Source organism: Enterococcus sp. LJL51 (assembly GCF_054871795.1).
In genome coordinates this window covers 230,273-345,615 of record NZ_JBTXLW010000002.1, presented here as the reverse complement: position 1 = coordinate 345,615, position 115,343 = coordinate 230,273, and the positions used below count along the sequence as shown (strand labels likewise).

The 115,343-nt window shown below is 37.6% G+C and carries 116 protein-coding genes and 1 pseudogene (2 of these 117 running past the window's edge); 16 read left to right on the top strand and 101 right to left on the bottom strand.

The window, feature by feature from the left end:
* Positions 1–417 carry the 3' portion of a histidine phosphatase family protein gene (locus tag ACYSNQ_RS03860; RefSeq protein WP_426081495.1) on the top strand. It extends 228 nt beyond the left edge of the window, so the window shows 417 of its 645 coding nt (coding positions 229–645); its start codon lies off the left edge, out of view; its stop codon occupies positions 415–417.
* A gap of 261 nt (positions 418–678) precedes the next feature.
* On the opposite strand, the gene ACYSNQ_RS03855 is transcribed toward ACYSNQ_RS03860, so the two are convergent.
* The 11 genes from ACYSNQ_RS03855 to ACYSNQ_RS03805 all read right to left on the bottom strand — a co-directional run bounded on the left by ACYSNQ_RS03855 (position 679) and on the right by ACYSNQ_RS03805 (position 7,648).
* Positions 679–948: a hypothetical protein gene (locus ACYSNQ_RS03855; protein WP_426081493.1), complete on the bottom strand. Its 270-nt coding sequence runs from the start codon at positions 946–948 to the stop codon at positions 679–681.
* Positions 945–1,259 carry a DUF2089 family protein gene (locus tag ACYSNQ_RS03850; RefSeq protein ID WP_426081492.1) on the bottom strand — a complete coding sequence of 105 codons (315 nt, stop codon included), beginning with the start codon at positions 1,257–1,259 and terminating at the stop codon, positions 945–947. Before ACYSNQ_RS03850 ends, ACYSNQ_RS03855 begins: the two co-directional genes overlap by 4 nt.
* Before the next feature lie 463 nt (positions 1,260–1,722).
* Positions 1,723–1,851 carry a hypothetical protein gene (locus ACYSNQ_RS03845; protein ID WP_426081491.1) on the bottom strand — a complete coding sequence of 43 codons (129 nt, stop codon included), beginning with the start codon at positions 1,849–1,851 and terminating at the stop codon, positions 1,723–1,725.
* A gap of 22 nt (positions 1,852–1,873) precedes the next feature.
* Positions 1,874–2,434, bottom strand: a complete 561-nt coding sequence (locus ACYSNQ_RS03840; protein WP_426081490.1) for a hypothetical protein — start codon at positions 2,432–2,434, stop codon at positions 1,874–1,876.
* A 781-nt stretch (positions 2,435–3,215) separates the two neighbouring features.
* On the bottom strand, positions 3,216–3,521 hold the full coding sequence (locus ACYSNQ_RS03835) for a hypothetical protein (RefSeq protein WP_426081489.1): 306 nt from the start codon (positions 3,519–3,521) through the stop codon (positions 3,216–3,218).
* Positions 3,522–3,614: 93 nt separating this feature from the next.
* On the bottom strand, positions 3,615–4,613 hold the full coding sequence (locus ACYSNQ_RS03830) for a hypothetical protein (RefSeq protein ID WP_426081487.1): 999 nt from the start codon (positions 4,611–4,613) through the stop codon (positions 3,615–3,617).
* A 98-nt stretch (positions 4,614–4,711) separates the two neighbouring features.
* A complete protein-coding gene (locus ACYSNQ_RS03825) occupies positions 4,712–4,846 on the bottom strand; it encodes a hypothetical protein (RefSeq protein WP_426081485.1) in 135 nt (44 codons plus the stop codon).
* A 62-nt stretch (positions 4,847–4,908) separates the two neighbouring features.
* Positions 4,909–5,211, bottom strand: a complete 303-nt coding sequence (locus ACYSNQ_RS03820; protein WP_426081484.1) for a VOC family protein — start codon at positions 5,209–5,211, stop codon at positions 4,909–4,911.
* Positions 5,212–5,663: 452 nt separating this feature from the next.
* On the bottom strand, positions 5,664–6,359 hold the full coding sequence (locus ACYSNQ_RS03815) for a hypothetical protein (RefSeq protein ID WP_426081483.1): 696 nt from the start codon (positions 6,357–6,359) through the stop codon (positions 5,664–5,666).
* A gap of 230 nt (positions 6,360–6,589) precedes the next feature.
* Positions 6,590–6,790, bottom strand: coding sequence for a hypothetical protein (locus ACYSNQ_RS03810; RefSeq protein WP_426081482.1), 201 nt, complete (start codon positions 6,788–6,790; stop codon positions 6,590–6,592).
* A gap of 60 nt (positions 6,791–6,850) precedes the next feature.
* Positions 6,851–7,648, bottom strand: coding sequence for a hypothetical protein (locus ACYSNQ_RS03805; protein WP_426081481.1), 798 nt, complete (start codon positions 7,646–7,648; stop codon positions 6,851–6,853).
* 261 nt (positions 7,649–7,909) lie between these two features.
* On the opposite strand from ACYSNQ_RS03805, the gene ACYSNQ_RS03800 reads away from it, so the two are divergent.
* Positions 7,910–8,098 carry a hypothetical protein gene (locus ACYSNQ_RS03800; protein WP_426081480.1) on the top strand — a complete coding sequence of 63 codons (189 nt, stop codon included), beginning with the start codon at positions 7,910–7,912 and terminating at the stop codon, positions 8,096–8,098.
* 52 nt (positions 8,099–8,150) lie between these two features.
* On the opposite strand, the gene ACYSNQ_RS03795 is transcribed toward ACYSNQ_RS03800, so the two are convergent.
* The 4 genes from ACYSNQ_RS03795 to ACYSNQ_RS03780 form a co-directional block, all read right to left on the bottom strand.
* Positions 8,151–8,348 (bottom strand): hypothetical protein, encoded by a 198-nt coding sequence (locus ACYSNQ_RS03795; RefSeq protein ID WP_426081479.1) that lies wholly within the window; start codon positions 8,346–8,348, stop codon positions 8,151–8,153.
* A 44-nt stretch (positions 8,349–8,392) separates the two neighbouring features.
* The gene (locus ACYSNQ_RS03790) at positions 8,393–8,593 is read right to left on the bottom strand and encodes a hypothetical protein (RefSeq protein WP_426081478.1); all 201 of its coding nucleotides are present in this window, start codon (positions 8,591–8,593) and stop codon (positions 8,393–8,395) included.
* A gap of 65 nt (positions 8,594–8,658) precedes the next feature.
* Positions 8,659–9,225 carry a recombinase family protein gene (locus tag ACYSNQ_RS03785; protein WP_426081477.1) on the bottom strand — a complete coding sequence of 189 codons (567 nt, stop codon included), beginning with the start codon at positions 9,223–9,225 and terminating at the stop codon, positions 8,659–8,661.
* Between the two features lie 273 nt (positions 9,226–9,498).
* Positions 9,499–9,798 (bottom strand): hypothetical protein, encoded by a 300-nt coding sequence (locus ACYSNQ_RS03780; protein WP_426081476.1) that lies wholly within the window; start codon positions 9,796–9,798, stop codon positions 9,499–9,501.
* A 360-nt stretch (positions 9,799–10,158) separates the two neighbouring features.
* Here ACYSNQ_RS03780 and fabI point away from each other — a divergent pair, with 360 nt between their 5' ends.
* On the top strand, positions 10,159–10,914 hold the full coding sequence (gene fabI, locus ACYSNQ_RS03775) for an enoyl-ACP reductase FabI (protein WP_426081474.1): 756 nt from the start codon (positions 10,159–10,161) through the stop codon (positions 10,912–10,914).
* Between the two features lie 86 nt (positions 10,915–11,000).
* On the opposite strand, the gene ACYSNQ_RS03770 is transcribed toward fabI, so the two are convergent.
* From ACYSNQ_RS03770 to ACYSNQ_RS03755, 4 genes are all read right to left on the bottom strand, one after another.
* Positions 11,001–11,576: a histidine phosphatase family protein gene (locus ACYSNQ_RS03770; RefSeq protein WP_426081522.1), complete on the bottom strand. Its 576-nt coding sequence runs from the start codon at positions 11,574–11,576 to the stop codon at positions 11,001–11,003.
* 191 nt (positions 11,577–11,767) lie between these two features.
* On the bottom strand, positions 11,768–13,678 hold the full coding sequence (locus ACYSNQ_RS03765; protein WP_426081473.1) for an endonuclease MutS2: 1,911 nt from the start codon (positions 13,676–13,678) through the stop codon (positions 11,768–11,770).
* A 455-nt stretch (positions 13,679–14,133) separates the two neighbouring features.
* Complete coding sequence (locus tag ACYSNQ_RS03760; protein ID WP_426081472.1) at positions 14,134–14,427, bottom strand: uracil-DNA glycosylase family protein; 294 nt, start codon at positions 14,425–14,427, stop codon at positions 14,134–14,136.
* Between the two features lie 140 nt (positions 14,428–14,567).
* Positions 14,568–14,942, bottom strand: coding sequence for a hypothetical protein (locus tag ACYSNQ_RS03755; protein ID WP_426081471.1), 375 nt, complete (start codon positions 14,940–14,942; stop codon positions 14,568–14,570).
* 250 nt (positions 14,943–15,192) lie between these two features.
* Here ACYSNQ_RS03755 and ACYSNQ_RS03750 point away from each other — a divergent pair, with 250 nt between their 5' ends.
* Together ACYSNQ_RS03750 and ACYSNQ_RS03745 are read left to right on the top strand one after the other, a co-directional pair.
* Positions 15,193–15,726, top strand: coding sequence for a DUF2179 domain-containing protein (locus ACYSNQ_RS03750; protein WP_426081470.1), 534 nt, complete (start codon positions 15,193–15,195; stop codon positions 15,724–15,726).
* 257 nt (positions 15,727–15,983) lie between these two features.
* Positions 15,984–16,919, top strand: a complete 936-nt coding sequence (locus ACYSNQ_RS03745; RefSeq protein WP_426081469.1) for a PTS sugar transporter subunit IIB — start codon at positions 15,984–15,986, stop codon at positions 16,917–16,919.
* Here the strand turns inward: ACYSNQ_RS03745 and ACYSNQ_RS03740 are convergent.
* The 8 genes from ACYSNQ_RS03740 to ACYSNQ_RS03705 all read right to left on the bottom strand — a co-directional run bounded on the left by ACYSNQ_RS03740 (position 16,888) and on the right by ACYSNQ_RS03705 (position 28,486).
* The gene (locus ACYSNQ_RS03740) at positions 16,888–17,337 is read right to left on the bottom strand and encodes a helix-turn-helix domain-containing protein (RefSeq protein ID WP_426081468.1); all 450 of its coding nucleotides are present in this window, start codon (positions 17,335–17,337) and stop codon (positions 16,888–16,890) included. The two genes, ACYSNQ_RS03745 and ACYSNQ_RS03740, sit on opposite strands and share 32 nt — an antisense overlap.
* Before the next feature lie 63 nt (positions 17,338–17,400).
* Positions 17,401–18,309: a DUF1803 domain-containing protein gene (locus ACYSNQ_RS03735; protein WP_426081467.1), complete on the bottom strand. Its 909-nt coding sequence runs from the start codon at positions 18,307–18,309 to the stop codon at positions 17,401–17,403.
* A gap of 207 nt (positions 18,310–18,516) precedes the next feature.
* The gene (locus ACYSNQ_RS03730) at positions 18,517–19,443 is read right to left on the bottom strand and encodes a manganese-dependent inorganic pyrophosphatase (protein WP_426081466.1); all 927 of its coding nucleotides are present in this window, start codon (positions 19,441–19,443) and stop codon (positions 18,517–18,519) included.
* A gap of 165 nt (positions 19,444–19,608) precedes the next feature.
* Complete coding sequence (gene pflA, locus ACYSNQ_RS03725) at positions 19,609–20,373, bottom strand: pyruvate formate-lyase-activating protein (protein WP_426081465.1); 765 nt, start codon at positions 20,371–20,373, stop codon at positions 19,609–19,611.
* Positions 20,374–20,513: 140 nt separating this feature from the next.
* Positions 20,514–22,760, bottom strand: a complete 2,247-nt coding sequence (gene pflB / locus ACYSNQ_RS03720) for a formate C-acetyltransferase (protein WP_426081464.1) — start codon at positions 22,758–22,760, stop codon at positions 20,514–20,516.
* 269 nt (positions 22,761–23,029) lie between these two features.
* Complete coding sequence (parC, locus tag ACYSNQ_RS03715; protein ID WP_426081463.1) at positions 23,030–25,501, bottom strand: DNA topoisomerase IV subunit A; 2,472 nt, start codon at positions 25,499–25,501, stop codon at positions 23,030–23,032.
* A 237-nt stretch (positions 25,502–25,738) separates the two neighbouring features.
* The gene (parE, locus tag ACYSNQ_RS03710; RefSeq protein WP_426081462.1) at positions 25,739–27,772 is read right to left on the bottom strand and encodes a DNA topoisomerase IV subunit B; all 2,034 of its coding nucleotides are present in this window, start codon (positions 27,770–27,772) and stop codon (positions 25,739–25,741) included.
* A gap of 288 nt (positions 27,773–28,060) precedes the next feature.
* Positions 28,061–28,486 carry a CoA-binding protein gene (locus ACYSNQ_RS03705; RefSeq protein ID WP_426081460.1) on the bottom strand — a complete coding sequence of 142 codons (426 nt, stop codon included), beginning with the start codon at positions 28,484–28,486 and terminating at the stop codon, positions 28,061–28,063.
* Positions 28,487–28,690: 204 nt separating this feature from the next.
* On the opposite strand from ACYSNQ_RS03705, the gene plsY reads away from it, so the two are divergent.
* A complete protein-coding gene (plsY, locus tag ACYSNQ_RS03700; protein WP_426081459.1) occupies positions 28,691–29,323 on the top strand; it encodes a glycerol-3-phosphate 1-O-acyltransferase PlsY in 633 nt (210 codons plus the stop codon).
* A gap of 195 nt (positions 29,324–29,518) precedes the next feature.
* Positions 29,519–29,680: pseudogene (locus ACYSNQ_RS03695) on the top strand (transposase); the annotation flags it as partial.
* A gap of 195 nt (positions 29,681–29,875) precedes the next feature.
* Here ACYSNQ_RS03695 and ACYSNQ_RS03690 read toward each other — a convergent pair.
* The 32 genes from ACYSNQ_RS03690 to ACYSNQ_RS03535 form a co-directional block, all read right to left on the bottom strand.
* Complete coding sequence (locus tag ACYSNQ_RS03690) at positions 29,876–30,751, bottom strand: aldose 1-epimerase family protein (protein ID WP_426081458.1); 876 nt, start codon at positions 30,749–30,751, stop codon at positions 29,876–29,878.
* A gap of 9 nt (positions 30,752–30,760) precedes the next feature.
* The gene (gene codY / locus ACYSNQ_RS03685) at positions 30,761–31,552 is read right to left on the bottom strand and encodes a GTP-sensing pleiotropic transcriptional regulator CodY (protein ID WP_426081456.1); all 792 of its coding nucleotides are present in this window, start codon (positions 31,550–31,552) and stop codon (positions 30,761–30,763) included.
* Between the two features lie 26 nt (positions 31,553–31,578).
* Positions 31,579–32,982 carry an ATP-dependent protease ATPase subunit HslU gene (gene hslU, locus ACYSNQ_RS03680; protein WP_426081454.1) on the bottom strand — a complete coding sequence of 468 codons (1,404 nt, stop codon included), beginning with the start codon at positions 32,980–32,982 and terminating at the stop codon, positions 31,579–31,581.
* A 16-nt stretch (positions 32,983–32,998) separates the two neighbouring features.
* Complete coding sequence (gene hslV / locus ACYSNQ_RS03675) at positions 32,999–33,547, bottom strand: HslVU peptidase proteolytic subunit (RefSeq protein WP_426081453.1); 549 nt, start codon at positions 33,545–33,547, stop codon at positions 32,999–33,001.
* A gap of 278 nt (positions 33,548–33,825) precedes the next feature.
* The gene (xerC, locus tag ACYSNQ_RS03670; protein WP_426081452.1) at positions 33,826–34,722 is read right to left on the bottom strand and encodes a tyrosine recombinase XerC; all 897 of its coding nucleotides are present in this window, start codon (positions 34,720–34,722) and stop codon (positions 33,826–33,828) included.
* Positions 34,723–34,928: 206 nt separating this feature from the next.
* Positions 34,929–35,351 carry a DUF6560 family protein gene (locus ACYSNQ_RS03665; RefSeq protein ID WP_426081451.1) on the bottom strand — a complete coding sequence of 141 codons (423 nt, stop codon included), beginning with the start codon at positions 35,349–35,351 and terminating at the stop codon, positions 34,929–34,931.
* Positions 35,352–35,410: 59 nt separating this feature from the next.
* A complete protein-coding gene (locus tag ACYSNQ_RS03660) occupies positions 35,411–35,887 on the bottom strand; it encodes a hypothetical protein (RefSeq protein ID WP_426081450.1) in 477 nt (158 codons plus the stop codon).
* Between the two features lie 225 nt (positions 35,888–36,112).
* Positions 36,113–36,580 (bottom strand): hypothetical protein, encoded by a 468-nt coding sequence (locus tag ACYSNQ_RS03655; RefSeq protein WP_426081449.1) that lies wholly within the window; start codon positions 36,578–36,580, stop codon positions 36,113–36,115.
* Positions 36,581–36,674: 94 nt separating this feature from the next.
* Positions 36,675–37,139 (bottom strand): hypothetical protein, encoded by a 465-nt coding sequence (locus ACYSNQ_RS03650; RefSeq protein WP_426081447.1) that lies wholly within the window; start codon positions 37,137–37,139, stop codon positions 36,675–36,677.
* A 145-nt stretch (positions 37,140–37,284) separates the two neighbouring features.
* Entirely contained in the window at positions 37,285–37,782 is a 498-nt protein-coding gene (locus ACYSNQ_RS03645; RefSeq protein WP_426081521.1) for a DUF6560 family protein, read from the bottom strand.
* A gap of 191 nt (positions 37,783–37,973) precedes the next feature.
* Positions 37,974–38,132 (bottom strand): hypothetical protein, encoded by a 159-nt coding sequence (locus ACYSNQ_RS03640; protein WP_426081446.1) that lies wholly within the window; start codon positions 38,130–38,132, stop codon positions 37,974–37,976.
* A gap of 24 nt (positions 38,133–38,156) precedes the next feature.
* Positions 38,157–38,327, bottom strand: a complete 171-nt coding sequence (locus ACYSNQ_RS03635) for a hypothetical protein (RefSeq protein WP_426081445.1) — start codon at positions 38,325–38,327, stop codon at positions 38,157–38,159.
* A 417-nt stretch (positions 38,328–38,744) separates the two neighbouring features.
* Positions 38,745–39,014: an RHS repeat-associated core domain-containing protein gene (locus tag ACYSNQ_RS03630; RefSeq protein WP_426081444.1), complete on the bottom strand. Its 270-nt coding sequence runs from the start codon at positions 39,012–39,014 to the stop codon at positions 38,745–38,747.
* Between the two features lie 292 nt (positions 39,015–39,306).
* Positions 39,307–39,735, bottom strand: coding sequence for a DUF6560 family protein (locus tag ACYSNQ_RS03625; RefSeq protein ID WP_426081443.1), 429 nt, complete (start codon positions 39,733–39,735; stop codon positions 39,307–39,309).
* A 19-nt stretch (positions 39,736–39,754) separates the two neighbouring features.
* Positions 39,755–40,228, bottom strand: coding sequence for a hypothetical protein (locus ACYSNQ_RS03620; RefSeq protein WP_426081442.1), 474 nt, complete (start codon positions 40,226–40,228; stop codon positions 39,755–39,757).
* Positions 40,229–40,674: 446 nt separating this feature from the next.
* The gene (locus ACYSNQ_RS03615; protein ID WP_426081441.1) at positions 40,675–41,238 is read right to left on the bottom strand and encodes a hypothetical protein; all 564 of its coding nucleotides are present in this window, start codon (positions 41,236–41,238) and stop codon (positions 40,675–40,677) included.
* 226 nt (positions 41,239–41,464) lie between these two features.
* On the bottom strand, positions 41,465–46,456 hold the full coding sequence (locus tag ACYSNQ_RS03610) for a DUF6531 domain-containing protein (RefSeq protein WP_426081440.1): 4,992 nt from the start codon (positions 46,454–46,456) through the stop codon (positions 41,465–41,467).
* Between the two features lie 35 nt (positions 46,457–46,491).
* Entirely contained in the window at positions 46,492–46,791 is a 300-nt protein-coding gene (locus ACYSNQ_RS03605; RefSeq protein ID WP_426081439.1) for a hypothetical protein, read from the bottom strand.
* Positions 46,792–46,808: 17 nt separating this feature from the next.
* Positions 46,809–47,093 carry a hypothetical protein gene (locus ACYSNQ_RS03600; protein ID WP_426081438.1) on the bottom strand — a complete coding sequence of 95 codons (285 nt, stop codon included), beginning with the start codon at positions 47,091–47,093 and terminating at the stop codon, positions 46,809–46,811.
* Between the two features lie 19 nt (positions 47,094–47,112).
* Positions 47,113–47,541 (bottom strand): hypothetical protein, encoded by a 429-nt coding sequence (locus ACYSNQ_RS03595; protein WP_426081437.1) that lies wholly within the window; start codon positions 47,539–47,541, stop codon positions 47,113–47,115.
* Positions 47,542–47,749: 208 nt separating this feature from the next.
* Complete coding sequence (gene trmFO / locus ACYSNQ_RS03590; RefSeq protein WP_426081436.1) at positions 47,750–49,060, bottom strand: FADH(2)-oxidizing methylenetetrahydrofolate--tRNA-(uracil(54)-C(5))-methyltransferase TrmFO; 1,311 nt, start codon at positions 49,058–49,060, stop codon at positions 47,750–47,752.
* A 303-nt stretch (positions 49,061–49,363) separates the two neighbouring features.
* A complete protein-coding gene (gene topA, locus ACYSNQ_RS03585; RefSeq protein WP_426081434.1) occupies positions 49,364–51,442 on the bottom strand; it encodes a type I DNA topoisomerase in 2,079 nt (692 codons plus the stop codon).
* 117 nt (positions 51,443–51,559) lie between these two features.
* On the bottom strand, positions 51,560–52,435 hold the full coding sequence (gene dprA, locus ACYSNQ_RS03580; protein WP_426081432.1) for a DNA-processing protein DprA: 876 nt from the start codon (positions 52,433–52,435) through the stop codon (positions 51,560–51,562).
* Positions 52,436–52,545: 110 nt separating this feature from the next.
* Entirely contained in the window at positions 52,546–53,316 is a 771-nt protein-coding gene (locus ACYSNQ_RS03575) for a ribonuclease HII (protein ID WP_426081431.1), read from the bottom strand.
* The gene (gene ylqF / locus ACYSNQ_RS03570) at positions 53,309–54,169 is read right to left on the bottom strand and encodes a ribosome biogenesis GTPase YlqF (protein ID WP_426081430.1); all 861 of its coding nucleotides are present in this window, start codon (positions 54,167–54,169) and stop codon (positions 53,309–53,311) included. Before ylqF ends, ACYSNQ_RS03575 begins: the two co-directional genes overlap by 8 nt.
* 12 nt (positions 54,170–54,181) lie before the next feature.
* Positions 54,182–54,733, bottom strand: coding sequence for a signal peptidase I (gene lepB, locus ACYSNQ_RS03565; RefSeq protein WP_426081429.1), 552 nt, complete (start codon positions 54,731–54,733; stop codon positions 54,182–54,184).
* A gap of 61 nt (positions 54,734–54,794) precedes the next feature.
* The gene (locus ACYSNQ_RS03560) at positions 54,795–56,222 is read right to left on the bottom strand and encodes a S41 family peptidase (protein WP_426081428.1); all 1,428 of its coding nucleotides are present in this window, start codon (positions 56,220–56,222) and stop codon (positions 54,795–54,797) included.
* 336 nt (positions 56,223–56,558) lie between these two features.
* Entirely contained in the window at positions 56,559–56,777 is a 219-nt protein-coding gene (locus ACYSNQ_RS03555) for a YozE family protein (RefSeq protein ID WP_426081427.1), read from the bottom strand.
* Positions 56,774–57,298 carry a peptide-methionine (S)-S-oxide reductase MsrA gene (msrA, locus tag ACYSNQ_RS03550; RefSeq protein WP_426081426.1) on the bottom strand — a complete coding sequence of 175 codons (525 nt, stop codon included), beginning with the start codon at positions 57,296–57,298 and terminating at the stop codon, positions 56,774–56,776. The genes ACYSNQ_RS03555 and msrA overlap by 4 nt, the downstream gene beginning before the upstream one ends.
* 14 nt (positions 57,299–57,312) lie before the next feature.
* Positions 57,313–58,008 carry a YpmS family protein gene (locus tag ACYSNQ_RS03545; RefSeq protein ID WP_426081425.1) on the bottom strand — a complete coding sequence of 232 codons (696 nt, stop codon included), beginning with the start codon at positions 58,006–58,008 and terminating at the stop codon, positions 57,313–57,315.
* A 2-nt stretch (positions 58,009–58,010) separates the two neighbouring features.
* Positions 58,011–58,892: an SGNH/GDSL hydrolase family protein gene (locus ACYSNQ_RS03540; protein WP_426081424.1), complete on the bottom strand. Its 882-nt coding sequence runs from the start codon at positions 58,890–58,892 to the stop codon at positions 58,011–58,013.
* Positions 58,893–59,058: 166 nt separating this feature from the next.
* A complete protein-coding gene (locus ACYSNQ_RS03535; RefSeq protein WP_426081423.1) occupies positions 59,059–59,901 on the bottom strand; it encodes a DegV family protein in 843 nt (280 codons plus the stop codon).
* A gap of 129 nt (positions 59,902–60,030) precedes the next feature.
* Between ACYSNQ_RS03535 and trhA the strand changes: the two genes are divergently transcribed.
* Both trhA and ACYSNQ_RS03525 read left to right on the top strand, forming a co-directional pair.
* Positions 60,031–60,684, top strand: coding sequence for a PAQR family membrane homeostasis protein TrhA (gene trhA / locus ACYSNQ_RS03530; protein WP_426081422.1), 654 nt, complete (start codon positions 60,031–60,033; stop codon positions 60,682–60,684).
* Between the two features lie 325 nt (positions 60,685–61,009).
* Positions 61,010–61,210 carry a hypothetical protein gene (locus ACYSNQ_RS03525; protein ID WP_426081421.1) on the top strand — a complete coding sequence of 67 codons (201 nt, stop codon included), beginning with the start codon at positions 61,010–61,012 and terminating at the stop codon, positions 61,208–61,210.
* Between the two features lie 616 nt (positions 61,211–61,826).
* Here ACYSNQ_RS03525 and ACYSNQ_RS03520 read toward each other — a convergent pair.
* The 14 genes from ACYSNQ_RS03520 to obgE form a co-directional block, all read right to left on the bottom strand.
* A complete protein-coding gene (locus tag ACYSNQ_RS03520) occupies positions 61,827–62,339 on the bottom strand; it encodes an adenine phosphoribosyltransferase (RefSeq protein ID WP_426081420.1) in 513 nt (170 codons plus the stop codon).
* 1 nt (position 62,340) lies between these two features.
* The gene (gene recJ / locus ACYSNQ_RS03515; RefSeq protein WP_426081419.1) at positions 62,341–64,656 is read right to left on the bottom strand and encodes a single-stranded-DNA-specific exonuclease RecJ; all 2,316 of its coding nucleotides are present in this window, start codon (positions 64,654–64,656) and stop codon (positions 62,341–62,343) included.
* A gap of 144 nt (positions 64,657–64,800) precedes the next feature.
* Entirely contained in the window at positions 64,801–65,232 is a 432-nt protein-coding gene (locus ACYSNQ_RS03510) for a hypothetical protein (RefSeq protein WP_426081417.1), read from the bottom strand.
* Between the two features lie 155 nt (positions 65,233–65,387).
* Positions 65,388–65,792, bottom strand: a complete 405-nt coding sequence (locus ACYSNQ_RS03505; RefSeq protein WP_426081416.1) for a hypothetical protein — start codon at positions 65,790–65,792, stop codon at positions 65,388–65,390.
* A 182-nt stretch (positions 65,793–65,974) separates the two neighbouring features.
* Positions 65,975–66,388, bottom strand: a complete 414-nt coding sequence (locus tag ACYSNQ_RS03500) for a LapA family protein (protein ID WP_426081415.1) — start codon at positions 66,386–66,388, stop codon at positions 65,975–65,977.
* 17 nt (positions 66,389–66,405) lie between these two features.
* Positions 66,406–67,206 carry an SDR family NAD(P)-dependent oxidoreductase gene (locus ACYSNQ_RS03495; protein ID WP_426081414.1) on the bottom strand — a complete coding sequence of 267 codons (801 nt, stop codon included), beginning with the start codon at positions 67,204–67,206 and terminating at the stop codon, positions 66,406–66,408.
* A gap of 23 nt (positions 67,207–67,229) precedes the next feature.
* Entirely contained in the window at positions 67,230–68,165 is a 936-nt protein-coding gene (rnz, locus tag ACYSNQ_RS03490) for a ribonuclease Z (protein ID WP_426081413.1), read from the bottom strand.
* 68 nt (positions 68,166–68,233) lie between these two features.
* Positions 68,234–69,559, bottom strand: a complete 1,326-nt coding sequence (locus ACYSNQ_RS03485; RefSeq protein ID WP_426081412.1) for a sensor histidine kinase — start codon at positions 69,557–69,559, stop codon at positions 68,234–68,236.
* On the bottom strand, positions 69,556–70,245 hold the full coding sequence (locus ACYSNQ_RS03480) for a response regulator transcription factor (protein WP_426081411.1): 690 nt from the start codon (positions 70,243–70,245) through the stop codon (positions 69,556–69,558). Before ACYSNQ_RS03480 ends, ACYSNQ_RS03485 begins: the two co-directional genes overlap by 4 nt.
* Positions 70,246–70,483: 238 nt before the next feature.
* Positions 70,484–71,059, bottom strand: coding sequence for a DUF1269 domain-containing protein (locus ACYSNQ_RS03475; protein WP_426081410.1), 576 nt, complete (start codon positions 71,057–71,059; stop codon positions 70,484–70,486).
* Positions 71,060–71,138: 79 nt separating this feature from the next.
* Positions 71,139–73,022 carry a carbohydrate-binding domain-containing protein gene (locus ACYSNQ_RS03470; RefSeq protein ID WP_426081409.1) on the bottom strand — a complete coding sequence of 628 codons (1,884 nt, stop codon included), beginning with the start codon at positions 73,020–73,022 and terminating at the stop codon, positions 71,139–71,141.
* A 9-nt stretch (positions 73,023–73,031) separates the two neighbouring features.
* Entirely contained in the window at positions 73,032–73,709 is a 678-nt protein-coding gene (locus ACYSNQ_RS03465; protein WP_426081408.1) for a DUF4956 domain-containing protein, read from the bottom strand.
* Positions 73,699–74,430, bottom strand: coding sequence for a VTC domain-containing protein (locus tag ACYSNQ_RS03460; RefSeq protein ID WP_426081407.1), 732 nt, complete (start codon positions 74,428–74,430; stop codon positions 73,699–73,701). The genes ACYSNQ_RS03465 and ACYSNQ_RS03460 overlap by 11 nt, the downstream gene beginning before the upstream one ends.
* Before the next feature lie 598 nt (positions 74,431–75,028).
* Entirely contained in the window at positions 75,029–76,342 is a 1,314-nt protein-coding gene (obgE, locus tag ACYSNQ_RS03455; protein ID WP_426081406.1) for a GTPase ObgE, read from the bottom strand.
* A gap of 1,107 nt (positions 76,343–77,449) precedes the next feature.
* Between obgE and gap the strand changes: the two genes are divergently transcribed.
* Positions 77,450–78,460 carry a type I glyceraldehyde-3-phosphate dehydrogenase gene (gene gap / locus ACYSNQ_RS03450; RefSeq protein ID WP_426081405.1) on the top strand — a complete coding sequence of 337 codons (1,011 nt, stop codon included), beginning with the start codon at positions 77,450–77,452 and terminating at the stop codon, positions 78,458–78,460.
* Positions 78,461–78,609: 149 nt separating this feature from the next.
* Here gap and ACYSNQ_RS03445 read toward each other — a convergent pair whose 3' ends face one another.
* The 15 genes from ACYSNQ_RS03445 to ACYSNQ_RS03375 form a co-directional block, all read right to left on the bottom strand.
* Complete coding sequence (locus ACYSNQ_RS03445) at positions 78,610–79,014, bottom strand: hypothetical protein (RefSeq protein ID WP_426081404.1); 405 nt, start codon at positions 79,012–79,014, stop codon at positions 78,610–78,612.
* A 42-nt stretch (positions 79,015–79,056) separates the two neighbouring features.
* Positions 79,057–79,527 carry a ferric iron uptake transcriptional regulator gene (fur, locus tag ACYSNQ_RS03440; RefSeq protein WP_426081403.1) on the bottom strand — a complete coding sequence of 157 codons (471 nt, stop codon included), beginning with the start codon at positions 79,525–79,527 and terminating at the stop codon, positions 79,057–79,059.
* Positions 79,528–79,700: 173 nt separating this feature from the next.
* Complete coding sequence (locus ACYSNQ_RS03435; protein ID WP_426081402.1) at positions 79,701–80,552, bottom strand: CvfB family protein; 852 nt, start codon at positions 80,550–80,552, stop codon at positions 79,701–79,703.
* Positions 80,553–80,573: 21 nt separating this feature from the next.
* Positions 80,574–80,897 carry an AzlD domain-containing protein gene (locus tag ACYSNQ_RS03430; protein ID WP_426081401.1) on the bottom strand — a complete coding sequence of 108 codons (324 nt, stop codon included), beginning with the start codon at positions 80,895–80,897 and terminating at the stop codon, positions 80,574–80,576.
* Positions 80,887–81,594 carry an AzlC family ABC transporter permease gene (locus tag ACYSNQ_RS03425; protein WP_426081400.1) on the bottom strand — a complete coding sequence of 236 codons (708 nt, stop codon included), beginning with the start codon at positions 81,592–81,594 and terminating at the stop codon, positions 80,887–80,889. Before ACYSNQ_RS03425 ends, ACYSNQ_RS03430 begins: the two co-directional genes overlap by 11 nt.
* A 323-nt stretch (positions 81,595–81,917) precedes the next feature.
* On the bottom strand, positions 81,918–84,020 hold the full coding sequence (locus tag ACYSNQ_RS03420; protein WP_426081399.1) for a cell division site-positioning protein MapZ family protein: 2,103 nt from the start codon (positions 84,018–84,020) through the stop codon (positions 81,918–81,920).
* 203 nt (positions 84,021–84,223) lie between these two features.
* Complete coding sequence (rpoD, locus tag ACYSNQ_RS03415; protein WP_426081398.1) at positions 84,224–85,330, bottom strand: RNA polymerase sigma factor RpoD; 1,107 nt, start codon at positions 85,328–85,330, stop codon at positions 84,224–84,226.
* Positions 85,331–85,411: 81 nt separating this feature from the next.
* A complete protein-coding gene (gene dnaG / locus ACYSNQ_RS03410; RefSeq protein ID WP_426081397.1) occupies positions 85,412–87,295 on the bottom strand; it encodes a DNA primase in 1,884 nt (627 codons plus the stop codon).
* A 245-nt stretch (positions 87,296–87,540) separates the two neighbouring features.
* Positions 87,541–88,719, bottom strand: a complete 1,179-nt coding sequence (locus ACYSNQ_RS03405) for a hypothetical protein (protein ID WP_426081396.1) — start codon at positions 88,717–88,719, stop codon at positions 87,541–87,543.
* Positions 88,720–88,766: 47 nt separating this feature from the next.
* A complete protein-coding gene (locus ACYSNQ_RS03400; RefSeq protein WP_426081395.1) occupies positions 88,767–89,252 on the bottom strand; it encodes a hypothetical protein in 486 nt (161 codons plus the stop codon).
* A 32-nt stretch (positions 89,253–89,284) separates the two neighbouring features.
* Positions 89,285–90,466 (bottom strand): hypothetical protein, encoded by a 1,182-nt coding sequence (locus tag ACYSNQ_RS03395; protein ID WP_426081394.1) that lies wholly within the window; start codon positions 90,464–90,466, stop codon positions 89,285–89,287.
* A gap of 18 nt (positions 90,467–90,484) precedes the next feature.
* Positions 90,485–92,158: a DUF3114 domain-containing protein gene (locus ACYSNQ_RS03390; RefSeq protein WP_426081393.1), complete on the bottom strand. Its 1,674-nt coding sequence runs from the start codon at positions 92,156–92,158 to the stop codon at positions 90,485–90,487.
* Positions 92,158–92,514, bottom strand: coding sequence for a hypothetical protein (locus ACYSNQ_RS03385; RefSeq protein ID WP_426081392.1), 357 nt, complete (start codon positions 92,512–92,514; stop codon positions 92,158–92,160). The genes ACYSNQ_RS03390 and ACYSNQ_RS03385 overlap by 1 nt, the downstream gene beginning before the upstream one ends.
* 21 nt (positions 92,515–92,535) lie before the next feature.
* A complete protein-coding gene (locus ACYSNQ_RS03380; RefSeq protein WP_426081391.1) occupies positions 92,536–92,796 on the bottom strand; it encodes a TIGR04197 family type VII secretion effector in 261 nt (86 codons plus the stop codon).
* A gap of 583 nt (positions 92,797–93,379) precedes the next feature.
* Entirely contained in the window at positions 93,380–95,662 is a 2,283-nt protein-coding gene (locus ACYSNQ_RS03375; protein ID WP_426081520.1) for a cation-translocating P-type ATPase, read from the bottom strand.
* A gap of 286 nt (positions 95,663–95,948) precedes the next feature.
* Between ACYSNQ_RS03375 and ACYSNQ_RS03370 the strand changes: the two genes are divergently transcribed.
* Positions 95,949–96,539: a class I SAM-dependent DNA methyltransferase gene (locus ACYSNQ_RS03370; protein ID WP_426081390.1), complete on the top strand. Its 591-nt coding sequence runs from the start codon at positions 95,949–95,951 to the stop codon at positions 96,537–96,539.
* 425 nt (positions 96,540–96,964) lie between these two features.
* On the opposite strand, the gene ACYSNQ_RS03365 is transcribed toward ACYSNQ_RS03370, so the two are convergent.
* The gene (locus ACYSNQ_RS03365) at positions 96,965–97,570 is read right to left on the bottom strand and encodes a lysozyme family protein (protein ID WP_426081388.1); all 606 of its coding nucleotides are present in this window, start codon (positions 97,568–97,570) and stop codon (positions 96,965–96,967) included.
* A 188-nt stretch (positions 97,571–97,758) separates the two neighbouring features.
* On the opposite strand from ACYSNQ_RS03365, the gene ACYSNQ_RS03360 reads away from it, so the two are divergent.
* From ACYSNQ_RS03360 to ACYSNQ_RS03350, 3 genes are all read left to right on the top strand, one after another.
* Positions 97,759–98,487 (top strand): alpha/beta fold hydrolase, encoded by a 729-nt coding sequence (locus ACYSNQ_RS03360; protein WP_426081387.1) that lies wholly within the window; start codon positions 97,759–97,761, stop codon positions 98,485–98,487.
* A complete protein-coding gene (mprF, locus tag ACYSNQ_RS03355) occupies positions 98,484–101,075 on the top strand; it encodes a bifunctional lysylphosphatidylglycerol flippase/synthetase MprF (RefSeq protein ID WP_426081386.1) in 2,592 nt (863 codons plus the stop codon). Before ACYSNQ_RS03360 ends, mprF begins: the two co-directional genes overlap by 4 nt.
* A 222-nt stretch (positions 101,076–101,297) precedes the next feature.
* Positions 101,298–101,726, top strand: a complete 429-nt coding sequence (locus ACYSNQ_RS03350) for a GNAT family N-acetyltransferase (RefSeq protein ID WP_426081385.1) — start codon at positions 101,298–101,300, stop codon at positions 101,724–101,726.
* Between the two features lie 80 nt (positions 101,727–101,806).
* On the opposite strand, the gene ACYSNQ_RS03345 is transcribed toward ACYSNQ_RS03350, so the two are convergent.
* Positions 101,807–102,676, bottom strand: coding sequence for a PhzF family phenazine biosynthesis isomerase (locus ACYSNQ_RS03345; RefSeq protein WP_426081384.1), 870 nt, complete (start codon positions 102,674–102,676; stop codon positions 101,807–101,809).
* Between the two features lie 328 nt (positions 102,677–103,004).
* Here ACYSNQ_RS03345 and ACYSNQ_RS03340 point away from each other — a divergent pair, with 328 nt between their 5' ends.
* Positions 103,005–103,541, top strand: a complete 537-nt coding sequence (locus ACYSNQ_RS03340) for a CDP-alcohol phosphatidyltransferase family protein (protein ID WP_426081383.1) — start codon at positions 103,005–103,007, stop codon at positions 103,539–103,541.
* Between the two features lie 200 nt (positions 103,542–103,741).
* Here ACYSNQ_RS03340 and tuf read toward each other — a convergent pair whose 3' ends face one another.
* The 5 genes from tuf to ACYSNQ_RS03315 all read right to left on the bottom strand — a co-directional run bounded on the left by tuf (position 103,742) and on the right by ACYSNQ_RS03315 (position 110,196).
* Positions 103,742–104,929 carry an elongation factor Tu gene (gene tuf, locus ACYSNQ_RS03335; protein WP_426081382.1) on the bottom strand — a complete coding sequence of 396 codons (1,188 nt, stop codon included), beginning with the start codon at positions 104,927–104,929 and terminating at the stop codon, positions 103,742–103,744.
* 231 nt (positions 104,930–105,160) lie between these two features.
* Positions 105,161–105,703: a GNAT family N-acetyltransferase gene (locus ACYSNQ_RS03330; RefSeq protein WP_426081381.1), complete on the bottom strand. Its 543-nt coding sequence runs from the start codon at positions 105,701–105,703 to the stop codon at positions 105,161–105,163.
* A 207-nt stretch (positions 105,704–105,910) separates the two neighbouring features.
* A complete protein-coding gene (locus ACYSNQ_RS03325; protein WP_426081380.1) occupies positions 105,911–107,143 on the bottom strand; it encodes a trypsin-like serine protease in 1,233 nt (410 codons plus the stop codon).
* A gap of 195 nt (positions 107,144–107,338) precedes the next feature.
* Complete coding sequence (gene nagE, locus ACYSNQ_RS03320) at positions 107,339–109,339, bottom strand: N-acetylglucosamine-specific PTS transporter subunit IIBC (protein ID WP_426081379.1); 2,001 nt, start codon at positions 109,337–109,339, stop codon at positions 107,339–107,341.
* A 17-nt stretch (positions 109,340–109,356) separates the two neighbouring features.
* Positions 109,357–110,196, bottom strand: coding sequence for a PRD domain-containing protein (locus tag ACYSNQ_RS03315; protein WP_426081378.1), 840 nt, complete (start codon positions 110,194–110,196; stop codon positions 109,357–109,359).
* Between the two features lie 381 nt (positions 110,197–110,577).
* On the opposite strand from ACYSNQ_RS03315, the gene ACYSNQ_RS03310 reads away from it, so the two are divergent.
* Positions 110,578–110,916, top strand: coding sequence for a metal-sulfur cluster assembly factor (locus tag ACYSNQ_RS03310; protein WP_426081377.1), 339 nt, complete (start codon positions 110,578–110,580; stop codon positions 110,914–110,916).
* Positions 110,917–110,965: 49 nt separating this feature from the next.
* Here ACYSNQ_RS03310 and ACYSNQ_RS03305 read toward each other — a convergent pair whose 3' ends face one another.
* The 6 genes from ACYSNQ_RS03305 to ACYSNQ_RS03280 all read right to left on the bottom strand — a co-directional run.
* Complete coding sequence (locus ACYSNQ_RS03305) at positions 110,966–111,589, bottom strand: FadR/GntR family transcriptional regulator (protein WP_426081376.1); 624 nt, start codon at positions 111,587–111,589, stop codon at positions 110,966–110,968.
* Positions 111,582–112,760, bottom strand: coding sequence for an MFS transporter (locus ACYSNQ_RS03300; protein ID WP_426081375.1), 1,179 nt, complete (start codon positions 112,758–112,760; stop codon positions 111,582–111,584). Before ACYSNQ_RS03300 ends, ACYSNQ_RS03305 begins: the two co-directional genes overlap by 8 nt.
* A gap of 260 nt (positions 112,761–113,020) precedes the next feature.
* The gene (locus ACYSNQ_RS03295) at positions 113,021–113,497 is read right to left on the bottom strand and encodes a hypothetical protein (protein WP_426081374.1); all 477 of its coding nucleotides are present in this window, start codon (positions 113,495–113,497) and stop codon (positions 113,021–113,023) included.
* A gap of 15 nt (positions 113,498–113,512) precedes the next feature.
* Positions 113,513–114,127, bottom strand: coding sequence for a class I SAM-dependent methyltransferase (locus ACYSNQ_RS03290; RefSeq protein WP_426081519.1), 615 nt, complete (start codon positions 114,125–114,127; stop codon positions 113,513–113,515).
* A 420-nt stretch (positions 114,128–114,547) separates the two neighbouring features.
* Positions 114,548–115,057, bottom strand: coding sequence for a DUF2262 domain-containing protein (locus tag ACYSNQ_RS03285; RefSeq protein WP_426081373.1), 510 nt, complete (start codon positions 115,055–115,057; stop codon positions 114,548–114,550).
* A 71-nt stretch (positions 115,058–115,128) separates the two neighbouring features.
* A protein-coding gene (locus tag ACYSNQ_RS03280; protein WP_426081372.1) for a DUF3784 domain-containing protein crosses the window boundary here: on the bottom strand, positions 115,129–115,343 show its 3' portion. It continues 94 nt past the right edge of the window; 215 of the gene's 309 nt are visible here — the last part of the coding sequence; its start codon lies beyond the right edge, outside the window; its stop codon occupies positions 115,129–115,131.

Genomic DNA, 115,343 nt, shown 5'->3' with positions numbered 1-115,343 from the left:
GAACTGCAAGTTATTACTGATGAAAGGCTCCGTGAGTGGTGTTTGGGCTGCTGGGAAGCAGAAAATAATGATAAATTTATTTCCAGTATGATGAATGAATTACAGATACAAAATGATTTTGCAGAACTTAATTTCCGTCTGCCGGAAGTTCATGAGATTATTTATAAATCCGACACAACAGGTATGGTTGAACCGTTTCATATGATTACGGATAGATTGGAAAGTTTTCTCAAAGATACAGCTGATAATTTTATTCACTTGAATAATCCAAACGTCCTGATTGTTACTCACGCTTTTACTATTAAAACATTGTTGTATTTGTTTTCAAAAGAAATGTTGCGAAAAAGACCTAAAATCAAAAATGTCGATATTATTACTATTAAGTGGGATGGCAAAAATTTTTCTATCCTTACATAATAAGCATGATACACCTACTGCTAAGGAACACTATATACAAAAAATCTTTTCTAAATACTCATCTGGATATTTATTTATATACTCGCAGTGTCCATAACCATTAAAAAACTGGATATCTACATTTCCAGTTTTTTAATGGTACGGTTACTAAATCATGCGTTTTTTTACTTCCAAATAGAAAAGGTAATTTCCTACTTCCCTCTAACAATCGTTTTGTGAAAGACGGACTTTGCTTAAATTCGAAAAATCCAAATGATACCATCACAAGTCTTTAGCTTTCATCAAGTCAATTCTCTTTTGATTTTCTTTTTTAGAATTCAGATATCCTTTATACCACACACCAATAAATGCTATCGGAGCAACTAATACTGCTAACGAAAAATTAGTTGAATCAGCAAGATACATCCAACCAGATACTACTAGGAAAAGAATAGGTAAAAAAGAACCCACTATCTTTTTCTGATGTAAACCTAGTTGATATTGAACGGCAATCAATAAAAAAATAATAACAAAAACAACTAAAGTTCTCACACATTTTCCTCCTTGCTTTGCTTCTCATATTTTTCAATAATTATTTTTGCGATATTAAGGTCAATCTTTTCATCTACAGCTAATTCCTTAATAAAAGATCTGAATGGTTGCTCATCTCTCTTATCATTGATTTGAATTTTTTGGATCAGCCTATCTAACCTTAAACGAACGGTAGGGTATGATACATCATAGAATTTTGCTACCTCTTTGATATTGCCCGATTTTAAAATAAAGTTTTTCACAAATTCTGCATCTTCACTTTCTAAAGACGAGAACCAATTAGGTACATCTTCAATATTTATAATAATCACCTCAACAATGTATTTAATAATATTAATTATATCTTTAATATTATTAAAGTCAACAATAAAAAAGCCTTCTTAATTAGAGACAACCTTCCTACTTTTATTTAAAAAATAGACAACACCTCCGATTATTGTCATTTACCGTAGAAGCTATACTAAAATCAGATTCTTCATCAATACCAATGATAATGTATGCATCTCTGTCCTCTAGATTATTTGCCATGCACATAATATCATGTAGTAATGCCCCTTTATCATCATGCCATTTTTTTGAAATCCCAGTATGGCCCCTCTACTTTGGAATCTATTAAGTTCAAGATCTCGTGTTCAAACTTTTTAATAGTTTCCCCCTCCTCTTTTTAGTAACAACGATTTAGCTGGTTTACCTACTTTCTATTTTCAAAATCATGGCACTAAATCAGCTAATTACTGTCTATAATTCAAATAACTTCATTTTGATTGGTTCCAACTACTGATCCTTTTTGAGAACTAATTTTTCTAAAATTCTAGGTGTAAAGTTTTCATCTTGAACAATTGTATTTGCTGCCAAGCCAGAAACTAATGCTGAAACCAGGATTACCATTGCTGCCTTCATCATAATCAAAAACTTCACTATAATGTCAGTCTTTTTCTGATTGTAAGCTACCTGATAACTTATTTATTCTAAGAATATATTCTTTCTCACTAACTAGCATAGCAAAGAAATCTTCTAACCTTCCTGCTTTCTCAATCTCAGTAAAAAAAGATTCATGGTCAGTACTATATACAACAGGGTTTTTCATATCTTTATCAGCACAACATACAAAATAAAAATTTGGAAAGCTGTCTGTCTCACCAATTATTATAAATTCAAGAAATTCTTCATTAATAACCTTTCTTATCACGTTCTTGTCAAGATCACCAAATTCTCTATGGTCCTCTGTTCCATGTTTAAATGGCGTAAATAATTTTGTCTGATATTGTATACGAGGATATGGAATATCTGAATATGAAATATTTTTTCCTTCCTTTAATTTCTTATAAATGTCATCCTGTAAATAATATTCAAAATCACCAAAAAGATAAGATTCAGAAAAAACAATGTTCTCCAAATTGCTTATCATAGACTTATTATCAAAGTGACATTTTCCGCCTAATTCAATAACTCTTGCTTCAATATTCTCTTGTACATTTTTTATCAATTTTACTCTTCCTCTCAAATTTTCGTAAATACTAATATATGATATGAAGTTGTTTGTTGCTGTTCTGCTGTTTTTGGGTTTTAAACTTAACAGATATTTTGATCACAAAAGCCTCTCTTCCGTTTGAACTATTTGAATAGATCCTTTTTGAGAACTACCATCTCGTACTCAACGTAGCGTATATAGCCCATGCAATCACTACTACTAACCCAATGATAACCGGGCTGAAAATTAACATAACCATACCTATAATCATTTTACCAATTGGCAAATCTTCTTTCTTCTTATTATCTTTCACTCTTTACCTCTTTCAATCCTTTATACATTGATCCATTAGTATTTGACCTTAAGCAGCTACATAAACCTTTATCAGTTTGCATCCGTATATCTGCATTCCTAACTCCGACCAATTTTCCTTTATTAATCTCAGTTTTGAATACTCTTCTTGCTTAATATCCTTTTCACCACTAGTTCTTTCCACTCTATTATAACAATTGATAACAGAATTGAAACTAACAAAATGATTATCAATCCTAGTGTTAATATTATTAGACTATAGGCAAGTACTACACCGATTGTTACTTCCCATATGTTTAATCCCATAATCATACCTCCCTTCTGCTTTTTTATTTGTTAACTCAATTGCTTCAGAATCATTCATTTGGAAATCTTCTTTCTAATCCTTTTTGATAGTTCATTCAAATTCACGTTCACTGATTTCTGTACATCTACCTGCTCTTACGGCTGCCTTCCCGCCGACTGATTCCGTTATCCAACAAATCTATGGCAACAACAAATCTTTCCACATCCAAGCATCATATTCATCTACAAATGGTTCATATAGATATCCCTCTGGAATGTCATCTTTATACCTTCTAAAAAATTCTGTGTAAACATCAAAAACTCCTTTTCCATTTTTTTCATATTTCACCATAATCTCTTCTAGAGTTACCGCTGTTCGCATCTTTTCTGGAAGGAATGCTTCATACATAATAGAGATTCGCTTATATTTCTCTCTTTCAAGATCCAATTTCACATATTCTATTGAAAATTTAGCTATCATGGAGACTAATATTAAAAATATCATAAGTCCAATCCACTTTTTTTGTGTTTAATAAAAGCATTTTTCATGTTTAATCTACTCACTAATTTCATCTTCTTTCCTTTTTCCTCTTCACATTCATTCGTTATCTTTTTTGAGAACTGCACCAATAAGCTCCATTTTATTTTGTTCCGATATTTTTTCTAGCCCAGCGAGAAAGCCCCAATCAGCAACTGGTCGCTTACTTCCCCTCATGTTAAATAGAACCCGAGATCCAACCTTAAGTTCCGGATAGTAATAACTATCATTTGATAATACACCTCGATACATACCCTCTAAGACATCACTATCATGTTTCTCTTTAGTATCTTTTGTTACCAATACCCAGCAACCTTCTCCATTCCCATTAAAATAGTCTTCTTTGGAAAACGGAAAATTTACTTTTATATATTCTGTGTACTCTGTATTATCCACTAAAGTTCCTTCTTTCTGATCCTTTTTGAGAGGATACTTTACAGACATCAGTTGTTTACTTTCACTTTCAGAAATACTAAGTGTTCTTGTTATAGCATTACCATACTCATTTCCAATCCATCCGTACCAACCACTCTCCCCATCTTCTTTTTCCACTGGAATACAAAACATGCTCGACGAATATCCTATATCTAAAACTAAATAAAGAGCTGTCATTGTTTCAAATAGATAGTACAAATTCCCAAAAATAGGAATAGAATCAATAAAATCATGTCTTAAATTTTGATATGCGTTGTTCCAACCATAATTCATTTTTAAATTTCCATTCACAGCCACGTTAATATTACATTTTTCTTCATTTTTTCTAAATGGTATAAAAATCCTGTTGTCAAACTGATACAAATTCCAGTGAATATATATTGCTTTATCTTTTAGTTTCAATTTGGAAATCACTTTGGGATTATCGTAGTGTGTTGGTTTTTCCCCAGTTTTTTTCTCATAAAAATACTTTAAAGCAGATTCTAGCAAACCAGCAGCCCTTACAACTAAATCAGCAATTCTAGGAGAATAGACTTTCTTCTGTTTCTCACTTAGTGTAATTGAATAGGCTAATTCCCTTATTTCATTTTCTAAAGATATGTAAATTTGCTTGTACTCTTCCATGCGGTCCTCCTACTAATCATTTTTGAAATTACTATAAAAAGACTTCTAGTTCTGACTGTAAAAGTTTGTTCTCTTCCTCTAGTTCCTCAATTTCACTTTTAAAAAGAAGTTGATTGACTTTGTTCAGCCTTTTTTATTCTGTTCTTGTTACGTCTTATTCTTAAATAAATGTTATCATTTTTCGCTAAAAATAATTGTCTAATCTGTCTGCCTTCTATCCACTTTTTTATCATTTAAGGTCTCTCCACTTTCTATCCTTTTTGAGACACCTCATCCACTGATCTATCTACATGCTTTAAACCTCTGTTGTTAATTCAATATGGTTTCCTTCGCTGTCAACAAACTCCACTACCCAGTTATTTCCTATTTTAGTTAAAGGAAAACACAAGTCTAAATCTTTAATTTTGTTTTCTAATGTTTGAAGGTTCTCCACTTCAATACTTGGTAAACAATTACTGCCAAAGATATGCTTCTCATTCATTTTCTTATATGCAAATAAGCCTAATCGAAATCCATCTATCTCAAATACACTATAAATATCAGCACAAACAAGTACCTTTTTCTCGAAAAATTTTTCATAAAAATCACAAGAATCCATTCAGTTCTGCTATATGTTTTTCTCTATTAATATCAGCTCAAAAATGAGCTGTTACAAGTGTATTATAATCTACCTGCGTAATTGTATGCAGCGGCTCATTGAGCTGTCAGCTCTGGAGTAATTCCCTCCATAATGCTTACAGATAAACGCAGATACTAGCCCACAATGATTGGAAGCATCTATCGTCCGCATTGGTTCCTTCAGCGACTTATCTCTCACTTCTCCATCTTTTCTTTCAGAATGATACTGAATCAAGTAGGGTGCTACAATTGAAAAATGATTACTTTGAAAAGTGATTGTATGATTTTAGAAATAATCATTGGTCAATTACCTAAAAAAACTTCAGGATCACATTGATTCCTGAAGCTTTACTATTATTCATATTTTTAGTCTGTTTACCTGGTTGATCTCCGTCTGCAAAAGCCGACCAGTTTCCCCTAAAAACAAATTGATTATTCAACAGCTATAATATCGTCTGAATCCAAGTTGGTGTGAGAAAATGTCGGACTCCACTCAGTATAACTGAAGTCAAGGTAATGTTCTTTTGGATCAAACCATAAGCCACCATCCATACTTCCATTGCCACCACTTAAATCAAAATACTGTTCTTGTTTGTACAAACTATAGTTCCCTGTATAGTTATCCACGTAATGATTAACCGTTAGTGTTGTAGGTTCATATTTATTATGTTCATCTACAAAATTACTGAATGCTACATCTGCCTTGTAATAATAATTTATTACTTTTATTTCTGGATTATCCTGTAAATATATTATATCCTCTGAATCCAAATTAGTGTGAGAAAATGTCGGACTCCACTCAGTATAACCGAAGTCAAGGTAATGTTCTTTTGGATCAAACCATAAGCCACCATCCATACTTCCATTGCCACCACTTAAATCAAAATATTGTTCTTGTTTGTACAAATTATATTTCCCTGTATAGTTATCCACGTAATGATTAACCGTTAGTGTTGTAGGTTCATCTACAAAATTATTGAATGCTACATCTGCCTTGTAATAATAATTTACATTTTCACTTTTGATAGAGTTTTTTTTGTCTGCAGCTTGCACATTGCTACGTAAGCCAATTCCTCCAATCACGATCATTGCACTAAACAATACTCCAACAAACAATCTTTTTTTCATAATACTTCCCTCCAATTATTTATAACAATTTAATTTTAACAAAATATATGATAACTGACAAGTTAGTTTTTCGCTACCTTCCTATTGCTTAACTAAGCACCAACTCATTGATACAGTCCTTTAATTCTTGTTATCTCACTTTGTTTACTGTATCCGAATTATCAGCAACAAAATCATTTTTTAAAAGATACATTTATTTAGACTTCCTTCAACTATCATTTTTGGGAAAATCATTCCTTCTCGGATACACTATCACATTCCCAATCTAATTCAGCTACTTCAGCAGCTTCATCTAATGCTATTTCCATTGCCTCGTCTTCATCTTCAGCTTTAACTACAATCGTCTTCCTACAATTTAAAACTACTGAATACTCTTTTGGCATTACTCCACCACTTTCTGATCCTTTTTGAGAAGCTATTTTCAATTCCACTGATACTATGCTTCGCCTCAGATCTTCTTATCGCATAGAATAAATAACAAATAATATGTCTTACTTATTCAGATTTTTGGAGCGAATTTTAGTATTCAATATATTAAACATAGAATCAATCCATGAGTTTTGTTTTTCTAAATAATTTTCAAGTCCGGAAAGAGTGACCACATCGACAAGATATTGTTTCGATTGATAGTTTGGAGAAGCGTAATTGAAGCTATAAACGATATGCTCAGTTTCATCAATGGTTATCTCACCATCATCTTCTAAATGAGACTCGAATAGACGTGAATCTACAACGATCAAAGGAGAATAAAATATGATATCAAAAGAATTTTCGCTGGCCGCTTCTTTGTGGTCTGAATCACTTCTATGAACCTCTATACATGACTTTACAGATGATAAAAGAGAATCAAAAATTTGTGGACTCCCTTTCGTGAAAGGAATAAATTCACTGCGTCCTAGACGTTTAAAAGAACTCGACGGGTGTTCCTTCATTATATCCTCATAGGAAAGAAGCTCTCTATTAATATTATGCTTATGATTTAATAACCCATATCCACCAGTATCAAAACGTTTTTTATTTGATGTGAAAATGACCCAAGGCTTCTCACTCTTTTTTATTTCTACGGATAACTTTGACCAAACAGTTATTTTATCTGAATTTTTACTACTCTTACTCTTATGGGCTTCTAGATCAATTTCTCTTCCTTTATTTTCGTCTTGGTCAATATAATAAGAATTTTCTGTTGTTTGCCAATATTTTGATTGAAATTTTTTGTTTGTTCTTAGTTCAGTTGGATATCCAGATTTTTCAATTTCTTCTTTGATTTTTTTTAATAATTCATTCTTCACGAATACACCTCAATTTTAATCATATTTTTTAGTAAGAAATCATTATTCTGAGTTTCTAATAACAGTTGATCATCTTTCAGCATTACATTTTGAGTTATGCTTTTTCCGTAGAACCTTTCAAAAACTTCTAGTATATAAACAGATCATGTTGCCGGTCCTGACTACTGATCCTTTTTGAAAATTTATTTCACTACTCAAAATCGTAAACAAATTATAAAACGATTGTTATTGTTTGCTATAATTGAAAAGGGAGGTGATTACATGACAAAGATTAGCCTAACAAAATTGGTTGAAGCTAGCAATGCAAAAGAGTATCAAGAGCGGCTTAAAATCGCTATTGACGAATTACAGTCTTCCGATCTTAAAGTTGAAATTCAGCACTCTATGAGTCGTGCTCAAAAAGGTGTTGGATATATGTATTCGGCAATTGTGATAGGAAGATTGGCTTAAAATTTTATTTTGAAACACTAAAGTAGTAGAGTATGACACCTAATAATTTTTGTTAGGTGCTGTCTCTACTATCCTTTTTGAGACTCCTAGTTATTTTTCGACAAAGGTTACCATTCATTTTTCTGTTATCCTTAAAGAACCCTGCCAACTCTTCATTTTTACGTTCAATAACTTGTGTCTTTTCAGTTTCCATCTTAAGTAAACTTCTTAAATAATCAGCTTCTTCTTTTGTCATATCAATAGTAATCATCGGTACTTCCCCCCTACTGATCTTTTTGATTCTAAATTTAAAAATTAGTGATTTATTTTCTCAAATCTTCCTACTCTCAATTCATAAAGTGACCCACAATCCGGACATTTCATCTTTTTATCTTCAAGCTCCTTTACTGCTCGACCACCACAATCACACTCACAAGAATGAGGGGTTCCTAAATATCCACGATAATAATCTCGCTTGATCGGAACTCCCCAATGATCATACACTTGACGTTCCATTACTGTACCTCCTTATATAAGCTTCTCTCTTGATAACAAAGCTGAAACTTGCTTAGAATCGTCCTCTACTCACTTAATTTTCTCTTTTCGAGGTATCTGTATAGTGTTGCTGAACCAATACCTGTCATTTCTCTTATTTCTCTAAGTGAGTGTTGCTTCATATCATATAGCTTTATTGCTTGTTCTAATTTTTTTCCATCTACCGGCGGACGCCCCCCGACTCTTCCACGTGCCCTCGCACTCTTGAGCCCCTCTTTGGTTCGTTCGACAATCAAGTCTCTTTCAAATTGAGCAAATGCCTGGAACACAGTCAACATTAATCGCCCCTGTGGAGTCGTGGTATCAAAATTTTCTTTGTCGCTGATCAGTTTTACATTTTTAGAAGAAAAGTAATCAACCAGATCGATAAGATCCTTCGTACTTCTCCCCAGCCGGCTCCAACTCTCCACAACAACTGTGTCACCTTCTCGAACTACTTCTTTAAGTTTATTTAGTTCCGGACGGCTTGATTTTGTTCCTGATATTTTTTCGGTCAATATTTCATTGCAGTTATATTTTTCTAAAATGTCCAGCTGTCGATTTAATTCTTGTGACTGTGTACTGACACGTGCATAGCCATATGTGTAATTCATGCCCTCACCTCACAATAATTATACCATAAACGGAAGTTTTTGATACATAGTTTTTAATGTAAGTTTTGAGAAAGGAAAGATAAAAATTTGAAGAATAATTTGTCCTTATCCCTCCTCTCTCAAAAACACTCGTTTTTGGTAAACAAAGAGACTGGGACTATTGAAACTAGCTATTTTAATATCCGAAACTAAGCATATCTAAGGTTAAGATTTCCAATTATTATCATTTTATCAGCATATAAATTACTAATCTGTCTTTACAGTGTAACCGTATCATTCCAACAACTTCCTTTGTTTTGAATACTCAGCATACTTATAAACCTTATTGATTTTTTTGCTCTTTATTTCCATAACTTCTACTTCAGTAAGAGACTTTAAGATATTTTTGTGCTGCAGCTCTTCAATCATTGCAGTTAATTGGTAATACTCAGTTAAAATTTGGTCTTCATTTGTCTCGTCAGGTGTACTAGGCCGATAATCATCAAATCCAAACCGTAGAGCCTTTGATAGTGCCTGCTGTATCTCAGCACATTCCTCCATAGCGACCAAAACTAAATGTTCATTGATATTCACAAGTGCTCTCCCCTTTTTGCTTATCATATAGTCTGTTAAGTATACACTTCTCTTCTTTGCTGTTCAATTTTCTTTAAAAGAAAACAAAAACCTCACTGTTTATGAAGTGGAGCTTTGGCAATTCTTATTCAGCTATTTCAAGTAAATATCACTTACTTTTTTTATGCTTTTTTAACATGAAGGATCAGTAAACATCTGTAATCATAGGGTTTTCTTCTTCTAAAAAAATATTTTTCATCACAAATACTTTGACAATCAAAGTATTTTATTTAATAATAGATATACAGTCTTCAAATGATTGAAGAGACTTAGTTTAACTTTAGCAATTACATGATTGCTGATTAAGGAGCGTACAATTGAATGGGATTTTTAAATGGTAAAAAAATTGTAGTTATGGGTGTTGCGAATAAGCGCAGCATCGCTATGGGCTGTGCCTCAGCAATGATTGATCAAGGAGCAGAAATCATCTATACCTATCAAAATGAGCGGATGAAAAAATCACTAGAGCGCTTAGTTGACGGCTCCGCTCTACTAGTGGAATGCGATGTTTCAAATGACGATAGTCTAGCTGCTGCATTTCAGCTTATTGAAAAAGAAGCTGGAAAAATTGATGGCATTGTCCACTCAGTAGCTTACGCAAATAAAGAAGAGTTATCTGGAAACGTAACAGATATTAGCCGAGACGGTTATGCATTGGCACAGGACATAAGCAGTTACTCGCTGCTTGCAGTTGCTAAGTATGCCTTGCCTGTACTGAATGAAGGCAGCAGCATTGTCAGCTTGTCCTATCTAGGTGCGGTTCGCGCTATTCCTAATTACAATATGATGGGGATCGCTAAAGCAGCCCTGGAATCAGCTATCCGCTATTTAGCTGCTGAACTAGCAACTAAAGGCGTTCGTGTGAACGGGATTTCTGCTGGTGCTATTAAAACTTTGGCAGTGACTGGTGTCAAAGATTACCAAAAACTGATCCAGCTTTCTGATGATCGAACACCTGATAAGGTTGGCGTGACAATTGAAGAGGTGGGAAATACCTGTGCATTTTTAATTAGTCCTCTCTCCAGTGGTATTATTGGAGATATTGTTTATGTCGATAAAGGGGTTCATTTGACTTAAAACAAATTTTTAAATCCCTCTCAGTTGGCAGAAGTTCACTACTCTGCCAACTGAGAGGGATAATTTTTTCTAGTCAATCTTATTCGTTAGACTGGCCGATAGGATTCCAACAACCGGAAAGACTCGTCTTCTGTTTCATACTCATATTTCAAAATCAGGCAGTTTGGAACCCCCTTGTTCATTTCTTCAGTAATATCCTGCCAGACATCGAGAAAATAAACACAAGCGCCCGCATGAGAAACTGCAAGTACCGTTTGATGATCTTCATTTCTCATGATTTCTCGGCAAGTTCTAACCAGACGCTCCTGAACCATTGCCTTGGATTCCCCACCAAATTGAACAAAGAAATTCGCCTTCTCCTTATCCTCTGGGTTAAGCTCCTCACTTTCTCCTTCAAAAACGCCGAAATTCATTTCTTTTAGACCTTTTAATCGTTTATAAGGCATTTGATTTTTTGTAACAATTTCCAGAGTATCACTTGCTCTCTCAGCTGTTGAACTATATGCATGATCAAGTTCAATCGTTTCAAAGAATTTTCCTGCAATTTCAGCTTGTTGAATGCCGAGCTCAGTCAGCGGTGAATCACAAACCCCTTGTATTTTTCTTTTTAAATTAAATAGTGTCTGACCATGACGCATCATGTAAAAGGTCTTTTTCACTATATCCCCTCCCCTATTATTGTTCTTCTCCTATTAATTTTATACTGTCAAGTAAGGTACAGGTCAATGCTTTTTGAGAGATAATCAATATTTATCTGCAGAAAAAAGAGCTGCTTAACAGCTTAATAGAGGAAAAGCAATATTTATCTTTTCCATAGTCTATTAAACCGCTGCAGTCTCTTAATAATTTTATATCATTTACCTAATTCATTTTCATTTCGGCGCTCTTTCATTTCTTTATTTAGTTTTTTATGCGCCTTTTTCGATCCTCTAACTAAATCTCGTTTATATTTTCGTTCTGCAAAGGCTTCAAACAAACTATCCAGATCATAATCCTGAGGATAAAGCTCTGCTGCCGTACTAATTAATGTCAGACGCTTAAGCAGGACATCTTCCATTTCCTTTTCTACATAAACCTTTCCGTAATAGTCATCCACTGGTTCATAGAACAAGCCGATTTTTCCAGTATCGTTATTTCGTACCCGGTCTCCTTTGGAAAAGTTTTGAATTGGAGCAGCTGTTGTCTGTTCCACTGGTTTAGCAGCAAGTTCAAATGTTGTTCTGCCAAAATCATAAGAACGATGGTTTAGATAAGCCTCAGCATTTTTCAATACCAGAGGACTAATATGCATTTTCTCAGCAATCCAGAAGGCGTGGCTTTCTCCCGTTTCCCCTAACAATAATTTATATTTCGGTGTTAATGTTTCAGCATCAAAGGCCATACCCGCAGTCATAAAGTCTTCATGCTGTAAGGCAAATTCTTTTATCTCTCCAAAGTGCGTTGTAGCAATCAGCAAACTGCCTTTTTTATACATCTCTTCCATAAGAGCAATCGCTAATGCCGCACCCTCATTTGGCTCTGTGCCGCTTCCAATCTCATCCAGCAGCACTAAGGTATGCCGATTTGCTTTTCTTAGAATCTCGGATAAATTCTGCATGTGTCCAGAGAACGTACTAAGGGAATTTTCAAGGCTTTGTTGGTCTCCGATATCAATAAAAACGTTGTCAAAGACGGCAATGTCTGTACCAGGACCATTTGAGATTAAAAGACCAAACATCGTCATTAGCGACATCAATGCAACTGTTTTTAGCACAATCGTTTTACCGCCAGCGTTTGCTCCTGTAATTACAAGTGCCCGGTTATCAATTCCTAAATCCAGTGATAACGGAACAGGATCTTTCAGGAGTGGATGCTGAACCTTATTTAAAACAATCCGTTCTTCTTTATTAACTGAAGGCTTAGTACCGTTAATGGACCGGCTATATTTTCCTCTAGCAAAGATAACTTCGAGTTCAGTGATGACATCAATACAATATGTGAGTTCAGTCATTTTTTCCCCAATTAGCCCAGTCAGATAGGCTAGAATTTGATAAACCTCTCCTGTTTCTGCTGCTTTTTCCATAATTAGTAAATCATTGTACTTTCTCACTGTATCCGGCTCAATGAAAACAGTCGTTCCTTTAGAAGACTGATCAATAATCGTTCCTGCAACCTTTTGCTTGAACTCAGTCTTAATAGGAACTGTGTAACGTTCATCTTTTATAAGGACGAGACGATCCTGAAGCTTTTGCTGATTTTGACTGTTTGACATAAATTTGCGTAAACGCTGATCGATTTCTTTTTCCAGCTTACTGATTTGATTTCTGATTCGTTTTAGTTCCTTAGAGCTTTCACTTTTTACCCTGCCCCCTTGAACAGAGTCATAAATTGCTTCTGAGATCTCGGAGAAGTCTGCCAAATCATTAGTATAAGAATAAAGAATCGGTGTTTGGTACTGATTTTTCTCAAATAGCTTAGCGATTAATCGAAAGCTTCTCAAGAAGTCCGCGTATTCAATCAATTCACCAGGTTCTAAAACAAGACCTTTAGTAATTTGATTGGTTAGCTGTTCAATTCGAGTCAGCCCCATAAATGGAACGTGCTGACCACTGGCAAGAATAATCGTGGCTTCTTCTGTTTCATCCAGCCATCTTTGAACAGTAGCCAATGAAGAAGAAGGTTCTCGTTTTTCTATATTTTGCTTAGCAAAGCTGCTAAAGGCATATTTTTTAATTTCATCTTTAATTAAGTTAAATTGTAATGCGTTATATATTTTTTTATCCATGATATCCATCCCTTTCAGAAAAGATACCTGACGAATGACGAATAAAATTGCTCAAAAAAAGACGGCAAAAATCCCACCGTCTGAATAATCTACGTATATATTTCGACAGGCATCTCATAAGCATAACAAATAAGCGTACTTACTTGTTTATTAAATTGCTAGATTAGATACCTAAAACACTCATCAATAGTCCTCATTTCATTTTTGAACAATTTCATTTACAGACACTATTATACCGAACTGATTCAAAAAAGCAATACATTTATTTTACATACGCCACCATCTTAGCGATATCCTCTGCTGTCATTGCTGCTTTGGATTTTTCAATCAAGATTTTTTTCCGGTCATAATATAGGCAGGAAACAGTCTAATCTTATCGTAGTAAAGCTCACTGTTTCGTAAGCGATATGTGGATGTTGCAGGAACTGCATTCTTCCCTGTTTGCTGCTTTGTAATCATGTTAAATGCTTTTTAGCTATATCCCCTTGAAGGTTTGGAAACAAAGCAATTTCCTTCTCTAATAATGGGACAATTTCTTTAATCCGTGCTGTGCTAATCGTTGTTTCTTTTTTCGGAAGCTTTACAGCATTTGTGATATATATTCCTAAATCAAGAATATCATCGATGGTCTCCACCTCAATTCCCGCTTTTTTAAATAAAGGAATAGTCGTTGTCATGTAAAATGGCGTATCACTGCTTTTGCTGTAAAAATCATTCTCCGGAATATCTGCAGTCACCTCATTAATCATCAGAACCTTAATCTTATCTGCCTGAATAGACGAATCAGGATAATAAGATAGAATTTGTGCCTGTTCTTTTGGAAAAATTTCAGCTGCTGCTGCTTGTAATTCCTGTCTTATCTGTATTTATTACCTCCATTTTGCTATCATTATGCCTGAAATGCCATATATAAAAAACTAATCGCTGTTATGAAAGCTAACGGCGTCATTACCTGTCTTTCTTTGGAACTCTTTGAAGCCAGATTCATCAATACATTAAGTCCAAAATAAAAGCCGAACCCATAAGCCAAATATTTGGCTGCAATTTGGGGAAATCCAACAGAAAAAATCCCTCCTAATTGAAGCAAAACAAAAATACCAAGTAGCTGTATCAAAACAGAGACAGCACTGGTGATTCTCATTTTCTTTGGCATAATCTTATGGGCACCCCCCATTGCAAATTCTCCTAAAGGAGCACCTAATGCCAATAAAACATATAGAACGGCAACTCCTCCAAGCAAAATACTTCCAACAATTGCTAACATCTCATTCCCTCTTTCATCAATAACAGTATTTTATTATTTAAAGTAGTGTCCTCGATCGCTAAGTTTACACGAAATTGCTCAAATAGTAACTTTTGTAAAAACGAGCACATATGTTCCTTTTCTTATTATACCTTTTCTATTTTTTAACAACAAGAACAGATTGAAAAACTTTTCCCATTTTTCTTTAAATACGCCCATCTTTGTACTATAATGGCTAGATATGATGAATTGATTTGAAAGAAGGATAGCTATGATTGACTTAAAAATGTTGTTAATGATTTTTGTAATCAACTTTGCCTATATCACGCTGAATACGATTCGGTTCATGCTAACAATGAAGGGCTATCGTCTACTTGCTCCAATTGTCAGTATGGCTGAAATTACAATTTATGTTTTAGGACTGAGCATGGTGCTGAATCGACTTGATGATCCTTTAAATCTGCTTGTCTATGCTCTTGGCTATGCAGTTGGGATTAGTGTCGGCATAAAAATTGAGGATTATTTAGCTTTAGGCTATATCATGGTGACTGTAATCCTGCCTTCCACAACTAAACAGTTGAATCTTCCCGAACGGTTAAGAGAAAACGGTTATGGTGTTACGGAAAGTGTAGCAATGGGTAGAGATGGCGAACGAATCGTTTTGGAAATTCTTTCACCCAGAAAAAATGAACGCAAACTTTATCATTTGATTAATGAAATTGAACCAAGAGCTTTTATTATTTCCTATGAGCCAAAATACATTTCCGGCGGCTTTTGGACTAAAAAAATTAGAAAAAGAAATTAGAAGAAGAGTGGGACATTAATCAGAAAAAATCTGATCAATGCCCTACTTTTTTGTTTTAAGCAATCGAAATAGATAAATGCAAGTAAATAATAATTGGCGCTAAACTTAAGAAAATTGGTAAACTATATGTAGAGAAAGGTGTGCGGCATAGAAAAAATTAGACTAGTTTTCTGTTTAAGAATCCAGCATCTTTTCAAATCATCAATTATCTGTTAAACTAAATATGTAACGAGTTGGTGACAAGGATGGTGATTTTTATGTTTATATATGTAGGATGTGCAGGCGGAATGACCTCTAGTATGTTTTGCCAGCGAATTGTTCGAGCGATTGAGACTCTAAAATCCCCTTTGACAGCTGTTTTTGAGGATGTAGGGACAATCATTCGTAGAAAAAAAGAGTTTGAGGGGAATTATGACTTAGTCTTTGCTTATGGGGGAATCGACTTCATAAGTCCAGTGAATGCGTATGATTTTGGGACAACCTTTGACGTAGTCTTTGTTTCTCCTCAAGTAAGACATATGACTAAATACAAACGGGAAATTCTGGAGGATTATCCAACCATCGTTGAAGATATTGGAATGAAAACCTTTGGCACAATGAATGGTGAGGTTGCCTATGAAAATCTGTTGGAAGAGCTGATTGCTTTGGACTACCAGCGTTCTTCTACCTCAGGCAAACATCCTGAAACAAAAAATGGTGACAAAAATATCGAGCTGCTGGTTTTAGGTGCAGATAGAAATGATGCTTTTTTTAAGTCTTTCTTTTCAGTTTGGGAAGCTGCTGGTCTGCGTGTTTTAACAGGAAGTTATTCTTTAGAAGCACTCTTTGACTTTAAACCAGAAAAAGATTTTGATATTCGCGTTCTTTTTGGTAATACCAGTCAGCTTTCCAGCGATGAGTTTCCTAAGCTTTCTCGAAGAATTGATGGCGTCTTAGCCGTTCCTTTCGCTAACTCTTCTTTTGAGAAAATAAGACATTGGTTTGAAGACTATGCTATACCAGTCTATGTTTTTGACAGTAGCAATTTAGCAATAAAAAAAGGTGAGCCGGAAGCTCACCAGTATGCATCAATTTTTGATGAGATTGTCGCTAACTCAGAGTATACAAGAGAAAATAGTCCGCCGCAATGGGAAACCCCTCCGCCAAAAAAACAGCGGAAATCTACTTTGTTTGGTCTGGTGTCCTGGGAATAAATGATCGCTCTGCCAGTAATAGCCATTGTGACCACTCTTTTTTCGAGGAAAAGAGAAACAGTGTTATTTCTTTTCCAAAAAATCGTTCGAAAATTTGAAGCTGTCGTCCCTCTTTGAAGGCCGTTTCAGCTTCTTTTTCTATTTCAGAAAACTCAATCGAATCAGTTCCCTTGTGAAGGATAATGCTATAAAGAATAGATTGCTCAAATTTAAGAGGAGGATTATCTTTTTGCTCCGGCAAAGGACCAAACACTCTGCTCATTGCCTCGTAAGTTGTCAACCAAACTGTCCCGCTTTTTCGAATCTCATTTTCCTGAAAACGACCTCTGGAAACAGCTTGCCGCAGTGTATTACCGCTGGCTAACCCCCATCTTTCAGCAGCCTCGGTAAATGTCAGCACTTGATTCAAATCAATCATCCTACTTGCCTCCTCTCTCATTTATGTCTGAACAACAAACTAGTTTACATAATATAAATATCGTTAACTATATATAGAATATCTTAATTGTTGGCCAGTTTTTAAAAACCTAAGCAGACATTGCTGATAAAATACATGCTTCATAAATACACGTTCCTGCGCATCAGCCGCCTCTTGATAAACAGACAACTCCTCATAATGTACTGATGGTTTTAGATTCTCCTTATTTAAAACTGGATAGCTCAGCTCCCATTGATTATCCTCCTGAGATAAATCTCCTGTTAAAAGCAGTGCTTCTAAAAAGATGTTGCGTTTATCTGCTATTCTTCTTTTTTTAATAACAGAACGAAAGACACGAAAGGCCTGGCTAGCAAAATAATGGCTATCTACATCACCGATAAGCTGTTGAAGCGGCTGATAGCTGTTCGGTATACCACCTGTACCTAATGCTGCAATTGCTGTAAAATAGCTTGGCAAATCAAAAGGATAGCTGCTTTTAGGATGAATGGAAACAAAGGATAACTGCTCATTTCCAGCAGTGTTTTTCTCAAAAAAAACTGGAGCTGCTGAAGAAGCCACACCAAAGAAATAATCCTGTTCTTCTGTGAAAAGGCTATCCCAAAGCATTTCACCATAAAAGTTTACTTTCTCTATTTCAGTATAGCCATTAATGCGTTTCTCTACTTCATTTATTTTTTCCTCTGAAACTTTTGAAAAATCTTCCGCTGAAAAAAAAGAAATAGTTAAAAAATATCTACGTTCTTGACGAGAAATTAATCTAAAATCAATCATTTCCTCTAAAAACTGCTCAAAGCTTTTATCAGAAAAAACCTTTTTTAAATCCCGCAGAATAATCTCCTCTTGTTGATGCTTCTGAAAATAAGCAACGACTTCATTGAATAATGGATTATTAACTAATTTATTTAGCTTTGCTTGTTTTTTATGCTGAAAATAATAAGTTATTTCTGTCAATCACTTCACACTCATTTCTACTACCATTTAGATACATTTTGAAGCATTAGAATCAAACATTTTCATGACAGCTGGAGAAGCTTTCCTAGCCAACTCTCATTACCTATGTAATTTTTATGGAAGACAATAAAAAATTATCCTCTCTCTTAAATACGTACAGTAAACATTTTAACGGCTGAAGCAATCCGCTTCAGCCGTATATGTTGATTAACTAAACGCTTCTGTTAATTGAGGTACAATTTGCTTCTTACGGGAAACAACGCCCTTCAAGAATGCTCGGTTATTCTCCAGCTTAATATCAAAAGCTTTTTCAACTTCATTCATTGAATCGCCAACGATTAGAAGCTCTGAATCACTTGCAAGAATATCTGTAATAATCAATACAAAAAGATCGTAGTGATTTGCAGCGCGTTCAGCATTCATTGCCGCTTCCAACTCCACTTGACGATTTAGCACTTCGTTCAAATCAACAGTATTTACCTGAGCAATACGGACGCTTTTCGCTCCCATTGGAAAGCTCTTCGCATCAAGATCCAGCAATACTTCAGCAGGCTTACCACTAAGGTTTGTTCCTGCTTTCAGCATATCTAGTCCATAGCCTTCTAAACTGATTTCAGCGATGTCTGCTAAAGCATTAGCCGCCTGAATATCTTCCTCTGTACACGTAGGCGATTTAAACAGCAATGTATCAGAAATAACTGCAGAGACCATCATCCCAGCAATCTGCTTTGGAATGGTAACATTATTTTCCTTAAACATTTTATAGATAATTGTACTTGTACAACCAACGGGCTCCGCACGGTAGTACAATGGATCAGCCGTTTCAAAGTTAGCAATTCTGTGGTGGTCTACAACTGAAAGAATAGTTAAATCCTTAATATCAGCAACACTTTGCTGGAATTCATTATGATCGACCAGCATTACCTCTTGTGTTTCGTCACCAGCTTTTTCAATAATTCTCGGTGCATCTACATTAAAATAGTCCAGTGCGTATTGCGTTTCTTCGCTAGGTGTACCTAAAGCAACCGGCACTGTATTTTTACCTAATTCCTTTTGTAAGTATGCAAAGCTGATCGCAGCTCCAATTGCATCTGTATCGGGGTTTTGATGGCCAAAAACAAAAATTTCTGACATGTGTTTACTCACTCCTTCTATAATCATTCATTATTAATAATAACAAAAAATTGAAAAGAAACAACCGTTTTATCTATTCTTTATCATAAACTCCAGCTGCCTTCTCAAGACACGGAAAAATAACCAGCTGCATTCATATCAGCTGCAGCTGGTTAAGCTAGGCTATCAACGAGTGAGATAACCTTTGTAGTTAGTGACATGAAGAAGATTTTTAGCATTTGCTACCCGTTCCTCTGTTGGCGGGTTAATCCCCTCCAATGGATAATCAAGCCCTAAATCATCCCACTTATATTTCCCCATAGTATGATAAGGTAAGATTTCGACCTTATCAACGTTGTTTAACTTCTGTATGTATTCGTCCAAGCGAATCAAATACTCATCGTAATCACTACGTTCTGGTACTAGAACATGGCGAATCCAAACTGGCTGATTAATCTCAGAAAGGTATTCTGCCATTTCCAAAATATTTTCATTTCCTAAGGAAGTCAGTTTTTTATGCTGTTCATTATCAATATGTTTGATATCGAACAAAATCAAGTCCGTATATTTCATTAATTCCTGGAATTGGCTGAAAAATGGTTCTTCCCTAGTAAATGGTTTACCGCAAGTATCTAATGTCGTATTGATTCCTTGTTCCTTGGCTTTTCTAAATAAATCAATTAGAAAATCCATTTGCAGCAAAGGTTCTCCTCCACTTACAGTAATTCCGCCCTTATCACCCCAGTACGAACGATATTTCAGTGCTTCCTGCAATACTTCATCTGTAGTAACAACTTTACCGCCGGAACCAATTTTCCATGTGTCTGGATTATGACAAAATTGGCATCTCATACGGCATCCTTGAGTAAAAACAATAAAACGGACACCAGGCCCGTCAACGGTACCAAAATTTTCTGTAGAATGGATTCTTCCTGTAACTGCTTCAGTCATATTTCTTCTCTCATTTCTTTAAAAAGTCGAAACCACACAAGCATTCTTAATAATGCCGGTCGATTCGCCAGTTCATTTTAAAAACCCGGAACAAAATTAATTATAAAATTGTCCCGGGCGTTATCAATTAATTGTTTAAATTATAGTTTGTCATGTGAAGTTCTTGAAATAACATCTGCTTGTTGTTCAGGTGTCAAATCACGGAATTTCACGGCATATCCAGATACACGGATTGTAAGGTTAGGATATTTTTCTGGATTCTTTTGAGCATCCAATAATAGTTCGTTTGTGAATACGTTAACGTTCAAATGATATCCACCGTTGTCAAAGTATCCGTCCATTACGTTACGCAGGTTGTCAATTCTTGTAGAATCATCTTTACCTAGTCCGTTTGGATTGATTGTTTGTGTATTAGAGATTCCATCTAATGCACTTGTGTAGTCTAATCTTGCAGTTGAGTTAAGAGAAGCCAACAAGCCATTTTTCTCACCTAGGAATTTACCGTCGCGGTAGCTTGGGTTTGCTCCTGGAGCTAATGGTTTACCTGCACGGCGTCCATCAGGAGTATTACCAGTTGCTTTACCATAAACAACATTTGAAGTAATTGTTAACAATGAAGTTGTAGGTTTAGCATTGCGGTAAGTATGCTGACGCTTGATTTGAGTCATGAAGTACTCAAGAATCCAGTTTGCCATTGCATCTGCTTCTTCGTTGTCGTTACCGTAAGTTGGGAACTCATTTTGTGGAACATAATCCACAGCTAATCCATCTTCATCACGGATAACTTGAACATTACCATGTTTGATAGCCATTACTGAATCGGCAGCATGTGAGATTCCTGCGATACCTGTAGCAAAGGTACGTTGTAAATCACTTTCCATAAATGCTAATTGAGGTGCTTCATACGCATGTTTATCGTGCATGTAATGAATAACGTTCAATGTATTTACATATAATTCAGCTAACCAGTCCATGATATCTTTGAATTTATCCATGAAGTCATCAAATTCCAAAGTATCGCCAGTCATTGGACGGAATTTAGGAGCAACCTGCATTTTAGTCTTTTCATCTACCCCGCCGTTGATTGCGTAAAGAACTGCTTTTGCAAGGTTGGCACGTGCGCCAAAGAACTGCATATCTTTACCCATTACAGTTGCAGATACACAACATGCAATTGCGCAGTCATCAGAACCCCAGTTAGCACGTAGTAAATCATCATTTTCAAATTGGATTGAAGAACTTTGTTTTGCAATCTTAGATGCAAAGGTTCTGAATCCTTCTGGTAAATGAGAAGAATACAATACTGTTAAGTTTGGTTCTGGAGATGGTCCCATGTTTGTTAATGTATGCAGGATACGGAAATCACTCTTAGTAACTAATGAACGTCCGTCTAAGCCCATACCAGCAATCGATAATGTTGCCCAGATTGGATATCCTGAGAATAATTGGTTGTATTCAGGTGTACGAGCGAATTTAACCATACGCAATTTCATAATCAAATGATCAATCAATTCTTGTGCATCAAATTCAGTAATGACACCATTGTCTAAATCACGTTGGATATAAACATCAAGGAATGCAGAAACACGTCCGATAGACATAGCTGCACCATTTTGAGATTTAATAGCACCAAGATAACCAAAGTATAACCATTGGATTGCTTCTTGTGCATTTGCAGCTGGTTTAGAAATATCACAGCCGTAAGTAGCAGCCATTGTTTTCAAGTCAGCCATTGCTCTGATTTGTTCTGAAATTTCTTCTCTCAAACGGATAACATCGTCAGTCATAACTTTGTTACCAGTGTTGTTTAAGTCTTTTTTCTTTTCAGCAATCAGAAAATCCATACCATAAAGAGCGATACGACGGTAGTCGCCGATGATACGTCCGCGTCCATAAGCATCTGGAAGTCCAGTAATAATTTTATTTTTACGAGCAGCTCTCATTTCAGGAGTGTAAGCATCAAATACACCTTGGTTATGTGTTTTTCTCCACTCAGTAAAGATTTTTGTCATTTCATCATCAACTTCATAACCATTAGAAGTTAATGAATGATTAGCCATGTTGATCCCGCCGAAAGGCATGAATGCTTGTTTTAAAGGTACATCAGTTTGAAGACCAACGATTTTTTCTTCTTCTTCAATCAAGTAGCCTGGTGCATGTGACGTAATAGTTGCAGGAATATTGTTATCCATATCGTAAACGCCATTTTTCTCATGCTGTACTTCAAATAATTCCTGTAGTTTTGTCCACAATTTGTCAGTGCTCGGTGCGATTGGTTCTAAGAAACTGTCATCACCTGTATATTCTGTATAGTTTCTTTGGATAAAATCACGAGTGTCAACCGATGTTTTCCATTTTTCGCCTTTAAAGCCTTTCCATTGCTCCATGTTGTGCCTCCTTAGAATATGCTGTTAACAACTATAACAGCTTTATGTGACAAGTATAACACATCTCCTGATTTATGCAAGCCTTTACTTGTTATTATTTTATCTATTTATGGTATATTATAAAATAATTATGGATAACCCTTGATATATAAGGATTTTAATTTTGTGAACATTTTCACTTAATAGTTTTTTAATCATTTCTCATCTGTTTCTTTTGTTCTAAAAAACAGGCTCAACTGTACTAATACAGTCGAGCCTGTTTCTATTTTTTATAGAACAGTTTCATCTGGTATTTCCAGACTAACTAATTCATGAACTTCTATGATGCCTGTTTCCTCTTTTTCATTTATGAAAAATGAACCATTTGAAACTCGGTCATTAATTGGAGCATCTGCAGAGTTAATCGTCATACGGTTGCCTTTTTGAGTGAGAATCAACAGCTGCTGATTGGTCTCGGTTGTGCTTTCTCCCATATAAACTACTCTATGAGGATTGCTCTTCAACTCTCTAAGTACCATTAATCCACGTTTCGCACGACCTAGCTGATTTAACTCCTGTGCAAGCATCCGTTTCATACTGCCTCGCTGAGTTAAAATGGTGATAGGCGTATCTCCATTTTTATAAACAAGCAGGCCATTTACTACAAAATCATTTTCTTTCAGATTAATTGATTTCACTCCGGCAGCTTTTGCACCAACAACTGGTACCTCGGACAACGAGTAACGCAAACCAAAGCCGCGATGACTAACCAGGAAAACATCCCAGCCAGAGGGTTCAGCTACTTTGCATACATTCACCAGCTCATCATCTTCTGACTTCAGTTTCATACAGGAAACCGGACGGCTGCGATACGTGCGCCAAGGTTCAAACTCAGTCATTTTAGTCTGCTTAATCATGCCTTCTTTAGTAATGAAAACAAATGCGGCGTTTTCATCTAGTGTTTTATACGGATAAACAGCAATGATGGATTCATCAATTGCCATTCCCCCAATCGTTTGAGAAATATGTTCGCCGATGTCTTTCCAGCGCAAATCAGATAACTCGTGAATCGGACGGTAAATGACGTTAGCCTTATTCGTAATCAGCAGAATATGATCCAGCGTGTTGACCTCACCGACGAAGATTGGAAAATCACCTTCCTTCATCCCCAGCTCTTCTGGTTTAGAAGCAGCATACGAGCGTAAACTACTGCGTTTGATATACCCTTCCTGAGTTACTGAAACAACGACATCTTCTTGTGCAATCAGAACTTCTGTCTCAATCTTAATTTCTTCGATTTCATCTTCAATCTTAGTCAGGCGGTTGGAAGTATATTGTTTTTTCACTTCTCTCAGCTCTTTTTTCATGACAGATAACAAGGTTTTTTCATTATTCAGAATTTCATTTAAGCTCTGAATTTCCTCGTTTAATTCCTTTGCTTCTGCTTCCAGCTGTGTAATATCTGTGTTTGTTAAGCGATACAGCTGTAAGGTGACAATTGCTTCAGCCTGAGCTTCAGAAAATGCATAGGTCTCTACTAGATTATCTTTTGCATTTTTCTTATCTTTACTTCCTCTAATTGTAGCAATTACCTTATCCAGAATAGAAAGGGCTTTTATTAGACCGTCAACAATATGCTGGCGTTTCTTAGCCTTCTCAAGCTCAAAACGGCTGCGATTGGTAATCACTTGCTTTCTATGTGTGATGTAGCTTTCTAAAATACGCAGCAGACCTACCTGATGCGGCGTCATCTTATCGATTGCAACCATATTGAAGTTATAGTTAATCTGTAGCTCAGTATTTTTGAAAAGATAGTTAAGAATTCCTTCTGCATTTGCATCTTTTTTTAATTCAACTACCATTTGCAGCCCTGTCCGGTCAGTCTCATCTCTCACTTCAGCAATTCCATCGATTTTTTTACTTAAACGGATTTCATCGATTTTTTTCACCAAAACAGCCTTATTTACCTCATAAGGAATCTCAGAGATGATAATTTGCTGTTTACCACCCTTTATATCTTCAATTCTGGTTTGTGAACGGAGAATTACTTTGCCCTTGCCCGTTTCGTAAGCCTTTTTAATTTCTTCTTTTCCCTGCAAAATTCCCCCAGTAGGAAAATCTGGACCAGGGATATATTCCATAATTTTTGCCAGTGAAGCATTGGGATGGTCAATAAGGTATATTGTTCCATCGATGACTTCCATTAAATTGTGAGGTGGAATCTCAGTTGCATATCCTGCAGAAATCCCAGTTGAACCATTCACAAGCAGATTGGGAAACTTCGCCGGTAAAACAGTTGGTTCCTTTTCTGTATCATCAAAATTCCAAACGAAATCTACGGTTTCTTTCTCAATATCCCGCAGCATTTCTCCACTAAGCTTCGATAAGCGGGCTTCTGTATAACGCATTGCAGCAGGTGGATCGCCATCCATGCTCCCGTTATTCCCATGCATTTCGATAAGAACTTCTCTTAACTTCCAATCCTGGCTCAGGCGCACCATGGCTTCATAAATACTGCTGTCGCCATGAGGATGATAGTTCCCCATAATATTTCCTACTGACTTCGCTGATTTTCTAAAGCCTTTATCAAACGTATTGCCGTCCTTATTCATCGAATACAGGATTCTTCTTTGTACGGGCTTTAGCCCATCTCGAATATCCGGCAATGCACGTTCCTGAATAATATATTTGGAATAGCGGCCAAATCGGTCGCCCATTACTTCTTCAAGAGTCAGTTCCTGAATTTCCTGACGTTCTTCCAAAACCGTCACTCCTTTGCAAGGTTTGAGACTTGGGCATCATTCCTGTCTCTTTCTTTGTTCTATTTTCAACTAAACCAAATGTCAAACTGGTTTTTTTGATGCTAAACATTTTTGGTTCAATTCATTTAATCTGCTGTTAGTTCTTCTTTTACTTCACAGAAGCCATTAAGACAACAGCTCTTCTATCATCGCTGTAAGTACCCGTTTATCCTTATCTTTAAACAGAAAAACAATCGATTATAAATCTAGTGAAATTTCTTCAAAAACCGGTTCTTCTGATTTCGCTGCTGGCTCAGGCTGTGCTGCAATAGCTGTTTCATCCTCTTGCTTATCAAGGATGCTGCCTTCCTCCTCTAAGGTAAACTGAACATGTTTCTCAATCCACTCACGTCTTGGCGCTACTTTATCCCCCATCAGGGTAGTAACCCGACGTTCCGCTTTGTCATCTTCATCGATTTTCACTCGAATCAAGGTTCTTGTTTCAGGGTTCATCGTTGTTTCCCACAACTGGTCTGCATTCATTTCACCCAGCCCTTTATAACGCTGAAGCATATAGCCTTTTCCGATTTTCTTTGTTGCCAATTCTAATTCTTCATCTGTCCAGGCATATTCCATTATTTCTTTTTTTCCGGAACCTTTTGATACTTTATACAATGGCGGTAATGCAATATATACTTTACCGGCTTTAATCAACTGCTTCATATAACGGTAGAAAAATGTTAACAGCAGCACTTGAATATGGGCTCCGTCCGTATCCGCATCGGTCATTATGATTACCTTATCATAGTTGCAGTCTTCAACTGAAAATTCTGCTCCCACACCTGCACCGATGGTGTAAATCATTGTATTAATTTCTTCATTTTTTAGAATATCCTGCATCTTGGCTTTTTCAGTATTTAATACTTTTCCGCGTAGCGGCAGGATCGCCTGAAACTTCCGGTCACGTCCCTGTTTAGCGGAGCCTCCAGCAGAATCTCCCTCCACTAGATACAATTCATTTCTTTTAGGATTGCGGGATTGAGCAGGCGTTAGCTTACCAGAAAGTAGTGATTCTTTTTTCTTTTTCTTACCGTTCCGGCTTTCTTCTCTGGCTTTCCGGGCAGCTTCACGAGCCTCCCGAGCTTTAATTGCCTTACGAATCAACATCTGACTTAGATCGTTGTTCTCCTGAAGATAGAAGACCATCTGCTCGCCTACTGCTGTATCTACGGCATTTCTTGCTAATGGTGTTCCCAGCTTTTCTTTTGTCTGACCTTCAAACTGAAGCAGATTTTCAGGAACTCTGATAGATAAAACAGCTGCTAGACCTTCACGGAAATCACTACCTTCAAGATTTTTGTCCTTTTCTTTCAAAAGCCCCACCTTGCGGGCGTACTCGTTATACGCTTTCGTCATAGACGTCTTCATTCCCACCTCATGGGTTCCGCCGTCTTTTGTTCGAACATTATTTACAAAGGACAATACGTTCTCTGAAAAACCATCATTATATTGATATGCCAGCTCTACCTCAATACCATCTTTCTCTCCGGAAAAATAGACCACTGGAGTAAGGACATCCTTTTCTTCATTTAGATAGTCAACAAATTCCTTGATTCCTTCTTCATAATGAAAGACTTCTTCCTTTGTTTCCTCTTCTCTTAAATCCTTTAGAACGATTTTAACACCCTTCAAAAGAAACGCTGATTCCCGTAAGCGTCCAGCCAATGTTTCATAAGAGAACTTAATAGTCGAAAAAATCTTTTCATCTGGTAAAAATGTTACAGTCGTTCCATTCTTTTTTCGTGTTTTTCCAATTTTTTTCAAGGTGCCAACTGGCTTTCCGCCATTTTCAAAGCGTTCCATGTACTCGACACCGTCTCGAACAATACGAACCTCCAGCCATTTAGAAAGTGCATTAACCACACTCGCCCCTACGCCGTGAAGTCCGCCAGATGTTTTGTATCCTCCCTGGCCGAATTTTCCGCCGGCATGGAGCACTGTAAATATCACTTGAACAGTCGGGATACCAGATGCATGCATACCAACCGGCATACCACGTCCAGAATCTTCTACTGTCAAGCTATTATCTTTATTAATCGTTACTCTAATTTCATCACCATATCCGGATAATGCCTCATCTACCGCATTATCAACAATTTCATAGACTAAATGGTGTAGTCCTCTACTGTCAGTAGACCCGATGTACATTCCCGGGCGCTTACGAACAGCTTCCAGTCCTTCTAATACTTGGATGGAAGAATCGTTATATTCATTGTTTACTTTTTTCACCAAAGAAAAAACTCCTTATACTTGGATTTCTCGCAGCTTCAGCCACATCATTACAATGATACTCTAAAAGCTCTCAAAAAAAAAGAGCTTTCCTAGGTTGTGCTTAAAAATACCAGTGACGAATTTTTTTAGAAATTTTTCTGTCCCTCTGCTTCAGAAATACTCGCTTATTCCATTATAAGCTATGCTTTCTTTTTGGTTTCCACAAAAAATCTCAAAAATTCGGATTTCACTGTCTTTTTCAGCTACACCTAAATAGGCAGCTCTTTCTTAATAATATACGTAAAGTCATTAAGAAGACATTTTTGCTAGCTCTATTTTAATGCATCGATTCATGATAATATCATTTCGTCCAGCATTTTTCAATAGTTCAGCTGCTTCTTCACTTTCCAAGCCCAATTGTGCCCAGAAAACACCTGCATCTGTTTGCAGAAATTCTTCGGCGACCTCTGGCAGGAATTCACTTCTTCTGAAAACGTCTACGATATCAATTTTTCCCGGAACAGACTGTAAATCCTTATAAACCTTTTCGCCGAGAATCTCCTGACCTTCAAGAACAGGATTAACTGGAACTACTGTGTACCCTTTATCCTGAAGCAGTTTTGCGATTTGATAACTGGTCCGCTCTTCTTTATTGCTCAAGCCGACAACGGCAATTCGCTTAGCTTCTCTTAAATAAGAGAAAATTTGTTCATCTGACGGATTCTGAAATGTCATGATTGATCCACCTTTCCATTACTTCATCTTTCTCTATTCTATCATTAAATATCAAAAAAATCTGTTTTATACGTTAGATTGACTATGCCGCTACAATCGTCAGCCCTTCCAGTTTTCTGAAAGCCATTAAGAATTCATGATTGTTTGGAAAAATCTTTCATGATAAAATGAAGTCTAGTTTGAATAAAAGAAAGGGGCGTACACATGAAACTGGTACTATTACTGTTCATCGCCTATTTATTAGGATCTATTCCTTCCGGGGTATGGATCGGAAAATTATTTTTTAATAAAGACATTCGTGAATATGGTAGTGGAGGAACAGGAACAACCAATACCTTTAGGATTTTAGGAAAAAAAGCAGGAATCGTTGTTTTACTAATGGATATTTTAAAAGGAACACTAGCTACTAGTCTGCCAATGATATTTTCGATAGCTGTCAATCCATTAATATTTGGGGTAGCCGCTGTATTAGGACATACCTTTCCGATTTTTGCTAAATTTAAAGGAGGAAAAGCTGTTGCAACCAGTGCAGGGATGATACTAGCCTATAATCCTTTGTTTTTCCTTTATTCTGCGGCAATTTTTGTTATTTCTCTCTTCATTTCCAGTATGGTTAGCGTCACTAGTATGGTCAGTGCGGTATTGATTACCTTATCAACTATCTTTTTACCTTATATTTTTCCACAAATATTACCACAATTTGATTGGCTGCTGACAGCCATTGCTGCTGGCTTGACTATCTTCATTTTCATCCGCCATAAAGACAACATTGGCCGAATCAAGAATGGAACAGAAAACAGAGTGCCTTTCGGGCTTAACACAAAAAAAGAAAAATAATTATAAAAAAACCAGAGACAAGCTGCTAAAATAACTTGTTTCTGGTTTTTTGATACATTCAGCTGCTTATGTCTTATTTTACTGGTTCTAGAATATTTTGTGTTGGTGGAAATTCCTAAAGGAAAACCCATCAGCACTTTTCTGAGTGTTCAAACACAAAAACAGATAAAATGAAAGCGGCCAGAACCACAAATTGATGGTGTTACAGAAAGATTGAACAACAAAATGAAAGACATCCAGCGAGCGGCTTATGGGTATCGCAACTGCTATCCTTCTTGTTCACGTATTTACCTTGTTCAAGGTCTTTTTTTCTCAATATTAAAAGGAGACACGCAACCAATAGCTCTGCAGCTATAGAGGCAAAACATAATGAACTTATAGGCTTATCATTGGCAGCGGTCCTCCTAGTTCTAAAAAAGAACTTGAAACAAAACCAGAATGTCTCTGATTTTTATTTCAAGCTCTACAAGTTTATTCGGTTTTTGTCCTGCCAACACAATTGTCATGGAACCATTGTCATTGTACTCAGTTGCAAAGTTGCTTATTCAACGATTATTTTACACCAATCGTATAATCTGTTTTAAATAACTTGTTTGCTGCTAAACGATTGATGCCGAATTTATCAATTAGCTGTCCATTGCTTTCCACAGTATCTGCAATTCCGCACCATGGTTCAATACAGACAAACGGTGCTTCAGTAGCATACGGTGACCAAATCCCGACAAAAGGCATATTCGTATAGCTTAAAGAAATTCCTCGCTCGCCTTTGTCGCTTTGGATAATCACCTTGTTTGCTCCAGGTGTTTCAAAAATAAGCGCGTCGTTCACAAACAGTTCCCGACTTAAATCAAAAGCCGCACTTGTTTGTCCCAATGTTTTATTTTCTAAATCAAGATAAGGTCCAGAAAGCGGAATTTGAATACGGTCCTCATTTGGTTCCAAAGAAAAATAGTAGTCGGTTAAATCCAAATCCTTTTCTAAAGGCACATTAAATGCGGGATGTCCCCCGACAGAGAACAACATTTCTTCTTTCCCCGTGTTCTCTACCTGATAAGAAACCTTGATGCCCTTATCTTCAAGCTCGTAAGTGATAACTAGTTCGAAATCAAATGGATAGACCTTTCTTGTCTCGTCATTGCTTTTTAACGAAAGAGAAACCAGACCATCGCCTTGTTCAAGGACTTCAAAGTCTTTATCTCTTGCAAAACCATGCTGGCCCATCGGATAGACCTTATTCTGATAGGTATACCGATCATCCTTAAGTCGCCCGACAAATGGGAAAAGAACTGGTGCGTGTCTACCCCAGAAGGCAGGATCAGCCTGCCAGATATATTCTGTATTGGTTTCTTTGCTTTGTAAACTCACTAGCTCAGCACCCGCTTCAGCAATTGTCGCTTTCAATTTCTCATTTTCAATGACGATTGTCATATCTCATCCCTACTTCCGCTTTTTATCTAATTCTTTAATGAATTGCTTATTCAAAATCTTTAGGTATGTTCCTTTCATTCCCAGGGAACGTGATTCAATAATACCTGCTGATTCCAGTTTTCTCAGCGCGTTCACAATCACAGAACGAGTAATACCGATTTCATCGGCAATGCTGGATGCCGTCAAGCGGCCTTCTTCTCCATCAAGAGCTTTAAATATTGCCTGGACAGCCTTCAATTCGCTGTAAGACAACGTATTCACTGCCATTTGAACCGCAGTTGCACTGCGAACCTCAGCCTCAATACTACGGGACTGCTGATACAAAATCTGCATACCAACAACCGTTCCGCTGTATTCTGCTAATACTAGATCCTCATCTGTAAAAGAACCTTCCATCTTCGCCAGGATGATTGTTCCCAGCCGCTCGCCTGCACCAAAAATAGGGATGATTGTTGTTAGGCCATTGGGATATTCTGCCCGCAACTCAATAGGAAAGGCCGTCAGATCACTATTGATTTGAATATTTGATTCTGTTTTCTGCAAGACACCTACAGCATCTGTATAGCTTTGAGGAAATTGTTTTTCTTCAAACATATGCTTCACTCGGGCATTGTTCACATCTAGTTTTTCATTGTAGCCCAGCAATTCACCATTGCTGCTGATAATATAGGCGTTACTCACTAAGATATCTCCGAGAATTGTTGCCATTTTACCATAAGGTAAATCAGCCTCCAAATCAAACGTATTCTTCTGTTGAAGCAAGCGGTTAATCTGACGTGTCCGTTCCAATAAAGTTTCCATAATTCTACCCCTTTTCCTGCTTATACTTATAAGATGTAACGACTTAAATCTTCATTTTGCGCAATGTCATTTAGTTTTTCGTTTACGTATGCTTCTGTAATGGTTATTTCCCCCATCTGCATATCAGGAGCTTCAAACAACAGCTCTTCCAGTAAACGTTCTAAAATCGTGTGGAGTCTTCTGGCACCGATATTATCTGTTTCCCGATTTACTGTAAACGCAATATGAGCAATTCGCTCAATCGCCTCCTTAGTAAAGGTTACAGTAACATTCTCTGTGCCAATCAATGCAATATACTGCTTGATTAAAGCGTTGTTCGGTTCCGTTAGGATACGTACAAAATCCTCTGCTGTTAAGTCTTCCAGCTCTACTCTAATAGGAAAACGCCCTTGAAGCTCTGGAATCAAGTCACTCGGCTTCGCCAAATGGAAAGCGCCAGAAGCGATGAATAAAATATGGTCGGTTTGAATGACTCCGTATTTTGTATTCACCTGAGAACCTTCAACTATTGGTAAAATATCTCTTTGAACGCCTTCTCGTGATACTTCACCAGAATTTTGCTGATTCTTTGTTGTGATTTTATCAAACTCATCGATAAAAATAATCCCGCTGGATTCTGCCAGCTTAATCGCTGCACTATGAATATCAGCATCGTTAACAATTTTGGCAGACTCTTCCTTAACTAGAAGCTCCTGTGCTTCCTTAACTGTAACAGTGCGGTCCACTTTTTTCCTCGGAGACAGTGCACCTAAAGTTTCACCCAAATCAATCCCCATCTGTTCCATTCCAGAATTCATCATCGGCATTGTTTTCTTTGGTTCATCAATTTCAATCGTTACTTCACGCTGATCCAGAAGTCCGCGTTCCAACTGATCCAAAACGGTTTTTCGATTGACCTTGATTTCTTCAGTAACCTCTTCCTGTGTTTCTTCAGGCTGTTGTCCCGCGCTAAACATTTTCATCATTTGATCAAACTGATTGCCGCTTGCCTGCTTTTGTTCTTTTTTGATTCCAGGAACCAGCGCTTTAACCAAACGCTCATTGGCTTTTCGCAAAGCTTGTGCGTATACGTTACTATACTGTTGTTTTTCAACAATTTTAATTGCATTTTCGACTAAATCACGAACCATTGATTCCACATCGCGGCCCACATAACCAACCTCAGTGAATTTCGTTGCCTCAACCTTAATAAACGGCGCATTGACAATCGTCGCCAGTCGTCTGGCTATCTCCGTCTTACCTACACCAGTCGGTCCAATCATCAGCAGATTTTTGGGTGTGACATCCTGCTGCATTTTTTCATCCAGCTGCAGCCGACGATAACGGTTTCTAAGAGCTACTGCCACTGATTTTTTAGCATTTGTCTGCCCAACGATATACTCATCCAGCTCTTTCACGATTTCTCTTGGTGTTTTATTTAATTCTTTCATACTATTTATCCCTCATTTATATTTCTTCTACAATAATATTGTGGTTCGTAAATACGCAGATATCCGCAGCAATATTCAGTGCATTTTCTGCAATTTCCTTAGCTGACATCTCTTTGTCTCCATAATGCTTCATTGCTCGAGCAGCAGACAGCGCAAAATTTCCGCCCGAACCGATAGCCAAAATCCCATCATCTGGAGTAATAACTTCTCCTGTTCCGGAAACCAGCAGCATCTCTTTTTTGTTCATTACAATCAGCATTGCTTCCAGCTTTTGCATAGACTGCTGCGTCCGCCATTCCTGAGCCAGCTCAACTGCGGCTCTAGTTAGATTGCCGTTGTATTCATTTAGTTTTCCTTCAAATTTTTCTTCTAAAGTAAAGGCATCCGCCACACTACCGGCAAAACCAACAACAACCTCATCGTTGTAGATTCTACGCACTTTCTTTGCAGTACCTTTCATAACAACAGATTCGCCCATCGTTACCTGACCATCTCCGGCCATCGCAAATTTTCCATCTTTTTCAACAGCACATATGGTTGTTGAATGAAATTGTGATTCTACCATGCTACATCCTCCTGGTTATCGTTACTCATTCATAGTTTTTGATGATTTTATAATTTAATGAATGCAAGATTCTATTTATTCTAATATTGAAATTATCTGTCGCTCCAAGCTTTTCAAAGACAAATTATTCAGCTTGCTTATACTACAAACATCAAGTATAACAACGTACATGTTATTTTTATGACAACAAACCTTACGAACGCTTCCTTAGTTACTCTCCGCCTAGTGAACGGCAAAGTATATTTTCATACAAAGAACATATAATATTAAGATTTGCTCTACGCCCGCGGATGAAAATTTCGGTAGTTTTTTTGAAGACTTTCTCTGGTGACATGAGCATAAATTTGTGTAGTCGATAAATTAACATGCCCTAAAAGCTCTTGAACCGTCCGCATGTCCGCTCCATTATTTAACAGATGAGTAGCAAAGGTATGCCGCAGCATATGCGGGTGAATATCCATATTCAGACTACTCTTTTTTATCAGCTGGTTTAAAACATACTCAATCCCTGTTGGTGTAATAGGGTCTCCCCGATGATTTACAAAGATATAGCTGTGCTCCTTACCATATTTCTCCATCAAAGGTTTTCGGCCATTCTCCAGATAAACAGTCAGAGCATCTGCAGCAAAAGAACCAAAAGGAACATATCTGTCCTTATCTCCTTTTCCCGTGATAAACAACGTGCTCATAGGAAAATCCACTCTTTCCAACGTGAGTGACGCACATTCACTAAGTCGAAGCCCAGTACCATATAAAACTTCCAGCAATGCCAGATTTCTCAATTCCAGCGGCTTGTCTCCCTGTGCTGCTTCAAAAAGCTTGTCCATTTCCTTTTCATAAAAAAAACGAGGCAGCTTCTGCTGCTTTCTTTTCAAATGAACATAGGAAAACGGATTTTCAGTTATTTGTTCATTTTTCAGTAAAAATTGATAAAAGGTTCGTAGGCTGGCGACTTTACGCCCGACAGAATTTCTACTGTACTCTTCATCGTACAAAACACCTAAATAAGTACGTACATCCAAATGATCTATTGAAAGATAATCCTCATTTCCGGATTCCTTTAGAAATGCCAGAAAATGAGTTAAATCATTCTCATAAGCAATTTTTGTCTTATCAGAATATCCTTTCTCAACTAGTAAATAATTGAAAAATAATTCAATCCAATTCTTATCCATGAAACCCCCTCCAGCAATTACACTGTAACTTTAGCATAACCAAAATTAAAAGACAAATGAATTGTCAGAATTTAATCAATATTTCTAAATTTGTTCACAATTCATAATTTTTTCTAACGTTAGCAGGTTCTTCTTGCCAAAATAAAGAACCCGGAAACATTGTTCAGGGTTCTAAGGAAAGCTGTTTATTTATGATATTATAACAGCTATTCCTGATAGCTAATTTTTATTTGCCGTTCTTTTAAGTCTTCAAGGAATTGCTCTCGATTAACGGTTAGACGATCAATAGTAACCATCTTTTTTCCATTAGAGAAGAGACTAAGCTCATGTTTTAGTCCCATAGAAGCATAGTCAATATCTGCAAATGTCAGTCGGCGTTCCTTCTTTACAGAGTATCTTATCGTGATTTCTTCATTTTTCACATAGATGCGCCATCTTTTGGCTGCAAGCATACCAACAAAACCTATTAAGGCAAAAATTAAAAAGAAATACAGATGCCCATAGGTAGCACTTTGATTTCCAAATAGTTTAAATAGTAAGAAAAGGATAAAAAATCCTAATCCACAATAAATCATCATTTTCAATACAAGTATTAATCCATAAGGAATTGTCAATTCGTAAGAACGCATGCTTTCACTCCAATTTTTATGGTTTTTTCGAATTTAATCTGATTCATCTGTTAATTAAATTAGTCTCCGTATTGTTGCTTGTAACTATTAGGCAAATCTTTCCAAAGCTCAGCTGGTATACGATTACTATCGATTATTTCATCAGCAAAGTCATGCTTGGTCCAACTATCTCCTTCATTCGTCCAATAAAAAAGACCTAAATCACCACTGTACACCCAAATGATATCTTCATTATCTCCCCAAGAAAGAATAAAACGATCTCGCTTTCTAAAATAATCATTTGCTTCATAAATTGTTGTATTTTTGCTTCCCTTTTCCCACACATTAAACGAATAACCAGGCACTTCAGCCTCATCTTCTGTATTTACTTGAAGCAGCTCATATTTCCCGGAAGGAGAATCATTGGCAGAAAAGATTTCCTCACTTCTTGAATCTTGTGCCGGATTGAAAAGATACAAAACCAATAAAAAATAACCAGCTGCCAACAACCCAATAACACCTAAGGTCCCAAGAGCTATTTTAATTATAGTTTTCATTTGCGCTCCTTTTCCAGCTTCGATTTGCTTACTAATATCAATGTTAATATCGTTGAAGGAACGTCATCATCATAAAAATTGCTAAGAATATGGACATCTTCTACTCTATAATACATCTGAAATCAAAAGCTCAAATTGATAGTAGTTAATCAAAAACATTGTTTTCTAGTAAAAAGAAGAACAAACAATCTACTAATCTGTTCTTCTTTTAGTTCATCTTTACCTTTAGTCTTCAGAATTTTGATAAGCTCCTATATGAGAATTGGGATAATAATAGAGTTCTAAAAAATCCCCTTTATGAATTGTTTTATCTCCATAAAAGCTAACATGGATAATTTCTCCAGTTTTATCATCTTTAATTTTTATTGCACGTACTTTATTTGTCTCTTTTCCGGTGGATTGATTAACTGCTGGTCCTGAAATAGCGATGTATTTCTTTTCTAAAACATAAGGCAAATCCTTAATTAGATTCACACCACCAGAAAGAACAACTAAACATAAAACTAAAAAGACAAGATATACCCCTGTTGTCATTATTCGGCCATATTTACTGACAAAATCTTTCGTTGAAGAAACTGCCCTTTCAGGAGTAAATAACACCCCACCTCTAAAATATTTTACTGATAGAAAAATCAATACGATAAATGTTGCTATTGTAACCACAAAATTACGATAATATAGATAATTATTCATTATTTTTCCTTTTTTTATCCTAGGCACTTGATATATTCTTTTAATAGTTTGTATTTACCGAATATTTTTCGTATACCTTAGCAATCGAGAATTCTTATTCACTTTTTTTATGGGTTAATATTTTACCATAATAAGTATCTCCAGATTTTTGATAAGTAAGATGCTGAATTTTTACATAATCCCCCTTTTTCATGCGATTCGAATACAAAATAATCTTTATTTCCTCACCATTTACTGTTTTTACAACTATCTTCTTTCTTGAAGGAGAAGCACCATAATTTGCATCCTTTAATAGTCTGCCTTCTACTTCTGGCAAATTTCCTGTAACAATATTCGGAATATCTCGTGCTACAGGAATAATTAGCGTCCACCATATATATGGGGAAAGAAATAAAAGTGCTAATTTCAGAAAAATATTAAGTTTGTGCATATTCTTTTTCTGTTGTTCTGTTGCCTTTTTCGTTGGATATAGCAGTTCTTTTCTTTGAGCTATTTTAATGTATCCTGATATAAATAATATTGAGAAGAAAAGTGAACTTAGTACAGATAGAATTATCATTATTCACACTAGTCCTTGTACGTTTTAGTTTTACTTTATATGAACCCGATTAAACAAAAGACAATTGATTCTCTCGCTTTAGTTATAACTCTTTGAAGTAAAAGCTACTCTTTATACGTTTAACTGGATTCATATAATTAAAATTTTAAAAAGAAATTCCTTCCTTTTTTAAAGCGTTCAAAAAATTTTGTAAGCCATCACTTTGAGGTTCAATCGAAACAAATTTTTTACCATTGGTTCTTATAAGAACTACCGCACCAGACTCTTTTTTAATGATTTGCTTAATCTCCGAAAGTGAAACCTTTTTCTTCTTTCCAAGCATTGGTATCACTGTAACGGAGTCTCCTTCTATTTCAACTCTCCAACGATTAAACATAAAGTATAGGAGTGAAAGAATTAAAAATATAACTATCCCCAAAATAATATGTGAGATTCCACCATTCATTTTAAAGTAAGCATACAAAAAGAAGATGATTGTGAGCACTCCTAATATAACACCGAATCTAAATAACGAGATGACTATGGCAGGAAAAACGACAAGATTTTTTTTCACTTTTTTATCACCTTCTACTTTCCTATTGGATACACGTCTCATAATTATACGAATGATAACTAAAGAAGCACTAACCGCTACAACTCTAATAGCAATAGTCGCTAAGCCATTATCCCTAGTATCGTTAACAGTTTCATTATCAGAATTTGCTGTTTTGTTACTAATTGATTGTGGGAATGAAATAGATTCATAGTTGCCAACTTGTATATGGGAATAGTTACTAGCGAGACTAACCCATGAGCCTGCAATACCTAAGCCAATAAACGTATTTACAAGAAAAGTTATTTTTTTTGATTTCTTTTCATTGATTTTCTAGATTCTTTAGGTGCATTTTCCCATTTAATTAATCTAACTTTCTTATATACTATATAGATGAATACTCCTGTAAAAACTAACGTGAGAAAAAGTTGTTTATAAAAATTTGCCAATAATTCGTTCAAGGTGAATCCTCCTTAATTGACTTATCACTCATTGAGCACACACGTATCGTCAACAACTTCAAACCCTAAGTTTTGAAGCCAGTCTAGAATTACACCTAAGAAATCAAATATGCCTTCGAATACATCAACTACTGTTTGAGGAATTCCTCCAATCGTTTCCAATCCTAAAATTTTCCCCCACGTTCGTGAACTCAAACTCCCTAGTGTCCAGTGCCCCCTCTTAATATTTGTGTTAGCTCGCCTTGCAAGACTTTCCCAGCTATGCTGTCCAGTTAAACCCAATTTATTGCTTAATTTATCACCAGCCCAACCAGTAACAGCTCCGACACCTGCTCCAATTCCAGCATTAATAACCGTATCAAATGCTAAATTACCAACATTTTGCCAAGAAAGCTCCTTGTTGCCACCGAAAAACTCAAACTCAGCTACACCATTTATAAGTGTTGCCGTAGCAGCTCCTCCTACAGCCCCTCCTGCAATTGATGAAACATAGTTACTGACAGAGGATGGTTTTCCAGAAATAACATCAGAAGCGACTTGAGTTACCAGTCCAACTGCACCACCAACAACCGCACTAACAGCAATATGTAACCATAGTCCATTTGAATCAACTTAGGTTAACGGATTATTCATTGTATAAACATATGAATTTGTACTCTGCCCTATTGCTAATGGATCAGGAACAAATTTTTGTAAAGGATTGGGTATTTCGCTAAAAATTTGTTGTTCACCATAAATCATATTATCAGGATTCCAATGCATATCCTTACTAATAAACCGCCCTTGCTCTTGATCATAATACCTCGCCTGTCCATAGTTCAGTCCACTAATTTCGTTTTTTTGATAATCTATAGACGAACAATACTCCTCATGATTTCCCATGATTCCATAAGTTTTTCCATACCAATAGATGATTTCTACTGTAGATTAGTAAAGAGTGTAAGAAATAAACTAGTATTCTAGTTCTTTCTCCACCCTAAAAATAAATATTTCATAGTTTTTTTCTGTATATAAATTACTTTATCAGAAGTATTTTTTGATTGTCAATATTTAATATACTGGACTTTTTCATAATCTCTTTTTTGCATATAATTTGAATAAAGATTCGTCTTAGTATGTTAAAAAATGTTGCAAAAATCATATTCTTTTTCCTAGAAAAATTCCTAAAGTTTTTTTATTCTTGCTCCTGATACTCAATTTTTATTTTTCTTTCCTTTAAAACTTTAATAAAATCTCCTATGTTAACTACTAAACGATCAATTGTAACTATTTTCTTTTCTTTAGAATAAAGCCTCAACTCATCCTTTAATCCAATAGAAGCATAATCGATATCCTCAAACGTTAACATTCGCTCTTTTTTTAAAGAATATCTAATCGTTATTTGCTCGCCTTCTACACGAATTTGCCAGCGTTTAACTGCCACAATAATTAAAAAGCTCGTTAACATCATAAACAAACCCATCATAACATGACCAAAAGTTCCGCCTGTATGACCGAATAATTTAGGAAGCATCGAGAAAACAATCAATCCCATTCCAACATACATTAATAATTTCAGTACAAAAATCAATGCTTGAGGTATTTTTAAATTATATGAACGCATTATTTTCTTTCCAACTTTCTTAGTGAGATTCCAATTCCAATAGTGTACCTCTTTTCAGATGGGGCAAATACACAACTTTTAAAAAATCTCCCTTTTGAATTGATTTAGCCGAATAAAATCTTAGTCGAATTTGCTCATTTTTTTGTTTATCTTGTATTGTAACAATTTTTGGAACTCTCTGATTACTTGTCCCAGCCGAAGTTAATGCTGTTCCTTCAATTGTTTTATAGTCTCCATTTAAAACATTAGGTATATCTCGAATTCCAGGTACTACTAGACCCCACATCACTATACTCATCCAAAGTAAAAATAATACTTTTACAACTAAATTTACTTTTTTTTCATGCTTTTTCATCAATTTTTGCTTAGAAGGTGCTGCTTTTTTATAACTTATAAAATTTTCATTTTTAATTATTTTAATAGTACCAATCACTGACATTGCTGTAAAAGCAATTACTAACCCATACAATAATACAAGATAAGATTTGCTCATTTTGTAATCTCTGACTTTCAAAAATTTTAGACATAAATTATTATTCTAAACAAGCATCTTTATTTTCAATAAGATTTTTGAACATTTCACCAGTAAATGGCTCAATTATCATTTTTGGATTTGTTAATCCTTTAATCAATTCGTCTAAAATCATTCTAACGCTATTATTTCCTAATATACCTGTAAATATCGCACCATCATCTTTTATAACGCATTGTCTTAATTTAATCTGGAAGCTCTTATCGATTTAGCTGGTTTAATGCATTGCACTGATAGTTAGTTGTTCCATTTTCTTCTGTTTTAGCGATTCGATTGTCGAAAGCACACTAGGTGCATATTTTTTAAGAGAGTCACCTAACCAAACAAGTCTACTTAGAGCTATCAAATTATGAAACATAAAAACATGGAACAGCTAATCGATTTACACGAAAAGCTGCTCCATATTTTTATTTGAGAGCTACTTTTATGTTTTTAGCATCAAGTAGTATATGTTCGAAATACCAGATATAAAATATATTCTTTCCTTCATTATACTCAATAATCTCAGTAGGTAGCTGCCCATTAACTGTTAAATCGGCGATTTCCGCGTGGATACTTACACCATAATATGGTTGATGAGCAGGTTTTTCATCAAGATTTTTATATGAAGTAGCTAAAAGTGCTAAATGTTCTCTCACTGCCTTCTCAAGAGTTTCACCATTTTTTCCTTCTACGTTCTCACGAGCACTATAATCAAAATAATACTTTGCTTTTCTAGATAGAGATTTTTGGATTTCCATTTTCTTTCCATTTTTGACAAAAGAAGAAAACTCCATATTTTGCTTTTCTTTTATTATAATGTCTGTCCAATCTCTATCAGAAAATTCGGCTACGATTTCTCCATCAGTAACTCCATATGGATTATTAGTATTTTTTTGATTGTCAGTATTATAGAAAGATTTGAACAGAATTATACCTAGTAAAACTGTTCCAATTACTAGTAGTAAGATATTTCGATTTTTTTTAACCAAAAAATATCTCCTTTCTTTTTCTAACCGGGATAAGATCAAGCAGATTTCTATTTGTTAACAAAAAAATGAGTAGTTTATCTATTTTTTTAAAGATAATATAATTTTAGGATTTCCATTATTTACTTAGGCTATCTCTTTCTAATTATGAAACCAAACAACTTCAGATGCTTTTACATGTCTCATACATTAAAATCGAGTAATTTAATTGACTAGAAAAATAAACACTTTAACTTAAGCAAGCATTATTTGCTGCATTGGCGAATCCTGGATTACTTAATAAAGCAGCGACAAAAGTAGATAGAGTTCCTAATGCAGTTGCACCTGCTGTACCTAAGGCAGCAAGAACTGCCGGTCCAAACGCTATAGCCAATACAACTACCAAAGCTAGTCCAAGAGTATTAACCTTTATTCCAGTCTCTACATGAGTAGTTACTCCATTTTCATCTGTAAAATCATGAAATCCAAATAACTTTGTATCTCCCAATACACCAATATCTAGTCCTGCCCCCCATTTATTATCTTCATTATGAACACCAATATCTAGCCCTCCCCCTATACCATCTTCATTACCAATCACTACATTTGCATTTGCACTAACTCCATGAGAAAATGCTTCAACACTCGCTGAGGCATCCACCGATAGCCCATCTCCCCAGCTTAAGCCAACACTTGTCCCTTCGAAGCCAAAGCTTCCCCAAGGTGTATCTATAGAAGGTAAATTGATTGAAAATCCATCAACAGAACCATTTGTACTATTCAAAACAAAAATATTCCCTCCAGATTCTTCGGTCATTGATTGAGAAGACTCCGTATAAACTAATCCACCATCTATTTCTGGCCCTTGTACTTCAATAGTATTACTGGTTCCAAAGACATTTTCCCCTAACCAATTTCCTACATCACTCAAGCCTTGTCCGATATCATCCCAAGATGGCCAATTCCCATCTTTATCTACAAGATTTATCGGGTTATTCCAAACATAACTAAAAGCATTGAGTGTAGATGGCACAGTTAGTATTCCACTTATTTTATCCTCACTAATAAACCGCCCTTGCTCTTGATTATAATACCTCGCCTGTGCATAGTTCAGTCCGCTGATTTCATCCTGCTGATAACCAGTAAAACCAAAGACACCCGCTTGGCTTTGCTGCGCTACCCCAAACTCGTCATAGGCAAACAGCTCTTGGCTGCCACCAGCTGTCAATTGACGTAACGGACTGCCTAGCTCATCCAGCAGAAACTGCTCTTCCCCATCCATTGCCAATAATTGATTATCCCATAAATAGCTTTCTGTGTCTTCATTGACTTTTCGTTCCAATAGATTGTTGTAAGGCTTTGTCAAATCCAACACATACTGAATTTGCTTCAACGGCTCATCTGCTTTTACAATTGTCTGTCCTACACGATTCCGCAGTCCATTATAGTCATACGTGGCTTCTCCAACCGTTGGTTGAATGACCTTCGTCATCATATTTGTTGCATCGAACTCAAAAGATTTATGCAGGTGGTTATCTAATAATTCTTCCACTAGATTTCCCCGCTTATCATAACGCATAGTGCGACTTTGATTTGGCTGTTCTTGGTGTATCAATTGATTTAACGCATTGTACGTATAGTGTGTCGTTTGGTCTTTTTCACTTTTAGCAATGCGGTTGCCAAAGGCATCATACGTATATCTTCTGAGAGAATCTCCGTCTTTTTGAACCTCTGTCAATCGCTGTAAGGGGTCATAGTGATACAGGAACTGACCACTTTCCTCTAACAGTCCTTTTCTCTGCTTCTCAATGTGAGTTTTATTCCCTGCTTCATTGTAGTGATACTGATAATGCTCTAATACCTCGCCATGCTGCTGATGAACCAGCTCGGTCAATTGATACGCTGCATCATACTGATAAGAAGACGTAAGCCCAGCCGGCTGCTGCTTCTCAATCAGCTGACCACGTTCATTGTACCGATACGTATATTCTTGCTGGTCACTGCGTAATCTTGTTAGCTTACTTGAAGAATCATAGGTATAGGCGGCTTCTTTGCCGTCCGGATAGATAAGCTTGGTTCGATTCCCTAATGCGTCCCATTCATAGCGAAGCTGTTGGTCATCCGGGGTGGTCAGTTGTAAAATTCGGCCTAACGCATCCAGTTCCATCGTTGTTTTGCCCAGCCAGTCCTGCACTGCTACTAACTGCCGCAATTCATTGTATTGAAGCTGCACCTCTTTGCCGTCATCATAACGAATGGCGTTCATGCGTCCTGTCTCTGTGTAGGAAAGACGTGTATGGAACCCGTCCTTGTCAATCTTTTCAATTAAATGATTCTCTTCATCATAACGATAGCTTTCTTCGTTGCCGAGCGCATCAATAACTTGTGTCACATTCCCTAGAAGATCATAGTGATACATAGTTCTGCGATTCAATTGTTGAGCTTCTGTATAGTCTTTATCAATAGTCGGCTGTTCCATCTGAATCAGATTTCCTACTTCATCATAAGAATAGCTGGTAACATTTCCTAATGCATCCCTAACCTGTGCTAGCTCTCCCGTAGGAAGATAATCGTACTCAGTAATGGCTCCTGTCTCATCCTGAAACAGAACAACTCTGCCAGCTTCATCATAGCTGAATTTCTTCGTATGCCCAAGCGGGTTTGTAATAGCTGTTATTTGATTGAGTCGATCATAGCTGTAGTGGGTTGGACCTTGCATTCCTACTTGTTTTTCTATGACATTTTCATTGTTGTCATAGGTATACTGAATCGTCTCTCCCGCCGGGTACTGAACGGTTTTCAGCTTCCCACCTGGATAATAGTCGTAGGTCGTCACTCCACCGTTCGGATCCTCGACGGCTGCCACTTTTCCTAATGCGGTATACGTAAACCGCGTCTTGTGTCCTAATGGGTTCACTTGTTCCACTAGCTGTCCTATAGCATCATAACGAAAAGCGGTTGTCTGTCCTTTACTATCCATAATTGACGCGATTTTTCCAGAACGATCATACGTGTAGCGTGTTTCATGACCCGATGCATCGACTACTTTAGTTGGGCGATTTAATGCATCATAACGAAAGCTTCTTGTAGATTGACTAGGTCCAACAATTTCCAACGGGTTACCCACTGCATCATAAGTAACCATAGTACTATGCCCGAGAGCATTAGTTGTTTTCACCAACTGATTCAGTTGATTATATTGAAAAAGTGTCTCAGCCCCATTGGGCTGTCTAACCTTAGAAATGTTCCACATCAAATCATACTCAAGCTCCGTTATTCCGCCACGTGGGTTGACAACTTTTTCAATTTTTCCTAAATTATTATATTCCTGTATAGTGAGTGTACCGTCAAAATCTTTTATCTGTGTGATTTTGTTGATTCCATTATAGGTGTATTCTCTAGTGGCTCCTGCGGCATTAGTAATCGTTAACAGATTTCCTTGCTCATCATAGCTATACTGGCTGTCATTTCCGTTCGGATCAGTGGTTTGGATGACTTGATTGCGTTCATCGTACACATAATGTGCCAGACTGCCATTCGGTTGCCCAATGGTCTGGATATTCCCTCGTTCATCGTAGGTAAAGGTTAACTGACTGCCATCTGGCTGTCGTACTTCAATTGGTCGTTTCTGCCCATCGTAACGGATACTAGAAGTATGATTTAACGGATTTTTTACCTCGACCAGTTGGTTGTCTTCATAGCAGAAGCGGAATGTTCCGCCATTCGCTTGTCTGATCTGAATTGGATGATTCTGTTCATCGTACGTAAGGGTGACCGTTTCGCCCAAAGCGTTGGTGATATTCGTTTGATTGCCTCGTTCGTCATAGCTGTATTGCGTCTTGTTCCCCCGCTTATCCGTAAAGGCTACTAACTGATTCTGTCCGTTATAGACACTGACTTCTTCCCCATCTGCATAAACCGCTCGAGTATTTCGATACTGCTTATCCCGATAATAGGTGACTTGGTTGCCGTTTTGTTCTGTCACAGTAATGGTTTTCTGTTCATCCTCATACGCATACGTCATCACGCCCCCGTCAGGAAAGACCTGTCGAGTGGTTCGTCCCAGATAATCGTACGTATTTTGAACCAAGTCAATTCCCCGCGAGTTCGTCAGCGTGAGCAACTCCTTTTTATCATTGTACTGATAACGCAGGGTCTCTTTCGTCACACCGATTACTTTAATTAAACAGTCATTGGCATAGAAAAACTGGAGCTTTCGATTCGTTTGGTCCTTCACCATACTCAAATAGCCGTCTGGATGATAGCGAAAACGCAGATATCCTGACAAGCTGCTAACTTTTTTCAGTTGGTTTTGGCTATTGTAGGATAGAAGGATTTTCTGACCATTCTCCATCTCTTTTTGAATCCATTGTCCTTGTAGGTTAAACGAATAGACCGTTTGGTCTTCTAACGTTAACTGATAGCCTGTCGCTGTCTTCACTAATTGATGGGCAGGGAACAAGGGAGCGACGTAGTGATTTTCTTCCCGTTCCTCATAAAAGACCGCATTGCCGTCTTCCATCATGACTTTGAGCTGACCTTCTTTTTTTTTCGGATACAGCTGTACTTCGAAGCTATGTACCCAGTGTTCTCCTAACGCCCCACGATACTCATCCATGACATTATACGTGCGCTTGAATACTAAGGGTATTTCGCCGCGAACAGTCAGGTCTTCTTTATCTGCACTGAAATTACCCGTGGTTAAGTTTACTGGGTCTTTACTGTAATAAGCACTGACCACAGCCAACCCTTTCGATGTGTCTAATACGCGCTGCAGCGTCTTATCAATATCTGACATGCGCATGCCGTTTTGCATCCGCATTTTAGAGAGTGATTTTTTAAAAGAATCCACATCCTGAGCGGTAAAGCCGCCCTTGATAAAAGACTGGTATTCTTTAAATAGACTAGCCAGCTGATCTGCGGCACTTTGTAAATCATTCACATTGGCAGCTGCTGCCTGATCCAAAGCGGGCAGGTCATTCTGCAGTTTTTCTACATCACGCGTTAGCTTATCCAGCAGCTCCTGAAATTCGTCCTTTTCCAATTTCAATCCGGAGATACTTCCAGAGAGCTGACTGCTTTTTGCCTCAGAAGGAACTTGGCCAAGTAAAGACTGAAGGCTTTTAGCCTTACTTTCTGCTTCTGTACTAAATTCTTTGGCCGCCTGAAACAATTGTTCATAGGCCGTTTTTAACTCTGCGATAGCAGATAATAAAAATACGCGATCTTTTCCAACACTCATACTTGATTCTCCTACTCTTTTTATTTTTCGTCCTTTTACGACACAATCTGATCTCTACTCCGTGACAGTTTCTGGTCTTGTTCCTCGTACACATCGACTGCATTCAACAAGGATTGACACACCTCATAAAAAAAAGCTTCAGAAGCGGTTACAATCGCTTCTTCAGATTGAAATTGCTGTTTTAAAGCATCTACAAAGGCTCCTTCAGATTCTTGTAATATGCCGTTCATTTGGCTCATACTACTTTTAGCACTCTGTAAACTTCCACTTATCTGTGCCTGAATTCCTTGAATCTCACTTCTAGCTTGACTATGATTAATATTAATCTTACCCATTGATTGTTTGCCTCCTTTTAGCAGCTTGTATCTACATTGATAATTACGGTTTCATATTCCTGAATTACCGTTTTGGTTTGGGTAAATAGTTCCTTTAGTCGGGCAATCACATCCGAACTAACACCTTCCATTAATCCATCAATTTTTGGGGTTAATGCATCTGTATTTAATGCTCCTGCACTCAAACTCTTGGTAAGCTCAATAATTTTTTCATAGGCGTCAAGTAACTCTTGATGGCTTCGTTCTAAATCAGCTGCCACTTGTGTGAATTCCTGATCAATTACGGCAATTTTTCCACTCATTTTTTTCTCCTCCTTTGTTCTATAAGCTGGCCAGCTGACCCATGATACCTGATAAAATACCCTCTTGCGTCTGTTGGTAATTGGAAAGCTTACTGATCTGATCACTAATTCCTTCGATAACCTTTTCAACCTTTTTTATATTTTCTTCTAAGGTAGTCACTCCTTCTGGTAGTCTAGAGGCCTGCATCTCAGCAATCACTCCCTCAAATACTTTGGAGACACGTACCTCTTTCGCAATTTGACTAGATAAAGCACTATTTTTTTTCGCTGTTATTTGAGTCACTTCACTGGTTAGCTCGCTTTGTTTTGCTTGAAAGCTGGCTTTTAACTCAGATGCTTGATTAATTTTCTTACGTACTTTTACCGCCCGTTCATTCAACTCGCGCCGTTTTCGTTCCTTAGCAGCTCGTTTGGCTCTTTCCAACGCTTCCTTTTCTTTATCACTCATTTTCCGTGCTCCTTCCTCACTCCAATATTTCTTTTTATACAATATAGTTTACCACAACAAGCGAAAATTTTTTTTCAATTTTTTCTTAAAACTAAACATTTTTTGGTAAAAGTAACAATAACATGCTATTTGATTCTTTAAATTAATAACGAAAAAAAGACAAAGAATGCTTTTTATAACATTCTTTGTCTCTCGCTCTATTTTCTGTTTATCGTTTTAACTCTTCAATCATTTCTTTTTGCACAGATAAGGCTCTTTGAGCAAGAGCTTCATAGCGTTCCTTTTTATCTTTAATACGTGCAGGCAGCTCTGGAAACAGACCAAAGTTGGCGTTCATCGGTTGAAAGTGTTTACCTTCTGCATGGGTGATGTAATATGCCATACTCCCCATCGCTGTTTCTCTTGGAAAAATAACCGGCTCAGCTTCTTTCGCTAGACGCGCAGCATTGATGCCGGCAAGAAGACCACTGGCCGCACTCTCTACATAACCTTCTACTCCAGTCATTTGTCCTGCAAAGAACAAATCAGAACGTTTCTTTGTTTGATAGGTTGGCTCTAGTAATTCAGGAGAATTCATAAAACTATTTCGATGCATCACACCATAACGGACAAATTCAGCATTTTCCAACCCTGGAATCATTTGGAAAACCCGCTTTTGTTCGCCCCATTTTAGATGTGTCTGAAATCCAACGATATTATAAAGTGAAGCAGCGGCATTATCCTGTCTCAGCTGAATTACTGCATAAGGACGTTTCCCAGTTTTAGGATCTTCCAGCCCAACAGGCTTCATTGGACCAAAAAGCATCGTTTTAATCCCACGTTTAGCCATTACTTCAATTGGCATACAGCCTTCAAAAAACTTCTCTTTTTCAAAGGTTTTCAGCGGAACCACTTCTGCTTCAATTAATGCCTGATGGAACTGATTAAATTCTTCTTCAGTCATCGGACAATTTAAATAGGCCGCTTCTCCCTTGTCATACCGGGATTTTAAATAGACCTTATCCATATCAATTGTTGACTGATCAATAATTGGCGCCGCAGCATCGTAAAAATAAAAGCCTTCAGAACCATTAAATTCTTTAATTTTATCTGAAAGTCCTTCTGAAGTTAGCGGACCTGTTGCAATAATTGTAATCCCTTCAGGAATATCCGTAATTTCTTCATTTTTAACCGTAATCAGCGGATGATTCTTGATTCGCTCTGTGATTAACTTTGAAAAATTATCACGATCCACAGCTAGTGCTCCTCCTGCCGGCACAGCAGTTTCATCAGCTGAATGGATAATCACTGAGTTCAGCTGACGCATTTCTTCCTTCAAAACACCGACAGCATTTGTCAGGTTGTTCCCTCTCAAAGAATTAGAACATACTAGTTCGGCGAAGTCTTCTGTTTGATGGGCAGGAGTATTCTTTACAGGGCGCATCTCATAAAGCGTTACCGGAACGCCAGCCTGAGCGACTTGCCAAGCTGCCTCACTTCCTGCAAGACCTGCGCCAATCACCGTTACTGTTTTAGTCATTTATATCCTCTTTTCTTCAAAAATGAGTTTGGGACATAAGAAAATGCCCGAACTCTTCTTTCTCTAAAATCCGAATAAACGGCGTTCCAAAAGTAGCTCTCTCGGAAATAAGCCGAACTATCTCAAAAATATGAAAAGCTCCAGGTAGGTATCAATCAACATCTACTCGGTTCCCTTGTAGTGTTTCTTGACAATTTTCGGATAATTCGTCTTATTTCTCGGAGCTAAACACTTTTGTCTCGACCTCATTGATATATAGTTTATTTCTATCTTGAAACAACAGCTGAATCTGCTGCTAAGCGGCTATTTCTGAACATTTTCTTCATAATCGCCATTAATACAAACCACTTGCTTTCCGCCTTTAACCTTCTTCTCAACGAGATACTGATCACATTTTGGACAGTTTCTGCCAATTGGTTTATCCCATGATGTAAAGTCACAATCAGGATAGCGGCTGCAGCCATAGAACAGACGGTTCTTTTTCGATTTGCGTTCAATTACTTGACCTTCATGACAGACTGGACACACTACACCGATTTCCTTCACAATTGGCTTAGTATTTCGACAATCCGGAAAGTTGCTGCAGGCATAGAATTTTCCATAACGTCCTAACTTGATGACCATCGGATGACCACATACATCACAATCAAAACCAGCTGGTTCATCTTTGATTTGGATTTTTTCAATTTTTTCCTCTGCAGTTGCCAATTCTTTTTCAAAAGGTTTATAAAATTGATCAATTACCTTAATCCACTCTTCTTTTCCTTCTTCAATGTTATCCAAATCCTCTTCCATTGACGCAGTGAAATGAACGTCCACAATTTTAGGGAAGAACTCAACGATTAGCGAATTAACAATTTCACCAAGCTCTGTTGGTTCAAAGCGCTTATTCGTTAGCTTCACATAATAGCGCCGTTGAATCGTTTCCAGCGTTGGTGCATAAGTAGAAGGGCGACCTACACCGTTTTCCTCCAGCGTACGGATTAATGTCGCTTCGCTGAAACGTGCCGGCGGTTGCGTGAAGTGTTGTTTTGGTTCGATATCTACAGACTGGACTTTTTCTCCTGCTGTCATATCAGGAAGAATATTTTCTTTGTCTTCCTTCCCATCATCACGACCTTCAACGTACACCTGCATAAAACCTTTAAATTTCACCTTGGAACCATTTGCTATGAAAATCACGCCATTCTGCTCAAGGGTAACCTTCATAGTATCCAGGACAGCCGGCGTCATTTGACTGGCAACCATTCTTGACCAAATTAGCGTGTAGAGCTTCAGCTGATCCTTATCAAGATACTGTTTAATCTCATCAGGTGTTCTTAACACGCTGGATGGGCGAATTGCTTCATGGGCATCCTGTGCTCCCTGTGCATTTTTCGCTTTGCGTCCGCCGTGAGCAGAGTATTCTTTCCCATAAGTTTCTTCAATGTATGATGCAGCTTCAATTTTCGCTGAGTCCGCCAATCGAGTGGAGTCTGTACGCATGTACGTAATGAGACCCACAGTTCCTTGCTTGCCTAGTGCAATCCCTTCATACAGCTGTTGAGCAACCATCATGGTTTTTCTAGTACGAAAATTCAATTTTCTGGCAGCTTCTTGTTGTAGGCTACTAGTCGTAAACGGCAACGCAGGATTGCGTTTTCGCTCTTTCTTCTCAACCTTTGTAATATCATAATCTTTACCTTTGATACGACTGGTCACTTCTTTTACTGCTTCCGGATTCGGCAGTTTTTTCTTTTTGCCGTCTAATCCCCAAAAGTTCGCTTTAAACTTCTTTTTCCCTTTTTGGAAATTCCCGTCAATACTCCAGTATTCTTCTGGAACAAATTTTCTAATTTCCTGTTCCCGGTCTATAATAATTTTCAAAGCAACAGACTGTACTCGACCTGCGCTAAGTCCTTTTTTCACTTTACGCCAAAGAATCGGACTGATAGAATAGCCAACGATGCGATCCAATACGCGGCGTGCCTGCTGGGCATCCACTAAATCAACGTCAATTGCCCGTGGTTCTTTGAAGGCTGCCTTAACAGCTTCTTTAGTGATTTCGTTAAATACGACCCGGTTTTTATCATTAATATCCAAATTTAATAAGTGAGACAGATGCCAGGCAATAGCTTCTCCCTCTCTATCCGGATCGGCTGCAAGATAAACTTTATCTGCTTTTTTTGCGGCTGCTTTAAGTCCTTTAATCACATCGCCTTTTCCGCGAATTGAGATGTAATGCGGTTCATAATTATTTTCAAAATCGATACCCATTTTACTTTTTGGCAAATCACGAATATGCCCAACACTGGCAACGACTTTATAGTTTCTTCCTAAATATTTTTCAATCGTTTTGGCTTTTGCTGGTGATTCTACAATAACTAAGTATTTATACGCCATTAAACGTGCGGCTCCTTTCAGATTTCCTGTTCCTACTATTATATACAGTGAAAAACTTACAAATCGTAGTTCATCATATCGATTCATTTTGAGTTTGTCAAGGATTGATATAGCAATCTAACAAAAAAATCTCATTTCATTCAAAATATCTTCGGGAGAAAAAACACTATTTGCCCCTTCGTAAAGTAAGGTATGACAGCCTTCTGAATGAGGCAAAAAAATATTTCCCGGAACCACAAAAACCTCTCTGCCATATTCAAGGGCAGACTGCGCTGTAATGAGAGAACCACTGTTTTTACGTGCTTCAATCAGGCATGTGCCTCTGGCAAGCCCTGCAATAATTCGGTTTCGCATGGGAAAATGATGCTTCCGCGGCGGAGTGCCGTTGGGGTATTCACTAATAATCAGTTGTTCTTCCGCCATTCTTCTATGTAAAACAGCTGTTTCTCTAGGGTAGCAGCAGTCTAAGCCAGTGCCAACAACACCAATTGTTTTGCCTGCATTATTCATGGCAGCTTCATGACTTTTGCTATCAATTCCTTTAGCTAAGCCGCTGACAATGACCCAGCCGGCTGCAGCAATCGGCGGTATAAACTCTCTTACCACTTTTATTCCATAAGCAGAAGCATCGCGAGCACCAACAACTGCCAGTGCTTTTTCTTGAAGCAGGTTAATATTTCCTTTGTAAAAAAGAACTGCTGGACAATTGTATATTTCTTTTAAAAGAACCGGAAACTGAGCATCTAGAATAGTGAGAAACTGATGCTCTGATTGAAACTGTTTTACTTTCTCACCTAATTGATTTAACCGTTCCCAGGAGGCTAAAAACTGAGGTGCATATTTTTTTATTTCTGCAATTTGAAGCAATTCATTCTTGCTCAAATTTACATAATCATTTTCTATTATAAAGCTTAGAATCTTCAATATGCCTATGTTCCCGATTCCCTGACAGTTCACTAAACGAAATAATAATTCTCTCAACTCTTTATCCATAAAAAAAGCCTTCCTCTCAAATACTCAATCATTTATAAACCCTGTACCTTACAACGTTTTTTTCACAAGATTTACATAGATAGTATTTGCATAAGAAAGCTGTTTTCATTTTATTGGCATAAATCTTTAACTGGTGCAAATGTTCGCCGATGAATTGCACAAATCCCCTGTTTCTTCATTCCTTCAAGATGCTCTTTTGTCCCATATCCTGCATTTCTCTCAAAGCCGTATCCAGGAAAAACCTTAGAGTAATCCTCCATCAACCGATCTCGGCAAACCTTGGCAACAATACTGGCTGCAGCAATCGAAACTGAACGGGCATCCCCTTTAATCAGCTTTTTCTGCGGAATGGATAACTCTAGCTCCATTGCATCAATTAATAAGTAATCTGGTGTAAAATCAAGGTCCTTTACAGCCATTTTCATAGCTTTTTTGCTTGCCTGATAGATATTTATCTCATCGATTTCTTTATGATCAACCATTCCGATACCAATTGCAATTGCTTGACTTTGAATCTGATCATATAAGGCTTCTCTCTTCTTAATAGAAAGCTGTTTTGAATCATTCAGACCAAGCAGCTCACACTTTTCTGGTAAAATGACAGCTGCAGCCACTACTGGTCCAGCCAAAGGACCTCTGCCAACCTCATCGATGCCGGCAATTAAGCGGTGCCCTGCTTTTTTTGCTTCTTCTTCAAAAATAGAGAGCTGCTTAAATTGAGCAATTTCACTCTCCTGTTTGACCATACTTCTTTCCCATTGAGCTAAGGCCTGCTGTACACCAAGTCTCTCATCATCCTTCCAAAAAGTTAACCGTTGATCGTCTCGACGGTCAATCGTTTTTAGTTCTTCTTTGATGTCTTTGATAGATTCCTTATTCATCCAGCCCTGCTCCTAACTCTTCCCATCGGTCTAATGTATATGCACCCAGCTTGCCGCTGCGGATTTCCTGAACAATCATCTCGCTTGCACGATCATAGTCGTCCTTGAAGCCTCTTTTTTTAGTAATCAGCATCAATAGTTCCGGAGCAGGTAAAAATAAATCTTCTTCGGTAAGCTGATAGCGTTCAAGTAAGCGCTCAGGATAGAAACGAGCAAAAAAGGTTAGCCCATAAATAGCTAAATCATCAAAATGAAGCAGCTGATCTTTGATTGCACCTGTTAATGCCAATTTTTTTCCAATCGCTGCATCTTCAAATTTTGGCCATAAAATCCCTGGAGTATCAAGTAATTCTAAATCCTTACCCGATTTTAGCCATTGCTGACCTTTAGTGACTCCCGGTTTGTTCCCTGTCTGAGCAATTTTCTTACCTACGAGCCGATTCATTAATGTCGATTTGCCTACATTGGGGATGCCTATACACATTGCTCGAATAGCCCGCGGCTTCAACCCGCGGCTTCGGTCCCGTTCGATTTTATTCTTCAGTGCCTTTTTTGCTTCTGGAACAATCTTGTTGATTCCCTGATTCTGTTGAGAATTGATTATCAGTGTGTGAAATCCTTTTTCTCTAAAATAATCCTGCCATTTTCTATTCTGATCCGGATCTGCCAAATCCCCCTTGTTTAGTAGAACCAAGCGAGGCTTTTGCTGCACAATCTGATCCATCATTGGATTTCTTGAAGAGATTGGTAATCGAGCGTCCACTAGTTCAAAAATAATATCTACAAATTTTATCTTTTCCGACACTTCTCTCCGGGCTTTCGCCATATGACCTGGAAACCATTGTATTGTCATGTTTTCACCTATCTAACTAATAATTTTTATATGATTAAATGGATAATATACAAATCTTGCTTTACCTAAGATGTACTTGCTTTCAACAGCCCCAAATGATCGGCTATCCTTTGACATTCTTCGATTATCACCCAAAACAAAATAACTATCCCCGCTCAAATTCTCCTGATTCATTAAATCAGCAAGATTAAAGTTCGTAGTATATGGTTCTGTATCCGACTTTGTTTTCCTTCCTTTTTTCAAGAAAGGTTCAGCTACTTTTTCGCCATTAATATAAAGCTGATCTTTTTCGTAGCGAATTTCATCTCCCGGAAGACCAATTACTCGTTTTACATAAATTTCGCCATCCGGCAATTGAAAGACAATCACATCAAAGCGCTGAATAGCTGTGAATTTTTCCATCAGCACCATATCTCCCTGACTAAGATTCGGTTTCATAGAACTTCCGTCAATTGGCACAGGAATCAGGATAAAACCGCGAACAATAAATAAAAGAACAAGCGATGGTATCAGCAGTTTTATAAATGAAATGAGATACCCTATATAACTTTTCCTTTTCTCCATAGATTTCGGACCTTCTTCCATTGTAATATAGCAGAAACCTAATAGCTGTTCAATGAAAAATTTACTTTTGTAATTGCTCAATAGCTGTGTTATAGGCTCCGTCATTATTTTGAATTTTTACTTTCAGCAGCCCTTCAATTTGTTCTGCTGTGGTTTCATCCACTTCTCCAGAAACCGGCAGCGCTTGATCCGTCTGAATAGATTCAACTGCTTGCTTCGTTTTCTCGTTAAAATCAGCTGTTTCATCTACATCAAAATCAAGAGCTTTCAGCATTTTATTCAGATTTGCAACAATTTCTGACTGATCCCCTTGCCTCAAAATACTACTTCTGGAGATTGGAGCTAGATAAGCATACTCTGGAAAGTCTGCTTCAATAGTAGGGGCCAATCCCTTCTCATGAATCCAATTCCCCTCTGGTGTCAGCCATTTCAAAATAGACAGCTTGAGACTAGTCTCCTGTCCAACTCCTTTAACTGTTTGGACTGTCCCTTTACCAAAAGTCTTCGTTCCAATCACTTTCACCTTGCCCGATTCCTTCAGTGCTGCTGCAAAAATTTCCGATGCGCTTGCACTTCCGCCATCGACTAATACTACAACCGGTTCCTCCACTTTAAAACCATCGTCTAACTCAGAGGATGCTTTGCTTTCAATTATATTACCAGCTTTATCTTCAAACTGGACAATCGTCTGACCGTCCTTTAAAAACATACTTGACATTTTTTCCACTTGATCCAGTAAACCGCCCGGATTTTGTCGAAGATCAATAATGAATGATACGGCACCTTCTTTACGCAAATCCTTTACTGCGGTTTTCAACTCTTCAAATGTCTTGCCGCCAAAAGAAGAAATGCGAATGTTTCCTATTGTTTTATCCATTTCATCCAACGCTGCACTGACAGTGGTTAGAGGGATTGTATCTCTGGTAATCGTCAATTCAAAAGTCGCTTCCCCACGTAAAATTTCTAAGCGGACATCACTGCCTTTTTCTCCTCTAATTTTACTAACTGATTCAGACAATGTTGCTCCTTCTGTAGCATCCCCATCAATTTTCAGAATCTGATCCTCCATTTTCAAGCCGGCTTTCTCAGCAGGAGAGCCTTCAATCGGTGCCTGCATAACAGTAAGAATGTCATCTTCTAAACCAAGGGTTGCACCAATCCCTTCAAAGCTTCCGGAAACCTCTTCTTCCAAAGCAGTCGATTCCTCTTTTCCCAGATAGGAAGAGTAGGGATCATCTAAGGATTCCATCATTCCTTTTAATGCCCCTTCAACCAGCTCTTCTTTATCGACTTTTCCTACATAATCTTCCAGAATACTGTTATACAGCTGGCTTACTTCTCTTAGGTTTTCTTCTTCTGAGGGTTGATTAACTATGTAGCTCTGAAGAACACTTCTAAACAGAATAAAACTGCCCCCGCCGACAATAATTGCTGTACAAATAATTGAAATTATATATTGATAATAAGGCACCTGCCGTTGTTTTTTCATTGTCTCGCTCCCTTTTCCGGTTCTCTGTATACTGCTGACCGATTCTTATAGTTTACCATGAAAAAGCGAATGAAAAAAGGGCACAACACAGAACTTCCTGATAAAACAACCGGCTTTTTTCTTTCCCTCCCTACTCTAGCCCATCAAGCATTTTCATGAATAAGAAGTATTTAAGCGATGAAGTCCAACAAATGATACAACCTTTTCGCAATCAGGCTAGTCAAAAAGTAAATTTTCCCGAAACATAGGCAACACAGCAATGTTTACGTTGCATTTTTAGAATATAAAAAAGATGAAAAACTCCTATTTTTTAGAAGAGCTTTTCATCCTTTTTCTTTATTTATTATTTTCCAAATATTTTTCCCACAGCTCATCAAAAACTGTCATTGTCGGCAAATAATTTACCTCCATTTCCAAATAGGAGGAAATTTCATGATAATCCTCTGAATGCTTTGGAAAGCGAATATCTTTAGCAGCTGCATTGGCAAATTGAGTTTCATAATCTGCTGCTGGACCTTTTAGTGTAACCAAATAATGATAAAAGCTTCTTCTCATTCCAGTCCTCTTTTCCAATTTTCTTTTAAAAAGCTGCCGCGCCGTTCGTGGGAACGCTCATATCGCTCTGGTTCTTTTTTGTAAAAATCCTGATGATAATCTTCTGCAGGATAAAAAGTTTCAGCTGGTTCAATGGTTGTCACAATCGGTTTAGTAAAACGACCGCTGTTCTGCAGCCTTTCCTTGCTCTTTTCAGCAATCTGCCGTTGTTCTTCATTCCCGTAAAAAATCACCGGACGATAATTGTCGCCACGGTCTTCAAATTGACCCAGCGCATCTGTTGGATCTGTCTGCTGCCAGTAAATCTCAACCAGCTCAGCATACGAAATAATTTCTGGATCAAATAAAATCTCCACGGCTTCCGTATGACCAGTTGTGTGATTTTTTACCTGTTCATAGGTCGGATTAACTACATGTCCTCCTGTATAACCGGAAGTCACTGAATAAATCCCCGGCTGTTGATCAAAGGGCTGAATCATACACCAGAAACAACCGCCGGCAAAAATTGCTTTTTCGCTCATTTCTTTTCCTCCCCCTACTCTTCCAATGATGATGTGCTGGTTGTACTGTCTTCAGTACTTGTTTTATCTATTTCAGGAAGGTATACACTTATTTGAATATCATCATCAATTAAATTAATTTTATCCGCCCGAATAAATAGACCATTTTGCATTTGGAATTTATCAAGCCGAAGCAAAATCGTTTTTTCATCCGGATTGACTTCCACCCACTCCGGCAGCTTATAATCCCGCTGAACAAATTGCAGAATATCTTTAATCGGCAGACCTAAAGTACCTACAGATAGACTTTTGGCTTTCAATTGAACATTTCCATCATCCATAACGTAAGGATCAAAATACAGGTTAAACTGAATCGGGTAACCCAATACCTTAAACGTTCCCGTCAGCATAGCTTCATTCTCCAAATAAAAATCATAGCTAATATCTGAGTCCTTTTGGAAATCTTCTAAAAAGAATTCAATCAGCTGATTAATCTGTTCTTTATTTGACTGAATACTTAAAATTGGTGAACCTGATCTCTCAACAGTCTTTGAAGATTTATAATCCGGTTCTCTTACCTGTGTCATTCTGATGCCAATAAATAGAAGGCAGCCGACTATGATTCCAACAATCGATAGAAAGGCCACTTTCCATGGGTTAATCTGTTTCTGTTTATTTTTCTTGTTCGTGTCTCTTTTTCTTCTAACCTGTGGTTCTTTTTCCTCAGTCATCCTTAGTTGTCACTCTCCTTAGGCAGCCATTGATCCTTTGTGTTGATCATTTCTTCCCGAACTGCATTCGCCATCAGCTGATAGCCAAGATTGTTCGGATGAAAATGATCTTCTTCATAGATTGCATCATTCGTTATTTCTGTATCACTGGTGTCGCCCTCTACACCGGTTACACCTACATCGCCGTTTACGCCTTTATAAAGCAAATCATTAATTGGAATGAAATACATTTCTGAGTATCCGCTCACCGTTTCTTCTGTTCCAGCATTCCAGTTATTTACAATCTGCTGCATTTCGATAATCTCAGGGAAATATAGATAAAATGGATTATAAATCCCTAATACATAAATTGGTGCAGTCTCATTATATTTTCTGATTTCATCAAATAATGAGACCAGCTGATCCTGATATTTTTTCAGCGGTTTAGTAAAAGAATCCGTTGTTAGATTAAAAACATCTCCTTTGATAACCTTCATTAAATCATTACCGCCAACTGTTACTGTAATCATATCTGCGGCAGTCAACTGTTTTTGAATAGCCTCATTCTTTTTAATCCGTTTTAGAATTTGATCGCTGCGGTCACCGTTTTTACCAAAATTTTCCACCTCTACAGCATTTAATTTATAACGCTCCTCAATATCCCGCGCTACAATAGGTACAAAACCTCCTGAAGCAGTTGGATCACCAATCCCTTCAGTCAACGAGTCGCCAATTGCAACATATTTAACAAGTTCTTTGTTGTTCTTATTTGGATTCTCATTCGTTTTTTGATTAAAATACGGCTGGGCTTTTGGAACAAAAACTAAAAGCAGTATCAGCGTAAGAAAGGCCGCGCCGAACGGAAGTACCAGCAGCCCCCATTTTGTTTGAAAAAATCGCTTCATTTTATCCCTCTTTCATTGGAAAAAAGGGGCTGAGATCTAAAACAATCGCAGCCGCCTCATCAAACATTCATTTATAAAATTGTAGAACAAACTACTTTACTACGGATTGTTCAAAGGAACCGCTCTGATATAGAACCAATCGTTGTTCAATCCATAGTGTAACTGTTTAGCTTGTGTAATACATAATCGCAAAAGCACCTTTGCCTGTATGAGTAGCGATAACAGGATTAGTATGCAGAACAGGAATATCCATATCTGGAAACAGCTTTTGCAGTCCTTCTTTAAAATAATTAGCCAATTCTAATCCCTCAGCATGAGAAATACCAATCTGACGTACATTTGAAAGTTTTTCCAATTCCAGCTTCAACTCGTCAAACCACTTATTGAAAGTTTTAACTCCTCGTCCTTTAATGACAGGAATTAATTCTGTATGATCGAAATCCATGACTACCTTCATATTGAAAATATTTGACAACAACCCTGTCGCCCGGCTAATGCGGCCGCCTTTTACTAAATTATCCAGCGTTGATATTCCAATAAAAAGCTTTGTATTTTCCTTTACTCTTTCAATTTCAGCCAAAATTTCCGGTACACCAGCACCATTTGCGGCTAGTTTTGCGGCTTCAATTACTTGGAAAGATAATCCCTGATCAGTAAAATCACTGTCTATAACAGTTACCTTGCTTGATGTCAGATTGCCCGCCTGTCTTGCAGCTTCAACTGTTCCGCTCAATGCTTTGGTCATATGAATTGAAATTATTTCGCTTCCGTCACTTCCCAGCTCATCATAAAGCTCCACAAACTCTCCGATAGGCGGCTGACTGGTTTTTGGTAAAGCTTTTGCTTTATCCATCATAGTCATAAACTGGCTTCCTTCTAAATGATCATCATCTGGGTAGACAACACCATCTATCATTACAGATAGAGGAATCATATGGATATTCAAGGCTTCCCGGACTTCCTTTCTCATCGTACAGGAAGAATCAGTTACAATCTTTACATTTGTCATAAATTAACCACTCTTTCTTTAAAAACAACCTACATTCGTGTTAGAATGGATACAAGGTTTAGGTTATGGATATAGTATAACAGACCAAAAAAATTTTTTCATCAAATTAAAGTGAAGGAAGTTGATTTCTTGGAAAAAACTGAATTTTCTCGAAAGTATTTGATTTTGAACGAGGTGCTCAATGCAGTTACCCATGGTATCGGCTTTGGCTTAAGTATAGCAGGTTTAATCATTTTATTGGTTAAAGGAGCTCAGATGGGTTCCGCCCTTCGGGTCGTTTCATATGCCTTATACGGCTCTACATTGATTCTGCTATTTTTATCCTCCACATTGTTCCACAGTCTAATTTTCACAAAAGCGAAAAAAGTATTTCAGGTTTTTGATCACAGCTCTATTTTCCTGCTGATTGCTGGAAGCTATACACCTTTTTGCTTACTCAGCGTTCAAGGCTGGCTAGGCTGGACATTGTTTGGACTGATTTGGGCATTGGCAATTTTTGGTGTGGTCTACAAATCTGTTACACTGCATAAACAGGATACTGTAAAAAATGCATCAACGATTATCTATATTATCATGGGCTGGCTCTGTTTAATTGCCGCTAAACCGCTCTATGAAAGTCTGAGCTTCACTGGTCTGGCTCTTTTAGTTGCCGGCGGTGTTTCTTACACATTAGGCGCTCTCTTCTATAGCTTGAAAGGTGTTCGCTTTATGCATGTTGTTTGGCACCTTTTTGTCATGGCTGGTGCAGGCTTTATGTATTTCTCAATTTTATTTTTTACCTAGTTGTTGCGAATTTTCTATTTAAGGGATAGCAGCTGCTTTGGTATATCTTTTACTTTAAGTTAACTGACTGAGTTATAGTCCATTGGACTAATGACTCAGTTTTTTTGTTTCTGCCGCCTATATCCTCAGCCAGCCGCTCACCTATTTCCTAAATATACAGATGCTTGTTTGCCTTCGATTATTTCACTGCAAATCAATAACATCCGTTCTTTAAAAACACCAAAAATAATTTTAAATATTTGAGCGTTCCCTCTTTACAAACCGAACAAACATTCGTATAATATTCTTACGAACACTCGTTCGATTAATTTGTGAGGTGATGAAAATGAAAGCACTACGTCGTGGCGGCTTTATATTTTTTGTTTTATTGATTGGTATTTTTCTAGGTACATTGGGCTTACAGTCTGCGCTGCTTATCGTCAGCCCACTATTTATCATCTGGTTTATGCTTTGGGATGAGAAACGTTATGTTCAACATCGCAGAAGAGAAGAAGATCAGCACTATGTTTATCGAAAATATCATTAAGATAATTATATATAAATAACCTTAGGATTCTCCCCCCTTTTCCCAAAACTGTGACTAGTCCGTACTCCTGTTAATTGACTAGTCTCCATTAAGGGAAATAACCTTTAAATAGTTTTCTTTGGATACACCTATCGTAAAGCTAAAAAAGAAAGCAGCCTATATTTCAGCTGCTTTCTTTTTTAGCTTTATTTTTGTGTTGGCAGACAATTCTTAAAGAAAATTTTCCGGCATTTTTTAGCTAGTCAAATATTAAAACGGAACAGCTGACTGATACCATGCAGCAGGAAGGCTGCTCACCTAGATAATAATACCGAATTATATTTATAGATGAATCTCTTCCCCAAAAGAGGAATGAACGTGGTGTTTTTCATTTCTATAATATTTTGTTTTAGTAAAAAATCTACCAGCACTTTTTTGAGTGTTCAAGCACAAAAAAGAACACTCAGCAGATAAAATGAAAGCATCTAAAATCACAGATTAAAGGTAGCTCTGAGGGATTGAACAACAAAATGAAAGAACTTGAAACAGCAGCAGAGAGTTCCTGCATTTATTTCAAGCTCTTAGAGTTTATTCCGTTTTTGTCCTACCAACATGAATTTGAGGTAAAACTTTTTTATTAGTAATCCATTAATGTAACGATTTCATAGTTAGCAATTTTATCTCTACCATGTAGTTCTTTTAATTCAATCAGGAAGGCACAGCCGACAACGATTCCGCCTAAAGATTCAACTAAATCAGTTGTTGCTTTAATTGTTCCGCCAGTCGCTAGTAAATCATCACAAATCAGCACGCGCTGTCCTGGGGCAATCGCATCCTTATGAATGGTTAGTGTGTCTGTACCATATTCCAGATCGTAGGTTACTTCAATCGTTTCCCGAGGAAGTTTTCCTTTTTTTCTAACTGGAGCAAAGCCCACGCCTAATTCGTAGGCAACAGGACAGCCGACAATAAACCCACGGGCTTCCGGCCCTACAACCATATCAATTCTTTTTTCCTTTGCATAGTCAACGATTTGCTTTGTCGCTTCCCGATAAGCATCACCATTTGCCATCAGCGGAGATATGTCTCTGAAAACAATTCCTTTTTCCGGATAATCAGGTATGCTGGCAATATAATCTTTTAAATCCATGTTACTTTTCCTCCTCATTCAGCAGCCATTGAAGCAGCGTCTTACGATCACTGTATAGCAAGAATTCTTCCACCTTAATTTTTTTCAAGCGGTTTTGATAAACCTTGCTATCAGTCAATGGATGACTTTCAGGGTTATTTACGTTTCTCAAAACACCGTCTTCTATTGTAACAAATCCTAAATCAAAAAACACCTGAATCATAAAAATTAATAATTTTTCCTGAATATTTAAGTAGTTGGCGACTACTTGAAGCTTATAGCGAACATCAAGCGTTCCTTGCTTCTTAATTAGACTGTACAATCTAGAAAACTGTTCTCTAGTCCCAGTCCCGTTTAAGTAAGCTTCGTCACCAGACAATCCCATAATATATACACGGTTCACAGAGATTTGACGGATTAGCTGTTTAAGATCACCCATGTCATTAGGACAATCGACAATGACCAGCTGTTCAATCTTCATTGTCGCTGTCTCCACAGCAAACTGCTCAATAGATTCAAAAATAACTTTTGCTGCTACTTCTTTCTGAAGCAGCTTAACACTTTCTTTCTGGAAAAAGACATACAGAGTAGAAAGCTCTGGAATTTCTTGAAGTTGTTTTGATTTTCCGCGGAAATCAAACAGCTGAAGCTCATCAATCAGGTAGTCTTCTGCCATCAGCTGCGGTTTTTTATTCCCGTTCCATTCATTGATTGAGAGTTTTCCAGCAATCGTACAGCGGCTGTCAGAAAACTCTTTTGCTTCGTTGCCCATTTGAAAAGCAATCACATCTAACGGTGTATCACTATTGTTCGTAATCTGAAGCTTCAAATGATTTTTCTTTGCCCCGATTTGTCGTACCTGAACAGCCTCAACCTGTCGATAAAGAAAAGTAGGCATCGGATTATCTGTTCCAAAAGGCGCCAACAGCTTTAACTGATTAATAAACGGAATAGTCGTCTCTTCAATAGTCAGCGCTTCATCAATAATCAGTTCCTGCCCCTGCGAAAGATCCAGTCCTTTTTTATCAATATATTCGATTAAATGTGTACGAATACGATCAATATTTTCTACTAGTACAGTCATGCCAGCTGCCATATGATGACCGCCAAAATGAACAAAAAGCTCCCGTACCTCATTTAATGCCTCATACAAATTTAGTGTTGTCACACTGCGGCCAGAACCTTTTGCCCGTTCCCCAGCTTCATCAATTGTTAAAATAATCGTTGGCTTACCAGTCTCCTGCATAATACGTCCGGCAACAATCCCCAGCACACCTTCATGCCAGCCTTTTTTCGCTAAAAGATGAATCGGCATAGCTGGATCAATCATACTAAATGCTTCCTCAGTAATTGTATCCACAATCTTTTTACGTTCATTATTTGTTTCTTCAATGACAGCAGCAATGGACAACGCTTCTTCCTCATCAAAAGTTGTCAAAAGGGCTACACCCGGGGCTGCTTCTCCCAATCGTCCTAAAGCATTTAATCGGGGACCAATGGCAAAACCGACATTTTCTTCAGAAATTTCATCTTTCTTTAGTCCTGCTGACTGAATTAGTGCATCTAAACCAAGCCGATCACCAGTTTGAATCATCTTCAGCCCTAGCTGAACAAGCATACGGTTTTCTCCAGTTAATGAGACCAAATCCGCAATCGTTCCAATAGCAACTAAATCCAGAAATTCGGCTGGCACCTCATCAAGTAATGCAGTCGCAACTTTAAATGCTACACCCACTCCCGCTAAATCAGGGAAAGGATACATGCCTTCCGGATGTTTTGGATGGATAATAGCATAAGCAGCCGGCAGCTCCTCCGGCAATTCGTGGTGATCAGTCACAATCACATCTATTCCTTGTTCCTGAGCATAAGCCAAAGCTTCATGACCTGCTACTCCATTATCCACTGTGACAATTAACTGAATCCCTGCTTCAATTTTTTCTTTAAAAACCTCAAGGTTGGGACCATATCCGTGGACAAATCGATTAGGTAGAAAATATTCTACCTCGCCGCCAACCAGTTCAATCGCTTCCTTCATCACAGTTGTGCTGGTAATGCCATCCGCATCATAATCCCCGTAAACAAGAATTTGTTCCCCTGCTTCGATTGCCTGCTGAATACGTTCTACAGCTTTCGGCATATCGTGGATTAAAAAAGGATCGTGAAGGGCTTCAATTGAAGGCGTCAAAAAAGCTTCCAACTGTTCCGCACTTCGTATATTCCGCTGCCATAAAAGTTTTCCAACTAATGGACTGATAGACCGCTCTTCTAAAACTTTAGAAAACACTTCAGAAAAAGCCGGTTCTTCCGGATAACGCCATATGTACTTTGATTTTTTCACGTCGTCACTCCTAACCAAGTAATTATACCAAAATAGAAATGAAAACTAAAGTTTAGATGATTGAAAAAATTTCAGCTGGAATATGTAAAAAAACAGAATACAGTTCTTCTTATACACTGTATCCTGTCTTATCTTATTTAATTATTAATTTACAGAAATTTCTCCTTTACCAGAACGATAGGTTATCACTACTTTTCCCTCTAAGTTGTTTGGGTAAGCCACATCCACCAGTACAATATCACCCTCTGTTTCAGATTCTTTCCCCAGCTGGTTCATGACCATATCATCAACTACTTTGGTATCCAACGTCACTAAAAAGTCTTCATTTTCTCTAAGATAGCTGATATACTGCAATACCTCTTCTTTAGAAATACTGCCTGATTGGTAAGTAATTTCAGTTGTGCGTACACTATCTTTCACGCTGCTGTTTGTCCCAACAATTTTTTTCTCTCCCAGCACTTTATACACCGAAGGAATCTTATCTTTATTTACCTCAATCTCTTCTGCAGTACTTGAAGCACAACCAGTCAGCATAAAAATGCTCCCCAAAATAACAAGTTGAATTACCTTCTTCATCTGTTCTTCACTCCATTCTTGTTCATTTACTATAAAAGCCCTCTATAAAAGAAATTGCTGAATCTTGAAAGTTATACAGCAGCTGCTGTGCAGAAATCAATATCTTATGTTGCAAATGTTTTCAGCACATAGGATTGAACTATGACTAAATCCCTTTATTTGCTTGGTTTTATTCTGTCTCCTACATCAGTATAATAATGAATTGTTACCTCTCCAACCGTTTCTTTCAGATATAGAATATCCACATAGACTGTAGTTTTCTGCTCTTCAGATTCTTTAGTGAGGCGTTGTAAAATTCTATGATTATTTTCAGTTTCCTGCGGAAGCATAGTAAATTCCTCTTCCTTTTTTAAATAATTCATATACTCAATAATTTCAGCTTCTGATATTGTTCCTTCTTTATAAGTGACTATTGTATCTTTAATATCCTTTTGTCCAATCACTTTAAAAAATGAAGCAATTTTATGACCATTTACCTCAAATTCCTCTGTTGTACTGGATGAACAACCACCTAAAAAGAACAGTCCCGCTAACAGAACTGTAATGAGCATGTTTTTCATATATCCCTGAAGCCTCCCCAACAATTCCTTTACAATAACGATTATGGCATACCCTTCTTTAATTTAAAAGAGGAATTTATAAAAATAAATCTCTCTGCTGCCTCTTTTTTGAGACAGCAGAGAGATTCAGTTTATCTGGCTCTATAATATTTTGTATTGGCGGGTATTCTCCTTAAAGGGGGTTACTCCTCAAAACCATTCCAGGTCTTATTAAGAGGGGCATCACTTTCAGCAAAATCGCCCTTTTCTTCCAGAAGCTGCTGATATTTCTGCTGAAGTTCTGCCAGTTGGTTTTCATTGCTTCTTTGCGTCCGTTCAACGGCTTCTTGAATCAATTTGTCAGAGCCTTCTTTATAGGTTTCTTTCTCTGCAATAAGAGCCTTTATCTGCTTTTTCTGGTTCAATATTGTTGTAACAGAAGTAATTAGTCCGACTAGTACGCCAATTATTGCCGATCCTAAAATAATTAAAATTAACGGTCCGCTAATTTTAGCAATACCAAAATTGACTGGCACACTTTGATTATTTAAAACAGCAAATACAACAATAACCAGCACAAGTACCAGACCAACAATTACACGCCATTGATTTTTCATAGGCTTATCCCCCCGGACTATTTTTTATTAAAAATTGTTCCTGCCAATAAATCCCCTAAGTGAGGCATTACTGTATAAAATCTAGCTGCCGCTTCCATAATTCCGGGACGGTTTATTTCTCGCCGAGTTGTTCCCATTGTTCGTGCAACTTCTGTACCAAGCTTCTTAGGATCCAGCACAAACAGACCCATTGACTCCAGATATTCTCCTGATGGATCAGCTTTATCGAAAAATTCTGTCGCAATAGGACCAGGATTTACAGTTGTCACAGCAATACCTAACGGCTTTAATTCCAAACGTAATGCATTGGAGAAGCCCAATACAGCAAACTTTGTCGCTGAATAAATGGTACTCTTCGGTGTGGCCATTTTACCTGCCATGGAGGCAATATTAATGATATGACCACTGTTTGCTTCCGCCATCTGCAGCGCAATTTTTTGTGTAAAGACCATCATTCCCAGTACATTAACACGGAACATTTCATGAGCAATCGATAAATCTGTAGTTAGGAAGTCTTCAAAAATACCAAAGCCAGCATTATTGACTAATACATCAGGTCTGCCAACTTCTGATTGAATCCGCTCAATTACATGGTCAACATTTTCAGGATCAGATATGTCCAGTTGGAATGCAAAAGCTGGTTTCCCGCTCAGCTCTTCACAGGTTTCTTTCACCTTTCCAATGAGATTAATTCTTCGTGCACAGACAACTACTATAGCTCCTCTACGGGCGGCTCCATAACAAATTTGCTCACCTAAACCAGCAGATCCGCCTGTAACTACTACAATCTTATCGTTCAAATCCTGCCAAAATTTCATTTTTTGCCCCTCCTGCTTTTTCTTTAATTACCTTCTACAAATGGAATATCAATAACTTCCATGTCCTTAACTGCCTTCACAACAGGAAAAATTTCTTTTGCTTCATCTTCCAGCTGAATAATATCTTTGTTCAGATAGCGGGCACTGATATGGGTTAGTATCAGTTGCTTAACCTCCGCCATTTTGGCAGTTTCCGCCGCCTGATGACTCGTCGAATGATAATAAGAACGGGCCATTTGAGCTTCGTCCTTATTATAAGTGCTCTCATGCACGAGTACATCGGCTCCTCGAGCTAACGTGATGCTATTCTTGGTTTTCCTCGTATCACCCAAAATCGTCACAATTCTGCCGGCTTTCTTTTGCCCAACGAAGTCTTTGCCGTTAATTACCTGTCCATTTTCCAAAGTAACAGTTTCTCCCCGTTTTATCCGGCCATACATTGGTCCAGATGGGATACCCAGCTCCTTCAGTTTCTCAACCTGAAGTTCTCCTTCATGATCCGCTTCAGCAACTCGATAGCCATAGCTTAAAATACCATGATCCAACGGCAGATATTCCACCTTAAACTGTTTATCTTCAAAAGCTACACCACCATCAGATAATTCATGATAAACAATAGGATAAGAAACTCTTGTCTTTGACACACTAAAGGATGTTTCAATAAAGTTTTTAATTCCCTGAGGCCCATAAATATCCAGTTGCTCATTTCCCCCTTGAAAAGAACGGCTGCTTAATAGACCTGGTAATCCATAAATATGATCGCCATGAAGATGGGTAATGAATATCTTTTCAATTTTTCTGGGTCTGATATTACTTTTTAAAATTTGCAGTTGCGTGCCTTCTCCACAGTCAAATAGCCAGACGGCATTTCGCTCATCCAATAACTTTAATGCAATACTGCTTACATTGCGATGTTTGGCTGGTACTCCAGCTCCTGTACCTAAAAATTGTAATTCCATTGATTTCCTTACTTTCCATTAGATTTCTTCTTTATTTTAGAAGAAAGCTGCCTTATTAGCAAATAAAATTATTTTATGGGTAATACTACTGTAAAAGTTGTTCCCTTTGGCAAAGTATTTTCTACCGTTAATTTCCCATGATGAGCCTCTACAATCCATTTTCCAATAGCTAAGCCAATGCCATAACCACCAGTTTTACGATTACGTGACTGATCGCCTCTATAAAAGCGATCAAAAATTTCCTGCTTTTGTTCATCAGGAATACCTACGCCATGATCTATGACTTTGAAAATCCATTCATTTTTTTCAACTGTAGAAAAAATAACAATTTTTTCTTTCTCATGTGTATACTTTAATGCATTATCCAGCAAAATGATTAGCAATTGTTGTATTTTCTGACGATCAAACACAGCTTTTCCATCATTTTTCAATTCTAGCTGAACATCCTTATTTTCAGCTTCTCCAAGTTCAAGATATGGAGCAATAGCTTTTGAAAGAAACTCGTTAACAGCTATCGGCTCTTTATCAAGAACAACTGCATTGGAATCAGAACGGGCCAACAACAGGAGATCGCTAGTTAATTGACTAAGCCTCTGCACCTCTGTCAATGATGTCGCAATCGTTTCCGATTCTTCAAGGATCGTATGATTCGGCTTAGTAAAAAGCTTCTCCAGTTTTGCCTGAATAATTGTTAATGGCGTCCGCAGTTCATGGGAAGCATTTTCTACAAATTCCTGCTGTTTTTGCCATGAAACCATGATTGGTTTCATGGACCACTTCGACAGGAAGTAACTTAAAATTATAGACAACACACCAAAAATAACCATACATCCAATCAAAATTTGCTTAACGCGTTCTACCGTTCCTTTTATCGGATCAGTATTTGTCAAAATTTGAATATAGGCTACACTGCTGGATTGATCATCCATTACAGGAACCATAATCGAACGGAATTGAAGCTCGCGATTATTGCTGTCTGTCACCTGAACACTGGTCACTGTGTCTAAGTGTTCAGTAGAAAATGGGATATTCTGCAAATCAGTATATCTTGAGCCAAGACTCTCTTCATTTGCTATCTTTCCCTCTTCAGTCCAAAGAATGACCTGCTGCTGAAAGTTATTGGGCGGCGGCAGTTTATCTCCTTTGCCGCTGCCTGAAAATCCTTCAATCTGAGGGAGCTGTCCAAAACGATTGCTTTCTAACGCTTTAAGCTGATTTGATAAAAACTGTTCATGGCTGGCCAATCGAGTTAGTTCTGTATCAACACTTTGGTAAATAGAGGTCTGCAGTAGTTGAAATACAATAACACCTAGAATCAGGAAAATACTAGCGAAGGATAGCAAGTTAACAATAAAGTAGCGAATCCGTTGATTTCTATTTCTCTGTACCTTCATTTACTCTCTTCCTCTTCCGGCTGAAATAGGTAGCCGACATTCCGCAGTGTTTTAATCCATTTATCCACACCAAATGGCTTTAGATGCTTTCTCAGGTTACTCATATAAACCTCTACTACTGTCAAGGTCGTATCCGATTGAAAACCCCAAATACGGTCAAACAGCTGATCTTTTGTAATAATTCGCTCTTTGTTCTGCATTAAATAAAGAAGTAAGTCAAATTCCTTGCCCTGCAGCTGGATATCATGTTCCTTGTACCTTACTTGACGATTATCGATTTCCACGCAGAGATGGCTGACTGTCAGCTCATTCTTTGGATTCAAACCGAGTGATCTACGAATCAGCGCCTGAACCCGCATTAAAAGCTCTTCTCTATGGAATGGCTTTGTAAGATAATCATCTCCGCCGTTCTTAAACCCGTTGATTTTATCAGCCAGACCATCCTTCGCTGTTAATATCAACACAGGCGTGTAAATTTTCTTCTCTCTTAGCTTTGTTAACACTTGTTCACCTGGGAGACCTGGAAGCATCAAATCCAACACAATCAAATCATAGACTTCTCGTTCCCCTTCGTAAAGGGCTTCTTCTCCATCATATATCTGTTCTACCTCAGCAATTTCCGATAAAATATCAGAGATGCTGTCAGATAAAACTTCATCATCTTCAACCAAAAGTATTTTCAACATATCCTTTACCTTCATTCTTTCTAATGATTAGAAGGATGAGACAAAGCTCTATGCCAAATTGTCCCATCCTTAAAAATCAGTCTATTTTCTTATACCATTTTTCAGCCTGCAAGAAACTAAGAATCTGAAAATGATCGTTTACATTAAAATATATAAATCTTTCAAAAAGACCTAGATAGGCTTAACCTTGCAACTAGCAATTATTTTTTCTGAGCAAAGTTTTTTTATAGAATTAAGCTTATGCGTTTTTATTGTTCTGATTGTCTGTATCTTTATTGTCCACCCAAGCATCATTGGCTGTTTTCTGTACTTTCTTTTCTACAGCTTTGGCCTTTTCTATCTCTTGGCTTACATCTTCGTAATCCAAGCGCGTAATTTCGCCGCCAAGCTCATTCATAATTAGATGATTCAGCGGTCGATTATCTTCTTCTTCTGCAATGAGAATCAGTCCAGTCTGACCATCGGAGATTTTCTCTGTCATGTGTTCAAATACTGTCTGCGCTCCCTGAATTTCTCGCGCATCCTGTGTTGCGCCAATCAAGCTGCCAGCAAACCAGCCTAATAAAATACCTAAAGGTCCGCCTAATATACCAATGACCATGCCAATAAAACTATTTTTTGACGTGTGATCATTTCCTGTAAAATCAAGAAAATCATTAATTTTAAATTGGTGGGCACCTTCATTCGTATGTGTAACGACCGCCATTTGCTCGCCTTTAATCTCTCTAGCCGTATAAAGCTTTTTGATTTCTGAAAATGCCTGATATGCTTGACTTTCTATTTCAAAATTCATGATGATAACCCGCTTTGACATTTTGATCACCTCATTTTATTTTTAACCTTATTTTATCAGTAATCACTCTGTTTAAGCAATGAAAATCATTTTCTTTCTGTTACCAGCGTCCGCCTCCTAGACCACCACCCATTTGGTTTTCGGAAACGGCAGAACCATCCTGTGAAACAGATGTCATTTGACCGCTTAACGTCAGTGTTCCGATTTGTGTGCCGCCTTCATAAGTTCCATCCTGATAAAGCCCAAATTCAGAGGTTCCTGAACTTGTTCCACCAGAGTAAATTGTTAGTTCCTTACCAGAAGACAACTGAGGTGTACTTACAACTAGATGTGAAAATTCTTTGGTTGGCTGGAATGTTGCAAGCTGATTTCCTTCTGAATCCTGAAGATGAATAAGTGTATCTGCTGCTTGAGTTGTGTCAAAATAAATACTGACGGCCGCTTGTGAAGAGCTGTCGCTTGTTCCCAAAGCCATGCCTGAGCTTCCGCTAGCTAATAATGTCCCGCCTTCCATAGAAAACGTTCCTTCATAATCAAGGGCTCCGTTTCCGCCATTAACTGGACCGTTTACTAGTAATGTTCCGCCATTCATTCGAATATCACCATTACTATCCACCCCATCTCCTTCAGCTTCAACATAAATCGTTCCACCATTGATTTCAAGGTAGTAACTGCTGTCTCCTCCGCTGTTTGGATCGCCTCCGCCAAACTGATCACCGCCAAATGCTCCGGCGTCACCATCACTACCGCCAGCCGAGTTGATACCATCATCTGTCGCATGGACTTCAATTAGTCCGTCGTTGATCGTTAGAGTCGCTCCCTCCAAGCCCTCATAAGACTCTGCTACCTTAATCGTTCCGTTGTTGATCGTTAAATCCGTGTCTGCATGTATTCCGTCATCTCCGCTGGACAACTCAAAGCTGCCGTTATTAATTGTTACATCAGCGTTACTATGAATACTGTCATCAGCTGTTGTCAGCTTGTAGGTTCCTTCATCAATCACAATTATTCCAGAAGCTTTCAATCCCTTGTAGCTGGCAGTTTCATCAATTGTCTCTCCAGTGCCGGTCTGAATAGACATCGTGCTTGTCTTAATAGAAAGAGTCGTTTCTGCCTGAATACCGTCATTAGCGGCGTTAAGCTCAAAGTTTCCCCCGTCAATACCAACCCAGCCTTTTTCAGCTTCTGTGGCATTATCCGCTTGAATACCGTCACCCTCTGCTGTCTCTATAATAAACGTGCCGCCCGCAATTGAAACTGAGTCTTTTCCTTTTATGCCATTATTTTTGGCAGTTACCTGTATTGTTCCGTTTGTAATAACGAGATCATCCTTACTTTGGATGTCATTATTGTAGTTCCCTGAAACAGTCAGCGTACCTGAACCATTAATAGTTAAATCATCCTTACTGAAAAAAGCGGCATTCGGATCAGTTTCATCAGCTGTTCCATAAACATACTCAGATCCGTCAGTTAAACGATTTTGTGTACCTTCAGCAAGTGTTGTAATAACTTTTTCAGCCTGCTCTACATAGATTGCTGCAGAAGTATCATTAGTGATTGTTACACCATTTAATACTAATTTTACTGTTCCCTGATTGGCGGAAACTTTGATTTGACCAGTGTATTCGCCAGAAAGAATATACGTTCCGCCAGCGCTGATTGTGATAACCTGATTACTTTCAGAAGCCCCAGAGCCTGTAATTGTACTTTGTGTGCCTGTCATTTTAATCATCGTTGCATTTGCTTCACTGTAGCTTTCATCAAAATCTTCTTCACTGTATTTTCCATACTTTGTCTCACTAATTGTTGCATTAGTCATTTCAGTGATATCTGCGCTGTTTTGCGTGTTCTCTTGCTCGGTCTCTGACGAAATGGTATTGACTTGACTGATTGTCTGGCTTGTTTCTATTTCATTTTTCTGACAGCCAGCAAACAAGACCAGCAAGCCTGTCAGGACAGAGAGTTTTGTTGCTATTTTTTTCATAATTGTCACCTACAATTCATCTTTGTTTGTTGAAACTTTTCCAGAAGCGATTGTCAAATTGCCATTTCGAACTCTTAAAGCATCTAAAAGTGTTTTTTCTTCCTGCGCATCTTTTAGTGTCACATGATAACGTAATTCATAGAGACTGCCCATATTTGTTGTCTTCACTGAATCCAGATTAAAATTATGAGTAAACTGAGCAAACAGGTCATCAAAAAGTCCTGGATAATCAAGATCCTCAGGGATTGTAATTTTAATTTCCCGTTCTGCTACTTTATTTTTCTCACCAAAATGACTACCGTTTAGAAGAAACAGAACAACGGCAATAACTAATGAAAAGATAATGACGTAACTGATATAGCCCATACCTGTCGCTAAACCAATTCCCATTGACCAGAAAACACTAGTAATCTCTCTAGCCCCACCAGCAACTGAACGAAAACGAATCAGGCTAAAGGCTCCCATAATTGCTACTCCTGTACCTAAATTCCCATTCACCAGCATAATAACCAGCTGAACCAAAATTGGCAGAATTACCAAGGTAATAATAAAATTTTTAGAATAGCTGCTGCGGTACATATGAACCGCAGCCACTAAAAGTCCTAGGGCGACTGAGGTTCCCATACATAAAATCAAACTCAAAAGATCAAGCTCCACCGAGCTTTCGGCGAATAAACTAGACAACATAACTAAAGTCCTCCTTGATAAATAGATAACGCTGATAGGTTTGTGCGTATTTTGAGAAAGAAGCTGGATAAATCTTCAATTCTCCTAGTATTTCAGAAAACCAGATTGGGTATGCGCCTAACGCTTTAACTTCCATCAAAATATCAAGCTCCGGCGCCACCGGTTTTCCATAATCTCCTTTGGAAATATCCAGTTCTTCTGTCCGGTAACGAATATTAAAGTCAAAAGTAATGCGAAAATCTTCATCCTGCGGATTGTAATATGCCTGTCTGTCATAAGCAATCATCACTTTCGGCTTTAATGCTTTTCTTAAAACCAGCCAGTCAATTTCCTTTTTTATCTGCTGATCCTTTTGGCGTTCAAAACTGTGATTATCTTGACTTAGTTCAAAGAAACTTGTTGCTTGTTCATATGGAAGGTTCACCCGTCGTTTGTATACTACTCCCTTAACCTTTTTTTTGATTTCCATAAATACATCACTATCCTGCTGTGGTATACCATAGCTTCTCAAACGAAATTTTTCTTTATAAACCGGCTTATTAATAGAATGCCGAATCATTTCATAATCATTGGTGTCAAAATAAACAGATATAATAGTATGCAGTCCATATTCATCTTCATACATATGTTTTTCCAGCCTCTTCAACAGCTGCTCATATACCTCATAGGATAGCTTATATTTTTTCTCTCTCCGTTGAAAACAGTTCTTTAATTTCAACATAATCCCTCCCTTGCAAATTAAAGTATAGAATAACTAACATAAATTAAGCTTAAAAAAACACAACTGACAAACTGCTGCTAAATTTTACTTTCTATCATTAGATTATTGATGGAAAAATGTCATTTGGCTCTCGAGCAGTAAGGCGAGTCAGACACAGGATAAAGAGCATCTTGTATCTGACTCGCCTTGTTGTTAAAGATAACTTGTTCATAAAGCTAAACATTAGCCAGATGACACCCTCACTAGCCCTTTATCAATAAAAAAAGGGGCTGTGACATTAGTATGCCTCAGTCCCTTAAACCCGGATAAACGGTGTTTCAGAAGTAACTTCTTCGACAATAAGGCGGAAATTCGCAAAAATTTGTAGAACAATTTTCGGAATTTCCGCCTTATTGCTTGAAGCTGAACACTTCTGTCACAACCTCATTATTTTGCTAAATCTGCACAAAGATGTCATCATTAAAACTTACAGCGCCGTTCATAAGTGTTAGCAGCTATGAGAAAATTCTATAAACACTATTAATGAATAGCCATTAAATATTGACTACAAAGCGCCCGCTGTCTGAAATTAACTAGTTAATTATATTAGAAAAAAACTTTATTCAACAAACTCAAATTCAAAGCCGCCAATTCGGACAATGTCTCCATCCTTCGCGCCCCGTGCACGCAGCGCTTCATCAACACCCATTCCTCTTAATTGTCGAGCAAAACGCATCACTGTTTCATCGTGCTCGAAGTTCGTCATCTTAAACAGCTTCTCCAATGCTTCACCGGTTAATACCCAAGCTGCATCAGAATCACGCTCAATTGTGAACTGAGGACCCTCAGACTGGAAGCCGTAACGAACAGTTTCTTCTTCTACTTCTTCATTATATAGAGGGAACTCAGGAGTAACATCAAGTAAATCAGCTGTAGCATTCAATAGCGGCTCCAGCCCTTGCTTCGTAACTCCAGAGATTGGAAAAATAGGCAAGGCATCTGCATATTCGTCTGTCCGTTCCTTCTCAATCTTTTCTCTAAACTCTTTGAGGTTTTCTTCAGCTTCCGGCATATCCATCTTATTAGCAACAATAATTTGAGGCCGTTCCAGCAATCTCAGATTGTGAGAAGCCAATTCTTTATTGATAGCCAGATAGTCCTCATATGGATCTCTGCCTTCCATTCCGCTCATGTCAATTACATGAAGAATAACCCTTGTCCGTTCAATATGACGTAAAAATTGAGTACCCAGTCCCACGCCCTGAGAGGCACCCTCAATCAATCCAGGTAAGTCCGCTGCAGCAAAGCTGCGGCCATCTCCGGTTGTAACCATTCCAAGATTAGGCACTAGCGTTGTAAAATGATAAGCGCCAATTTTAGGTCTTGCTGCTGAAATAACAGAAAGCAATGTGGATTTTCCTACTGAAGGGAAGCCGACAAGTCCCACATCTGCTAAAACCTTCAATTCCAATTCAATTTTTCTTTCTTGACCCGGCTCGCCGTTTTCAGCTATTTCCGGTGCAGGATTTCTTGCAGAAGCAAATCGGGTATTTCCCCGACCGCCGCGACCGCCATGAGCAACAACCAGCTGCTGCCCATTCTCAACCAAATCACCAATTAGAGCACCAGTTTCTGCGTCGCGTACCGTTGTACCTGGTGGTACTTTTACCAGTAAATCTTCTGCTCCTCTGCCGTGCATCCCTTTGCTCATGCCATTTTCACCTAAAGGGGCTTTAAAATGACGGTTAAAACGGAAATCCATCAGTGTCCGCAGACCTTCTTCAACAACTAGAATTACATCCCCGCCATTTCCGCCATCCCCGCCAGCGGGTCCGCCGTCAGGCACATACTTTTCTCTTCTAAAAGCGACCATTCCGTCGCCGCCTTTACCAGCCTTGACATCGATCACTACTTGATCTAAAAACATGGACATTTTATCGTCCTCCTATTTTAGTAAATTATCTATATAAATCTGGTTAAAGTTTCTACTACACTTTACTTAAACTAGCAGTAAAAATAACAGCAACAGAACCATTTTCTTTAAACACGATTTACAACTAAACACTTGTCAATAAATTCTTAACGAATATAACCTTTAATAAGAAACACAGCTGTTTATACTAGCACGATTTTTTCGCCTCTGCAAGAATCAAATTATATTTTTCAATAATAACAGCTAGTGAATAAAGGACTATTCCAAAGGCTAGTGTTAGTATAGCACAAATAGCAGCGGATAAAAAACTACTTTTAACCTATGAATCATCTTCACAAAAACTCAACAGCTTTCTAGGTATTTTTCATAGAAGTAATTTTCCGTTTACTGTCGTAAAACAGCAGTCTTTTGTTTTTGCTACAGCGATGAATGGAATGACAAGTGTTTTGAAGCTCTATGAACTCATTAGACATTGTTCCGTTTTCTTTAGAAATTTCATCATGTGATTGTATATTACAGCAAAAATAGTTCAATTGTTTCTTGAAAAACTAGATTTTTCACTGTAATAAACGTCAGATTTTATTATTTATTCTACAATATCTAGCTTATATTTGCATGCAGAATTATATTTAAAAGAAGAATAATTTATATGAGAATCGCTTCGAATCTAAGCCTGAATTCAAAATATTTTTTTGATACTAAGCTTTTTCAGCTGAAATTAAAACTGTAGGTTCTGTCAGCCTAAGTACCATTTTAGCGATTTTAAGAGGTACATATTTCAACACTACTCTATGTTGAAGGATATATTTTTGTATTTTCCTTTGTTGAATTGAGTTTCACTGCTTTGACTATCCTACCAGCTAATTAATATTTTGCTTCAGTTAATTAAGTTGCTCTATCAAAACCAGATTGAATAGAGAACTCCCTACACGGATAGATTTCTCTGTTCTTTTGATTTTCCTCTAATTTTTAGTTTAAAGAACTGACTTTACCTTTTTATTTCGAGGTGTATCTTTTGACAAAAAATCCGTTCGGTTGCAAACTATGAAGTGTAAACATAAGTAGAAGAATCCATTCTGCTTAATTAATGAAGGGGGAATTAGCACTATGACAGTAAAAGTAGGTATTAATGGTTTTGGACGAATTGGTCGACTAGCTTTTCGACGTATAAAAGAAGTATCAGATGATATTGAAGTGGTAGCAATCAACGATTTAACCAGCCCAACAATGTTGGCGCAGTTATTACAATTCGACTCCACACATGGTACGTACCCAGGTACTGTTACCGCAACTGATAATGCCATTGTAGTGGATGGCGAAGAAACTCGTGTCTATGCAGAACCCGATGCTAGTAAAATTCCATGGGCAAAAGAAAACGGTGTAGACATCGTTTTGGAATGTACAGGTTTCTACACTTCAGAAGAAAAAGCACAAGCTCACTTAGACGCAGGTGTAAAACGAGTAGTTATTTCTGCTCCAGCAGGTGCCATGAAAACAATTGTATATAACGTGAATGATGATACATTAACCAGCGATGACAAAATCATTTCTGCAGGTTCTTGTACAACGAACTGTCTAGCTCCAATGGCCTACTTCCTAAATAATGAATTTGGGATTGAAGTTGGAACAATGACAACTGTTCACGCCTATACCTCAACACAAATGCTGCTGGATGGTCCAGTTAAAGGCGGTAATCTAAGAGCTGCACGTTCTGCTGCCGACAATACAATTCCACATTCAACAGGTGCTGCTAAAGCAATCGGCTTGGTAATTCCTGAACTAAACGGTAAATTACAAGGTCATGCACAACGTGTTCCTGTAGTTGATGGTTCTTTAACTGAGCTGGTTTCTATTCTTAAAAAGAAAGTAACAGCAGATGAAATCAACGAAGCGATTAAAAAACATACTGTTGATAATCCTTCTTTCGGTTATGATGACCGTGAAATCGTTTCTGGCGATGTGATTGGTACTACTGAAGGTTCTATTTTTGACCCAACACAAACAGAAGTAACAACTGCGGGAGACTTCCAGTTAGTTAAAACAGTCGCTTGGTATGACAACGAATATGGCTTTACTTGCCAAATGATTCGTTTGTTGGAAAAATTTGCCAACTTGTAATTTCTAAAGTAAAATACAAAACCGGACAGCTGCCTTCCTTTGAACGGCTGTCCGGTTTTTTTACTCAAAAAACATAAAACAAGAAGCATTTACCAATACTAAAAGAAGCAGTTTTAAGCTTTTTTATAATTGCTTCTTTATACTATAGACTACTCAACATCAGCAAGCTTTTGCTTATTTCGCTCACTCTTTTCAAGACGCAAATGAGTAAGATATAAATCACTATTTTTTGATACAATTCTAGAAAGTATGAATAGTCTAACTAGTACTGAGAGTATCTCAGCTTTACCAAAGGTAAGTAATTCCAGCACAGGAAAGACCAGTGTTAGAATAATTAACACCTTCGTCAAGTGATAGCCAATAATACTTCCTCTTATTAAAAAAATACCAGTTAATCCATTTACCACATTAAAGCTTAATACAATAACTAAATAAATCAGTAAGTCACTCACATACATAGCTATTTCAAAAACTTGAATCAACTGATAGAGCTGTATAACCGAACCAATACAAAGTAACCAACCTATCCACTTCCAACCTTTTGGAACACTCACAACAAATTTCCCCTTTTTATTAATATTTTAGAAATAAATGAACTATTCTCCTTTTTTCTCAGCAGCTTCTTTTTGCTGACATTCTTGACAAATACCATGAAATGTTAGACGGTGATCTTTTACAACAAAATGATACCGTTGCTCTACGATTTCTTCTACTTCACCTAAAAGATCCTCTTCAACCTCTTCTATGTTACCACATTCTAGACACAAAAGATGATGATGAAAGTGCTTAGCACCTTCTTTTCTAAGATCATAGCGAGCCAAACCATCATTAAAGCTGACCTTATCAATCACTTTAATATCCGTCAAAATTTCCAACGTCCGATAAACAGTTGCTAAGCCAATCTCCGGACTTTTTCTTTTAACTAAAAAATAGATTTCTTCAGCCGAAAGATGGTCCTTTTCATTCTCCAGCAATACAAGTAGTGTTGCTTCTCTTTGAGGCGTTAATTTGAATCCTGATTCATGTAATTGCTTCTTAATTTTTTTTAATGCTGCCATTGAGTTCATAAAGAAAACCCCTTATTTATAATAATTATAATCTGATAATCAAATTCTCACTTCCAAATTATAATAAGTATAAATTAACTCCAAAACAATTGCAAGTGATTCTCAATTAGAATCATTATTTTTTTAACACTTTCCCGGTATAAGTATTTTTCACGGTTTCACTGTAATCTAAACTACAATAAAATTGTGAAACCATCTTCCTGCTTTATCTTTTTGTCTTTCAACAGATGGCCGATTGCCCGTTTAAATTGACCTTTGCTAATGCCAAAGGCCTGCTTTATTTCTTCGGGAGCTGATTTATCTGTATACGGAATTCTTCCATCAGCAGAACGTTCAAGGAAGGTCAACAACATTGCTGCATCGTCATTAATTGCTTCGTGGGCTCTTGGCTTCAACGAAAGGTTTAATATACCGTCTGGCCTCACACCGATAACACGACCAGAAATCTTTTCACCTAAGCGGGGTTCCTGGTATCGTTCAGAAGGATGAATAAACCCAAGATGTAGTTCCTCAGTTAAAACATAAGTACCAGCCATTTTCAGACGAAACACTGTACCTGTAATATTCTTGTTTTTCATTGCTTCATCTGCCGGCTGTGCCATGGCCTGAAATTCTTTTTCATCCGCCAATTGTCCCCAAATACGGTTTTTATCATCGGTTTTCAATGATATCATCAGACGGTCCTCTTTTTTAGGCCAAAGCTCTTTCATAACAGGAAGCTCATCCATGGAAACCACAACGTCCTTATCTTTTAATCCGATATCTACAAAGACACCTAAATCTCTCCGTACACCTGTAACTACGCCGAAACCACACTTATCTAAACGAATACTTGGAATAACTGTTGTCATGGCAGGCTCCTGCTTTTGATTCACATATCCAAAGCCTTCTACAGCTTCTCCCAGCTGATGCTCTCCTTCTTCTTTTGATAAACGAAAAGTAACCCCGTTTTTTTGCAAAAAGTAGCTGCTGTCATTTTGATCAATAACTAGTGCTGTAAATATATTTCCTAATAATTCGTACATTGCCTTCTTCCTCTCTATGTGTTAAAAAATGAATCGCAGAATAGCGATAGTGATGATTCCGGTAATGACTGTCCGCATCAAATCTTTCGTTCGAACAGCAACCAGTAATGTAGGAATACAGCTGACTGCTTCCAGCAGCTTGAGTCCTGGAAATTCCCCTTCTCTATAAATTAAGATACTTTGGAATAAAAGTGCTGTTAATATGCAAATCGGAATATAGGATAGAAAATTTAATAGCCAATCAGGAAATGACAGCTTCTTTGTTAGAACAAAAGGAATAATCCGAGGCAGCCAGGTAACAATGGCACAGCCAACAATGGTGAGCAGTATATAACTATTCGTCATGAGAAACCGTCACCCCCACTCCACAGCCAATCAGAGTTGCAATAAGCACTGCAAGTTCTGATGAAAAAAATTTCATTGATATAAAGATAGAAATACAGACAGAAAAAATAACTAGCAGTGTCTGTTTTGTTTTCTTCTTGATTGCTGTATCTACCTGAAGTACAAAAAGCCCAGCGAACATTGCTACCAATGCAAAATCCAGCCCCAGCATATAAGGATCAGGAATCCAGTTCCCTAACAAGGCGCCGCCCACTGTGGAGAGAATCCAGGCAAGATATGCTGTAATATTTAAGCCGTGTGTCCAATTCGAACTGATTTTATGTTCATTTGAAATAGCTGTCATCAGTACGCCGTAGGATTCATCTGTTAAAAGGCTGCCAATACCAATATTTGTAATCAATGACTCTTTCTTGAAAAAGCTAGCTACTGACATGCTCATCAGAAAATGACGTAAATTAATCAAAAATGTTGTTAATATAATAGCTGAAACAGGTGCCTGAATTGCCAGCATCCCGCAAATAATAAATTGTGCACTGCCTGCATAAATCAGTATCGACATCATCGCCACATGAAAAACAGATAAGCCTACACTTTTACCAACAATTCCAGCTGCAATACCAATTCCTGCATACCCAAGTACAGTGGGCAGACAAGCCTGAACCCCTTCCCGAAATGTTTCGTACTTAACCTTCTCCATCCAAAGAATTCCTCCCTACTATAACTATATTTCATTTCTATCATCTATGCTATCTCATAAGCAGACGGAAAATAGACTGATTTCCCTTGGCTGATATATAATTAAGAACCCCAAGTGAGCTGCATAACAAGAGCTATAATAGAACAAGAGTCTGGAATACTGCATTCCAAACTCTTTGTTTGATAAATAAATACAATCATTCTTCACTGGCAGAATTTGGGACATAAGTAAATACCTGAACTCTTATTTCTCAGAGCTAAACACTTTTGTCTCGACCTCTTAATTTATCCTATTCTTTAATTAATCAGCCGTATCTGTATCAATTAACGTCCCGCATTTCTTGAAGCATTTCCTTTGAACCAGCCAGTCTGAGCGTTGATAGTTACAAGGTACGTACCATCGGTTTTATATAAATTGTAATATCCTTGACCATTAACAATTTGAGCTGGCTGCAGGTAATAGCCATCTGCTGTCATATAGCCTCGAGCAATACAGGTAGCAATTACTTTTTCCTGAATACCAGGTGCCCATATCCAGGCAGGGTTACTGCTATCAGCAACATCTGTTGGGTTTTCAGGGTAAACAGGGGCTGTGTAAACTCCATTGCTGTCTGGTGCAGAGAAGCCGTTAGCGTCTACTGCGCCAGCAGTAGCAGTTCCAGTGCTTCCAGCAGCTCCCGCAGAGCCATCTGCTGCCGCTTGATTATTCGCAGAACCTTCTACAGCAGCAGATTCCTGCGCTTGATTTTGTTCTGCAGTAATCGCCGCTAGCTGGGTATCTAACGCTGCCTTAGCCTTCTTCAAAGTAGCTGTTAATGGTTCTTTTAAAGTTGAATTTTTGATTTTATTCACTTCTGTTTCGGCTGTTGCATAGGTCTGCTGCGACAGCGCTTCTGTTGCTTTATCCTCTTTATAGATATTCGCAACAGCGGCTTTAGCCGTTTGCAGCTGATCGTACTGCCCTTTAGCATTATCAATTGCTTGATTTATCAGCTTTGAAAAACCGTCGTCGCCTGTTTCTTTTGATAATGAAACAGCTTTGTCAGCAACAATTGGCTGTTCTTTAAAGGTATCCCCAGCAATAACAGATGAAGTGTAAAGCTCATTGACTTTGTTAATTACGGTCTGCTTTTCCTTCACTTTATCCAACGATTCCGAAAGCGTCTGATACTCTTTTTCATCCTTGAGTTTTTCCAAATCTGCTTCTACAGAATCTGTACTCACATTGACCATTTCTGATTTAAGAAAAACTTGTTCATCATTAAGAAAATAACTATTAATTGAAGCTTTTGTCTTCTTCAACAGCTCTTTTTGTGCATTCGTGACAGCTGCTTCTTTTTCTTTTGCCTGATTTTGGCTGTGTACATAGTACCAGCCTCCACCCCCTAAAGCTAAAGCAGCCACTGCTGCTAAAATCAGCGGTGTTTTTTTTCTTTTTTTATTTCTTTCTGATGTTGACTGCTTAGGCGGCTGATTTGAATTGGTTTTTGGCCGTTCAGCCTGATCCAGATTGGCAAACTGAGAAGTTTTCTTCCTTGGGCCCAATTCAGACGGCAAAACATCCTTCTCTTTGAAAAAGATTGGTGCTGCATCCATTTCAATTTCTTCCGGTTTCTTACTCTTTGAATCAATGACCAGTGGTTCTTCCTTTGCCTCTGTTCCATCTGTATCATTTCCAACCGGCGGGACTGAATGAGTTTCTTCCAGCTGCTCGTTTGATTCCTCTGTTTCAGGAATAACGGGGGCTTCAGTTTTTTCCTGTTCCACTGTGTCTTCTTTTTGAATCGTTTGATTTGTGTCCACTTCAGATTCTTCTTCTATCTCTAAAGGTTCATTCACTGGATTAGATTCAGGAGACTTTGTTTTCGCGGTTTCCTTTTTATGTGCTTCAATATACTCTTTTAACGTTGCTTCACTATCATTTTCTTGTTCGGCATCCGCTTCATCTTGTTCCATTTCAGCAACTGGCTCTCCTACTATGGTTTCGTCAGGTGTATCCATTTCGGCAGCTTCGGATTCCTGAACCTGTTGTTCCTCTTGCTCAGCTACAGTCTCAGGTGCCTCTGCACTTTCAGACGGAGAAATTATTTCATCAGAATTAGTTGATGTACTTTCTGTCTCTTCTTCTTCAGTTAAAGGTTCTACTGATTCATTTTCTTCTTCCGCTGTCTTTTGCTGTTCATTAAACATATCCATCACATGTCCAATACTTAAATCCTTCAAGTCGGCCCATTCAATCGATTCATTTTCTTCATTACCGGAAAAATGAGAGGAAGATCCATCGGACTGCTCCTGTTTATTATCTTCAGAGGAATTGTTTTCATCCGCTTTATTCTTTTCATCATCTGAAAACACAAAACCGCATGCTGAACATATTTTTTCATTATCATCTCGTTCATTTCCACAATTAGGGCAATGCTTCGTCATTTTTTCGCCTCACATTCTACTCTACCAAGTAAATCTAATCTATCACAAAACTACTTTTGTTCCAATATGTACTAGGTAACTTTTATGTTACGATTCCGTAAAGAAATTTAAAAACAGCTCTCTTCGACTTGTTCGAAAAGAGCTGTTACATAGGAATGACCCTCCTAATAAAGGTTCAGGTCCAAACTTCTTTCAAAAATCGACTATTCCAGAAAATCCTTCAATTGTTTTGAACGTGACGGGTGTCTCAGCTTCCGTAAAGCTTTCGCTTCAATCTGACGGATACGCTCTCTTGTAACACCAAAAACTTTCCCAACCTCTTCCAGTGTCCGCGTACGTCCATCATCAAGGCCAAAACGCAGTCTTAAAACGTTCTCTTCCCTGTCAGTCAATGTATCCAGAACATCTTCCAGTTGCTCTTTAAGCAGCTCATAAGCAGCATGTTCTGCCGGACTTGTTGCATCCTGATCTTCAATGAAATCACCAAGATGAGAATCATCTTCTTCACCAATCGGTGTTTCCAGTGATACAGGCTCTTGAGCAATCTTCAGAATTTCCCGTACCTTTTCTGTAGGCAAGTCCATTTCAGCACCAATTTCTTCGGGCGTTGGTTCTCTGCCTAAATCTTGTAAGAGCTGGCGCTGAATACGAATTAATTTATTAATCGTTTCAACCATATGCACTGGGATACGAATTGTTCTAGCTTGATCGGCAATTGCTCTAGTAATCGCCTGACGAATCCACCAGGTTGCATAAGTTGAGAATTTAAATCCTTTGCGGTAATCAAATTTCTCTACGGCCTTCATCAGACCCATATTTCCTTCTTGAATTAAATCTAAAAACTGCATACCGCGGCCAACATACCGTTTTGCAATTGAAACAACCAGACGCAGGTTTGCTTCAGCCAGACGCTGTTTAGCTTCCTGATCGCCCTCTTCAATCTTCAACGCTAAGTCCACTTCTTCTTCCGCTGTCAAAAGCTGAACTCGACCAATTTCTTTCAAATACATACGTACTGGATCATTAATCTTAACACCAGTTGGGGCAGATAAATCTTCCATTTGAGCTTTAGTCGCTACTTTTTCATCTTTTTTCAGGCTGTGCTCACTTGGATCACCATTTTCATCGACAACACTGATTCCAGCGTCCTCAATTTTTTGAATCAGTTTTTCCATTTCGTCAGCATTTAGTGTAAAAGGTGTTGCCAGTTTATTTGCCAAATCATCATAGACAACTGTACCTTTCGGCTTATTCTCTTTGATAAAGCCTGCAACAGCCTCAGCATATTTCTTTTCTGTTTCTTTTTCCATGAAAGAAGGCCCCCTTCATATTTACATACCTATCTATTATATAACAACTGTTTATGTTTTGTTAATCTTTTTCTGCTGGAATTACCGAGTTTTTTGTCTTTTCTGCGCAAGTTTGATCAATTCCATAGAAAGTTCATCTACCCTAGGCTGATTTCCCAAGCGCTGCGCTTCTTGTTTTTCCCTATTTAATTCTTCAATCCGAGTTTCAATATCTGAATACATAACGACATTTAGTAAATCGTCCAGCTCTCTCTGAGAGCTTTCTTCAGACATTTCCTGATAAGAAATGGTAATCACCAATTCTTTTAGTTTTTCATCTTGCAAGTATTCTAAAAACTGAGCTAGATTGAAATCTGGATAGACAGATAAGAAATCGGCCAGACACATATAGAGCTCCTCGTACTTTGTATGAACAAATGAGAAATTCTGCTGCTGCAGTGCTGCCCGTACATTTCCTTCATTCATCAACCGATAAAGCAGCATACGCTCTGCTTTTTCCACACGGGACAATCGCTCTTGGCTTTCTCTTGGTGGTGCTGCTGTCTCTATTGGTTCTTCTTCCATATAGGGAGGAACATAAGAAGCTGCAGCATCTGAAGGATATTGTCTTTGGTCTCTGGTGTTCTGTCTCTTCTCTGTTTCAATCAAGCGTAGCTGTTCTTCTAAGCTATGCTGAGACATTAGGAACTCTTCTGAGAGTTGTCCTAGATAATGGTCTCTTTCCAACGGAGAATCAACCAAGACTAACTCTTGGAGCATCGTATTGACATAATCCAGCCGTTCCTTCTCATTATTCATGTTTCGAGAAAGACGATGATACCTCATTTTAAAGGTGAAAACTGTTTCTCTACCATGAAGTGCCAGTTCCTTAAAAGCTTCTTTTCCGTATTTTCGTAAATAATCATCTGGATCAAGCTTTTCAGGAATATTAACGATACTTAGGTTGAATCGGCTATGTTCGGTTAATAAGGAGATGGCTCGTTTGGTTGCTTCGATTCCGGCAGTGTCTCCGTCATAACATAAAACCAGCTCTTCCGCTGCCCGCTCAAGCTGTCGGATTTGTTCATTTGTCAAACTAGTTCCCATTGAAGCCACGCCACTTTTAATCCCTGACTGCCAGGCAGCAATCACATCCATGAAGCCTTCAAAAAGAAATACTGTATTCTCTTTTCGAATCTCTTTCCGTGCAAGATTAAAATTGAACAGCGTATCCCGCTTGTTGAACAAACTCGTCTCTGGGCTGTTTAAGTATTTAGGCATATCTTCTCCGGAAAAACTGTCTGTCTTTAATAGACGTCCGGAAAAAGCAATGATTTTTCCTTGTGCATCACTAATTGGAAACATAATTCTTTGATAAAAACGATCAAGAAATTCTCCACTATCCCTTTGAATAAATAAACCAGATTCCTGAAAAAAAGAATCATCAATTTTTTCATTGGCAAACACTTGGCTAAGGAAATCTCTTTTCTGAGGGGCAAACCCTATTTGAAATTCTTCGATGATTTCTCTGGTCAATCCTCGTTCCAACAGATAGTTTAGCGCTGTTTCGCCAATTTGAGTATTCATTAACACGTGGTGGTAAAGTTCCGATGCTTTTTTGTGCATCTCCAGAAGCTGTCTTCGCTTCGGATCGCCGGTATTGCTTTGGTCCATATGATTGGATAAATCAATCTGCAAAGGGATGTTTTCCATCTCTGCAATCTTCTGAACAGATTCTGGAAAGCTGATACCTTCGATTTCCTGTACAAAATTAAAAACAGTTCCACCTTTTCCACAACCAAAACAATGAAATATTTGCTTGTCTTCAGCCACTGAAAAGGACGGGGAACGTTCTTCATGAAACGGACATAACCCCATATAGTTCTTGCCTGATTTCTTTAGCTGAACATACTGACCAACAATCTCAACAATATTCGTCCGCTGACGCACCTCATCAATAACTTCCTGAGGGATTCTTTGTGCCACTATTCTCACCTCCAAAGAGCAAAATCACTGATTCATGTGAATGTGAACAGTCGGTAAAAAGACGCACTGATCTGCATTTGCTTTCAGTACGTCTTCAAATGACACAATTACACATAGTTATTGTACCACAAAATCGATTTAATTCAAGTTATCTACACTTTGAGAAACCCATTGTCATTTTTCGTGATAATCACATAGATGCGCTTGGATATTCCCAATGTGATTCGTTGCGTTCTTAATCCGTTTTACTTTATCAGCAAAATCGTCTTTCCATCACTTAGGAAAAACCAGCCATTATTCATCGCCATTGTGGTCTTAAAGTTTTCAGTATTCGGAATCGGCTCTTTAATAAGCACGCTTTCTTTCATATGATAGCGTGCCCAATTACTTTGAAAGTCTTGGGCAATAAAGTAATGATTATTTGCAGGTGTTGCTGTTTCATTAGGAATTTTCAAGGAATGATTACTATGCAAAAAAACCTCAGAATCATCAAAAAGAAAATATTCTTTTTGATTTGCTAAATCCAGAGCAGTTACTATCTCCAATGCATTTTCTTCGCCACTCATTTCATCACTATAATATTGATGGTTTTGCAATAAAATATTATCACCTAATCGTTGGCCAACATCTTTAGCATTTGTTTCAGTCAAAAGAGTTGCATCTCCTGTTTTCATGTCCCAAGAAAAAAGCCCTTCTCCTTTGATTGAATGGTAATATGAATAATCAAAACTGTAACCATTTTCCCAACTATTCATGCGCTGCTTGATTTCCTCAAATTGAGTATTTGATTTTTCATAACTGGTCCTTTTTTCCATGGTTAAGAAATCAAATTCTTGAATTTTCTCATCATTTTGTGATTCCAGTGTAAAAATTCTCTTGCCAATAATAACAAAATCTTCCCAATCACCCATTGGTAATTTTTCAACGATTTTATCTGTTTCTGTATTGAGCTCTACTAACCCCAAATGCATATCTGTTGAATCATATTTTCTAATATAGATTTTGCTATTTTCAACATACTCAAATGAGATACTAACATCCTCATCTTTTGATATTATCGTCTGATAGTTTTTAGTTTCTAGGTTATAACTAAATAATGTCATTGTTTCATAGCTTAAATTATCAGATAAATCTTTACCTGTGATAATATATAGCTTATTTCCAACACTCTTCACATCAATGTAATCATTTTTTGATATTTCAAAATCATTTGGTATCTCTAATTTTTCTGGGATAAGTTCCTCAGACGTTTCAGTATTTAACCGTTTCATTTCAAATGTTTTTAAAAATTCAGATGTCGTGACTTCTTCGTTCACACTAGTATTTGCTAAATTACATCCCGAAAGAGATATAATAGCTATCAATAAAATTAATAGATATCTTTGGTTTTTGCTCCATTTTTTACCATTTCCATTGATAATCATCTTATTTTTCAGTCGGCTTCATTCTCCTTACCTTTTCTATTCAGATTTCAATCAACATACTTTTTAACGTATAAAGGTTCGATTGTGGTTTGTGTTTGGTCTTTAGAAAAGCTTAGTCCTTTATCTTTTTTGATAGCTTGCTTAAATTCTTTTTCTGAAACATCTTTTGCTAAAAAGGCTGACGTTTCAAAGATTACATAGTCTATTTCAACTTCTCCATTGGTTGTAGTTGAACGAGTGATGTACCAGAAATCCTTTTTTTCACTTTTTTTCGTATAAATTTCCGTGTCATTGCCACTTTCGTTAATAGCTAAATAATACAAAAGGCTATAGTCTGTTGCACTCATAGAATAGCCATCCGTATTAGTATAGACACCATCTTCTTTTCTCAACAGGAAATCCGCTTCTTTTTTTGATAAATGTTCCCAAATCTTTTTTTCTTCATTGAAACTATAAAGAGAAAATAGAAATATTGCACCAATAATAATTGTGGAAGCTAAACTGCTTATAAGTACTATTTTTTTAACAGTCATATCTAATTTTCCTTTTCCATCAAGTTATACGCTCATTTTATCAGCAAAATCGTCTTTCCATCACTTAGGAAAAACCAGCCATTATTCATCGCCATGGTTGTAGCAAAGTTTTCTGTATCTGGAATCGACTCTTTAATTAGCACATTTTCTTCAATATGATATCGTGCCCAATCTCCTTTGAAGTCTTTAATTAAAAAATGGGTTTGGTTTGCTGGAGTTGTGTAGCTGTTCTGAAATTCCTTTGTTCTGTTTATATATAAATCGTCGTACAAAAGAACCTGCTCTTGTTCAGGCAAATTATACAAGGTTAAAAAATGCATCGGCGGATCCTCACCACTTCTACCTCCTGGGTAAAAATCGATTATTTCTAAAAACTTTTCATCAGCCAATCTTTGACCAGCTTCTAAACTATTTGCTTTAAACAATGTATTTTTCTCTCCTGATTCCATGGTCCAACTGGTGTAGTTTCCATCTTCTATGGCATTAAAGAAAGTATAATCATAAGAATAGCCCGCTTTGGATTTATCCATCATTGATTTTAGTTTGCTGAATTCCGAATCGCTTTTTTCAAATTCCTGTTCCATATTCATAGACTCAAAATCTGATTTTTGAATGATAGCTTCCTCATTCTTCTCATCGTTATAAAGTTGATAAATATCATTCCCGACAATAACAAAATCTTTAAGCTTGGAATTTAATTTTATTTTGTCGACTGTTTTGTTTGTTGCGGGATTTAATTCGAGAAGACCTAACTGTTCAGTATTTTCTTTATAGCTTCCGGATTGATAACGTAAATAAACAGTATCCTTAAGAATACATTCGAATGAAATAGTATTATCTGTATTACCGATTTGCACCTCTTCAAAAGACTGCTTCTGAAAGTCATAGGTCATCAACTTGGACTTTTGATAACGCTTCTCTGTAGAAATAGTCTCAGAATCCACTTTTTCACTCGCCAAAATAATATATAGCTGATTATTTATCACTTTAGCATCTACATATTCGTAGCTGAAATCTTTTTCATTGATAGGCAAATCAATTTTTTCAGGCAGCAACTTTTCGGCGTCTTCTGTTTTTAGTTGTTTCATTTGAAATGTTTTTAGAAAGTCATTTATCGCTGATTTATTTTCAGATTTCGACTTAATTGTACAGCCTGAAAACAATAAAACTGTTAAAACAAAAATTAACATCGTTATTCTTTTTTTATTGTTCATTGCCGACCCCTTGTATTCTTATTTTTTAAATTGTTTCCCATTTTCTGCTTGTTCTCTAATCTGTTTAAAATAATCATTCTTTTCAGGATATCTCCAATCATCCTTAAGCTCCTTCCGAACTTCAGTATCGAAAAAGGCCGGTGAATCTACATCTAATACTTGATGACTATCATTTTCTTCTGGTTTTGCCCCGTAATTAAATGACTCTCCGTTGACTATCCCCTTATTCTGATCATATTTATTATTATTGTTTCCCCATTGACTAACAAGATTCCCCTTCTCATCAATAATAAACTCACTGTGATAATCATCAGATAAAATTTTTCGATTAAAACCATTCGATTCAAGTAATTTATTAAAGCCATCTTTATTCAATAAATTTTTACTAGTCAAGTCGCCAAAATCGATATCTTCACCTACTAATCCTCTATTATGAAAACGAGAATCTCTGTACATCCAGCCATCTTCACCTAGAATTGCTTTGATTGCCTCTTCATCACTGCTTAATCCATGCTCTTTTTTATAGCGCTGAACATAAGCAATGTTATTCTGATCCAGAGTGTTTCTAAATTGATGGAGCATTGTTTCTAGCGAGTATTTTTTCTTTAGTTCAACTGAGCTTAATTTCTTATCCTCATCCTTAACAGTCAATCCCTCTGGGAAAGCATTTTGAACAGTTTTTGAAAACTTATCTAAGAAACTGCCGCCTGGCGGCATATTCGGATCAAATTTGAATCGGCAAGGTTCTTTAAAAGCCAAGTCGCCATTTTCATCTAAATAACCACCCATCTGCTTCAGCACCAATTCGATTTTCTTTTTATCAGGCAGCTCTGATCCATCAAACAATATTTCATAGACATCTGATCCTACTAAATAGGTTTCTTCAAGAATTCCATTTAGCTTCTGAATAAGCTCCTCCCCACTTAATCCCTTTGTTTTCTCGTTTAAATACTCTTTAAATTTCTCAATAGCTGGATCATCCCAGCCCTCTTTTTTTAATTGCCGGATAATTCTTGTTTCACTTGTACTCCATTTATTTTCCAGCTGTTTTTGCCACATACTATCCTTTGGCAATGAAAATCCACTACCAGTCCAGCTGTTGCCTAAAGCAGTCATTCCCTGCTGGGATAAGTCATACAGCGACATTGCCTCTCCATACAGCCCAGAAGTGGCACTTTCCATTTCGTACAGAGTTTCCAGTTTTTTCTGCAGCTTTTCAATCGCTTCTTTATTCAAGTCAATCAGCTTTTTTGTACTGCTGATTTGCTGACTATAGTAATTCTTTAAGCCCTCATTTAGTGTCCCCATACCAATTGACTGGTAAGACAAATTTCTTATTTTCTGCTGATAAGAAGCAATTGATGTACTGTAGGAAGCATTATTCTTCTCCAGCTTTTCTATCTCTTTTTGAAGCTTATCTTCATCCAGTTCTTCATCTCCAACAGCTCCTGCCAAAGATTCGCTATCGGACATCATACTTTCCATTGCTAAAATCAATCCCTGAATTACTGCGCAGTGGCCTGAAAGCTGCGCCTTCATCCCTTCCCAGGCACCACCGCCTAAAGCTGGATTTCCTGAAAATTCTTCTATAGACGGCAGCACCTGATCGATTGAATCAGCATCCTTTTGCAGAGCCGTAATCATGCTTGTCGTTTGCCGTTTGACTTCACTAGGTTTTACCAACAACCCCATTAGTTTTCCTCCTTTATTTCCCCTTGTCTTTCCTTGTAAAGCTTCTCTGTACAGTGGTCTTCTTGATCTGAAAGCTTTTGCTTATATGTCTTCATCTCTGTTACCCAGGTATCCATAAAGTCCTGACGGTTCTGTTGTACTTGCCGCAATAAATCAGCCTGTTCCTCAAATAGATACCCCATCATCGGGTCTTGTCCCCACTGTTCCTGGCTTTCATAAACACTATGAACACGCTGAGTCATGTCTTCAAAAAAATATTCTTCTTCTGAGAGCACTTCACTCTCCAGCTTTTCCGCCTGATAGCGTTCTTCCTCTATTTCCTGCAGCTCCTTTTTTAACAGTTGTTCACTATCCATTATAATTTCCTCCTAAAAAGACTAGTTCATTTTTCCAGCTAATGCCTGATCCAAACCAGCAAATTCCTGTCCTAAAGATGAAATTTTTTGTGCATCGCCAACTAACAACGTACGGTAGGAAGCAACTGCCTGTCCAGCCGATTCTCCGCGTTCTTTTCCTGTTCCGACAGCGGTTAAATTACTTTCTTCTGCATATTGAATGACCCCTTTATCGCTAATTGCTTTGCTGGCAAGTGCGCCGCCGATTGCTGCTGCAGCTCCTGCATCATTTTTAATCGTCATTGTATCTCCTCCATCTGTAATTTCCTGCCTTAGAAACAGAATTCTGTTTCTAAGGTTACCTATACTAAAAGGCAAACTGTTATAAACCCAGCTACTCATATTGCAGAGCGCATTTTCCTCTGTAACCAGTTTCGTTTTTCGCCAGCCATCATCATATTGTCTTCTAATCAGAACTTAGTAAATAAAACCGTCAAAAACAGTTTAATTTTGATTCGCTTATCCTTCTTTTACAATAGACTAAGCTAACTTCTTTATATGCAATCCCTATTTAAAAATAGCGCTTACTACTTAACTAACTGTGCTAACCTATGTTAGTTATCTCACCATTAAGGTACTGAATTTCAGTAAATTTAGTTAATTTTCGTTTCGCTTGCTCTATCACTTTACTGATACAGCGATAATAATTCGCTTTTTTTATCTAACAATTTAATTATATAGTATTAAATCTTTGAAAACTAGATGTCTTTAGCCACAGAAAGTAAAAAATAAGCGTATCCTTTCGTAAGTAAAGCAAAAAAGAACCCTGCAGAAGAATAGTTAATTCCTGCAGAGTTCTCTTTTTCTAGTTATTCTTTTAACAATTTTATAAATCTTTAATCGCTAAATTATTCTTCTTCATTGTATATACGCCGATTAATGCCCGAATAACAATATTTGCCAGCATCATCACAGCAAAAATTGGTAAGGTTGCACTTGTTAGGAAACCAACCTCCAAAATATGATGGAACAGCATAGCTGCTACATAAATTCCTCCAATAGTTGTTACAATCAGGAAGATGCGCAAAGGATTCAGAGGCAGGCAGGCACGTACAACAGCCATACAGCTAATACCAATCAAAAGATAGTACATTAATGTTGTCGTATCCAAATGATTAAAGCCTTGATTTTCCGCTATTAGATAGACTGCAACAATATTCACCACAACCAGTACTGCATTTACAGCTGCATTTTTCAGAGCTGTTGGTAAGAATTTACCTTTAATTCGTCTCTTATCTTCTTCAAAGGAAAGGAAGAACGCCGGATATCCCTCAATGGCCAAATCAATCAAAGTAATTTGAATTGGAATAAACGGAAAAGCAATTGCTGTAACTGCACAAATAAGCGATAAAATCAGCGAGTAAATCGTCTTAATGAAAAAGACACTGGCAACACGAGTGACATTATTCACTACCCGGCGTCCTTCGAATAGGACATCCGGCAATGTTGTGAAATCAGAATCCAGTAGTACCAAATTAGAAATCTGGCGGGTAGCGCCATCTCCTTCAGCCATAGCAATACTGCAATCGGCTTCCCGAAGAGCCAGCACATCATTTACACCATCCCCAGTCATTGCCACAACACGACCATTGTCTTTCAGTTCTCTGACAATTGTCCGCTTCTGCTGCGGCGAAACACGACCAAAGACTGTATACTCATGAACAGCCTGACGAACTTCCTCTTCTGTCTGTTTCGTAGACAAGTCAATATAAGATTCATATCCGTACAGTCCTGCGCGACGAGCAATATTAGAAACAGTTACGGGATTATCTCCGGAAATCACCTTGAGATCAACCCCTTCCTCACGCAGATAAGCAAGTGTTTCATTAGCGTTCTGACGAATCGGATCATCGATTTCAAACAATGCCAGCTGTTCCAGATATGGCAGCTGTTCGTTCTCATCCAGCACACCATGTTCAGAAATTCCCATCATTAAAACCCGGTATCCCTGTTCCTGCGCCTCAAATACTTCCTGGGGCAAACGGTCTTCACTAAACAGCTTTTCCGGCGCACCTAAAACGACTGTCCCAATTTCATTGAACTGAATTGCTCCCCATTTTCTTTCAGAAGAAAACGGCAGAACATTAACCGCACCATAGCGGTTGGATAATTCAAAATGATCTCTAATCGCCTGCATCGTAATATTATTGTCTGTACTCTCAGCCAAGTAACTGCCAATGATTAAAGGAAAATTCTCTTTAAACAGCGGATTTAAAATCGCTGTATGCTGTACTTTCATTTTTCCTTCTGTTATTGTCCCTGTTTTATCCAAGCATAATGTATTTACGTGAGCTAACGTTTCCATTGCATACATATCCTGTACAAGAATTCGTTTCTTCGCCAGTTTAATAACACCCGTAGTCAGGGCAATACTAATCAGAAGAACCAATCCTTTAGGGAGCATACCAAGCAAGGCAGCAGCAGATGCAACTACAGAACCCTTCATCCCAGATTCACGGATAAAATAGCCCTCTACAAATAGAATAATACCTAATGGAATAATGACAAAACTAGTGAATTTTGATACCTTCCGAATTGATTGAATCAGTTCAGAACGAATCGGCTTGTGCACTTTTGCTTCAGAGGTAATCTTTACCGCATAATTTTCCGCGCCCACATGAATAACCTGAGCATATACCTGACCGCTAGACAAAAAGCTTCCAGAAAGCAGTGTATCGCCTTCTGTTTTTTCAATTAAATCAGATTCTCCTGTCAATAGCGCTTCGTTTGCCTCAGCTTTACCATCAATTACCTGCATATCAGAAGGAACTTGCTCACCGGCAGAAATTACAACAATATCATCCATAACCAACTCTTTGGTATTAATGGACTGCTGTATACCATCCCGGATAACTGTAACTTCTTCTTTAGCGACAATAGAAAGCTTTTGAACTAAGTTCCGAGCATGAATTTCCTGATAAATCCCCATACTCATATTTACTAAAATAATTGCTAGAAAAGCCAGATTGGAGTATGCTCCTACTGCTAATAAACAAAGGGCTATTCCAAAGTTCAAAAAGTTAAACAGCGTCATGACATTATCATAGATAATATCCTTAGTTGATTTCGCTACGTTTTCCTCATAGTCATTTTGCAGCCCCTGCTGCATCCGACTGTTAACCTCCTGAGCAGTTAACCCTTTTTTCAGCTCTAATTTATTTAATGACACAGAATCCCTACTTTCCTCACTCAAGTTTAAAATCACACCTTCTCTAGTTTACTTGTTCAAGAAAAGAACTGCAAGAAATTATTAAAAAACAAGTGCATTCCTTAAACTTTCCTTTACGGTCTTGTCTAATTATTTAGCAATCCATCAGCTCAACTCTTCCTGCGATACTATGATATGATAATGTCTGATACTAACAAGGATACTTTAAGAGAGGCTGAAAATAACTATGAATAAATTTGAACAAATAGCAAATCACTACGACTCACCAGAACGATTACAGATTGCAGAACAAATCGCTGACAAAATTCGCCAAACAGTTAAAACCGGCGAATACGATACTGCATTAGACTTTGGCAGCGGAACAGGCTTGGTGGGACTACAGCTTATTGACTTATTCAGTCAAATGATTTTTGTTGATACATCCGGAAACATGCTGGAAATTGCCCGCAAGAAAATTGATCAGCAAAAAATCGACTCAATTACCCTGCTCCATCAGGATTTATTTTTAGATTCAAAAGGTATATCAGCCGACTTTGTATACTTATCTCAGGTATTGCTGCATATCCCTGATACAGCTGCTGTTTTTTCACTTCTAAAAAGCTTAATTAACCCAGGCGGCAAATTGGTTATCGTTGATTTTGACAAAGAGGAAAGCATTCAGCACCCAGATGTTCACAACGGCTTTTCTCATAGGGAATTGATTCACATTGCAGAGCAAGCTGGCTTCAAGAATATACAAATGGAAACATTCTATCATGGAAAAAATATGTTTATGAACAAGGATGCCTCGCTGTTTATTTTGCAGGCTGAAAACTAATCATTCTTAGACAACAGTTTCCGTTTTTGTACGCTCGATACTGTTCTGTGCTGCTGAAAATTCCTTAAAGAATTTTCGGCAGTATCTTTTAGTAGGTCTCATGTAGAGTTTTATACATATCAAAATGTCTAAATCACCAGGACGCTCATCCTCCAAAAAAAAGAACCTGAAACAAAACCAGAAATTCTCTGCTTTTGATTCCAAGCTCTAAGCGTTTATTTAGTTTTTATCTTGCCATTCCTTGCGTAGAAGCCGTTTGTAAAAAGACACTATTGTTGTCTAATGATACTATCCATTCAAATCTGTTCGACTAAAATTTGGCTTTTCTAACTTAGCTTGTTGTTGAGTACTTATCAAACTAGCTGCATATGCTTCCTGGTATTTCTCAGAAAAAACTACAACACTTCCCAAGCTTCTTCCTTTCACTAGCCAAACCATTTAATAAAATTCTGATTCATTTTTACAATTTCAGCATAAAACATATTACCGCCATTTTTATAAAGAAATCCACCATTGTGAAAAATTGATTGAAAGCGATAATAGCTATACGTTTCTCCGCTATCATTTCCAAGCAGTGGAGATAAAAAATCCTTTGAATATTCTTCTGAAAGAGCCACCGTATTCCTACCGCCGTTTTGGCTAACAAAACGAATATATTCCAAGCCAAAATTGTACGCCTGTACTGCTGTCCAAAGATCATTCCCAGCCTCTTTGTTCTGCTGAATTGCTTCTGCTAGAAACTTAACACCATACTTTATACTTTCGATTGGATCATCAATTACCTCCTGCTGACCATAGACGCTTTCACTGCTCTGCATTAAATCAGCTGAACGTCCTTTCGACTCTGTATAAATAATTGCCAGAATCAGATTTTTATATTCTGGTATGCCGTTCTCCTCGGCTGCTGCTTCTACCTGACTCTCATAGCGAATAACCTGCTGTACATTTCCCCGAATCTTGTAACCCATATATAATGAAATAATTACGATCAAACTAAGAATAACAATTGCTGCTCTTTTTAAGATTTTCATAATTGGTCAGTTGAATCCTCCAAACTACTGGAAATATTTACTATCATACTTTACCTATCAAAAAAAAGCTGAAAGAAGATCTATTCTTTAAAATTCTTTAACATTATCAAAACGATTCGGCTTATATCCATATTATTTCTCAAATAATGAAAAACTGACTATACTGTTACTGACAGGTGATGAATAAAATGACGAAAAAAAACACTGTAACAACCGCAGATGGAAGTCAAATCTTTTATGAAACAACAGGTACTGGCACACCGCTTTTTCTTCTTCATGGAAATGGGGGAAGCAGCGATTATTTCAGCTATCAGGTACCTGTTTTAAGCCGTTATTTCAAAGTCTATACAATTGATCTCCGCGGACACGGTCGTTCAACCAATACACAAGACAAGCTTTCTTTTGATTTGTTATCTGATGACCTTTATCTTATCACAGCCCAGGAGAATATTCACTCTCTAAATATTCTAGGCTTTAGCGACGGAGCTAATCTAGCAATCTACTTTGCTGCCAGCCATCCGGCAATGGTCAAACATTTAATTTTAAATGCTGGAAATACTGAATTTCAAGGATTAACTCCTTTTAGTCAAATCAGCGTCTATCTAGAATACTTTTGGTTTCGGCTACTAGGCATTTACTCCTCTAAATGGCGAAAACGAGCAGTTATTACGCATTTAATGCTAAGGGATATCGGTATCACGGAGCGCGACTTGGAACGCATCTCAGCTAAGACTTTGGTAATTGTTGGAAAAAAAGATGTCATTAAACTAACTCACTCGATGTATTTAGCAGAGAAGATTCCCAAGGCTTCTTTTGTTTTGATTCCTGGTCAAGGCCATCTATTCGCGCGAAAAGATCCCAACCTTTTTAACAAAAACGTACTTTCATTTCTATTAGAAAAGCAGGTGAATTTATGAAATCAATTATTCAATGGTTCAAGAAGCGTTTAGGTCTTATTAAAATGATTTTTATTATTTCTGTTTTATTTATTGTAGTCAGTGAGCTATTGGCTATTGGTAAAACCATATCTTTTGAGCAATTAGGAGCTATTTTTCAGACGCTGCCTTTTTGGAAGCTTCTATTGATGCTGGGGATTGGTTTACTCGCTGTTGTTCCGATGTTTGGGTATGATATTGTACTTAATCGGACACTGGAGCAAAAAGTTGCCCCCGCCTACCTATTGGAAACAAGCTGGATGATTAATTCAATCAACAATATTGCTGGCTTTGGCGGTTTGGTTAGTATCGGCCTGCGTTCCGAATTTTACGGCAAAGAAACAGATGGAAAAAAAGTAGTAAAGGCCTTATCAAAAATTTTGATTTTTCTTTTGGCAGGTTTATCAATTTACAGTTTGATTTCTTTTCTTTTAGTCACACTTGGCGGAAAAAATCCTTATTTAGAACAGTATAGTATTTGGCTAATTGGCGGGGGCTTATATTTTCCAATTGTGCTGCTGCTTACAATGGTTAGAAAAGATGAATACATTGGCGATATCCCTATGTCTTCCCGCCTTCAGTTGATTTTGACTTCATTTCTAGAATGGACAGGAGTGCTGCTAAGCTTTCTGCTCATTGGTTCACTTATGGGTATATCTTTCCACCCTTCACAAGTTATTCCATTATTTATCGCTGCTTCTGTTATCGGAATTGTCTCTATGATTCCTGGTGAACTAGGCAGCTTTGATATTATGATGATTCTCGGTCTGTCTTCATTAGGGATTCCCCGTGAGACAGTCATTGTTTGGCTCTTGTTGTTCCGTCTATTTTATTACATTATCCCATTTTTAATCGGCGTCGTGTTTTTCGTAAAAAATCTAAGTCACACGCTTAATCATCGCTATTCTGGTGTTCCCAGGGAGCTGGCTATTGAAGTAAGTCATAAGCTGCTGGTCGTTCTTGTCTATTTTTCCGGCATTATGATTGTTCTTTCAGCTACAATTCCGGAAGCATTTACACAATTTCACTGGCTCAAGCAGCTAAATCCTTGGTCTTTTCATTTATTAACACAATTTCCTGCCATTATATTAGGCTTTTCTCTACTGATTATTGGCCGTGGACTCGCTGCAAGAGTCAGTCGGGCGTATATTCCCGCAATTGCGTTAATTCTTATCACCTTGTTATATACTTTGTTTAAAGATTTAAGCTGGAGCGTGATTATCCTTTTATCTCTGTTGCTTATCTTTGTTATTTCCTCAAAAAAAGAACTTTACAGAAAACAATTTGTTTATTCTTGGGAAATGAGAACCTTTGACGGGATTCTCTTTGCTGTACTTGCCTTGCTCTATGCTGTGATTGGGGTATACAATCTACCGTCTTTTCCCCATCATCATCGGCGGTTTATTTCATTTTTCTTATTCCCATCAGAAAAAATCTGGTTTTCTGGTCTGCTAGGAATTTTGCTTATTACTTTTTTCATTTTCATCTTTATTCGTTATCTTCAAGGAAACAAGCACCAAATTGGTGAACCCTTGGATAAAAAGCGAGCCTTGGCTCTCCTGAATAATTATGGAGGAAATACGGACAGCCAGCTGGTTTTTCTGAATGACAAAAATATGTACATTTATTCAAATACTGCTGGTGAAGAAACCGTCCTACTTCAATTCAAAACCTACAATAATAAGTGTGTCGTAATGGGCGATCCTTCAGGTAACTCAGAGGATTTTCCTGAAGCAATTCAGCAGTTCATTCATGAGGCTGATTTGTGGGGCTATTTACCAGTATTCTACGAGGTATCTGAGTCATTAGTCATGCTGCTTCATGAATATGGCTATGACTTTATCAAAATGGGGGAAGAGGCTCACGTTGACTTAGTGTCCTTTAGTTTATCCGGGAAAAAAAGGCGAGCCGACCGAGCTGTAATGAATCGTTTTGAAAAAGAAATGTATCGCTTTGACATTCTATCTCCGCCTTTTCTTCCTGAAACAATAGCTGAATTACGCTCTGTTTCTGATGAGTGGCTGGGAAACCGAAAAGAGAAAGGATTTTCTCTAGGATTCTTTTCAGAGGAGTACCTGCAGTTGTCAGATATTGCTGTTGTTAAAAACCAAAAAGATGAGATCATCGCCTTTGCGAATATTATGCCGACATATACTAAAAAAGAAGGAACCATTGATTTAATGCGCTACAGACAAGATGCGCCTTCAGGCGTTATGGACTTTCTGTTCATTTCAATTTTCAACGATATGAAAAACAACGGTATTGAATATTTTAATATGGGGATGGCTCCCTTAGCCAATGTTGGTACGTCGAGAAAAAGCTTTATTCAGGAGCGCATCGCCTTTCTTGTCTATAATTTCGGCTCTACCTTCTACTCATTTCAAGGTCTACGTGCCTACAAAAATAAGTATGCCTCTGATTGGGTTCCACGCTATACTCTGTATTCACGGGATAGTTCCATCATCTATGTGATGATTGCTCTGCTAATTATTGATAATGCACCAATTGACGGAAATCAGAAAAAAATTCACGGAATTAAACGTATATTGAAAAACCGATATCAACGTTAAGTATTAACGACGGTCTGTATCGGTGAACATACGACTTATTTTCGCAGAAGCCAAAACACTTGTCCGCTACGTCTCAGTCCGGATAAGTGTTTTGGCTCTACTATTTATCCGAATTTTAGCAAAAATAAAAAGCAGACTGTGATTATTAACTGCCCTCTGCTTTTTCTTCCAGCTTTCCTTTGCTATAATCAAGGAAACCAAATGCTTATTAAGGTGGTTACTATGATACATATCAGACATGTACAAAAAGAAGATCAGCTTTTCTGGTTCAAATTAGATCAGCACTTGTCAGAAACTGAATTTGAAAGGAAAATCAGAGATAAACGAGGCTATGTTTTATTAGATAATAATCAACCGGTTGGATTGTTGCGCTATAATCTTTTTTGGGATGATACACCTTTTTGTACACTACTTTTTATTGATCAATCGTATCAGCGCAGCGGCTATGGAAAAATGCTGATGGACTACTGGGAAAGTGAAATGCAGCGATATGGCTATGCATTCATTATGACATCTACACGAGCAGATGAAGAAGCCCAGCATTTTTATCGAAGGCTAGGCTATTCCGATGCCGGCGGGTTACTTATTACAGTACCTGGTCATGAACAACCTACAGAATTATTTTTTATTAAAGAAATAACAAAAAAATAAGTAGTTAATCATCTTACTCAACTAAAAATACCCTATCTTATCTAACAACGATAGGGTATTTTAAATTCTATTTTCAGCAATTACAAGGAGATTGTCATTTCTTTATTTCGACAGGCAGTTCCAGTAATGGAAACATGATATACATTATCACCTTCTTGTTCAGCCAGGACCGTTAACTGTCCTTCTCGCCCCACATGCTTCCCTTGTACAACAGTAATCATCTGCTGCTTTTTAAGCGGTCGATCATACGCCAGCAAATACGCGCCCATCACCCCAGAAGCTGTTCCAGTCACAGAATCTTCAATCGTTCCGGAAAACGGTGAAGAGAAATGGCGGGCAACATAAGTCCCTTCATTTTTAGAAGCCGCAAATGGATGAATTGATGATTTTGGCATTTCTTTCAGAACAGTTGGAAATGCTGCGGTCTGCGGAATCATTTGATCTAAAACTGCGCCTTCCTTTACAGGAACAATCAATGTCCATGAACCTGTATTGCCATAGACAATCGGCAAATCTTCAACTAAGCTGTCACTACTTATCCCCATTACTCTACATAAGCTTTCTTTATCTCCGTTAAACGGTATAAACTGTGCATCAGCCTGCTGCATAGTCATCTCTTGTGTCGTAGTTTCATAATCAACCTGAATAACACCCGCCAGAGTTTCTACAGACCACTGATAATCTTCTTGTTTTTGTTCAGATAATAAAAACATGGCTCCCATAGTTGCATGACCACACAAGGGTGTTTCATGCCCAGGGGTGAAATAACGAAGCCGCACGTCTGCTTTGTCGCTGCTGCAGACAAATACACACTCATTAAACCCTACTTCCTTTGCGATTTTCTGCATCTCTTCTTCAGTATAGTCATCGCCGTTCAAAATCACACCAGCAGGATTACCCTGATCTGGTTTTCTGGTAAAGGCATCCACCTGTATCACTTTACATTCCATATGAACTCCTCCGCTACATTTTTTGAAATTATAGCATAGAAATTTAGTAAAAGACATTTACAATTTTCAAAATATATAACTTTATTGTAAAAACAGGAGTACCACTATACATTTTTTCAGCACTACAAATAATAAAAAACAGAGTAATCTATTCGTTTGTATTGCAGAAAAAAGCTTTGAAAAGCTAGAATATTTTTTTATTAAGAGAGAAAAATATTATATATATTTTTTTAATAGATGTTGAACATTGACAGCTACCTTTAAAAAAAATACAAGACTATCAGTACACAAGCTAAAAATTTGTTATACTGACTAAAAAGCTCGCGAGGTGATAGTTATTCAGTATGCAGCAAATATTCTAACTAGTTTAAGATTTTTCCTAACATTTTTTATTTTGTTTACTAATCCATTTTCAGTCTCATTTTTTATTTTATACGCAGCCTGCGGGATTAGTGATATGCTTGACGGCTATGTTGCAAGAGCAACAAATACAGCTACTTCAACCGGTGCACTGTTAGACAGTCTTGCCGATATTTTCTTTTTAGTCATTGTTTGCTTCAAGGTTATTCCTGCAGTAACCCTTCCACCTTACTTTCTTTACTGGGGGATTTTAATTATCATTATTCGAATGAGTGCCTATCTTGTCGGTTTTAAAAAGTATCGAAAATTTTCAAGTCTACATACTTGGCTCAATAAGCTTAGCGGATTATTGTTATTTTGTGCTCCTCTTCTTTATCTAACATTGGGCATAGAAAAGGTTGGGCTGTTATTGATAGGAGTTACCTTTATTTCGGCGCTGGAAGAACTGCTGCTGACGATTCGCTCAGAAAGCTTGGATAGGAATCAGAAAGGGTTATTTTTTTAAGACAAATACTTCGGTTTAAATACAGTAAAAGCTTAAAATGAGCTATTTCCTTTGACTAGCTTCCAAATCAAAATACAATAGAAAACATATGCATAGAAAATGCTTATTATTAAATAACAAAACCAAGCAAGTACTGAAATTAGTACCTGCTTGTTTTTTTATGAATTGAAGCTTCTGTTATAACCTTTTGCTTAAATTCGTTATTTTTCGATTTCAGTGACAATACCTGAACCGACAGTTCGGCCGCCTTCTCGAATAGAGAAGGTTGTTCCTTGTTCAACAGCGATAGGATGAATTAGTTCAACGTCAATCGTTACGTTGTCACCCGGCATAACCATCTCAACGGCTTCCGGAAGCTCTACAACCCCAGTTACATCTGTCGTGCGGAAGTAAAATTGTGGACGATAGTTTGTGAAGAACGGCGTATGACGACCACCTTCATCCTTCGTCAATACATACACTTCTGCTTTGAATTTGGTATGGGGAGTGATAGAGCCCGGTTTTGCAATAACTTGACCACGCTCAATTTCATCCCGAGTTATTCCGCGCAGGAGAATACCAACATTGTCCCCAGCTTCTCCGTAATCTAGTGTTTTACGAAACATTTCAATACCAGTAACTACAGCTTTTTGAGTTTCAGGCTTAATACCAACGATTTCGATTTCATCGCCAACCTTTACTTGACCACGGTCGATACGACCGGAAGCAACAGTTCCCCGGCCAGTAATAGAAAATACATCTTCAACCGGCAATAATAACGGCTTGTCTGTGTCTCTTTTCGGAGTCGGTATATAGCTGTCAACTGTATCCATCAATTCAAGAATTGCGGCTTCAGCAGCAGGATCTCCTTCAATTGCTTTCAAAGCAGAACCCTTAATAATCGGTGTATCATCACCTGGAAAATTATACTCATTTAATAACTCACGGACTTCCATCTCTACTAGATCTATCAACTCGTCGTCATCGACCAGGTCTGTTTTATTCAAAAATACGATTAAGTATTTTACGCCAACCTGACGTGAAAGTAGAATATGCTCTCTAGTCTGAGGCATTGGTCCATCTGTTGCAGAAACAACCAAAATCGCTCCATCCATTTGAGCAGCGCCAGTAATCATATTTTTCACATAATCTGCGTGCCCTGGTGCATCAATATGGGCATAATGCCGTTTTTCAGTTTCATATTCGACATGGGCAGTATTAATGGTAATACCACGTTCACGTTCTTCAGGAGCTGCATCAATACTTGCATAATCCTGGGGGTTTGCCAGGCCTTTTTTCCCTAATACTGTAGTGATTGCAGCGGTTAATGTTGTTTTCCCATGATCGACGTGACCAATAGTCCCGATATTTACATGGGGTTTACTTCTGTCATAATGTTCTTTTGCCATAATTACAAACCTCCTATATTCATTTGAAAGGCAGCTCCCTATCTTCTTTGACGTTCACTGACCTTTACGAAATAAATTATAAGCTTTTTTTATAAAATGACAACAAATATGCTTACTAATAATAAGCGTATTTATTTCTTAATTTAAAATGACTGCCATTACTGGATTCATACCAGCTATTGATTAAAAAAACAGGCTTGTAAAAATACAACGCCTGTTTTACCTAAGTTTTCAAGAGTTCGCTTTATTTTTCATATATTCATTCTTAAGCAAACCATACTCATAAGTATCCTGCCAAATAGGTTTTCCTTGTTCGTCCATGTTGAAAAACACATTCTGCTTCAATTCACCTTCTCTACGCATGCCTATCCGTTCCAGCAGCTGCCATGAAGGAGTATTTAGAGGATTACAGAGTGCAATTATCCGACGCACTCCCCACTCCTGAAATCCATAGTCAAAGATTGCATTTACCGCTTCAGTTGCATAGCCTTGTCCCCAATACTCATTATTGAAAACATAACCAATCATCCAAGTATCAAACTCACCTTTAGAAAAATAGAGATTTCCGATCAACGTTCCATCATTCAGACAAACAGCCCAAAAGCTTTTATCCTGCGCACGCCGCAGCGCTTCCTTATCCGACTGCTCTTTTGTAAAAGGGGGATAGGGTTCGAAATGAACCACCTCTTCTTTAGATAAATAGTTAAATAAGGATGGACCATCATTTTCGGTGAATCTTCTTATATTTAACCGCTCTGTAATTAATTCTTCCATGTTCTTTTCTCCTTTATACATTTAGCTTACTCATAGTTTACCAGTCTAAGCATTAAAAAAGTAGACTTCATTAATTTTTGACTCAATCGGCAGTATATTTTCATGTATCGCTATCATAATACTATTTTTGTAGATAAAAACAGTGGACGAAAGTAATTTACATTACTTTATCCACTGTTTTCAATTATAATCAAACTGCTAATGTTTTTATTTTTTTACAAGTCGCATTTCGATCGCTTCCACTTGTCTGGCTTCTCCAACCGTTCCCGCTGTCTGACCATCTTTCACCCAAGGCAACCACCCTTTGCTCTGTACATGAGCTCTGTATTCAATGCGATGTGTGTTGGCAATTGCTCCTGTTAACTTCACTTGAAAAGCTTCCAACCGTCGTGATTCACCAACGGTTCCCGCTGTCTGACCATTTGAAACCCAAGGTAGCCAGCCTTTGCTTTGAACGTGGGATCGATACTGAATCCCTCCTGAATAGCCACTTAGTTTGATTTGCAAAGCCTCAGCTTGTCTGCTCTGTTTTGTTGTCCCAGAAGTAGTGCCGTTAGCCACAAAGTTCATCCAGCCAAAGTTTTTAGTATGTGTCTGATAATTGACTCCAGTATATATTGTTCCATCAGAATTCTTGTCATGCGCCCATGCGACAACATTACTTTTAGCTTTTCCATTCATTCGAACAGCATAATCATAACTAGAATAGCCACCAGCATGTATTGCGACAATTTGTTTATTACTATTATACATTGGACTTCCACTAGATCCAGCCCATGCATCGAACTGATGAAGAATTTGTTCATTATTAGAACCAACGATACCACTGGTTTGAGTATACATTTTACCGTCCTTCTTATCTCCGTGATAACCTGTTAATGTCAAAGAGGATGGAATTGTGCTTGTTAATCCAAAATATCCAGTATTATTTCCAATCGCTTTATTCAACCTAATTACTGCATAATCATTTGTTGCACCATAAGAGGTACTTGAAATCGTTACTACTCTAGATTGGGCACTGCCAAAAGGTTCACTATTAGCATTTTTCCCAGGATATACAGTAATTGACTTAGGCCATCCTCTATCCTTACTGTAAACTACGTGAGCATTGGTTAGCACAGCATCTTTACCAATCATACTTCCTGTCCCGCTTGAGGGCAAACCAACGTTGTAGTGACAAACTACCTTAACAACAGCTGAATATGGAAATACTGTTGTGTTGCTAACTGGACGACGTTCATCTGGTCCCCAAATTTTCTTTGGTTCTATTTCACTAAACGAAAAATCTGGAATGTCAACTATCTTATCCTCAGCTACTTCTGGAAAAGTATAACTAACCCCTTCATCAGTCATACCATCAGCATAAACAGCCCCATCACTACCAATCACTCCTAAAAACACTAATCCAACAAAAAAAACAAACTTTAAACATTTTACCAAAACTTAACACTCCTTTCCTTTTAATGAATTATAACATACATATTATCGTTATTGAATATAATTTTAGATAAATACAACCTTTCTTTTTTGCCACTTCTAATTTGTCAGTCAGTTGGAAATAACATGAATTACTAACTAATCTAGTGAACAAAAAAAGCCGGAGCTACTTTTACGTAACTCTGGCTTTGTTATTAATTATACAGTTGTTTTCCCTACAATATCATTCGCTTTTACAGCTTGTCCTGCTTTAGCTAAATCATAGGATTTTACTACGTCCTGATTCGTAAATACCACAATCAAGTCAGATTTCTTATTCGCTCTTTCAAGAGCAGATAAATCAATTGTTGCAATTTTATCGCCTTGTTTCACAGTCTGTCCTTCTGAAACATGAAGTGTAAATGGTTCACCCTTCAATTCAACAGTATCCAATCCCATATGAAGCAATACTTCAATTCCTGAATCAGTCAGAATTCCCATAGCATGTTTTGTTGGGAAAATATTAGTAATTTTACCCGCAACAGGTGTAAACACTTCTCCAGAAGTTGGAACAACTGCATAGCCATCACCCATCATTTTTGCTGAGAACACATCATCTTGTACTTCAGAAATCGGAACAGTTTTTCCATCAGCTACTGCATAAAGTTCTGTTACGCCGCCGGAAACTTTAGGAGCTTCCGGTTTTGGCTCAGGCTTTTTTGCCGTATCACCTGTTGGTGCACCGCTGATGCCGCCAGAGTTATGAAGCTTCGTCATTTCATCTGCAACAAACTGAACTTCTGTACCAACAATTACTTGGATGTTCTTATCATCAATTACCTTAACTCCTGGAACGCCTGTTGCTTTAATTTTTCCTTGATCAACACTACCTGTATCCTTAACAGTTAAACGTAAACGAGTTGTACAATTATCAATTGAAGTCACATTCCCTTGAGCGCCTAATCCTTCGTAGATTCTGCGAGCCAATGAAGCAAACTTATTGTCACCATCTGCTACATCTGGAGTTTCTTCTCCATCGCCTTCTTCACGACCTGGTGTCATTAAATTGAATTTTTTAATTGCAAAACGGAAGCCGAAATAGTAAACTGCTGCAAGGAAAATCCCTTCAACAACTAACATAAGCGGGCTGTTAGCAACTGGGTTTTTCAAGCTTAGGAAATAGTCAACAAAACCGGCACTAAATGCGAAACCTGCTGTCCATTGGAAGAACGCAGCCACTGCTAGTGACAGACCAGTGAATACAGCATGAAGCACGTATAACGGCCATGCAACAAACATAAATGAGAATTCCAATGGTTCAGTTACACCAGTAAAGAATGAAGCAAAAGCAGCTGCCATCATTAATGAAGCTGTTGCTTTTTTCTTTTCTGGGCGAGCACTTTGATAAATTGCCAAAGCACCAGCAGGTAATCCAAACATCATCACTGGGAAGAATCCAGCTTGATACATTCCTGTTTTACCAACAATCGCCAAACCTTCTTCAATTGCCTTTTGACCACCTAAGAAATTACCAATATCATTGATTCCTGCAACATCAAACCAGAATACTGAGTTTAACGCATGGTGCAGCCCAGTTGGAATCAATAAACGGTTGAAGAATCCATATAAACCAGCTCCCATAAATCCTAAGCCGGAAATTGCTTCACCAAACGCTACTAATCCATCAAAGATAACCGGCCAGATAAAGTATAGTCCCGCTGAAATAACAACCATTGAAGCAGCTGCCATAATTGGAACTAGACGTTTTCCGCTAAAGAATGATAAGGCCATTGGCAGCTTAACATTAGAAAAACGATTGTACATAGCAGCCGCCACTAAACCAGCAATAATACCAATTAAAACGTTATTTTGAATTTTTGAAAATGCTGCGGCTACTTCACTAACATCGTCCAAACCTTGAATCATTTGAACTGAAGCAGGAGCTAATAATTTTTCAGGAATCAGATAAGCGACTAATCCGGCTAAAGCAGCTGAACCATCCTTATCTTTGGACATTCCTAAAGCTAAACCTACAGCGAACAATAGCGCTAGGTGACCAAGAATCGCATCACCAGCATTAAACATAAAGATTGTAAATACATTGACATTCGGATTACCATTTCCAACCCAGTTTGCAATCCCCATAAGAATCGCAGCAGCAGGAAGTACCGCAACTGGAAGCATTAAAGAGCGACCCATTCTTTGCATGTATTCTTTCATAATACATAACTCCTTCTCTATTTGTTTTTAATCATACGCAGCCGTTCAATATGAATTGCTAAATAGCCCAGCTCTTCATTCGGCACTTGATAGTGGAAGTTTTTCATCAGTAACACTTGAATCTTCTTGGCGATTTCATAGCTTTCCGCATATTTTTTACGAACAACATCCAAAATATCGTCGTCCAATACAGCGTAATGATTTTGTTCGAAGCGGTGAATAAACAAACGGAGGTGATTCGCCAGACGGGAATAACTCAAACTCATCTGTTCATCATAAATATTGATATCCAGCTCCTGCTCAATTAAACGTATAATTTCAGAAACAATCGTGACCTCACGAATACTTTTACTGTTGTCCGTGCGTCCGCTGCGAGCACTGTGAATATGAATAGCAATATAACCAGCTTCATCATAGCTAAAAGGCAAACCCAGTGTTTGAGTCAGATAATCAACTGCCCATTGAGCAATTGCAAACTCGTCACCGTACAATATTTCGATTTCATTCAATAGCTTATTCCGAACAATAATATTATTCTGAATATTTTCAGCTGCAAAAGCAATGTGGTCACTTAAACCAACATTAATATGTGCATTAAGCTTTTCGCCAAGAGTATTTTCAGCATACTTGATGATTTCTTCCGTAGCAAAAAAATATTTTTCATCGATTTGGGATAACAGGACTTGAAGCTTTTTCAGTCCTTCCGGCTCCATCACAAAAATCCGTTCAACCTGCTGCTGAGGCAGCACATCATTTTTCTTTTTGTTGAAGCCGACCCCTTTACCGACAGCGACTTTTTCTTGTCCTTCGTCAAGCACAAGAACTGCATTTTGATTTAGTACTTTTTTGATTTTCATAAACATTACCTCTTCTGCAGAGTTGGCAGTTTCATTTCCATGAACGCAACAAAAAAAGCATAGAACAACTCCATAATTGTATGACATTAACTGTCATAACCACATGAAATTCTTCCATGCCTAGTATTATCTAGTCACATGAAAACGTTATTCAACTTGTTAACACTCAATAGTTTACAAATTTCTTAAGATTTTGTCAATCTTTTTTTCTCAAGAATTTCTTTTTTTCTGATTGTGCCAGTATAAATCAGTCAAATTGAAAGACTCTTTACATCTGGTGGACAGGCGCTACTGCTTCTTTATTGAAAGAGATTCTCATTTACAAAACAGAAAAAAGAAGGTATTATAAACGATAGTTAATGATAAAGGAGTCGAGAGACAATGAGCGAAGAACAGAAACGGTCTGCTGAAGAAATCGAAGAGATTAAAGAAGAGATTTTGACTGCTCTTGAAACAGTTATTGACCCTGAATTAGGTATTGATATCGTAAATTTAGGTTTGATTTATGAAATAGAATTTGAAGAAAACGGCGACACCATCATCAAAATGACTTTAACCACTATGGGCTGTCCTCTTGCAGATATTCTAACAGAGCAGATTCATCAAGCAGTGGCTGATATTCCAGAAGTTAACAATGTAGAAGTGAAACTTGTATGGTATCCAGCTTGGACAACAGATAAGATGTCACGCTACGCTCGGATTGCATTAGGGATTCGCTAAAAATTTAAAGCACGTATCAGCTTTTTCTGCTGATGCATGCTTTTTTATATCACGAATGATTATTTTTACTAATCAGCAATGCAGCTTTGTCGTAATTTCCATCAACAATCGCTTCGTATAATTCATTATGCAGAATGGTATTATCCTGATAGTCCTTAAGTTTCAACATCTGACTACTCAAAAATAATTTTAAATCGGGCAACAGCTCATTGTACCATTTAATAAGAAATGGATTTTTTGAAAGTGAAACTATCTTCATATGAAAATTTAAATCGCTTGTTATATAGTCAGAAAACTGTCCCTCCTGAAGCAGACGATTTCTTTCGAACAATGCTTCTTTCAACTGAATCAGCTCTGCCACATCACATTCTTGTTTCGCAAGCTGTTCAACTGCCTGTTTTTCAAGCATTTCGCGAGCCGTCAAGAGCTGCTCTACTGAAGGACTTTGACTAAATGGCTCATTATTTATAAAGGTTCCAGCTCCCTGTCGAACATCTAAAACATTTGAGAATGACAATATTTTAACTGCTTCTCTCAATGTAGAACGACCAATTTCAAGCTCTTTTGCTAAATCAGTTTCTTTAGGAAGCTTTTGCCCAGCAGTTAGCTGATTTTCTTCTATATAGTTGATAAGAGCAGTGATTGTTTGGTTAACCAGTCCTCTACTATTCATGAGCAGTTACCCTTTGCTTTCCATCCTTCAGACCAGTCAGCAGCAGTAGGATTGTTCCAGCAGCAACAAACCAGAACAAAAAGGAATAGCTGCCGGATTGATCCACTAGTAACCCGATAATTGAGGGAATAATACCGCCGATGATATACCCAAACGCCTGCACTAAACTTGTCCAAATACTCGCTTCAACTGCATTACTACTAGACTGAAGCGGCAGCAGCATCGCTATTGGAAATAGCCCGCCTAGGCTTATAGCCGTTAAGATAGTACCAATCGTCATAAAAAATTCTCCATTACAAAACAGGAACAATAAAACCGCTCCGAACATGAATAGGCAACAGCCTGTCAGCCATTGTCCGAGACGTCCGAATCGATCCATCATCGTTGGAATGATGAAACTAAACGTCATTTGAACAGCAGTGAAAAGAGTCAGCTGTAGTGCTGAAGCAGTTGGTGTTAATCCTTTGTGGAGCAAGAAGTCTGGAATCCAAGTGGTAATGCTGTAAAAGATACCTGATTGAATGCCAAAGAAAAGAATCATTTGCCACAGTTTGGGATTTTTTAAATGCGTGCGAACCGTCTCGGATTGTTCTTTCTCCTTCAAGCTGTGTTCCTGCTGTGTCGGAACAAAAAATAACCAAAGTAAGGCGGTAATCACCGCAAAGATTCCCCATACCGCTAGCGAATACTGCCAGCTTCCGTCAAAAAAATTGGTTATCAGTATCATAAAGCTGGATGCACAAACCGCCCCAAGACCCATTCCTAAAGAATAGAACCCAATAAGCAGACCTGATTTATTGGGAAATTCTTCCTTAATAAATCCTGATAACAAAGGACCTATTATGGCAATAGCAAAACCAATTAAAAAGGCGGTCAAAATAAGCAGATAGTAATTAGCCGCAAAAGCCCTCCCGCTAATACTAAAACCCAATAGAATTAAGAAGATAAAAACGCCATATTTTCTACCCAACTTTTGTTGAATACTACTTACAAAAAAGGCCAGTACACCCATACAAACAACTGGAATACTTGTAAGCAAACTCGCCTCTAAATTTGTTAATTCCAGTGAATTCTTGATTTGAGCCAGAATCGGCGGAACACTGGCAATCCCCAATCGTAGATTAAATGATACTAGAAAAATCAAAAGAATGTACTTTATTTGTTTATTCATTTATTTCCTCCTACATAAAGGTCTGATGTATTTTAATACATCATATCATTTCTACATTATATTACCCAGTATTTTTATAAAATATCACTGATTTTCAGCTTTTGTTAGAGGAAAATAACTTCCAATTCTGCAATCCTTATCCACACGGTCAGTAAATGCATTCTAAGAACAATTGTCTAAGGAAAGTAACAGCTGTCAGAGAAGCGTCATCCAACTATGTAGCACTCACCTCAGCCAGTATTTCTTACCCACCATCTGTATTAGACAAGTAAATCGCTTTTTAAGTGTTCTGGAAAAATAACCGTAAACTGCTTCTTGCCATCTGCGAAGCAAATAACTACCTCTACAGAATCAGATAAATTAACCAATTCGAAATTGATTAAAGCATCGCCATCTCTGGTACCTGCATCAAGAGGTGTTTCAAATACTAACCCTTCCTCGTCAAAGATAAAGCCGGTAGCTTTCAGTTCTTCTCCAGCTTGAACAGCCGAAATAGATAACAGATACTCACTTAGTTTACAGGGCTCCTTGCTCGTGTTTAACCATTCCATTTCAATGCTTACTAGAGGTCTCTTATCTCCTGTCATCAACATAGCACCTATATAATCAATTTCAAATGGTCCTTCCTGAAAAAGCTCTGAGTTATCATAGATTTGATTAAACTCTCTTTCTCTAGCTAATTCTCCATTCCTCTTTGTCTGATCAATATATCCTTTTAATTTATCAAATATTCCCATGTTTATTTTCTCCTTTTAACAATTTTTTTCTATTATAAATAACAACCAGCCGTTCTTTGTCATCTGCTTTTTTACGGTAAAACCCTTTGTGCTTAAATATTCTTTAAAATGAGCTGATACACCTAATTCTTTTAGAAAATAGCGCTGCTTTGATTCTTCACAGGAGAGTAACACTGTCCCTTCTGGCGTGAGAATCCGAGCGATTTCTATAAAAGCCGTGTCCAGATTTTCCCAATGAAAATGTGTTTGAAAAGCGGTAATCAAATCAAAGGTCTGCTCATTAAATGTCGTCCGTTCAATTGATTCCTGTTTAAAACAAAGTCCTTTTTCTACTTTTTCATTTGCCAGACGAACAGCTGTTTCAGAAATGTCTATCCCCGTTATATCAGCGGCTGGATAATAGTTTTTCAGTAATTTACTGGATGCTCCATTTCCCATCCCAACATCAAGTATTCTTTTGGGCTGTTCGTTAATCCCATGTTTGACAGCCCATTTAACCATTGGTATATACGTTCCGTTCCAGATCCGCATCATTCTTTTGCCGATAAATCCGGAAGGATTTTTTGACTGAGCAAGTAAATATCTATAGAGAAATACCAAGATAAACATACAAAAAATAATCGTCAACACCAGTTTCAAGTTTCCACCTCTCCTTTTTTAATTTCTTAAAATAACCATATCATAAATGTTTGCCAATGACTATTTGTTCCTTTCTTTCAAACGAAAAAGCATCAGACCCATTCCTCGTCTGATGCTTCAAAATTGATATTTGCATTCTTTTTTCGATCCAAGAACTTTAGTCCTAATAAAAACCTTAAGCTTCTCGTTTTTTGAAAACAGCTTTCAGAAGAAGAATTCCTGATACGATCGTAATTACTGCCTTCAATAGTTGAATCTTATCAATTTTCTGACCTTTACTCTTGTTCATTGTCATCCCTCCGAAATTTTCTATACCTTTATTTTATCGTCAGCATACAGGGAATTCCAATAATACAACTTAATTCTATAAAAAATTAAGATTTTATATAAAACTAGTTTCTCTCATACTACTTAACCGACTAGACTGCCAACAGTCACACAATGCTCCTGATTGCTCCAGACCTCTATCGCATGACCTGCAAAATAATCAGGACTACATTCGATATATAGCGTCAAATCATACTTAGTTAAATCCTCACTCATTTCGAAACTTACCCCATTAAAATACAAGCTCTCTTCAAAAACCTGTTTAGTTATTGGCAGCTGCACCTCTTGTCCATCGATTTTATAACAACCTGCTTTTCCTTCTACCTCTTCTGCAGCACAGGTCCAGTCCTCTGCAAGAGCTAGAATTCCTTCTTCAAGCATTAAACCGCAAAACTCTGTTTTACTCTTCTCAATCCACTGAATTTCCTTAGTTAAAAGCTTAATCAATTGAGCCTTTTCTTGAACATTCAGGTCTTCTTTAGCCTTTTTAAGAGAAACATTAATATATGCATCTTTTCCCCACAAATTAGCTTGAAAGGTATAATAATTTACCAGCTGCTTTTCTGCCTGCCAATCATTAATTGAAGCAATCATTTTTAATCTCCTATTTTCTTTCTTCTTGGATAACTTACTTTTTTCTTATTATTTCCAAAAAAATCCTACAATCAGTTTTTAAATCTGGGAGAAGTATTTACAAAGATAAGCAGAAATGCCAGCGGAATCAGTATCAACACAAATGAATAGTCACTCGTTGCTGGAAATAAAATCGACAATATTAAAACTAAATCGATATATAATAAAAAAGTTCCGACTGCTTTTCCTAAAGCTGGACCATTAGTCTCTTTTCGCTTTTCCGGTTCCATTGTATTGTAGCCGGCAA

Coding starts and splice junctions, on each gene's coding strand:
- xerC (WP_426081452.1), bottom strand. CDS start 34,722: ATGGATAAGAATTGGATTGAATTATTTTTCAATTATTTACTAGTTGAG.
- ACYSNQ_RS03650 (WP_426081447.1), bottom strand. CDS start 37,139: ATGATAATTCTATCTGTACTAAGTTCACTTTTCTTCTCAATATTATTT.
- ACYSNQ_RS03505 (WP_426081416.1), bottom strand. CDS start 65,792: ATGAAAAACATGCTCATTACAGTTCTGTTAGCGGGACTGTTCTTTTTA.
- ACYSNQ_RS03500 (WP_426081415.1), bottom strand. CDS start 66,388: ATGAAAAATCAATGGCGTGTAATTGTTGGTCTGGTACTTGTGCTGGTT.
- ACYSNQ_RS03575 (WP_426081431.1), bottom strand. CDS start 53,316: ATGAATAAGGAATCTATCAAAGACATCAAAGAAGAACTAAAAACGATT.
- codY (WP_426081456.1), bottom strand. CDS start 31,552: ATGGAAACTTTATTGGAACGGACACGTCAGATTAACCGCTTGCTTCAA.
- ACYSNQ_RS03300 (WP_426081375.1), bottom strand. CDS start 112,760: ATGAATAAACAAATAAAGTACATTCTTTTGATTTTTCTAGTATCATTT.
- ACYSNQ_RS03475 (WP_426081410.1), bottom strand. CDS start 71,059: ATGTCAAAGCGGGTTATCATCATGAATTTTGAAATAGAAAGTCAAGCA.
- rpoD (WP_426081398.1), bottom strand. CDS start 85,330: ATGGAAAAAGAAACAGAAAAGAAATATGCTGAGGCTGTTGCAGGCTTT.
- plsY (WP_426081459.1), top strand. CDS start 28,691: ATGAAACTGGTACTATTACTGTTCATCGCCTATTTATTAGGATCTATT.
- ACYSNQ_RS03430 (WP_426081401.1), bottom strand. CDS start 80,897: ATGACGAATAGTTATATACTGCTCACCATTGTTGGCTGTGCCATTGTT.
- ACYSNQ_RS03420 (WP_426081399.1), bottom strand. CDS start 84,020: ATGACGAAGCATTGCCCTAATTGTGGAAATGAACGAGATGATAATGAA.
- ACYSNQ_RS03660 (WP_426081450.1), bottom strand. CDS start 35,887: ATGAAAACTATAATTAAAATAGCTCTTGGGACCTTAGGTGTTATTGGG.
- ACYSNQ_RS03765 (WP_426081473.1), bottom strand. CDS start 13,678: ATGGATAAAAAAATATATAACGCATTACAATTTAACTTAATTAAAGAT.
- ACYSNQ_RS03465 (WP_426081408.1), bottom strand. CDS start 73,709: ATGTTGTCTAGTTTATTCGCCGAAAGCTCGGTGGAGCTTGATCTTTTG.
- ACYSNQ_RS03665 (WP_426081451.1), bottom strand. CDS start 35,351: ATGCGTTCTTACGAATTGACAATTCCTTATGGATTAATACTTGTATTG.
- ACYSNQ_RS03350 (WP_426081385.1), top strand. CDS start 101,298: ATGATACATATCAGACATGTACAAAAAGAAGATCAGCTTTTCTGGTTC.
- ACYSNQ_RS03745 (WP_426081469.1), top strand. CDS start 15,984: ATGTTTATATATGTAGGATGTGCAGGCGGAATGACCTCTAGTATGTTT.
- ACYSNQ_RS03460 (WP_426081407.1), bottom strand. CDS start 74,430: ATGTTGAAATTAAAGAACTGTTTTCAACGGAGAGAGAAAAAATATAAG.
- hslU (WP_426081454.1), bottom strand. CDS start 32,982: ATGAAAGAATTAAATAAAACACCAAGAGAAATCGTGAAAGAGCTGGAT.
- ACYSNQ_RS03845 (WP_426081491.1), bottom strand. CDS start 1,851: ATGATGAAGGCAGCAATGGTAATCCTGGTTTCAGCATTAGTTTCTGGC.
- ACYSNQ_RS03470 (WP_426081409.1), bottom strand. CDS start 73,022: ATGAAAAAAATAGCAACAAAACTCTCTGTCCTGACAGGCTTGCTGGTC.
- ACYSNQ_RS03790 (WP_426081478.1), bottom strand. CDS start 8,593: ATGGAACGTCAAGTGTATGATCATTGGGGAGTTCCGATCAAGCGAGAT.
- ACYSNQ_RS03390 (WP_426081393.1), bottom strand. CDS start 92,158: ATGGGGTTGTTGGTAAAACCTAGTGAAGTCAAACGGCAAACGACAAGC.
- ACYSNQ_RS03525 (WP_426081421.1), top strand. CDS start 61,010: ATGAAAGCACTACGTCGTGGCGGCTTTATATTTTTTGTTTTATTGATT.
- ACYSNQ_RS03360 (WP_426081387.1), top strand. CDS start 97,759: ATGACGAAAAAAAACACTGTAACAACCGCAGATGGAAGTCAAATCTTT.
- lepB (WP_426081429.1), bottom strand. CDS start 54,733: ATGGAGAAAAGGAAAAGTTATATAGGGTATCTCATTTCATTTATAAAA.
- ACYSNQ_RS03385 (WP_426081392.1), bottom strand. CDS start 92,514: ATGGATAGTGAACAACTGTTAAAAAAGGAGCTGCAGGAAATAGAGGAA.
- ACYSNQ_RS03705 (WP_426081460.1), bottom strand. CDS start 28,486: ATGACATTTCAGAATCCGTCAGATGAACAAATTTTCTCTTATTTAAGA.
- fur (WP_426081403.1), bottom strand. CDS start 79,527: ATGAACTCAATGGCAGCATTAAAAAAAATTAAGAAGCAATTACATGAA.
- obgE (WP_426081406.1), bottom strand. CDS start 76,342: ATGTCCATGTTTTTAGATCAAGTAGTGATCGATGTCAAGGCTGGTAAA.
- ACYSNQ_RS03740 (WP_426081468.1), bottom strand. CDS start 17,337: ATGATTGATTTGAATCAAGTGCTGACATTTACCGAGGCTGCTGAAAGA.
- msrA (WP_426081426.1), bottom strand. CDS start 57,298: ATGAGCGAAAAAGCAATTTTTGCCGGCGGTTGTTTCTGGTGTATGATT.
- ACYSNQ_RS03630 (WP_426081444.1), bottom strand. CDS start 39,014: ATGGGAAATCATGAGGAGTATTGTTCGTCTATAGATTATCAAAAAAAC.
- ACYSNQ_RS03405 (WP_426081396.1), bottom strand. CDS start 88,719: ATGATTATCAATGGAAATGGTAAAAAATGGAGCAAAAACCAAAGATAT.
- ACYSNQ_RS03370 (WP_426081390.1), top strand. CDS start 95,949: ATGAATAAATTTGAACAAATAGCAAATCACTACGACTCACCAGAACGA.
- ACYSNQ_RS03285 (WP_426081373.1), bottom strand. CDS start 115,057: ATGATTGCTTCAATTAATGATTGGCAGGCAGAAAAGCAGCTGGTAAAT.
- fabI (WP_426081474.1), top strand. CDS start 10,159: ATGGGATTTTTAAATGGTAAAAAAATTGTAGTTATGGGTGTTGCGAAT.
- ACYSNQ_RS03600 (WP_426081438.1), bottom strand. CDS start 47,093: ATGAGTGGAAAAATTGCCGTAATTGATCAGGAATTCACACAAGTGGCA.
- ACYSNQ_RS03760 (WP_426081472.1), bottom strand. CDS start 14,427: ATGATTAATGAGGTGACTGCAGATATTCCGGAGAATGATTTTTACAGC.
- ACYSNQ_RS03395 (WP_426081394.1), bottom strand. CDS start 90,466: ATGAACAATAAAAAAAGAATAACGATGTTAATTTTTGTTTTAACAGTT.
- pflB (WP_426081464.1), bottom strand. CDS start 22,760: ATGGAGCAATGGAAAGGCTTTAAAGGCGAAAAATGGAAAACATCGGTT.
- ylqF (WP_426081430.1), bottom strand. CDS start 54,169: ATGACAATACAATGGTTTCCAGGTCATATGGCGAAAGCCCGGAGAGAA.
- gap (WP_426081405.1), top strand. CDS start 77,450: ATGACAGTAAAAGTAGGTATTAATGGTTTTGGACGAATTGGTCGACTA.
- ACYSNQ_RS03330 (WP_426081381.1), bottom strand. CDS start 105,703: ATGGAAGAATTAATTACAGAGCGGTTAAATATAAGAAGATTCACCGAA.
- ACYSNQ_RS03540 (WP_426081424.1), bottom strand. CDS start 58,892: ATGAAGCGATTTTTTCAAACAAAATGGGGGCTGCTGGTACTTCCGTTC.
- ACYSNQ_RS03560 (WP_426081428.1), bottom strand. CDS start 56,222: ATGAAAAAACAACGGCAGGTGCCTTATTATCAATATATAATTTCAATT.
- tuf (WP_426081382.1), bottom strand. CDS start 104,929: ATGGCAAAAGAACATTATGACAGAAGTAAACCCCATGTAAATATCGGG.
- ACYSNQ_RS03620 (WP_426081442.1), bottom strand. CDS start 40,228: ATGAGCAAATCTTATCTTGTATTATTGTATGGGTTAGTAATTGCTTTT.
- ACYSNQ_RS03555 (WP_426081427.1), bottom strand. CDS start 56,777: ATGAGAAGAAGCTTTTATCATTATTTGGTTACACTAAAAGGTCCAGCA.
- ACYSNQ_RS03595 (WP_426081437.1), bottom strand. CDS start 47,541: ATGAGTGATAAAGAAAAGGAAGCGTTGGAAAGAGCCAAACGAGCTGCT.
- ACYSNQ_RS03820 (WP_426081484.1), bottom strand. CDS start 5,211: ATGGATTCTTGTGATTTTTATGAAAAATTTTTCGAGAAAAAGGTACTT.
- ACYSNQ_RS03755 (WP_426081471.1), bottom strand. CDS start 14,942: ATGTTAGCAATTGTTGGAAGTATTTTGCTTGGAGGAGTTGCCGTTCTA.
- ACYSNQ_RS03545 (WP_426081425.1), bottom strand. CDS start 58,008: ATGACTGAGGAAAAAGAACCACAGGTTAGAAGAAAAAGAGACACGAAC.
- ACYSNQ_RS03375 (WP_426081520.1), bottom strand. CDS start 95,662: ATGCAGCAGGGGCTGCAAAATGACTATGAGGAAAACGTAGCGAAATCA.
- mprF (WP_426081386.1), top strand. CDS start 98,484: ATGAAATCAATTATTCAATGGTTCAAGAAGCGTTTAGGTCTTATTAAA.
- ACYSNQ_RS03815 (WP_426081483.1), bottom strand. CDS start 6,359: ATGAAAAAAAGATTGTTTGTTGGAGTATTGTTTAGTGCAATGATCGTG.
- ACYSNQ_RS03365 (WP_426081388.1), bottom strand. CDS start 97,570: ATGAAAATCTTAAAAAGAGCAGCAATTGTTATTCTTAGTTTGATCGTA.
- ACYSNQ_RS03435 (WP_426081402.1), bottom strand. CDS start 80,552: ATGTACGAATTATTAGGAAATATATTTACAGCACTAGTTATTGATCAA.
- ACYSNQ_RS03315 (WP_426081378.1), bottom strand. CDS start 110,196: ATGAAAATCAAAAAAGTACTAAATCAAAATGCAGTTCTTGTGCTTGAC.
- ACYSNQ_RS03310 (WP_426081377.1), top strand. CDS start 110,578: ATGAGCGAAGAACAGAAACGGTCTGCTGAAGAAATCGAAGAGATTAAA.
- ACYSNQ_RS03480 (WP_426081411.1), bottom strand. CDS start 70,245: ATGTTGAAAATACTTTTGGTTGAAGATGATGAAGTTTTATCTGACAGC.
- ACYSNQ_RS03510 (WP_426081417.1), bottom strand. CDS start 65,232: ATGAAGAAGGTAATTCAACTTGTTATTTTGGGGAGCATTTTTATGCTG.
- ACYSNQ_RS03535 (WP_426081423.1), bottom strand. CDS start 59,901: ATGACAAATGTAAAGATTGTAACTGATTCTTCCTGTACGATGAGAAAG.
- rnz (WP_426081413.1), bottom strand. CDS start 68,165: ATGGAATTACAATTTTTAGGTACAGGAGCTGGAGTACCAGCCAAACAT.
- ACYSNQ_RS03785 (WP_426081477.1), bottom strand. CDS start 9,225: ATGAATTACACATATGGCTATGCACGTGTCAGTACACAGTCACAAGAA.
- ACYSNQ_RS03520 (WP_426081420.1), bottom strand. CDS start 62,339: ATGGATTTAAAAGATTATATTGCCAGCATACCTGATTATCCGGAAAAA.
- nagE (WP_426081379.1), bottom strand. CDS start 109,339: ATGAAAGAATACATGCAAAGAATGGGTCGCTCTTTAATGCTTCCAGTT.
- dprA (WP_426081432.1), bottom strand. CDS start 52,435: ATGGATAAAGAGTTGAGAGAATTATTATTTCGTTTAGTGAACTGTCAG.
- pflA (WP_426081465.1), bottom strand. CDS start 20,373: ATGACTGAAGCAGTTACAGGAAGAATCCATTCTACAGAAAATTTTGGT.
- ACYSNQ_RS03795 (WP_426081479.1), bottom strand. CDS start 8,348: ATGATTACTATTGATATGACAAAAGAAGAAGCTGATTATTTAAGAAGT.
- ACYSNQ_RS03800 (WP_426081480.1), top strand. CDS start 7,910: ATGACAAAGATTAGCCTAACAAAATTGGTTGAAGCTAGCAATGCAAAA.
- ACYSNQ_RS03835 (WP_426081489.1), bottom strand. CDS start 3,521: ATGATATTTTTAATATTAGTCTCCATGATAGCTAAATTTTCAATAGAA.
- ACYSNQ_RS03655 (WP_426081449.1), bottom strand. CDS start 36,580: ATGAATAATTATCTATATTATCGTAATTTTGTGGTTACAATAGCAACA.
- hslV (WP_426081453.1), bottom strand. CDS start 33,547: ATGGTAGAATCACAATTTCATTCAACAACCATATGTGCTGTTGAAAAA.
- ACYSNQ_RS03295 (WP_426081374.1), bottom strand. CDS start 113,497: ATGGGAATATTTGATAAATTAAAAGGATATATTGATCAGACAAAGAGG.
- ACYSNQ_RS03400 (WP_426081395.1), bottom strand. CDS start 89,252: ATGACTGTTAAAAAAATAGTACTTATAAGCAGTTTAGCTTCCACAATT.
- ACYSNQ_RS03485 (WP_426081412.1), bottom strand. CDS start 69,559: ATGAAGGTACAGAGAAATAGAAATCAACGGATTCGCTACTTTATTGTT.
- ACYSNQ_RS03610 (WP_426081440.1), bottom strand. CDS start 46,456: ATGAGTGTTGGAAAAGATCGCGTATTTTTATTATCTGCTATCGCAGAG.
- topA (WP_426081434.1), bottom strand. CDS start 51,442: ATGGCGTATAAATACTTAGTTATTGTAGAATCACCAGCAAAAGCCAAA.
- ACYSNQ_RS03495 (WP_426081414.1), bottom strand. CDS start 67,206: ATGAAATTTTGGCAGGATTTGAACGATAAGATTGTAGTAGTTACAGGC.
- ACYSNQ_RS03825 (WP_426081485.1), bottom strand. CDS start 4,846: ATGATAAAAAAGTGGATAGAAGGCAGACAGATTAGACAATTATTTTTA.
- ACYSNQ_RS03830 (WP_426081487.1), bottom strand. CDS start 4,613: ATGGAAGAGTACAAGCAAATTTACATATCTTTAGAAAATGAAATAAGG.
- ACYSNQ_RS03380 (WP_426081391.1), bottom strand. CDS start 92,796: ATGACGATTAAAAATGATGCAGGAGCTGCAGCAGCAATCGGCGGCGCA.
- ACYSNQ_RS03730 (WP_426081466.1), bottom strand. CDS start 19,443: ATGTCAGAAATTTTTGTTTTTGGCCATCAAAACCCCGATACAGATGCA.
- ACYSNQ_RS03690 (WP_426081458.1), bottom strand. CDS start 30,751: ATGACAATCGTCATTGAAAATGAGAAATTGAAAGCGACAATTGCTGAA.
- ACYSNQ_RS03425 (WP_426081400.1), bottom strand. CDS start 81,594: ATGGAGAAGGTTAAGTACGAAACATTTCGGGAAGGGGTTCAGGCTTGT.
- ACYSNQ_RS03605 (WP_426081439.1), bottom strand. CDS start 46,791: ATGGGTAAGATTAATATTAATCATAGTCAAGCTAGAAGTGAGATTCAA.
- ACYSNQ_RS03345 (WP_426081384.1), bottom strand. CDS start 102,676: ATGGAATGTAAAGTGATACAGGTGGATGCCTTTACCAGAAAACCAGAT.
- ACYSNQ_RS03750 (WP_426081470.1), top strand. CDS start 15,193: ATGATTGACTTAAAAATGTTGTTAATGATTTTTGTAATCAACTTTGCC.
- trmFO (WP_426081436.1), bottom strand. CDS start 49,060: ATGACTAAAACAGTAACGGTGATTGGCGCAGGTCTTGCAGGAAGTGAG.
- ACYSNQ_RS03625 (WP_426081443.1), bottom strand. CDS start 39,735: ATGCGTTCATATAATTTAAAAATACCTCAAGCATTGATTTTTGTACTG.
- ACYSNQ_RS03305 (WP_426081376.1), bottom strand. CDS start 111,589: ATGAATAGTAGAGGACTGGTTAACCAAACAATCACTGCTCTTATCAAC.